At 50.5% G+C, this 114,354-nt stretch carries 114 protein-coding genes and 1 pseudogene (1 of these 115 running past the window's edge); 56 read left to right on the top strand and 59 right to left on the bottom strand.

Annotation, left to right across the window (positions count from 1 at the left end; all coding sequences use genetic code 11):
- On the bottom strand, positions 1-695 hold the beginning of the coding sequence (locus E3U44_RS15755; protein ID WP_134359060.1) for a hypothetical protein. It extends 976 nt beyond the left edge of the window; only the first 695 of its 1,671 coding nucleotides appear in the window; the start codon lies at positions 693-695; its stop codon lies beyond the left edge, outside the window.
- A complete protein-coding gene (locus tag E3U44_RS15750) occupies positions 692-973 on the bottom strand; it encodes a hypothetical protein (RefSeq protein WP_134359059.1) in 282 nt (93 codons plus the stop codon). Before E3U44_RS15750 ends, E3U44_RS15755 begins: the two co-directional genes overlap by 4 nt.
- A 925-nt stretch (positions 974-1,898) precedes the next feature.
- Here E3U44_RS15750 and E3U44_RS15745 point away from each other — a divergent pair.
- The 5 genes from E3U44_RS15745 (at position 1,899) to E3U44_RS15725 (ending at position 8,578) form a co-directional block, all read left to right on the top strand.
- On the top strand, positions 1,899-2,189 hold the full coding sequence (locus E3U44_RS15745) for a hypothetical protein (RefSeq protein ID WP_134359058.1): 291 nt from the start codon (positions 1,899-1,901) through the stop codon (positions 2,187-2,189).
- A gap of 41 nt (positions 2,190-2,230) precedes the next feature.
- Positions 2,231-3,199, top strand: coding sequence for an acetoin utilization protein AcuC (locus tag E3U44_RS15740; protein WP_134359057.1), 969 nt, complete (start codon positions 2,231-2,233; stop codon positions 3,197-3,199).
- A 43-nt stretch (positions 3,200-3,242) separates the two neighbouring features.
- Entirely contained in the window at positions 3,243-4,658 is a 1,416-nt protein-coding gene (locus E3U44_RS15735) for a YcjX family GTP-binding protein (protein ID WP_134359056.1), read from the top strand.
- The gene (locus E3U44_RS15730; protein WP_134359055.1) at positions 4,655-5,767 is read left to right on the top strand and encodes a YcjF family protein; all 1,113 of its coding nucleotides are present in this window, start codon (positions 4,655-4,657) and stop codon (positions 5,765-5,767) included. Before E3U44_RS15735 ends, E3U44_RS15730 begins: the two co-directional genes overlap by 4 nt.
- Before the next feature lie 81 nt (positions 5,768-5,848).
- The gene (locus tag E3U44_RS15725) at positions 5,849-8,578 is read left to right on the top strand and encodes a UPF0182 family protein (RefSeq protein WP_134359054.1); all 2,730 of its coding nucleotides are present in this window, start codon (positions 5,849-5,851) and stop codon (positions 8,576-8,578) included.
- 12 nt (positions 8,579-8,590) lie between these two features.
- Here E3U44_RS15725 and E3U44_RS15720 read toward each other — a convergent pair whose 3' ends face one another.
- From E3U44_RS15720 to E3U44_RS15695, 6 genes are all read right to left on the bottom strand, one after another.
- A complete protein-coding gene (locus E3U44_RS15720; protein WP_134359053.1) occupies positions 8,591-9,868 on the bottom strand; it encodes a cation:proton antiporter in 1,278 nt (425 codons plus the stop codon).
- A gap of 209 nt (positions 9,869-10,077) precedes the next feature.
- Positions 10,078-10,866, bottom strand: coding sequence for a sulfite exporter TauE/SafE family protein (locus E3U44_RS15715; RefSeq protein WP_134359052.1), 789 nt, complete (start codon positions 10,864-10,866; stop codon positions 10,078-10,080).
- A 51-nt stretch (positions 10,867-10,917) separates the two neighbouring features.
- A complete protein-coding gene (locus tag E3U44_RS15710) occupies positions 10,918-12,204 on the bottom strand; it encodes a Ni/Fe hydrogenase subunit alpha (RefSeq protein ID WP_134359051.1) in 1,287 nt (428 codons plus the stop codon).
- The gene (locus E3U44_RS15705) at positions 12,201-13,022 is read right to left on the bottom strand and encodes an NADH-quinone oxidoreductase subunit B family protein (RefSeq protein ID WP_134359050.1); all 822 of its coding nucleotides are present in this window, start codon (positions 13,020-13,022) and stop codon (positions 12,201-12,203) included. The genes E3U44_RS15710 and E3U44_RS15705 overlap by 4 nt, the downstream gene beginning before the upstream one ends.
- Positions 13,023-13,025: 3 nt before the next feature.
- Positions 13,026-13,874, bottom strand: a complete 849-nt coding sequence (locus E3U44_RS15700) for an FAD/NAD(P)-binding protein (RefSeq protein ID WP_134359049.1) — start codon at positions 13,872-13,874, stop codon at positions 13,026-13,028.
- Entirely contained in the window at positions 13,867-14,985 is a 1,119-nt protein-coding gene (locus tag E3U44_RS15695; RefSeq protein ID WP_134359048.1) for a 4Fe-4S dicluster domain-containing protein, read from the bottom strand. Before E3U44_RS15695 ends, E3U44_RS15700 begins: the two co-directional genes overlap by 8 nt.
- A 346-nt stretch (positions 14,986-15,331) precedes the next feature.
- Between E3U44_RS15695 and E3U44_RS15690 the strand changes: the two genes are divergently transcribed.
- The gene (locus tag E3U44_RS15690) at positions 15,332-15,682 is read left to right on the top strand and encodes a DUF1622 domain-containing protein (protein WP_134359047.1); all 351 of its coding nucleotides are present in this window, start codon (positions 15,332-15,334) and stop codon (positions 15,680-15,682) included.
- Between the two features lie 85 nt (positions 15,683-15,767).
- Here E3U44_RS15690 and E3U44_RS15685 read toward each other — a convergent pair whose 3' ends face one another.
- A complete protein-coding gene (locus tag E3U44_RS15685) occupies positions 15,768-18,953 on the bottom strand; it encodes a beta-phosphoglucomutase family hydrolase (RefSeq protein ID WP_134359046.1) in 3,186 nt (1,061 codons plus the stop codon).
- An 812-nt stretch (positions 18,954-19,765) separates the two neighbouring features.
- On the opposite strand from E3U44_RS15685, the gene E3U44_RS15680 reads away from it, so the two are divergent.
- The 3 genes from E3U44_RS15680 (at position 19,766) to E3U44_RS15670 (ending at position 23,497) form a co-directional block, all read left to right on the top strand.
- Positions 19,766-21,490, top strand: coding sequence for a tetratricopeptide repeat protein (locus E3U44_RS15680; protein WP_134359045.1), 1,725 nt, complete (start codon positions 19,766-19,768; stop codon positions 21,488-21,490).
- Between the two features lie 187 nt (positions 21,491-21,677).
- Complete coding sequence (locus tag E3U44_RS15675) at positions 21,678-22,130, top strand: c-type cytochrome (RefSeq protein WP_134359044.1); 453 nt, start codon at positions 21,678-21,680, stop codon at positions 22,128-22,130.
- 20 nt (positions 22,131-22,150) lie between these two features.
- The gene (locus tag E3U44_RS15670; RefSeq protein ID WP_134359043.1) at positions 22,151-23,497 is read left to right on the top strand and encodes a cbb3-type cytochrome c oxidase subunit I; all 1,347 of its coding nucleotides are present in this window, start codon (positions 22,151-22,153) and stop codon (positions 23,495-23,497) included.
- 223 nt (positions 23,498-23,720) lie between these two features.
- On the opposite strand, the gene E3U44_RS15665 is transcribed toward E3U44_RS15670, so the two are convergent.
- Positions 23,721-23,939 carry a hypothetical protein gene (locus E3U44_RS15665; RefSeq protein WP_134359042.1) on the bottom strand — a complete coding sequence of 73 codons (219 nt, stop codon included), beginning with the start codon at positions 23,937-23,939 and terminating at the stop codon, positions 23,721-23,723.
- Between the two features lie 585 nt (positions 23,940-24,524).
- Here E3U44_RS15665 and E3U44_RS15660 point away from each other — a divergent pair.
- Positions 24,525-24,953 carry a DUF4383 domain-containing protein gene (locus tag E3U44_RS15660; RefSeq protein ID WP_134359041.1) on the top strand — a complete coding sequence of 143 codons (429 nt, stop codon included), beginning with the start codon at positions 24,525-24,527 and terminating at the stop codon, positions 24,951-24,953.
- 94 nt (positions 24,954-25,047) lie between these two features.
- On the opposite strand, the gene E3U44_RS15655 is transcribed toward E3U44_RS15660, so the two are convergent.
- The 4 genes and pseudogenes from E3U44_RS15655 to E3U44_RS15640 all read right to left on the bottom strand — a co-directional run bounded on the left by E3U44_RS15655 (position 25,048) and on the right by E3U44_RS15640 (position 27,881).
- Positions 25,048-25,551, bottom strand: coding sequence for a thermonuclease family protein (locus E3U44_RS15655; protein ID WP_240761574.1), 504 nt, complete (start codon positions 25,549-25,551; stop codon positions 25,048-25,050).
- 522 nt (positions 25,552-26,073) lie between these two features.
- Positions 26,074-26,616: pseudogene (locus E3U44_RS15650) on the bottom strand (IS630 family transposase); the annotation flags it as partial.
- A gap of 1 nt (position 26,617) precedes the next feature.
- Positions 26,618-27,025, bottom strand: a complete 408-nt coding sequence (locus tag E3U44_RS15645) for a helix-turn-helix domain-containing protein (RefSeq protein WP_134356860.1) — start codon at positions 27,023-27,025, stop codon at positions 26,618-26,620.
- A gap of 55 nt (positions 27,026-27,080) precedes the next feature.
- Positions 27,081-27,881 carry a helix-turn-helix domain-containing protein gene (locus E3U44_RS15640; protein ID WP_134359040.1) on the bottom strand — a complete coding sequence of 267 codons (801 nt, stop codon included), beginning with the start codon at positions 27,879-27,881 and terminating at the stop codon, positions 27,081-27,083.
- A gap of 71 nt (positions 27,882-27,952) precedes the next feature.
- On the opposite strand from E3U44_RS15640, the gene E3U44_RS15635 reads away from it, so the two are divergent.
- The 13 genes from E3U44_RS15635 to E3U44_RS15580 all read left to right on the top strand — a co-directional run bounded on the left by E3U44_RS15635 (position 27,953) and on the right by E3U44_RS15580 (position 35,230).
- Entirely contained in the window at positions 27,953-28,177 is a 225-nt protein-coding gene (locus E3U44_RS15635) for a transcriptional regulator (RefSeq protein WP_240761572.1), read from the top strand.
- Positions 28,174-28,365: a hypothetical protein gene (locus E3U44_RS15630; RefSeq protein ID WP_134359039.1), complete on the top strand. Its 192-nt coding sequence runs from the start codon at positions 28,174-28,176 to the stop codon at positions 28,363-28,365. The genes E3U44_RS15635 and E3U44_RS15630 overlap by 4 nt, the downstream gene beginning before the upstream one ends.
- Positions 28,366-28,474: 109 nt before the next feature.
- Entirely contained in the window at positions 28,475-28,978 is a 504-nt protein-coding gene (locus E3U44_RS20150; protein WP_134359038.1) for a helix-turn-helix domain-containing protein, read from the top strand.
- Positions 28,979-28,983: 5 nt separating this feature from the next.
- Complete coding sequence (locus E3U44_RS20145) at positions 28,984-29,544, top strand: IS630 family transposase (RefSeq protein ID WP_134359037.1); 561 nt, start codon at positions 28,984-28,986, stop codon at positions 29,542-29,544.
- Between the two features lie 191 nt (positions 29,545-29,735).
- Positions 29,736-30,173 carry a pyrimidine dimer DNA glycosylase/endonuclease V gene (locus E3U44_RS15615; RefSeq protein ID WP_134359036.1) on the top strand — a complete coding sequence of 146 codons (438 nt, stop codon included), beginning with the start codon at positions 29,736-29,738 and terminating at the stop codon, positions 30,171-30,173.
- 11 nt (positions 30,174-30,184) lie between these two features.
- Positions 30,185-30,631, top strand: coding sequence for a hypothetical protein (locus tag E3U44_RS15610; RefSeq protein WP_134359035.1), 447 nt, complete (start codon positions 30,185-30,187; stop codon positions 30,629-30,631).
- Positions 30,632-30,734: 103 nt separating this feature from the next.
- On the top strand, positions 30,735-31,040 hold the full coding sequence (locus tag E3U44_RS19705) for a hypothetical protein (RefSeq protein WP_206054810.1): 306 nt from the start codon (positions 30,735-30,737) through the stop codon (positions 31,038-31,040).
- Positions 31,041-31,676: 636 nt separating this feature from the next.
- The gene (locus tag E3U44_RS19410; RefSeq protein ID WP_166805101.1) at positions 31,677-31,817 is read left to right on the top strand and encodes a hypothetical protein; all 141 of its coding nucleotides are present in this window, start codon (positions 31,677-31,679) and stop codon (positions 31,815-31,817) included.
- A gap of 192 nt (positions 31,818-32,009) precedes the next feature.
- Entirely contained in the window at positions 32,010-32,699 is a 690-nt protein-coding gene (locus E3U44_RS15600; RefSeq protein ID WP_134359034.1) for a hypothetical protein, read from the top strand.
- Between the two features lie 98 nt (positions 32,700-32,797).
- A complete protein-coding gene (locus tag E3U44_RS15595) occupies positions 32,798-33,451 on the top strand; it encodes a DUF6998 domain-containing protein (protein WP_420812624.1) in 654 nt (217 codons plus the stop codon).
- 280 nt (positions 33,452-33,731) lie between these two features.
- Positions 33,732-34,109, top strand: a complete 378-nt coding sequence (locus E3U44_RS15590) for a hypothetical protein (RefSeq protein ID WP_134359033.1) — start codon at positions 33,732-33,734, stop codon at positions 34,107-34,109.
- 14 nt (positions 34,110-34,123) lie between these two features.
- Positions 34,124-34,546 carry a hypothetical protein gene (locus tag E3U44_RS15585; protein WP_134359032.1) on the top strand — a complete coding sequence of 141 codons (423 nt, stop codon included), beginning with the start codon at positions 34,124-34,126 and terminating at the stop codon, positions 34,544-34,546.
- 192 nt (positions 34,547-34,738) lie between these two features.
- Positions 34,739-35,230: a DUF3592 domain-containing protein gene (locus E3U44_RS15580; RefSeq protein WP_134359031.1), complete on the top strand. Its 492-nt coding sequence runs from the start codon at positions 34,739-34,741 to the stop codon at positions 35,228-35,230.
- A gap of 347 nt (positions 35,231-35,577) precedes the next feature.
- On the opposite strand, the gene E3U44_RS19405 is transcribed toward E3U44_RS15580, so the two are convergent.
- Positions 35,578-35,742, bottom strand: a complete 165-nt coding sequence (locus E3U44_RS19405; protein WP_166805100.1) for a hypothetical protein — start codon at positions 35,740-35,742, stop codon at positions 35,578-35,580.
- 19 nt (positions 35,743-35,761) lie between these two features.
- A complete protein-coding gene (locus E3U44_RS15575; RefSeq protein WP_240761571.1) occupies positions 35,762-36,667 on the bottom strand; it encodes an HDOD domain-containing protein in 906 nt (301 codons plus the stop codon).
- Between the two features lie 560 nt (positions 36,668-37,227).
- On the opposite strand from E3U44_RS15575, the gene E3U44_RS15565 reads away from it, so the two are divergent.
- The 3 genes from E3U44_RS15565 to E3U44_RS15555 all read left to right on the top strand — a co-directional run bounded on the left by E3U44_RS15565 (position 37,228) and on the right by E3U44_RS15555 (position 38,683).
- A complete protein-coding gene (locus tag E3U44_RS15565) occupies positions 37,228-37,542 on the top strand; it encodes a hypothetical protein (protein ID WP_134359030.1) in 315 nt (104 codons plus the stop codon).
- A gap of 250 nt (positions 37,543-37,792) precedes the next feature.
- The gene (locus E3U44_RS15560; RefSeq protein WP_134359029.1) at positions 37,793-38,077 is read left to right on the top strand and encodes a HigA family addiction module antitoxin; all 285 of its coding nucleotides are present in this window, start codon (positions 37,793-37,795) and stop codon (positions 38,075-38,077) included.
- A gap of 153 nt (positions 38,078-38,230) precedes the next feature.
- Positions 38,231-38,683, top strand: coding sequence for an avidin/streptavidin family protein (locus E3U44_RS15555; RefSeq protein WP_134359028.1), 453 nt, complete (start codon positions 38,231-38,233; stop codon positions 38,681-38,683).
- Positions 38,684-38,847: 164 nt separating this feature from the next.
- Here E3U44_RS15555 and E3U44_RS15550 read toward each other — a convergent pair whose 3' ends face one another.
- On the bottom strand, positions 38,848-39,579 hold the full coding sequence (locus E3U44_RS15550; RefSeq protein ID WP_134359027.1) for a response regulator transcription factor: 732 nt from the start codon (positions 39,577-39,579) through the stop codon (positions 38,848-38,850).
- Positions 39,580-40,312: 733 nt separating this feature from the next.
- Between E3U44_RS15550 and E3U44_RS15545 the strand changes: the two genes are divergently transcribed.
- The 4 genes from E3U44_RS15545 (at position 40,313) to E3U44_RS15535 (ending at position 43,643) form a co-directional block, all read left to right on the top strand.
- A complete protein-coding gene (locus tag E3U44_RS15545; protein WP_134359026.1) occupies positions 40,313-40,510 on the top strand; it encodes a DUF2283 domain-containing protein in 198 nt (65 codons plus the stop codon).
- Between the two features lie 114 nt (positions 40,511-40,624).
- Complete coding sequence (locus E3U44_RS19400; RefSeq protein ID WP_166805099.1) at positions 40,625-40,771, top strand: hypothetical protein; 147 nt, start codon at positions 40,625-40,627, stop codon at positions 40,769-40,771.
- Positions 40,772-40,899: 128 nt separating this feature from the next.
- Positions 40,900-41,697 (top strand): CbbQ/NirQ/NorQ/GpvN family protein, encoded by a 798-nt coding sequence (locus tag E3U44_RS15540; RefSeq protein WP_134359025.1) that lies wholly within the window; start codon positions 40,900-40,902, stop codon positions 41,695-41,697.
- A gap of 5 nt (positions 41,698-41,702) precedes the next feature.
- A complete protein-coding gene (locus E3U44_RS15535) occupies positions 41,703-43,643 on the top strand; it encodes a nitric oxide reductase activation protein NorD (RefSeq protein WP_134359024.1) in 1,941 nt (646 codons plus the stop codon).
- A 112-nt stretch (positions 43,644-43,755) separates the two neighbouring features.
- Here the strand turns inward: E3U44_RS15535 and ppsA are convergent, their stop codons facing one another.
- The 3 genes from ppsA to E3U44_RS15520 all read right to left on the bottom strand — a co-directional run bounded on the left by ppsA (position 43,756) and on the right by E3U44_RS15520 (position 48,367).
- Positions 43,756-46,140 carry a phosphoenolpyruvate synthase gene (ppsA, locus tag E3U44_RS15530; protein WP_134359023.1) on the bottom strand — a complete coding sequence of 795 codons (2,385 nt, stop codon included), beginning with the start codon at positions 46,138-46,140 and terminating at the stop codon, positions 43,756-43,758.
- Positions 46,141-46,410: 270 nt separating this feature from the next.
- The gene (locus E3U44_RS15525; RefSeq protein ID WP_134359022.1) at positions 46,411-46,917 is read right to left on the bottom strand and encodes a hypothetical protein; all 507 of its coding nucleotides are present in this window, start codon (positions 46,915-46,917) and stop codon (positions 46,411-46,413) included.
- 316 nt (positions 46,918-47,233) lie between these two features.
- Positions 47,234-48,367, bottom strand: coding sequence for a hypothetical protein (locus E3U44_RS15520; RefSeq protein ID WP_134359021.1), 1,134 nt, complete (start codon positions 48,365-48,367; stop codon positions 47,234-47,236).
- A 138-nt stretch (positions 48,368-48,505) separates the two neighbouring features.
- On the opposite strand from E3U44_RS15520, the gene E3U44_RS19395 reads away from it, so the two are divergent.
- Complete coding sequence (locus E3U44_RS19395; protein ID WP_166805098.1) at positions 48,506-48,643, top strand: hypothetical protein; 138 nt, start codon at positions 48,506-48,508, stop codon at positions 48,641-48,643.
- 40 nt (positions 48,644-48,683) lie between these two features.
- On the opposite strand, the gene E3U44_RS20795 is transcribed toward E3U44_RS19395, so the two are convergent.
- Both E3U44_RS20795 and E3U44_RS15505 read right to left on the bottom strand, forming a co-directional pair.
- Positions 48,684-48,959, bottom strand: coding sequence for a phage holin family protein (locus E3U44_RS20795; protein WP_134359019.1), 276 nt, complete (start codon positions 48,957-48,959; stop codon positions 48,684-48,686).
- Between the two features lie 3 nt (positions 48,960-48,962).
- Positions 48,963-49,292 (bottom strand): ElaB/YgaM/YqjD family protein, encoded by a 330-nt coding sequence (locus E3U44_RS15505; RefSeq protein WP_134359018.1) that lies wholly within the window; start codon positions 49,290-49,292, stop codon positions 48,963-48,965.
- 293 nt (positions 49,293-49,585) lie between these two features.
- Between E3U44_RS15505 and E3U44_RS15500 the strand changes: the two genes are divergently transcribed.
- Positions 49,586-50,566 carry a diacylglycerol/lipid kinase family protein gene (locus E3U44_RS15500; protein ID WP_134359017.1) on the top strand — a complete coding sequence of 327 codons (981 nt, stop codon included), beginning with the start codon at positions 49,586-49,588 and terminating at the stop codon, positions 50,564-50,566.
- Positions 50,567-50,596: 30 nt separating this feature from the next.
- Complete coding sequence (locus E3U44_RS15495) at positions 50,597-51,301, top strand: TVP38/TMEM64 family protein (RefSeq protein ID WP_134359016.1); 705 nt, start codon at positions 50,597-50,599, stop codon at positions 51,299-51,301.
- A gap of 31 nt (positions 51,302-51,332) precedes the next feature.
- Here the strand turns inward: E3U44_RS15495 and E3U44_RS15490 are convergent, their stop codons facing one another.
- Positions 51,333-52,175 carry a cytochrome c oxidase assembly protein gene (locus tag E3U44_RS15490; protein ID WP_134359015.1) on the bottom strand — a complete coding sequence of 281 codons (843 nt, stop codon included), beginning with the start codon at positions 52,173-52,175 and terminating at the stop codon, positions 51,333-51,335.
- A gap of 250 nt (positions 52,176-52,425) precedes the next feature.
- On the opposite strand from E3U44_RS15490, the gene E3U44_RS15485 reads away from it, so the two are divergent.
- The 5 genes from E3U44_RS15485 (at position 52,426) to E3U44_RS15465 (ending at position 56,895) form a co-directional block, all read left to right on the top strand.
- Positions 52,426-52,983, top strand: coding sequence for a DUF421 domain-containing protein (locus E3U44_RS15485; RefSeq protein ID WP_134359014.1), 558 nt, complete (start codon positions 52,426-52,428; stop codon positions 52,981-52,983).
- A gap of 396 nt (positions 52,984-53,379) precedes the next feature.
- On the top strand, positions 53,380-54,024 hold the full coding sequence (locus E3U44_RS15480) for a hypothetical protein (RefSeq protein ID WP_134359013.1): 645 nt from the start codon (positions 53,380-53,382) through the stop codon (positions 54,022-54,024).
- Entirely contained in the window at positions 54,024-54,482 is a 459-nt protein-coding gene (locus tag E3U44_RS15475) for a phage holin family protein (protein ID WP_134359012.1), read from the top strand. The genes E3U44_RS15480 and E3U44_RS15475 overlap by 1 nt, the downstream gene beginning before the upstream one ends.
- A complete protein-coding gene (locus tag E3U44_RS15470; RefSeq protein ID WP_134359011.1) occupies positions 54,469-55,464 on the top strand; it encodes a DUF3618 domain-containing protein in 996 nt (331 codons plus the stop codon). The genes E3U44_RS15475 and E3U44_RS15470 overlap by 14 nt, the downstream gene beginning before the upstream one ends.
- A gap of 132 nt (positions 55,465-55,596) precedes the next feature.
- The gene (locus E3U44_RS15465; RefSeq protein WP_240761569.1) at positions 55,597-56,895 is read left to right on the top strand and encodes a YihY/virulence factor BrkB family protein; all 1,299 of its coding nucleotides are present in this window, start codon (positions 55,597-55,599) and stop codon (positions 56,893-56,895) included.
- Here E3U44_RS15465 and E3U44_RS15460 read toward each other — a convergent pair.
- The 4 genes from E3U44_RS15460 to E3U44_RS19390 are packed head-to-tail and all read right to left on the bottom strand — an operon-like array spanning position 56,876 to position 61,948.
- A complete protein-coding gene (locus tag E3U44_RS15460; protein ID WP_134359010.1) occupies positions 56,876-57,394 on the bottom strand; it encodes a hypothetical protein in 519 nt (172 codons plus the stop codon). The genes E3U44_RS15465 and E3U44_RS15460 overlap by 20 nt on opposite strands.
- Positions 57,395-57,405: 11 nt before the next feature.
- On the bottom strand, positions 57,406-59,919 hold the full coding sequence (ctaD, locus tag E3U44_RS15455) for a cytochrome c oxidase subunit I (RefSeq protein WP_134359009.1): 2,514 nt from the start codon (positions 59,917-59,919) through the stop codon (positions 57,406-57,408).
- A complete protein-coding gene (gene coxB, locus E3U44_RS15450; RefSeq protein WP_240761567.1) occupies positions 59,916-60,896 on the bottom strand; it encodes a cytochrome c oxidase subunit II in 981 nt (326 codons plus the stop codon). Before coxB (E3U44_RS15450) ends, ctaD (E3U44_RS15455) begins: the two co-directional genes overlap by 4 nt.
- A 29-nt stretch (positions 60,897-60,925) precedes the next feature.
- Entirely contained in the window at positions 60,926-61,948 is a 1,023-nt protein-coding gene (locus tag E3U44_RS19390) for a cytochrome c4 (RefSeq protein ID WP_166805097.1), read from the bottom strand.
- Positions 61,949-61,975: 27 nt separating this feature from the next.
- Between E3U44_RS19390 and E3U44_RS15440 the strand changes: the two genes are divergently transcribed.
- Positions 61,976-62,893 (top strand): c-type cytochrome, encoded by a 918-nt coding sequence (locus E3U44_RS15440; RefSeq protein WP_166805096.1) that lies wholly within the window; start codon positions 61,976-61,978, stop codon positions 62,891-62,893.
- Here the strand turns inward: E3U44_RS15440 and E3U44_RS15435 are convergent.
- The 5 genes from E3U44_RS15435 to E3U44_RS15415 form a co-directional block, all read right to left on the bottom strand.
- Entirely contained in the window at positions 62,890-63,627 is a 738-nt protein-coding gene (locus E3U44_RS15435) for a c-type cytochrome (RefSeq protein WP_134359006.1), read from the bottom strand. The two genes, E3U44_RS15440 and E3U44_RS15435, sit on opposite strands and share 4 nt — an antisense overlap.
- A 17-nt stretch (positions 63,628-63,644) precedes the next feature.
- On the bottom strand, positions 63,645-64,964 hold the full coding sequence (locus E3U44_RS15430; protein ID WP_134359005.1) for a YhjD/YihY/BrkB family envelope integrity protein: 1,320 nt from the start codon (positions 64,962-64,964) through the stop codon (positions 63,645-63,647).
- A gap of 19 nt (positions 64,965-64,983) precedes the next feature.
- Positions 64,984-65,451, bottom strand: a complete 468-nt coding sequence (locus E3U44_RS15425) for a DUF4112 domain-containing protein (protein ID WP_134359004.1) — start codon at positions 65,449-65,451, stop codon at positions 64,984-64,986.
- Between the two features lie 18 nt (positions 65,452-65,469).
- Positions 65,470-65,628 (bottom strand): YqaE/Pmp3 family membrane protein, encoded by a 159-nt coding sequence (locus E3U44_RS15420; protein ID WP_134359003.1) that lies wholly within the window; start codon positions 65,626-65,628, stop codon positions 65,470-65,472.
- Between the two features lie 156 nt (positions 65,629-65,784).
- The gene (locus E3U44_RS15415) at positions 65,785-65,955 is read right to left on the bottom strand and encodes a DUF1328 domain-containing protein (protein ID WP_134359002.1); all 171 of its coding nucleotides are present in this window, start codon (positions 65,953-65,955) and stop codon (positions 65,785-65,787) included.
- A gap of 388 nt (positions 65,956-66,343) precedes the next feature.
- On the opposite strand from E3U44_RS15415, the gene E3U44_RS15410 reads away from it, so the two are divergent.
- Genes E3U44_RS15410 through E3U44_RS15380 form a run of 7 tightly spaced genes read left to right on the top strand, consistent with a single transcriptional unit; the run spans position 66,344 to position 75,167 of the window.
- On the top strand, positions 66,344-67,456 hold the full coding sequence (locus tag E3U44_RS15410; protein WP_134359001.1) for an NAD-dependent epimerase/dehydratase family protein: 1,113 nt from the start codon (positions 66,344-66,346) through the stop codon (positions 67,454-67,456).
- Complete coding sequence (locus E3U44_RS15405; RefSeq protein WP_134359000.1) at positions 67,453-69,411, top strand: NAD-dependent epimerase/dehydratase family protein; 1,959 nt, start codon at positions 67,453-67,455, stop codon at positions 69,409-69,411. Before E3U44_RS15410 ends, E3U44_RS15405 begins: the two co-directional genes overlap by 4 nt.
- Positions 69,408-70,706: a TIGR04295 family B12-binding domain-containing radical SAM protein gene (locus tag E3U44_RS15400; RefSeq protein WP_134358999.1), complete on the top strand. Its 1,299-nt coding sequence runs from the start codon at positions 69,408-69,410 to the stop codon at positions 70,704-70,706. Before E3U44_RS15405 ends, E3U44_RS15400 begins: the two co-directional genes overlap by 4 nt.
- A 29-nt stretch (positions 70,707-70,735) precedes the next feature.
- The gene (locus E3U44_RS15395) at positions 70,736-71,830 is read left to right on the top strand and encodes a glycosyltransferase family 4 protein (RefSeq protein WP_134358998.1); all 1,095 of its coding nucleotides are present in this window, start codon (positions 70,736-70,738) and stop codon (positions 71,828-71,830) included.
- Positions 71,831-71,838: 8 nt separating this feature from the next.
- The gene (locus tag E3U44_RS15390; RefSeq protein ID WP_134358997.1) at positions 71,839-72,966 is read left to right on the top strand and encodes a CgeB family protein; all 1,128 of its coding nucleotides are present in this window, start codon (positions 71,839-71,841) and stop codon (positions 72,964-72,966) included.
- 3 nt (positions 72,967-72,969) lie between these two features.
- Positions 72,970-74,079 (top strand): CgeB family protein, encoded by a 1,110-nt coding sequence (locus tag E3U44_RS15385; RefSeq protein WP_134358996.1) that lies wholly within the window; start codon positions 72,970-72,972, stop codon positions 74,077-74,079.
- Positions 74,076-75,167 carry a CgeB family protein gene (locus E3U44_RS15380; RefSeq protein ID WP_134358995.1) on the top strand — a complete coding sequence of 364 codons (1,092 nt, stop codon included), beginning with the start codon at positions 74,076-74,078 and terminating at the stop codon, positions 75,165-75,167. The genes E3U44_RS15385 and E3U44_RS15380 overlap by 4 nt, the downstream gene beginning before the upstream one ends.
- Positions 75,168-75,173: 6 nt before the next feature.
- Here E3U44_RS15380 and E3U44_RS15375 read toward each other — a convergent pair whose 3' ends face one another.
- Positions 75,174-76,166 (bottom strand): UDP-glucuronic acid decarboxylase family protein, encoded by a 993-nt coding sequence (locus E3U44_RS15375; protein WP_134358994.1) that lies wholly within the window; start codon positions 76,164-76,166, stop codon positions 75,174-75,176.
- Positions 76,167-76,548: 382 nt separating this feature from the next.
- Between E3U44_RS15375 and E3U44_RS15370 the strand changes: the two genes are divergently transcribed.
- Genes E3U44_RS15370 through E3U44_RS15350 form a run of 5 tightly spaced genes read left to right on the top strand, consistent with a single transcriptional unit; the run spans position 76,549 to position 80,768 of the window.
- Entirely contained in the window at positions 76,549-77,478 is a 930-nt protein-coding gene (locus E3U44_RS15370) for a glycoside hydrolase 5 family protein (protein WP_134358993.1), read from the top strand.
- A complete protein-coding gene (locus E3U44_RS15365) occupies positions 77,478-78,098 on the top strand; it encodes a histidine phosphatase family protein (RefSeq protein ID WP_134358992.1) in 621 nt (206 codons plus the stop codon). Before E3U44_RS15370 ends, E3U44_RS15365 begins: the two co-directional genes overlap by 1 nt.
- 1 nt (position 78,099) lies before the next feature.
- Positions 78,100-78,936: a TIGR04290 family methyltransferase gene (locus E3U44_RS15360; RefSeq protein ID WP_134358991.1), complete on the top strand. Its 837-nt coding sequence runs from the start codon at positions 78,100-78,102 to the stop codon at positions 78,934-78,936.
- A gap of 12 nt (positions 78,937-78,948) precedes the next feature.
- On the top strand, positions 78,949-80,052 hold the full coding sequence (locus E3U44_RS15355; protein ID WP_166805095.1) for a glycosyltransferase family 9 protein: 1,104 nt from the start codon (positions 78,949-78,951) through the stop codon (positions 80,050-80,052).
- Complete coding sequence (locus E3U44_RS15350; RefSeq protein ID WP_134358989.1) at positions 80,052-80,768, top strand: class I SAM-dependent methyltransferase; 717 nt, start codon at positions 80,052-80,054, stop codon at positions 80,766-80,768. Before E3U44_RS15355 ends, E3U44_RS15350 begins: the two co-directional genes overlap by 1 nt.
- A gap of 39 nt (positions 80,769-80,807) precedes the next feature.
- Here the strand turns inward: E3U44_RS15350 and E3U44_RS20140 are convergent, their stop codons facing one another.
- From E3U44_RS20140 to E3U44_RS15330, 4 genes are all read right to left on the bottom strand, one after another.
- Complete coding sequence (locus tag E3U44_RS20140; protein WP_240761565.1) at positions 80,808-81,629, bottom strand: hypothetical protein; 822 nt, start codon at positions 81,627-81,629, stop codon at positions 80,808-80,810.
- Between the two features lie 584 nt (positions 81,630-82,213).
- Positions 82,214-83,023, bottom strand: coding sequence for an alpha/beta fold hydrolase (locus tag E3U44_RS15340; protein ID WP_134358988.1), 810 nt, complete (start codon positions 83,021-83,023; stop codon positions 82,214-82,216).
- 201 nt (positions 83,024-83,224) lie between these two features.
- Positions 83,225-83,647, bottom strand: coding sequence for a PRC-barrel domain-containing protein (locus E3U44_RS15335; RefSeq protein WP_134358987.1), 423 nt, complete (start codon positions 83,645-83,647; stop codon positions 83,225-83,227).
- Between the two features lie 313 nt (positions 83,648-83,960).
- Positions 83,961-84,836 (bottom strand): SDR family oxidoreductase, encoded by an 876-nt coding sequence (locus E3U44_RS15330; RefSeq protein WP_134358986.1) that lies wholly within the window; start codon positions 84,834-84,836, stop codon positions 83,961-83,963.
- A gap of 416 nt (positions 84,837-85,252) precedes the next feature.
- Between E3U44_RS15330 and E3U44_RS15325 the strand changes: the two genes are divergently transcribed.
- Positions 85,253-85,483, top strand: a complete 231-nt coding sequence (locus E3U44_RS15325; protein WP_134358985.1) for a ChaB family protein — start codon at positions 85,253-85,255, stop codon at positions 85,481-85,483.
- 183 nt (positions 85,484-85,666) lie between these two features.
- Here E3U44_RS15325 and E3U44_RS15320 read toward each other — a convergent pair whose 3' ends face one another.
- From E3U44_RS15320 to E3U44_RS15290, 7 genes are all read right to left on the bottom strand, one after another.
- Positions 85,667-86,074, bottom strand: a complete 408-nt coding sequence (locus E3U44_RS15320) for a YidH family protein (protein ID WP_134358984.1) — start codon at positions 86,072-86,074, stop codon at positions 85,667-85,669.
- A gap of 29 nt (positions 86,075-86,103) precedes the next feature.
- Positions 86,104-86,481 carry a sensory rhodopsin transducer gene (locus E3U44_RS15315; RefSeq protein WP_134358983.1) on the bottom strand — a complete coding sequence of 126 codons (378 nt, stop codon included), beginning with the start codon at positions 86,479-86,481 and terminating at the stop codon, positions 86,104-86,106.
- 52 nt (positions 86,482-86,533) lie between these two features.
- On the bottom strand, positions 86,534-89,479 hold the full coding sequence (locus tag E3U44_RS15310) for an FAD-binding and (Fe-S)-binding domain-containing protein (RefSeq protein WP_134358982.1): 2,946 nt from the start codon (positions 89,477-89,479) through the stop codon (positions 86,534-86,536).
- 28 nt (positions 89,480-89,507) lie between these two features.
- Positions 89,508-90,611, bottom strand: a complete 1,104-nt coding sequence (locus E3U44_RS15305) for an enolase C-terminal domain-like protein (protein ID WP_134358981.1) — start codon at positions 90,609-90,611, stop codon at positions 89,508-89,510.
- Positions 90,612-90,623: 12 nt separating this feature from the next.
- Positions 90,624-92,420 (bottom strand): thiamine pyrophosphate-requiring protein, encoded by a 1,797-nt coding sequence (locus E3U44_RS15300; protein ID WP_134358980.1) that lies wholly within the window; start codon positions 92,418-92,420, stop codon positions 90,624-90,626.
- A gap of 98 nt (positions 92,421-92,518) precedes the next feature.
- Positions 92,519-93,505 carry an SDR family oxidoreductase gene (locus E3U44_RS15295; RefSeq protein WP_134358979.1) on the bottom strand — a complete coding sequence of 329 codons (987 nt, stop codon included), beginning with the start codon at positions 93,503-93,505 and terminating at the stop codon, positions 92,519-92,521.
- Between the two features lie 229 nt (positions 93,506-93,734).
- Positions 93,735-94,661 carry a PRC-barrel domain-containing protein gene (locus tag E3U44_RS15290; protein ID WP_134358978.1) on the bottom strand — a complete coding sequence of 309 codons (927 nt, stop codon included), beginning with the start codon at positions 94,659-94,661 and terminating at the stop codon, positions 93,735-93,737.
- Between the two features lie 460 nt (positions 94,662-95,121).
- Between E3U44_RS15290 and E3U44_RS15285 the strand changes: the two genes are divergently transcribed.
- A complete protein-coding gene (locus E3U44_RS15285) occupies positions 95,122-96,528 on the top strand; it encodes a cytochrome B6 (RefSeq protein ID WP_240761563.1) in 1,407 nt (468 codons plus the stop codon).
- Between the two features lie 240 nt (positions 96,529-96,768).
- Here E3U44_RS15285 and E3U44_RS20425 read toward each other — a convergent pair whose 3' ends face one another.
- From E3U44_RS20425 to coxB (E3U44_RS15265), 5 genes are read right to left on the bottom strand one after another with little or no spacing between them, the layout of a single operon-like run.
- Entirely contained in the window at positions 96,769-96,897 is a 129-nt protein-coding gene (locus E3U44_RS20425) for a hypothetical protein (RefSeq protein WP_276321942.1), read from the bottom strand.
- Positions 96,898-96,930: 33 nt separating this feature from the next.
- Complete coding sequence (locus E3U44_RS15280; RefSeq protein WP_276321990.1) at positions 96,931-97,800, bottom strand: cytochrome c oxidase assembly protein; 870 nt, start codon at positions 97,798-97,800, stop codon at positions 96,931-96,933.
- 29 nt (positions 97,801-97,829) lie between these two features.
- Positions 97,830-98,201, bottom strand: a complete 372-nt coding sequence (locus E3U44_RS15275; protein ID WP_134358976.1) for a hypothetical protein — start codon at positions 98,199-98,201, stop codon at positions 97,830-97,832.
- Between the two features lie 2 nt (positions 98,202-98,203).
- Positions 98,204-100,741: a cytochrome c oxidase subunit I gene (gene ctaD / locus E3U44_RS15270; protein WP_134358975.1), complete on the bottom strand. Its 2,538-nt coding sequence runs from the start codon at positions 100,739-100,741 to the stop codon at positions 98,204-98,206.
- A complete protein-coding gene (coxB, locus tag E3U44_RS15265; protein WP_134358974.1) occupies positions 100,741-101,787 on the bottom strand; it encodes a cytochrome c oxidase subunit II in 1,047 nt (348 codons plus the stop codon). The genes ctaD (E3U44_RS15270) and coxB (E3U44_RS15265) overlap by 1 nt, the downstream gene beginning before the upstream one ends.
- 335 nt (positions 101,788-102,122) lie before the next feature.
- Between coxB (E3U44_RS15265) and E3U44_RS15260 the strand changes: the two genes are divergently transcribed.
- Positions 102,123-102,536 (top strand): CopD family protein, encoded by a 414-nt coding sequence (locus E3U44_RS15260; protein ID WP_134358973.1) that lies wholly within the window; start codon positions 102,123-102,125, stop codon positions 102,534-102,536.
- Here the strand turns inward: E3U44_RS15260 and E3U44_RS15255 are convergent.
- From E3U44_RS15255 to E3U44_RS15230, 6 genes are all read right to left on the bottom strand, one after another.
- Entirely contained in the window at positions 102,492-103,040 is a 549-nt protein-coding gene (locus E3U44_RS15255) for a DUF2231 domain-containing protein (protein ID WP_134358972.1), read from the bottom strand. The two genes, E3U44_RS15260 and E3U44_RS15255, sit on opposite strands and share 45 nt — an antisense overlap.
- Before the next feature lie 265 nt (positions 103,041-103,305).
- Positions 103,306-104,346: an AI-2E family transporter gene (locus tag E3U44_RS15250; RefSeq protein ID WP_134358971.1), complete on the bottom strand. Its 1,041-nt coding sequence runs from the start codon at positions 104,344-104,346 to the stop codon at positions 103,306-103,308.
- Positions 104,347-104,529: 183 nt separating this feature from the next.
- Complete coding sequence (locus tag E3U44_RS15245; RefSeq protein ID WP_134358970.1) at positions 104,530-105,306, bottom strand: PRC-barrel domain-containing protein; 777 nt, start codon at positions 105,304-105,306, stop codon at positions 104,530-104,532.
- An 88-nt stretch (positions 105,307-105,394) separates the two neighbouring features.
- On the bottom strand, positions 105,395-105,577 hold the full coding sequence (locus tag E3U44_RS15240; RefSeq protein WP_134358969.1) for a hypothetical protein: 183 nt from the start codon (positions 105,575-105,577) through the stop codon (positions 105,395-105,397).
- 181 nt (positions 105,578-105,758) lie between these two features.
- Positions 105,759-107,393: an alpha-amylase family protein gene (locus tag E3U44_RS15235; RefSeq protein WP_206054808.1), complete on the bottom strand. Its 1,635-nt coding sequence runs from the start codon at positions 107,391-107,393 to the stop codon at positions 105,759-105,761.
- A 376-nt stretch (positions 107,394-107,769) separates the two neighbouring features.
- Complete coding sequence (locus E3U44_RS15230; protein WP_134358968.1) at positions 107,770-108,624, bottom strand: LysM peptidoglycan-binding domain-containing protein; 855 nt, start codon at positions 108,622-108,624, stop codon at positions 107,770-107,772.
- Positions 108,625-109,166: 542 nt separating this feature from the next.
- Between E3U44_RS15230 and E3U44_RS15225 the strand changes: the two genes are divergently transcribed.
- A complete protein-coding gene (locus tag E3U44_RS15225; protein ID WP_134358967.1) occupies positions 109,167-109,640 on the top strand; it encodes a hypothetical protein in 474 nt (157 codons plus the stop codon).
- A 19-nt stretch (positions 109,641-109,659) separates the two neighbouring features.
- Here E3U44_RS15225 and E3U44_RS15220 read toward each other — a convergent pair whose 3' ends face one another.
- A complete protein-coding gene (locus E3U44_RS15220) occupies positions 109,660-110,793 on the bottom strand; it encodes a hypothetical protein (RefSeq protein WP_134358966.1) in 1,134 nt (377 codons plus the stop codon).
- 219 nt (positions 110,794-111,012) lie between these two features.
- Between E3U44_RS15220 and E3U44_RS15215 the strand changes: the two genes are divergently transcribed.
- Complete coding sequence (locus E3U44_RS15215) at positions 111,013-112,263, top strand: App1 family protein (RefSeq protein ID WP_240761557.1); 1,251 nt, start codon at positions 111,013-111,015, stop codon at positions 112,261-112,263.
- A gap of 45 nt (positions 112,264-112,308) precedes the next feature.
- Here E3U44_RS15215 and E3U44_RS15210 read toward each other — a convergent pair whose 3' ends face one another.
- The 3 genes from E3U44_RS15210 to E3U44_RS15200 all read right to left on the bottom strand — a co-directional run bounded on the left by E3U44_RS15210 (position 112,309) and on the right by E3U44_RS15200 (position 114,088).
- The gene (locus E3U44_RS15210) at positions 112,309-112,584 is read right to left on the bottom strand and encodes a phage holin family protein (RefSeq protein WP_134358964.1); all 276 of its coding nucleotides are present in this window, start codon (positions 112,582-112,584) and stop codon (positions 112,309-112,311) included.
- A 3-nt stretch (positions 112,585-112,587) separates the two neighbouring features.
- A complete protein-coding gene (locus tag E3U44_RS15205; RefSeq protein WP_134358963.1) occupies positions 112,588-112,920 on the bottom strand; it encodes an ElaB/YgaM/YqjD family protein in 333 nt (110 codons plus the stop codon).
- A gap of 91 nt (positions 112,921-113,011) precedes the next feature.
- Complete coding sequence (locus E3U44_RS15200; RefSeq protein ID WP_134358962.1) at positions 113,012-114,088, bottom strand: AI-2E family transporter; 1,077 nt, start codon at positions 114,086-114,088, stop codon at positions 113,012-113,014.
- Between the last annotated feature and the right edge of the window lie 266 nt (positions 114,089-114,354).

Here is a 114,354-nt window from a genome sequence, read left to right as displayed (position 1 = left end):
AGGTTTTCGTTCGGTGGAGGTGGGGCATAAATCACCACTTCTTCTGGGAGTTGGCTATGGCGCAGCAGGCAACTTAGGTTATGGGCCAGATAGGAAGCCAACAGATCAGGCTGGTGAGCGGAAAAAGGCAGAGGTCGGAGTCCTCGTAAATATAGGTCTTTATGGCGACGACTTAAAGCTTCTTGTTGCAACCGGGTAAGTTGACCGCGCCAAGATTGATGAAAACCTGAAACCCATTGTTTTTGGTGCACATCTAAGGCGCGCACCGAAACCTCTACAGTTTTATCTAGCGGCGAACTATGAATATCCACGCCAATATAGTAACGGGCCTGGCTAAACTCGCCACAGGAAAGATCCGCTAGGCGGCGGGGATGCTGCCAAGGACGAGTGGCAGGGCGCCAAAGGGGGTTGACGCCAGGAGTGTTGAGTAAGGCCCCCATCATCCGATCCCGGACATAGCGGGTGAGGTCATCAATCTCTGGCTGAATATCGTCCCCTTTTATGCTCACCACCAGAAAAGATTGGTTCTTGAATTTGGGGTGTTGGCTAAGGTGCCTTGCCACGTAGGGGACCAATTCTGTATCTACCCATTGAGTCAGCTCAGGAGTCGTCCCTTGCTTCCCAACATGAGGGATTAAGGTGTAGGCGGTAACCATCAGCGCACCAAAGAGTAGAGGGATTAGGGCTAGGTTCATCTGCTCAGACTGACCCCAAAGTTTTGCAGTAACTGCTTACCCTTGCTGAGCTCTGTCCGATCCCGGTAGAGCAAGACGACGCGAAAACGGTTTAGTCCAATATGGAACCAATCCAAACGTAGGGAAGGCGCTTGAGTCTTTAAATAACTGATGAACGCCTCGGCCCGATAGGGCCGGTGAAAGACTAGAACTCCAAGCTTACCTTCCCTTTCATAGGGTACCCGTTTCCCTTTAAGTGCGCTTGAACCGCCACGCACATACTGTAGATGCCGACTCAAACGTAGCCCCAAAGGGCTGAGGCTGGTTGAGCCAACCAACTCATTCGAAAAGTTCAGGACGAACTTAGAGAATTAGTTAGGCGACGACTCAACATAGATTGTCATTTATGGCGTAAGGGATACGCCCTTGAACCAGTCACCAGTTTCTTTTTTTCCCATTTCCCCAAGCTTTGATATCAGGATCTCTCTTCTTGGCATACGAAGGGGACGTTGGTATCCGCGTGATCGTCTCCAAAGCTAGCTTAATGGGGAGGTGAGCAACAATAACCCAGGATTTGGCAAGGAAGATTCCAAAAGCGAAAAAGATATCTATAATGAAGGTCATCTGCTTTCCCTCACTAGAGAGGTAAACCCATCTCATTTATAGCATTTCTTGTTTAAATGAGACCTAAGACGCTTGGGTCAGAGGTGATCAGACACGCTGTCAACCCATTCCTGGAAGCTCGATCGGCTTGCCACGCCAGGCTTTCCTGCAAGTCCAGCCTGTCCCTTCCTGGGGCGGGCGTTCACCCATCTGCGTGGGTCCAGTGGACCCATGGTCCCAGCTTACCCCTGCCGCCGACGGTCCGGTCACGCTGACCCCGAGTTCAATAGGCTCTATCTAAATGGGAACCATTATAGATGGCCCAACTTGGCTCCATTCCCCCATTTTCATTGTTTAAAAATAGCCAGATCAACCAGGGCAAATAAATCAAATCTATATAAAACAAAAAGTTATAGAAGATAATTCGAATAAACTTCCTATCACTTAGAAGATACCTTACTTTAATTCTCTAGCAGAGAAAATGATTTTTTGCACTATATTTTTTTATGCTCCTTGGTGAGGATTATAGAAACTGATGCTTTGCTTTCGTTTATTAAACATAGAATCTAAGCTATTGTTATAGATAGGCGTTTTCCGTTGGGATGAGAGGAGAAAGGGATTATGAATATGGAAGAAGAGATCCAAAACTTAGCAAGTAGGCTGATAAAGTTTAATCAGGAAATGGGTCAATTGGAGATGGAGATAGAAAAGGGTAATCAAAAGCTTAAAGAAGATCTCCGCCCTCAATTGGAAGCTATCAGACAGCGGCGCCGGTATGCCGAGGAACGACTGGAAAAAGCTCGGCTCGAGAAGGCCGAGTCGTGGCTGGATGAAGATTTCCGGGCGGGGTTTCTAGCGATCTTTGATGATATTGGACGGCGGATTGATTCTCTTTTTGGTCGGGTAAGATAAGTTTTCTTAAAGATGAATTTCTAAATTTCGAGTGGTGCCTGATGGATAAAGAGGTTTGTGTTTATATTGGGGAATTACTGCAGCGCTATAATTTTGGTGGAGGGCACCCTTTTGGTCCCCTTCGGCAAGGTGCTTTTGTCGATGAATTTCATCGTCAGGGGCTTGATGGAGAAGTGGTGATAGGGGAGCCGGTTATGGCTACCCAAGAAAGTATTGAATGGTTTCATACCCCTGCCTATGTCGAAAGAGTTAAACGCCTCTCCCTGGCGGGTGGAGGTTGCCTGGATTATGGTGATACCCCTGCTTTCCCAGGTGTTTATGAGGCTGCCGCTGCGGTTGTGGGGACCGTGCTAAAAGCTGTGGAGGCCATTATCACTGGGTCTTGCCGCCGAGCTTTTATACCTATTGCCGGGTTGCATCATGCTCGGCGTAATGCTGCCGCTGGCTTTTGTGTTTTTAATGACTGTGGCGTGGCCATTGAAGCATTACGGCGGCAGTACGGAGTGCAGCGGATAGGGTATGTGGATATTGATGCCCATCACGGGGACGGGGTGTTTTACGGTTTTGAGGAAGATCCCAATGTCATTATTGTCGATCTCCATGAGGATGGGCGTTATCTTTATCCGGGGACCGGGTCCGCCGATGAAACGGGTATAGGCTCTGCTGTGGGCACTAAGCTAAACCTTCCTATGCCGCCCAGGGCTACAGATAGGCAATTTTTAGAGTCCTGGGAACAGGCGGAAGCATTTCTGCAGCAGGGTCGGCCGGAATTTATTTTGTTTCAGTGCGGTGCAGATAGTCTGGCTGCTGACCCGATTACCCACCTGGGGTATAGCCGAGAAGCCCATGCCCATGCTGCAAAAAGTTTATGCGCCATTGCAGAGAAATATTGTGCAGGGCGCATTCTTGGTTTAGGTGGAGGGGGTTATAACCTAGATAATCTTGCGAAAGCGTGGTGTGCTGTGGTTCAAGCCTTTGTGGCCGCAGAGAGTGGCTCGTCCGTTGCTTAGATCGCTAAAAAATAGGATATTCACTGATACTGGAAGAAACCCAATGGCAGATATTGGCCTCGACCGTGCCGACATAGAGGCATTTAGACGACGGTTCAGCAGCAGTGTGAGTGATCTCGCTCATCGAGCACTTGATCGTTCTGTTCGGCTGGCAGTGACAGGACTTAATAAGAGTGGAAAAACAGTTTTTATTACTTCTTTAATTCATCATTTGTCCCATGGCTCCCAGTTACCTTTTTTTAAAATCGCCAATGAAGGCCGTCTTGCGGGGGCTAAGATTATCCCCCGGGCAGAGAGCGAACTACCGGAGTTTCGTTATAAGGCGTTTGTTGAGAAGTTAGCCAGTAAGCCTCCTTCCTGGCCGGAGCCTACGGATCAGATCAGTGAAATCCGCCTAGCTATCCGTTATCGCCCAGGGACTATGCTGCGGCGGCGAATGACCTCATTGAGTACTCTGTATTTAGATATCATTGACTATCCGGGGGAATGGCTCCTAGATCTGACACTTTTAGAAAAGTCTTTTGAGGACTGGTCTCAGCAGGTGTTTGAGCTTTGTAAACAGGAGCCCCGAGCTTCATTATCGAAAGAGTGGCTTAGTTTTCTCAACAACTTGGACCTGATTAAGACCGCTGAAGAAGAAACTATGCGGCAAGCCGCAGAATTTTACAGCGAGTTTCTTAATCGTTGTAAGGCAGCGGGACTGACCCTCCTTCAGCCGGGGCGTTTTACCATGCCAGGGGACTTGAAAGGGACGCCTATTCTTGGCTTTTGCCCCCTTCCCCCGGTAGTAGCGCCGCCGGAGAGGAGTTTCTATAGCATCATGAGTCAGCGCTATGAAGCTTATAAAGAGCGTGTTGTCAAACGGTTCTATCAAGAACATTTCTCGCGCTTTGATCGGCAGATTGTGCTGGTAGATCTATTCAATATTCTCAATCGGGGTTATGGGTGTTTTCATGACATGAGGGAAACGCTGGCGTTAACATTGGAAAGTTTTTCTTATGGTCGTTCGGGTCTAATTCGCCGTCTCTTTAAACCTCGCATTGATCGGGTTTTATTTGCTGCAACCAAGGCGGATCATGTAGCTGCCAATCAGCATCACAATCTTCGGCTTTTGCTAGAACAGCTAATCTTGGAAGGTGCAAAAGAAGTCCGCTTTAGTGGTGTGGAAATGGATACGATGACACTGTCTTCTGTTAAATCGACAGAGACTGTCGTCACAGATTATGAAGGAGGCAAGCTTTCTTGTGTCAAGGGTATGCCTGAGGGGCGAGAACGTGAGGTATTGTTGTTCCCTGGCGAAATTCCAGAAACTATCCCTACTCCTGAAGACTGGGTTGAGGACCGTTTCCGTTTTCTTTCTTTTCATCCCCCTCCTATTCCTGAATCCCCTTCTAGGATGCTGCCTCATATCCGCTTGGATCAAGCCTTAGAGTTTCTTCTGGGGGACAAATTGAGATGAGTCATAAACATTGGATTCCACCCGTGGAAATTGAATCTGAGCCAAAGCAGGTGAGGGACAAAGAAAAACGTAGGTCTCCCTCCCCGCGAGTGCTTGCAGAGGAAGGTGAGCGCGCTTTTTTAGATTATCTTAGCAAGAGCGAGTTTACAGAGAGAGAAAAAAGCCTTCCCTTGGAAAGGGATATCGAGCAGCTAAAGCAGCAAACCTTACGACAGCGACATCGTGCCTTCCGCTGGTTTTTAAGAGCCGCCGTTGCTTTGCTAGTGAGTGTTATCGTGCTTGATACGGTGACCTTCCTCGGTGCTATGTTTGAACGTAGCCTTTTGCTTGGTCTTTTCTTTACGATTCTCTTTGGCATGCTCATTGTGGCCATCGTAATGTGGGTGCGGGAGCAGGTGCGAGATATCTGGCGTATGCAAGATATCTCTGCTTTCCAAGAGGAAGCAAAACACCTGACTGAAAAGGGGGGGCATGGTGCTGCCACAAATTTAGTTGCCCGTATTGAGACCCTTTACTCGAGACGTTCAGATTTAGATCCAGGAATTGAAGTTTTTCATTCCATGGTGACCGATGCTCATAGTGATGCTGAAGTATTAGAGTTGTTCGCTAAGCAAGTTTTGCGTTCTCTTGATGAGCGCGCCTATAGAGTCATCGTAAAGTATGCTTCGCAGACTGCATTAATCACAATTATCTCGCCTTTAGTCTTATTTGATGCGGTCCTTAGCCTATGGCGGAATGTACGCATGGTGCGAGAGATCGCGATACTCTATGGAGGGCGCCCTGGATTTGCCGGATCCTTTGTTTTAATTCGAGGGGTACTAGGAAATCTTGCACTTGCTGGTGTTTCAGAAGTCGTCGCGGATACGGGTGCTGAAACTTTGGGAGGCACTTTCCTGGCATCTTTATCAGCCCAGGCAGGGCAAGGTGCTACGATGGGAATTTATACGGCACGAGTGGGAATCATTACTATGCGTTTATGCCGACCGATTCCTTTTAGTGGAGAAGATCGGCCTTATCTAGCTCGGATTCGAAAACAAGTGATCAAGGCAGTGCGTGAGGCCATGGCAAGCGGAAGCAGGGCTGAGAGACAGCCACGTCCAGGGAGTTGATAAGAAGAGCTAATGACTTAAAATAGAAATCTATTAGATGTAAAAAAGATTAAATATTTTAGCCACTAAAAAGGAAAAAATATGCCCCGTTGGAAGCGCAGATTATTTGTTCTCGGTTTCAGCATCATCGTCTTTTTTATTTTATTGATTTTTGCTGGATTTGAAGGTGTCCCTTTTTTAGTAAATCTCTGGTGGTTTGATGCCCAGGATTATGGTTTATATTTTTGGCAACGGATGCTTTATCAATTTGTTGTTTTCATACAATTAAGTATTATTTTTTTTCTTATTTTCTTTATTAATTTTTGGGTTGCCTCCCATTACTTGGGGACAGAACGCCCTTCTGAGGTTCCACCAGGTACGCCCAGAAAAAGCTTTAAGCGTTTATTTAATCAGTTTCAAGCGGGTTCACTCTGGGTCTATACGCCTTTTTCCGTTATCCTAAGCATTCTTATTGCCTGGCCTCTTTTCCAGCAGTGGGAAGCTTTTCTACTTTATCTAGTCGCTCCCGATATGGGCATTCAAGATCCAGTTTATGGTAAGGATGTCTCTTATTATCTTTTTTCTTTTCCCATTTTTACGCTTATCGTGCAACGTCTGTCAATCGCTTTTCTGCTGCTCCTAATCGGGTTGACGTTGCTCTATTGGATCGAAAATCGTTTACTCTCTCAACACGGTAAGCGTTTGCCAGTCGAGGCCAAACGGCATTTGAGCATTTTGATATTGATAGTATTTCTTATCGAAATATGGGATTTTGTTTTACAGCGCAATGCACTGGTTTATAGCGAGGCCCATCAACCCTTGTTTTTTGGTCCTGGCTTCATTGAAATGCGCATTGTCCTGCCCTTGATTTGGTTGTCTCTGTTTTTTTTATTGGGAATTGCCTTTTCAGTTATATTCTTTATCCATAAGCGCAAGGGATTAAAATTGCTTACGGTTTTTTTCTTATTCTTTGTCCTCTCTCTAGGGGCCCGCCATTCTCAATTTTTGCACGGGGTTATCCAAGAACATATCGTTGATCCCAATGAGCTTTCCTTGGAAAAACCTTTTATAGACAACAGTATTCAAGCCACTTTGGATGCCTATAAACTCAAGGATGTAGAAGTCAGAGACTATCAAAGAAGAAAAATTCCAGTAAGTGTTGCTAACACTAAAGTGCAGGATTTCATTCGCAATGTTCCACTTTGGCATAGGGAACTCGTTAACCAAGTTTATCTCCAACTTCAACGGTTGCGCACCTATTATCACTTCCCGGCGATAAATGTTGATCGGTACCTGGTCAACGGGGATAAACAACAAGTTCTTTTGGCGGCTCGGGAATTGGATTACGAAGAAATTCCAAGGGGTGCTCGGAGGTGGGTAAACGAACATTTAATATATACTCATGGCTATGGCGCTGCTATGACCTCGGCTAGTCAAGGACAGGGTGAGGCGGGTATGGATTGGTTTATTCGGGGAGTTCCACCGGAATCCGTCGATGATTTTAGTATTGAACAGCCCAGTATCTACTATGGCCTGGGGTCCTATCGTTATGCTATCGCGCCTAATGAAAATGGGGAATTCCATTACCCGAAAGGGTCCTCTAATGTAATGATTAATTATCGAGGAGAAGGAGGAGTTCCTCTAAGAGAAGGAGGATTCCCTCTCTCTTCATTATTTAAGAAGTTGATCTTTTCTTTTTATTTTAATAATAGAAATATATTTTTTACTACTCAAACCCATAGCCAGAGCAGATTACTTTTTCGACGTAATATTATCCAACGGATCAATACACTGACTCCCTATCTTCTCTTGGATTCTTTTCCCTACTTGGTGCTTACCTCCAAGGGGCTTTATTGGATTCAGGACGCCTATACGGTTTCAAGCTGGTATCCTTATGCGGAGGACAGTCGGGGGGTAATGAATTTCGATTCCTCTATGAGGGCTAGAGGGAAAGGGAAATTAAATTACATTCGCAATTCAGTAAAAATCGCGGTGGATGCTTATAACGGCACGGTTAACTATTATATCTTTGATTCTAGCGATCCCATCATCCAAGCCTATAGCAGGATCTATCCCAGTCTTTTTAAAACAAAAGAGCAGATGCCCCCTGATATTCGTGCTCATGTCCGTTATCCTAAGGATTTATTCGAGATACAAATGGGAATCTATGCCAAGTACCACCAAACTGACGTAGAAACCTTTTATCAACAGGAAGATATGTGGTCTTTTGCCAAATACCCCCAAACTGACCTAGAAGCCTCTGATAAGAAGAAAGATAAAAGGCTTTCTGTTGAAAAATATACTCGAGGATCAGAAAGTCGCCTGGAAGCTTATTATTTGACGCTGGATTTAATCGAAGAAGACAGGCTTGATTTTCTATTGTTTTTGCCCATGCTAGCCAAAGGACGGGATAATATGCGGGTCATGCTCGTGGCCGGCAGTGATGAGCCCTATTATGGCAGGCTCATTGTCTATAGCTTCCCCAAAGGAGAATTGGTATTTGGACCTTCCCAAATCCAAACGTTGATTAGTATAGATCCAGAGGTTGCTGCTTCGTTTACGCTATGGAGCCAAAATGGCTCTGATGTTGTTTTGGGCGATATGATCATTATGCCGGTGGGCCAGGTTGTTCTCTATATTCAACCCGTCTTCCTCTCTTTCAAAGGTAGGGTAAAGATTCCCCGGTTGCAGCGCATTATTATCAGTGATGGCCACTTTGTGGTGATGGAACCCACCCTGGAGGAAGCCTATACCACACTTAAAGAGCGTATAGAAACAGCCATAGAAACAGAGGCACCTCCAATAGAAGCAGAGGTACCTCCCCTCCAGTAGTAGATTCTTGGGTTACTTTGAATCGGCGTGAGTAGAGGCAGAGTTATTGGACTCCTTATCTGCCTCTTTTCCCGCTCCTAGTAATCTCTTGAGGACAATCGGTGTCACCAATGTGGTCACTAGGGCCATGATGACAATGGCTGAGAATAAGTTTTCTATGAAAGGGGGAGTGGGTTCCGGTCGTTGGAATAACCCCGCCCGCAAGGCGATGTTGGCAATGATGAGTTCAACGGCGCCACGGGCGCTCATGCCTACTCCTATAGCGGCGGCGTCACGGGAGGAAAATCCCATCCAATAAGCGGGCAGTCCGGCTCCAAGGAACTTGCAGGCGAAAGCGGCGTAGATGAAATAGATGATGAATATGGGATCTTTGACGAGAGCATTCAAATCGATGTGCAGGCCAATGGAAGCGAAGAATAGGGGGGCGAGAAAGCCCTCGCTGATTCCACTGAGCCTGCGTCTAATCTCTTCATAGGCAGTCTCGTCGATAGTGCTTGGAGTGAAGAGCACACCGGTAATAAAAGCGCCGAGGATAAAGTGCATGCCCAGCACTTCAGCGAGCACAGAATTGGCCAGCGCAATGATGAGCAGGCCGCTGAAGTTAATCTCATCAAGGCGAAACAGGGTGATGAATTTACCGATGAAGGGGAGCGTGAAATAACCCACCACGCCAGTTACCATAAAGAAGAGCAGGGCCTGACCGAGCAAATACATGAACGAGGCGACGTCGGGGAGTTCACCCGTATTGATCATGGCCATTAGCACTGCGAGGAGGAACAAACCCAGAACTTCATTGATGAAGGCTGCCAAGACGATAACCTGGCCTATCCGTGAATGAAGCCTACCCAAATCCATAAGGATGCGCACCGAGACGGGGAGCGCTGTGATGGAAAGGGTAGTGGCAAGAAATAGGGTGTGGGCCTGTTTATAATCGGAGTCGGGGACAAGCAGCCATCCTAGCCCCACTCCTACAGCCATGGGTACCGCCATTCCGCCCACGGCGATGAAAAAAGCATTACCGGAGGCTTTAGCCAGCTCATGCAGACGTAAATGCATTCCCGCCAATAACATCAGAAAGAAAATGGCAAGATCGGTGAGAGCAGTGAAGACTGGATCCTCGATGAGGTCGGCCGGTTCGGGAAAGATATCAGGAAACTCAGCCGCAAGAGCGCTCAGTACGATCCCGGCCACCACTTCGCCAATGAGAGGGGGCTGTCCTACTCGCTTGGCGAGTTCACCGAACAGGCGTGTTGCCAGCAACAGAACCAGCAGTATATAGAACAACTCCACTAGTGAAGATTAAGTCTCTTTTGGCAGCAGCAGATTAGCCTGGATAATTCATGAACTCACCACAAAGGCACGAAGAACACAAAGAAATTAAAAGCTTAAACACATTAAATTAAATATATTGGTAAAGCTGTTGGGTTCATGAGCAACGCCCAACTCCATCAATCTCTCTTAACTGACTAAGATCCCTTCACCTTCGTGCTCTTTGTGTCTTAGTGGTGAAATATCCAGGCTATTGGCCGAAGGGCTTCGAGAAACCCAAGAGATTGACACCTGCTATGACTAAGGCTAGCACAATGATAATCCAGCCGAATCCTTTGCGAAGGTGTTGCCCGCGAACTTTTTTTAATGACAATGCCAGCGAGCATTCCTATGAGGGCTAGCCCCAAAAAGCTGAGGGTTAGTTTCCAATTGATTGAAGTATGCTGAATAAGGCCCATCAATCCTGCCGCTGAGTTTAGTGTGATGACCGCCAATGACACTCCCATGGCGTTTTTAGTTGGTATGCCAGCGAATAACACCAGGGCAGGTACAATCATAAAGCCCCCGCCGATGCCAAGAAAGCCAGTGAGAGTGCCTACGCCGGCACCAATTGCCAGACAACGGACGACATGGCACTTCTGTTGGCCTTGTGATGCCCCGCGCGTTCGGAGCATAGCGATGCCCGCCGTCAGCATTAGAGTGGCGAAGATAAGCATGAGTAATGGTTGCGAGACCTTATTGGTGAGGAATGAACCGAGGAAAGCTCCCATCATTCCTGTTACTGCAAATAATAGGGTTGCTTTAGTATGAAAGTGCCCATAATAGTAGTGGAGGAGCGCTCCTAGGAAACTGGTGCTCCCTACTATCAGCATTGACATGGGTATGGCCTGTTGGGCAGGGATCCCTAGTAGATACACGAAGATAGGCAATGTTAGGACGGATCCTCCCCCACCCAATGCGCCAATTGTTAGCCCAACCAAGAGGGCGAGCGCTAGGGTGATAGTAACGGCTATTTTCATTAGGATCAGTCCTTCCAGGGCATGCTCTCTGGTGGTTTGGTTAAACTTCAGTTATGCCCGCTCTATCTCTAGCCGGAGAAAGTGGGTAGAACAAGAAATACAAGGATCATAATTGCGGATACCAGATTCCAGCCGCAGCCGTAATGCCTCGTCATCAAAATCTAGGGATTCTAGGATGCTGGCCCGCATATCCGCTTCCATTTGGGCTTGGTTCTGGCTGGTCGGTGGCACAATCCGAGCCTGGCGCACAAAGCCCTCGGCGTCCAATTCGTAGCGGTGCCAAAGCGTTCCTCGCGGGGCCTCTGTGGCGGCCATCCCGATACCGGCGCGGGGTTCGATAGCTACATAAGCCTGGCGAGGACGGTGATAGTGCTTTAGGAGATGAACGGCTTCGAGCAAGGCTAAATGGACTTCTAAGGCGCGGGCAATGATACTGTGATAGGGATTGGTGCTGGGCCAGCTGATCCCGGTTTCCTGGAGCAGGGTGGCCGTTTCTGGGGGTAGGCGATCCAGATTATTATTCAGGCGCGCCAGGGGACCGACCCAATAGGGCTGACCCTGAAGGTGAGCATGCAGGGCGGTGGAGTGGGGAACTTGATATTCGATCATGTGGTGTTCAAATTCTGCCGCCCCAATGTTTAGGCCTTGACTGGAAACGAGACGGCCTTCATTCATGGGATATTCGTTAGGGTGGCGCAGGGAGACAAAGGGGGCAGGCCGGTTGACTTCCGGCAGCTTTAAGTTGGCAGTCCAACGTACCAGGGCTTCGGCGCTGGGTAGCGCAGATTGGAGCAGTTCCAGCAGCTCCCTGGCCTCTTGTCGACTCGGGGCGCGATAGAAGCCGCCCACCCGCACGCCCACCGGATTGACCGGACGGCCGCCAAAGATTTTCAAAATTCGGTTGCCTAGTCCTTGCAAGTGCATCCCCCGTTTGACCACCTCGGGGTGATCCTTTGCCATGGCCATGGCGCTGGGATAACCTAGGAAATCCGGGGCGGCCAGTAGATGAATATGCAAACTGTGGCTTTCCATCCACTCACCGCAGTAATAGAGGCGGCGCAGAGCCCGAATCTCTGGGGTAATCGTGGCCTTAAAGGCGTTTTCAATGGCATGGGTGGCGCTCATTTGATAGGCCACTGGGCAGATGCCGCAGATGCGGGCCACAATATCCGGGACTTCTTTCCAGCTTCTGCCTTGCAGGAATTTTTCAAAAAAGCGCGGCGGTTCAAAAATCCGCAGACGCAGATCCGTAACCTGTTTTTTTTCAATACGCGCATAAAGGGCACCTTCCCCTTCCACGCGGGTGAGTACTGGAACTTCAATGCGGCGGGTGTTCATGACCATTCTCCCTCTTTTTTGGAAGGTAGAGGGGTATAGGTAATATCCTTGCTCTCCCATTCCTGGGAAGCTTCCCGGAAGGCAGGAGCCCAGTTATAAATAAAGCGGTAACGGTGCTTAATGGCCTCCGGCGAGAGGCCTAGCCCCAGAAAACGGCGGCCCAGGGCGGTGGTATTGCCGCCGGCCTGAGGACCGAAGCAGCCGTAACAATCACGCTCCTGGTAGGGGCAAAGGGCACCGCAACCGGTCCGGGTCACTGGCCCCAAACAAGGTTCTCCCTTGGCCACTAGCACGCATACGTTACCCTGGCGCTTGCATTGCAGGCAAACCGATTCCCCCGGCACAAAAGGAGTCACTCCCGCCATCAGATCGGCCAACATCCGTTTGAGCTGCCCCTGGTCGGGAGGACAACCCCAAAGCTCGGCATCAAGACGGATATGATCGGAAAAGGGGGTAGAATGTTCCAGGCTGTCGATATATTCAGGGCTGGCGTAGACCGCTTTGAGAAAGGCCTCATGTTGGCCCCAGTTTCGTAAGGCCTGGATGCCGCCGCCGGTGGCGCAGGCGCCTATGGCAATGACCTGCCGACTTTGTTGACGGATTTGCCGGATACGTTTGATTTCTTCGGGGGTAGAGACCGAGCCCTCCACAAAGGAGACATCATAGGGGCCTTCCCCCAAGTCGCTGGAAGCCTCTATAAAGTGGGCAATGTCGACCCGCTCCGCCAAAGTTAATAACTCTTGCTCCAGGTTGAGAAACTGGAGTTGGCAGCCATCACAGGAGGCGAATTTATGGACCGCGATGCGCAACTTGCTCATGGATTAATATCCTTTTACGGACAACAGCTTTTGGACCTTGGCATAGGGAAACACAGGACCGTCCTTACACAGGAATTCTTTTCCGAATTGACAATTGCCACAATGGCCAAGGGCACATTGCATGTTGCGTTCCATGGAAACGTAGATGTTTTCAATGGCAGCGCCCCGTTCCATGAGATTCTCCGCTACCGCCTGGAGCATGACCTCCGGTCCACACATCATGGCAATGCCTTGCAACGCCTCAGGAGCCACGTCATCGAGCACTTCGGTGACTAAACCTACTTTGCCTTGCCATCCTGGTTCAGCGTGGCCCGCCGCCAATAGGACCTGGGTTTGGGGGGCAGATTCCCAAGAGCGAAACCGTTCGGTGTAGATAAGCTCGCTCGGGCGCTTAACACCATGGGCGATAGCCAAGGGGCCATAATCCTCCCGCCGTTGGATGGCGTATTGGATGGCCGAGGCGGTAGGAGCACAGCCCACTCCACCGGTGACCATTAAGAGCCCTTTGCCTTTGGCCTCTGCCACGGGCCAACCACGGCCAAAAGGTCCCCGCAGCCCCAGGGTAGCGCCAGGCCCAAGGCGGACCAAGCCCTTGGTCACCCGACCCACGGCGCGAATGGTATGGTCGATGATTTCCGGATCCTTGGGGTCAGAGACAATGGAAATGGCCACTTCGCCAATCCCGAATAGATAAAGCATATTGAATTGACCTGGCTGGAATTGATAAGCCGCCCGCGCTTTGGGATCCCGTAGCCGCAAGCGAAGGGTAAAAATTCCAGGGGCTTCGTCAATACGCTCTACCACCTCGGCGGCTAGGGGGAGATAAGGATTGGAAGAGGGAGTTTTAGTCATGGGATTTAAGCCCTGGCTGGTGGCGAATGGCGGCAACTTCTTCGGTGAGATCAATCCCGGTGGGACACCAGGTGATACAGCGGCCGCAGCCGACACACCCTGAAACCCCAAATTGCTCAATCCAAGCGCCGAGTTTGTGGGTCAGCCATTGCCGGTAACGTTGTTTAATTTGAGGACGAAGATGCCCGCCGTGAACTGAACCATGTTCTAGGGTAAAGCAGGCATCCCACTGCCGTTTATGTTGGCTGTGATTGCCCTCTAAAGACATCTCGTCATATTCCCGGTGGCAAAAACAGGTGGGGCACACCATGACGCAGTTAGCGCAGGAAAGGCAGCGGGAAGCCACATCGTCCCAGCGGGGATGCTCCAAGTTATCAAAGAGGAGTTCGTAAATATGGGTCGTATCCAAGCGGCGCACCTGACTGTCGGCTGCCGATTGAATCGCCTCTGCCGCTGTTTGGGTATCCTGTTGAGTGACCGCTTTCAGGGGGAGCTTGGCGGCGACCGCCTTGCCCGCAGCGCTGCCGATTTCTACTAAAAACTCATTTTCTAACTCGGTCAGGGCCAGATCAAAGCCCTCCCGTGCCCGAGGGCCAGTGTCCATGGAAGTGCAAAAACAGGTGGCTGCGGAACGGGTACAGTTGACAGCGACTAAAAATAGATTGTCACGGCGAGTGGCATAGTAGGGATCGGTATATTGGGCATAGCTTCCCTGGAGAAAAGTGCGGTCTTGTACCTGCATGCCGGCAATATCGCAGGCTCGGGCTCCAATGACGGCTACGGGCGGAGCCTCGGACAGGGTGTCATTAAAGCGGACTTCTCCGTTGGTGGAAACGGTCCATAGGGTTTCCTCCGGGGCAAAGAGCAAACGTTTTAGGGATTCGGGACCATGGACAAAATCGAATAGGCGTTCGTCCCCCTCATCGATCAAGCGATAACTTCCCGGTTCCTGTACGCTTTTGATCCCCCGAGGCAGATCTTCCGCGCTGGCAAGTTCATCGAAAATAACCGCATCGGCACGAATTTGTGGGCCTAAGACTTGATAGCCTTGTTCTTTCAGGACCTGGATCAGCGTATCTAATGCCGTCTTGGCTAATTTTTTGGATTGCATCGCTTCTCTCTTCTAGCTTCCCCTTTTTGGGCAGGGTCGTTGATAAGCATAGACCTCTCCAAATTGTCCCGTGCAGAGGTGAGCTACATTTTTACTTAACTGGCGGTTCGCCTCCGCTTTTAGCGAGCGGGGATTAGGTCGGTCTGAAGCTCAGTGGAGTTCTTGTCTGTATGTTGAGGTTTATTGTCTAAAATTTTTTTATAGCTGCTCTACAAGGTCAGTGTAGCGCGGGTTTTCATAGAGGTGAAGCGCGCTCCAGGTCTTGAGCCGCAGAGGTCCCTTAAGAACGAATAAGGCGCTCAATTTGGGCCGGCTTTGGTAGGTGTATGCCCTAAGGGGAGGTTATGTGTCTGAGATTATAAAACCCATCGCGGAGTGGTTTGCGGCGATTGTTGAGGCGCTTGGTGTCTGTATTATCACTGCGTTTGCACTCCACACCTTAATTTTTGCGGCGATTCGGCTGCTTAAGCAGGATAAAACTGAAACAATCTTTTCCAAGGTCCGTCAACGCCTTGGGCGCGGCATTCTACTTGGCTTGGAGTTTCTCGTTGCGGCAGACATCATCCATACCGTCGCGGTGGAGTTAACATTCAAAACTGTAGGCACACTCGCCATCATCGTGCTTATCCGTACGTTTCTTAGCTTTACGTTGGAGGTAGAATTGACCGGTCGCTGGCCCTGGCAGGAGAAGAGGTAACACCATGGCCAACCATCCGCTTGCGGGCAAGGGTGTGGCCAAAGAACAACGGATTGATATCAAGATGTTGCGGGATGCCTGACCTCTATGCTGCCCTGCCGAGCTTAAAAACACGTATGCTACCGCCCACGAACTTATACACCGTATCCCTGAATGCTAGGTTAATCGGTGCAGCCCCAGGTTCGCGTCCGTGCACGGTGAGCGTGTCGCGGGTAAGCCGCAGATCGAGCGTATGCCCCCGGTAGCGGATGCGCATATCAAGGCGATCCAATTCCTTGGGTAATTGCGGATTGAGCCGCAGGACATCGCCTGTGACCTCGATTCCCGTCGAGACGCGCTGTACCAGATCAACCGTTCCTGCCATTGCACCGAGATGCACGCCCTCGGCCGTCGTCCCCTGCTGGATATCGTTCACATCGCTCTGCAGCGCCTCTGCGTAGTAGGCCATTGAGCGTGGCCGGTTCGATCGCGCTAGCACCCACGCATGCACCACACGGGACAGGGTGGACCCGTGGGACGAGCGGTCATCATAATAAGCCACATTGCGCGGAATAGCCTCAGGTGGCAAGGAATATCCAAGGTGGGCAAACAGCTCACGCAACTCATCGGCGGAGAATAGATAAAACAGCATTAACACATCGGCTTGCTTTGAGGCCTTATAGCGATTTGCGCTGTCGTTTTCTGCTTCAAGGATAAGCTCCAGCCGCTGGATATTGCCATACCGACTCCGATAACCTTCCCAATCGAGTTCGGCGAGTTGCTCATAGCCCTCGAACTGGCTGATGATCCCGGCTCCGTGAAATGGCACGAACATCTGGCGGCTGATGTTGTCCCAGCGGGCGGTCTCCTCCGGGGATAAGCCCAGCCGTGCTATGAACTCGGCGCGGCGAATATCGGGAAGCAGATCGAGCACGTCTAGCGCTCGGCGGCATACCCACACTGCCATGATATTGGTGTAGGCATTGTTGTTAACCCCAGGGCTCGGTGAATCCGGATAGCCCTCGTGAAACTCATCAGGACCGACTACGCCCCGGATCTCGTAGCGCTTGCGCGCCTCGTTAAAAGTGGCGATGCTCGACCAGAAGCGGGCGATCTCAAGAATGAGCTCAGCGCCGTAGAACTGCAGGAACTCCATATCGCCGGTGACCTGAAAGTATTGCCAGACGTTCCAGGCGATAGCGCTGCCGACGTGGCGCTGTAAGTAGGTGTTATCGGGTACCCAGCGCTCCGACCATGGATTTAGATTGAGCTCCTGCGTTTCCTCCTGCCCATTGCTGCCGCTTTGCCAGGGGAACATGGCGCCCTGGTATCCCGCACATCGAGCCGCGGCGCGCGCCTCATCCAGGCGGCGGTAGCGATACAAGAGAAGCGAGCGGGTGATCTCGGGCGCCCGGAAGTTGAGAGTGGGGAAGATGAACAACTCGTCCCAAAAGATGTGGCCCTGGTAGGCCTCCCCGGTCCAACCGCGCGCTGGCACGCCAATGTCCAATCCGATGGAGTTCAGTGAGGTTGCCTGTAGGAGCTGAAACATATTTAACCGGAGCAGCATAGGAACGTTCAATTGAAACCCGTCGCCCGCTGGCCGCAGATGCACATCGAAGCGACGCCAGAGATGCTTCCAGGCCAACATGTGCTCCGCCGCGGCTGCCCTGAAACAGCCGGCACGGGCGATGGCTTTATGCGCCGCCAGACCAGGCTCGGAGATGGCCTGATCGCGCGAAGTATAAAGAAAGGCGAGTTTCTCTAGTACGAGCGTTTCGCCCTGTCCGAGCGCCACATCAAACTCCTGCCCGATATAGCCCGGCTCGTGTAACAGCCGCCGCGGCGCTTTAAGAATCTCGCTTCCGAGAAAGGCACGCGTTCGTGCCGCCTGGGCCACATGAATATGCGACTGATTCGTGCGCACGAGCAGATGCACCCCGTCTTCGCCAATGATTTCGCCTGCTACAGGTTGCAGGTGTCTATTATTGAATCTTTTATATAGTTTTGCGCCCCCATTGACGATACGGCCATCGAGCGCCGAGCAGATGGTGATGTTCCCGGACCAGTTTTCTGCGGTCAGGCTAAGCTCAAGCGCACCAAGGTGCATGTCGGCCATCGAGACCAGGCGACGCTCTTTTAGGGTACTGCGGCGTCCCTGGCTGTCCTCGAAGCGCAACTCCCGCAGTAACATGCCCCGCCGCAGGTCGAGTTCCTGGCGGTAAGAAAGAAGGGTGACTGTGCTCTCATCGAACCAATCCTCGTTTGCGATGCGAAATGTAAGGGTGAGCCAATTGGGGAAATTGACGAGGTCCTCATTTTCAACCACCCGGCCAGCGATATCAGTGCGCAGTCGATTATATCCGCCTACCAGATACGTGCCGGGATAATGGGTGCCATCTGCCCGAGTCCAAGCAGCGGCCCCGCGGGTGGTGAAATAGCCGTTCCCGAGGGCGCACAGCGCCTCCCGGGTACCCACGCGCGCTGGATCGAAGTCCTCGTACACCAGCGACCAGGCGGAAGGGGGCTCCACGGCCACCTGGACCTGCGCCAGGTTGGTCACCACGATATCGGCGCCCGCTTCGCGCAAGGACTGCGACTGGCAGATGCGATCGACGCCAATGACGCCACCGAAAAGGCCGGCGCGCCCGGCCTCGACCCCGGCGATCGCGTCCTCTACAACGACCGCACGCGAGGGTTCCACCTTTAAGCGTCGCGCCGCCTCCAAGAAGGCGTCGGGCGCAGGCTTACCTTTAAGATGCAGGCGGGTAATATCCCTCCCGTCCACGCGCGTATCAAAGAGCTGTGCTATGCCCGTTGCCTCGAGCACCGCTGCGCAGTTGTTGCTTGAAGATACCACTGCTGTCCTGATCTCCTGTGCCCGGAGTATTCTCACGAGCGTGATCGCCGCGTCATAGACTTCGACGCCGTGCTGCTCGAGATGCTGTTTGAAGTACTGATCTTTCAGCCTGCCCAACGCCTGCACGGTTTGGGCCTCAAGACTGTCTTCGGGTGAGCCGAAAGGCAAATCGATCCCGCGCGATTCGAGAAAGGTGGCCACACCATCGTAACGGGGCTTGCCGTCCACATAACGCCGGTAGTCATGCTCAATGTCAAAGGGCTTGAATGCTTCACCGGTTTGCGCGGCGCGACGCTTGAGGAAGGCGTCAAAGAGCCTTTTCCAGGCAGCCGCGTGTACGCTTGCAGTTTGGGTCAATACGCCGTCAAGATCGAATAAAACCGCGTCATAATCCCGCGGCGAGAGCCTGATGATTGCGCCAGTGACAGTCATAGGAAGGTCCACATTCGCAGGTTTAAGTTATCATTATCACTGCTCTGCGGGTTTGCTCTTTTGGGTTTGGTATAGGCCTGAGTACTCAGGTGTGTTTTGCCGCTTCTCAAGGCCCAAGGTTTATCGGAGGACATGAGGAGAGCCGCGTCTATCCTGGATACAGTGTGGATAAACGGCGCGTACCCTCCCAGTGCTTCCCGCCTGATTTCTTCGCCTAGCTGGAACATTTTCCAGCCCCGGTAAAATTTTTGGTGGTCGTCTTCGTTCGCGAGCGCGTCTCGTTCGCTAGGGATAAAGTGTCCGTTCATTGGTCATTTTCAAATGGTAGTATTCCAGATCTGGAGATTCCAAAGTTTATATTTGTACCCCAAATTCATATAAGCTTAGCCTAGCATTAATTTGCTAAATTCTTCCAATAAAACACGACCGAGAAACAATACTGCAAATTAATGCGATCATTACTTCGCTGTTTAATAGGTAACTTAACTCAAAAATTTGATATCTGACCCCTTATATTCGGCGATCGCGGAGAACACTCGAACATGTAGACGATAACATAGGTCGGCTCTCGGCACGGGTCTTCTTTGAAGACCCTTTATCAATAGGGCAGGAAGTTATCAAGTGCTTAAGAGCCAGCCAGGCTTTTAAAGGACGTATTCCACAATGGGAAAAAGCAGGGCTTTTTCTCTACTATCTACCTGCCTATTCCCCTGAGCTTAACTTCAATTTCCCGCTCTTTAAAGAACATTTCCCCGGGGGGAGTGATGTGATATAGGATTGGTCTAAACTTATATAAATAAGGAAACCAAAAAGTGGACCGCATATCATTAAACAAAGTGGTGCCCCTGGCGGCTATCGTCCTGTTGTTGGCGGCTTGCGAGCAACCCTTGATCTCAAGGGTTAAGAATACTCCGCAGGAAAGCGCCGCTGCTACCCCGGTTATGGCGGCAGGGGAGGTAGGGGAGACGCCTCCTGCAGATGTTGCTCCCCTTCTTGATAATTTAGGTGACCACCATCATCCCATTACCACTTCCTCTTCCCTGGCCCAGGGTTATTTTGATCAGGGCTTAACCCTGACTTTTGCCTTCAACCACGCCGAGGCCATTCGTTCCTTTAAGGACGCCACTAAGCTCGATCCCGATTGCGCCATGTGTTACTGGGGCATTGCCCTTGCTCTGGGGCCGAATATCAATGCCCCCATGGAGGCGGAGGCGGTCCCAGAAGCTTATGAAGCGGTTCAAAAGGCGCTGGCGTTGGCGCCCAAGGTCAGCCAAGCGGAGCAAGCCTATATCCAGGCATTGACCCAACGTTATGGGCCCACCCCCGTTGCCGACCGGGGAGCACTGGATCAGGCCTATGCCGATGCCATGAGGAAACTTTCCCGCCGTTACCCCGATGATTTGGATGGGGCGGTGCTGTTTGCTGAGGCCCTCATGAACCTTACTCCCTGGGAGTACTGGACTCCGGAGGGACAGCCGACCACTTACACTAAGGAGATTGTGGCTACCTTGGAATCGGTATTAGAGCGCGATCCTAACCATATTGGTGCCAATCATTATTATATTCACAGTGTTGAGGCTTCACCGGAGCCGGAGCGGGCACTTCCCAGTGCGGAGCGGTTAGGGCAATTAGCGCCGGGTGCCGGCCATTTGGTCCATATGCCGGCCCATATCTACTGGCGGGTGGGGCGTTACCATAAGGCGGTGGTGGCCAATGAACATGCTATTCATACGGATGAACAATATATCCCTGACCGGGGTGCCCAGGGTTTGTACCGCCTCGGTTATTACCCCCACAACATCCACTTTCTCTTTGCCGCCGCGCAGATGGAAGGCAATGGCCAGTTGGCTTTGGATGCGGCACGCAAACTGGTGGCTAGCGTCCCAGAGGAAACCTATCAAACCTTCCCCCAATTGGAGGAGTTCAGGCCCATGCCCCTTTATGCTTTGGTGCGGTTTGGAAAATGGGCTGAGATTCTCCGTGAGCCCAAGCCGGCTGCCCCACTTCAGTACACCAGGGGAATGTGGCACTGGGCCCGGGGAATGGCTTTTACCAAGCTGGGCCAGCTTGATTCGGCGACCCAGGAATATGAACAACTCACTGAGATCGGGCAGACTCCAGCCATGGCCCAATTGGTTTTCTGGTCTTTTTCATCCGGGTCAACCCTGCTGGAGATTGCGGCCCATATTCTGGCGGGAGAATTAGCGGGCGAGCGAGGCCAGACTGAGGAGATGATCGCTCAGCTCCAGGAAGCCGTGGGAATTCAGGATAATCTAAGATATGTCGAACCGCCAGCTTGGTATTACCCGGTACGCCATCATCTTGGCGCGGTATTGCTGGAAGCGGGTCGGGCAGCAGAGGCGGAAGCCGTTTACCGGGAAGATTTGAAACAATATCCCCATAATGGTTGGTCCCTCTTTGGGCTGGCGCAAAGCCTCCGTGAACAGGGCCAAACTGAAGCGGCGGCAGAGGTGCAAAAGCGCTTTGAAGAAGCTTGGCAATATGCCGACGTGACCTTAACCGCTTCCCGTTTTTGAGTGGGGGTGGTCGTCAGTGGTGATGGCCTCGGTTCACCGTCGAAATAGAATAGGGAAGCCGCGGCGAATCGGTCGCTGCACTCAATCCACCCATCAAGGGCTTCTCCAACAATTTCTTCATTCACTCTAGAATTAAAGGAATTTTTCAACTGTTGAAGAGCAAAACTCAAGAGCAAAAGGGGGGGTTATGGCAGAACGTTTAACCAAGTCAGCCGCGCGCAATATCTTTTACGGTGGTTCCATTTTCTTTCTGGTGGCCTTTGTGGTTCTGACTATCCAAAGCCACCTGTACATTAAAAATACTTCAACGGATGAAGCGACGCTGACGGAAGCAGTTGCCCGGGGCAAGCATGTATGGGAACGCCATGCGTGCATTAATTGCCATACCCTGCTAGGTGAAGGCGCTTATTTTGCACCGGAGCTGGGCAATGTCTGGGTTCGATATGGGGGGCGCGAGGACCCGGCAGGAGCACGGGCGGCCCTTAAAGCCTGGATACGGGCACAACCCTTGGGGGTTGAAGGGCGGCGCCAGATGCCCCAGTTTAACCTGACTGAGCAGGAACTGGATGACTTGATTGATTTTCTTGAATGGACGAGCCGTATCGATACCCAGGGTTGGCCCCCCAATGTTGCCGGCTAATTAATTTAAGGAGTTTCCTAATGAAATATCAGACCCAGAAACTTGCCTATCCTTATTTTGTGGCCGCTTTGGCCCTATTTCTAGTGCAGGTCGTGGCGGGCGTACTGGCCGGTAGTGTTTATGTCTTTCCGAATTTTCTCTCGGAGTCGGCCCCTTTCCATATCATCCGCATGATACATACCAATGCCCTGTTGGTGTGGCTCTTGCTCGGCTATTTCGGGGCCAGTTATTTTCTCATACCTGAGGAAAGCGAGCATGAGATTCATAGCCCGAGGGTGGCCTGGTGGCAGCTGGGGATCTTTGTCTTTGCGGCTTTAGCGGCCGTGGTTGGCTATCTTTTTCGTGTCCATGAAGGCCGTGAATTCCTAGAGCAACCCCTCTGGATCAAGATCCTCTTGGTGGTTGCCTTTTTATTGTTTCTCTATAACGTGACCATGACCGTATTGAAGGGGCGAAAGACCGTGGTTTCCACCGTTTTGCTCCTGGGACTGTGGGGTGCCGCCTTATTTTTCCTCTTTGCCTTTTATAATCCCAGCAACCTGTCTCTCGATAAGCTGTATTGGTGGTGGGTGGTTCATGTTTGGGTCGAGGGGGTGTGGGAACTTATCATGGCCTCTATGCTGGCTTTCCTCCTTATCAAGTTGACCGGCGTAGACCGTGAGGTTATTGAAAAATGGCTCTATGTGATTGTGGGTTTGGCCCTCTTTAGCGGCCTTTTAGGGACTGGCCATCATTATTATTGGATCGGCACTCCAGGTTATTGGCAATGGGTAGGCAGCGTTTTTTCGGTACTTGAAGTCCTGCCCTTTTTCGCCATGGTACTGTGGGCTTTTTATCTGGTCTACCGAAGCGGGCGTGACCACCCCAACAAGGCTGCTATGCTCTGGAGCCTGGGCTGTCCAGTGATGGCTTTCTTCGGTGCCGGGGTATGGGGGCTCATGCACACCATAGCGCCCATCAATTTCTATAGTCATGGCACCCAGGTGACTGCTGCCCATGGGCATCTGGCTTTCTATGGGGCCTATGTCATGTTGAATTTGGCCTTCTTTACCTATGCTTTACCGGCCCTGAGAGGTCTGCAGCCCTTCAACCAGATTCTAAATATGTGGAGCTTCTGGATTATGACCTCAGCCATGGCCTTTATGACCTTTACCCTTACCTTTGCCGGAGTGGTTCAGACCCATCTCCAACGGGTGCTCGGCATGGGTTATATGGAAATTCAGGATCAGCTAAGCTTTTTCTACTGGTTACGTTTGGGGGCAGGAGTGGTTTTTCTCATTGGCGCCTTGCTTTACCTCTTGGCGGCGCTAGGCCCTGTCCGGGATCAGATGATGGCCTCCCTGAAAACCCAACCGGCTGCTAAGTAGAGGCGGGGACAGTGAAAGTTTCCTGGTCCCACAAGGGGTTCAAGCGTCTCACTTGGCCGGAGAGTCTTGTCATTTATAAATCAATAGCTTTCAATCCAGCGTGACTTAGATCGTGACTTTCCTCAGATTCAATTTTATCCAGAACTCACACGGCACGGCGCACGTTGTCTGGGGAAAGATGGGCAGATCTTTCTGTCATCGAGATACTGCTGGCGTGCTTCGCTTAGTCCCTCAGGGAGAAGCTGTTGGATTCTTTCGTTTCGAGTTTTGACTGGCATAAATCTGCCTCCATGTCTTGCAGTAACTTTTTCATGCGCTGGATGTGCAGCGTCATGGCGTTCTGGGTCATCACCAAACGGGCCACTAAGCAACCGATCATGGCCTCACTATTGGGGCTAAGCTCGCGGGCCTCATGGATGACTTGTTTGCATCGTTGCCACATCAGGTGGGCCTTCTTTTTCCATCTTTTTCTCCTTCCAGGCACGCTACTGCTGGTAGGTGTCTTAATTAGGTGGTTGCGGGCCGGTCGCTACTCCGGCTGCCGGTTTGCGTTGCCCGTCCCCCGGCTGGTGGTCCCGATTGCTACGGGCCTTTGGCTTACACCGCGCGTGTCTGCGAATTTCCACGCCGCCGCAACCTGAACTCCTGCCCTCAATGTCCCCGTGGGGATGTTTGGGGGCTGATGGGGAGAAATTACAACCGATAGTTGTAATTTTAGCAAAAGGCTACAACCATCTCCCAGTCACGCCGTAGGAGGGTTTTAGCAGGCATTAGCTGATCCACCCCCATCGCTGCGCGCCGGAAAAGGGAAAGGGATGAGGGATGAGGGATTGGGGAGGGATCTAATTGCCGTAGATTCAGAGTGCTGGCTATAGCAGCATTTACACTATCTTTGGATGGATATACTGCTATTGTTATAGAGAGGGCGTGCCAGATTTAGGAGCTAGCCTGTACTGCGTCGTCCTTGATAGAAAAGTCTACAGCATGAACGCTTTCATCTGAAAAGGAAAAAGGAGATCCTATGCTTATGGTCAAGAAATTTGCACTCATCTACGGGATAACCTATGCCATTTTGGGTGTCCTCGGATTCGTACCCGGCCTTGTGACTGCGCCGGAAACAGCGACCCATCTAGCTGCAGAGACTGCACACGGCAGACTGCTTGGTATTTTTCCAGTCAATCTCTGGCATAATTTGGTGCACCTGGGGATAGGTGTCTGGGGTATTGTGGCAGCAAAAGGCTTTGATGCATCCGTTTTATATGCTCGTGCTAATGCAGTGCTGTTCGGCTTGTTGGCTATTCTAGGGTTGATTCCCGCGACTAATACACTATTTGGATTAGTACCCCTCCATGGGAATGACATCTGGCTACACTTAGTCAATACGGCTCTTGCAGGATATTTTGGCTTCGGTCCTCCCGTCCGTGGAGAGACGACACCAAGCACAAGCCGTGGCTGATTACCTCTTTGTTGCTAAGTAGGGATAGGTCGGTGCAAAGCGCCGGCCTATCGCAATTCTATGGTCTTCAATACCCACGGCGCAGCCAGCGGAATTACCTACATAGCGCCTCACACGGCATTCCATCTCCATCACCATCCAACCGCGTGAGTTCACACTGCTCCAAGTAAAACCGGGCCTCCGCGCAATTTGCCATCAGCTTGCAATAGCACTTGGCGCCACAGGTGGAAGCCTGCGAGGCTTTCTGAATCTGGGGTGATGCTCTTTGCTTCTTACCTTGCCGTCGCCACTCCCAAGGCGGTACCTGTTGCGCCTCGGGCAGGGACCACAGGCCACGTTTAGCTTCTTTGGCCTCGGCTTCTACCTCTAGCAGCGTTCTGTCGCGCAGGTATTGCCGGTAAACCCATGCCGCGCCCTGGTGCACCATCTCTCTATTTACATCGATATCACCCCCGTACACCCGGCCCACGGTACGCCCATAGCGGTCTACATTCTGCACTACCACACGGGCTTGTTTCCCAAAGGATAAGTCGGAGAGGACCTGCCTAGCGCGGGTGCCGTAGGGCTGCCGCTTCTCTGGCGTGTCGATTTCAGCCAACGCACTTTTACTTGGCGCTTCTCTACCGTAAGGAGGGTGAGAATATCCCCGTCGCTGATACCGACGACTTTGCCAGTATGGGTAGTATTAGCAAGGGCTGGGGTAGCGTAGAGCAGTAACGCCGATAGGAAAATATAACTTTCATGGAGCTCCTTCTTTCTTCTTATTAGAGGAGTCTATGATCAGCAGATGGGGATAAAAACAAAAGCCCGCGCAGGGCCTGTTCAAGGATATCGTATGTTAATGCTGATAAGGTGCCCGTGGCTATTTCGGGCTGTTTTGTAATGGCACTGGCGTACCCGCGCGCAGTCCGCTCTCCTTTGTAAATAGCTGCAAAAGCAATACCCATGCACTCACCTTATCGAACCCTGTCCTCCAGGTAACGGAGTGCCGCGATCATATCATTGGAGGTGATCTTTTCGTATTTGCCGTTAAATTTCTTGGTGATCGTCAGATCTTTTTGGTCATTCCCAGACATCATAATTCCCCTCAAACGCGCCCTTATAGCGGTTCTCATTTAAGTTAGGGACAGAGGCCACAATGCTTAAAGTAGGCTTGACAGTTTTGAGGGGAAATCAGCGTAAGCGCTTCGCTGAGGGCTTGATAAAGCTGCTCTTTTGTCCGGGCCGCTTTTTTCTTTAGGACATGTTTTAGCTTGGACCAGGCGTATTCAATAGGATTGAGCTCAGGATGATAGGGGGGTAGAAAGACCACCTTGGCGCCGGTCTGCTCGATCTTCTCGATAGCCTCTTCATATCGATGAGCGGCGGCATTATCTAAAATGACCACTTTCCCTTCCTGGAGGTGAGGCCAGAGGAAATGTTCGACATAATAAAGGAAAACGGGGCCATTGAGTGTGCCTTCAAAACACATCGCTGGCAGTACTCCGTCTCTGGACAGAGCGCCGATGGTGCTGATGCGCTCGCCTTGGGTCGTTGGTTTTTCTCCATAGGCTCTTTGCCCTTGAGGGGCCCGGCCATACACCGGGGTCAGATTCAACACCGCTCCGGTTTCATCGAGCACAATGAAGTCTTCGGGGGAACACAGGCTCACTTTGATCCAATACTCAAGCCAGCGTTGTTGGACCCGGGGGGTGTGTTTTTGGGGATCGTAGACCGTTTTTTTTTCGCGTGATCCGGTGCTTTTTCAGCCCTCGATCCATCGCCGAGGTGCTAATCGTTTCACCAAAGCGGGCTTCAAATCGCTGGCACAATTCCTGGAGCGTTAAATCGGGTTCGCACTGCAACACCTCGGTCAAATACTGGGCCCTCGGCTCATCAATTTTTGCCGGATGCCCCACTCCTTCCCGGCGCTTGGGATGGACCGTCCCCGTCTCCCGAAAGCGCCTCAAAAAACCACTGACCGTGTTCTTCGACAGTTTAAATCGTGTCGCCAGCTGACGGATTGAACCCTCTTTGTTCGCATAGGCTTCAATGACTTTTTGGCGTAAATCCAATGAATACGGTGCAGGCATCGTCGTTAAACCCCTTCAATCGGGTTGAAGAAAACAAGCTATTTTAACATTGTGCCTAATGAAAACGGGAAGTGCTATATTGTCTCTTTCTCCTGGCATGCATTAATAGCTCTTGATCAAGCTGCCGAAGAGCGTCCAAGGCGAAATTAGGATCTTTATCAGCATAACCAGACCAGCCTTTCACTACTCTCCGACCTCTCGCAATCCCTATGAATGCAACTCCTATAATATGCCCTTGTGAGGCATCATTATTTTTGTTTTTCTGTTTTTTCTCTCCTCTAAGGAAATCATCCAAGGATTCTCCAGGGCCAAGGATTACGTATTCATCATTTCTACGATCTAGCCCGCCCCTTCGCTCGAAGTCGACTTCGTGGACATTTTGCCGGCGGTCCCTGCCGCTGCGGCGGTCTTTGGTTCCGGCTTGACTATTTTTCTGCCATGGGGAAGGAGGAGCTTTTTTATTTTCTTTGCGGATGTCTTCTTCCTCTACCCCAAGCAACATTAGGATAGCTTTAACCTTCCCAGGCGGGGCTTGGGCGATAAGACGGGCGAGCTGTAGGACGTGAGGGGGAAGATTTTGCTCATGAATTTCTTCTTTATCGCCATAACACATCGGCCCTTGACTGGTTAACAGCCATTCCCCTCTGACGCCGGTTCGTTGGGCAATACCCGCTATTCGTTTGGTGTCTGGAATACTTTCCCCAGCCAACCACTTTCTAACGGCCTCTCTCGATACTCCGAACATTTTGGATACGCTAGCCATCCGATTTCGGCCTTGGGGTATTCCGGCATACGCCAAGGCCTTATCTAGCCGAGCGGCAAAATCCTTTTTCGATTGTTCAGTATTTACAACCATAGGTTGCAGTTTATTGGTTTTTTTCTCCAATTATCAGTTATCGACTATTGGCAACCATTGGTTGTACATTCATGCGCATGAAAACACCCATCCCAAAATCAATCGAGATTGTTGGTAGCCAAACTGCCTTAGCGCGCTCATGTGGTGTGCGCTATCAGGCCGTTCAGAAATGGATCAAAAAGGGCCGCGTCCCCGCTGAGCGTGTCTCGGCCATCGAACGCGCCACCAAGGGCCGCATCACCCGTTATGAGCTGCGGCCCGACATCTTCGGGGAAAGGGAAGAGGCCGCCGTATGACTCCCACCTGCCGGCACTGCCGCCACGCCAAGCCCTGGCTTGTCCATGGCGGTGTCCACGTCGAATGCCTGGCCAAAGGCGAGCGGGGCTATGCCTGGGATATCGAGCGGCAGTGTGGGCAATTTGAACGCAAGTCATTAGAGCCTCTTGGAAATCAACCTCGACGCTATAGGAACCATGATGGATGACCGAGGAGGAAATTACCCACAATGTCGAAGTTCTGATACCAATTCGTAATGACCCCGCATGTTATAATAAGCAGGTTTGAAAGCGAGTTTATGGGGAGGAGCGAGGTTGATGAGTCGCCGCCTAGAGCTAGCAATCACGGAGAGTGCCGAGGAATTAAAAGCGCTGCTTCATCAGCAGAGCCAGGTGAAAGGCAAAGAACGGGTTCAGGCGTTATATTTGCTCAAGAGCGAGCAAGTCACCGAACTCAAAGCCTTGGGGAAAGTCCTAGGCCGCCATCCCTCGCCCTTGTATCGCTGGTTTGAGGGGTATCGGGCCCGGGGGCTCGCAGGCTTGCTGGAACTCGGGACGGCGCATAATGGGCGTGCCCGAGCTATACCGCCGGCGGTTGAGCAGGCCTTAAAGCAGCGCTTGGAAGTCCCCCCGGGCTTTAAGAGTTATGGGGCCATTCAACAGTGGCTGAAGGAAGAGTACGGGTTGCAGATCAAATATAAGACCGTGCATCAAACGGTACGTTACCGGCTCAAAGCCAAGCTCAAAGTGGCACGCCCGAGCCACCTTCATCGAGAAGAAGCGGCGGGGGTGGACTTTAAAAAAAGCTCCCACGGCGCCTAGAAGTTTTGCCGGTCCTCTACGGGGCTGAAGACTCCGCTTTACCGGTGCGCTACGGGTGTGATGATGAAACACGTTTTGGGCTCAAAACGATCCCCCGGCGGCTCATTACCCTGCCCGGCACCAAGCCCCTAGCGCCGGTGCAATGGCCATTTAAAGCCTTCTATCTCTATGGGGCGGTAGACCCGCTGAGCGGGGAAAGCTTCTTTTTGGAGTTCTCTCATCACGATAGTGATTGTTTTCAGATTTATTTGGAGCAACTCGCTCAACGCTATCCCCACGATCTCCCTATCGTGCAGCTTGATAATGCCCGCTCTCATTGGGCCAAGAAGCTGGAGTTGCCTGAGAATATCGTGTTGATGTTCCAGCTTCCCTATAGCCCCGAGCTCAACCCTATCGAGCGACTTTGGCAACACATGAAAAATCAGCTCAGTTGGGTTCTCTTCAGTACCCTGGACTCACTTCGACAGACTGTCGGGGAAATCCTCCAGGACCTCACTCCACAAACGATTCGTTCTTTAACCGGTTACCCCTTCATCCTCTCCGCTTTAAAACATGCAAATATTTAAGGAAATGGTAGAAGAAGGCACTGAAGGCACGGGCGCGTGCCTCCAGCCAAGCTCAGCATGGGGTGATCCTTTCCAAGAGCCTGCGGGAACTGGAGCGGGAGGTGCGGTTTGCGTTGCCGGGGCAATGGCACCCCTATGAAGGGTAACTTTTACGCCTTCTATTTCTAGTTAAATATCAATTGGAGAGCGCGGTGCGTCTCTGGTCAATACACCCGAAGTACCTCGACCAGAAGGGATTGGTAGCGCTTTGGCGTGAAGGGTTGTTGGCCCAAAAGGTGCTCATGGGTCAGACCCAAGGGTACAAGTTCCATCCCCAGCTGATGCGATTCCGAAAGACTAAGGACTCGATATTGGCTGTTGGGACCTATTTAGTGGAAATTATGAAAGAGGCGGAAAGGCGGGGTTATCGGTTTGATGAGAGTAAAATAGTTAAATCAGGAAATTGCTCTAAAATTGACGTACAGGCTGGCCAAATTGAATATGAATGGAATCACCTTTTGAAGAAATTGAAAGCGCGTTCTTCCAACGTATACGATATGAATAGGGGCGTAGTTGATAAAGAAGCTCATCCGCTATTTAGGATAGTCTCTGGTGGAATAGAAGACTGGGAGCGGCCGGGGGTAAAGTAGGAGAGGGTGGAATGGCTGAACACGAGCTTTCGCAGGACAAGATCCTGATTGCACTTACTGAAGCAGGCATTTCTGAAAAAGAGGCAGGGAAAATCGTAAGGTGCCTTAAGGACGAGACGTTGGCTGTGGGAGATTCCTCGTCTTTATCGCCTGAAGAGGTTAAAGGCGTTCTACTTAGCGCTGGCTTTGATGATAAAGCGGTTCAAGAGCTTAGTAACGCGATGGCAGAGAAAAAGATATCTGCAGTTGCACAGAGTGTGATTAAAATACTTGCCAAGATTCTTGGCTATAAGCTTGGCGTTTTAACAGGAAATCCAGCCGCCGGAATTTTTCGGCTGAACTCGCAGAACGCTTTTTCGAATATGTCATTAGGGATTTTCAAAGAAGTGGGGCATTATCGGAGTTTCTTTTTGCCGCTGGGCTGGGTATCGGCTACCTGTTGGCATTGCCGATACTAGGACCTGCCGCGCTTGCTCACACACTTTATACTGGCGGAGAATCGGGCGAGGGTAATACGCTGGATGCATATGAACAGTTCATGCCATAACATTTGGAAGCAGGATGAAATTGACAGTTGTTCTTGAGCCCAGCGAGGAGGGGGAGGTTACACCGTACACGTTCCCAGTTCTCCTGGCTGTATTAGTGAAGGTGACAGCAAAGAGGAAGCGCTACTCAAAAAGAGGCTATCAAACTTTATTTTTAGCCTGTGGAATGTGGGAGATGAGGTGGACTACGGTTTTCTCTTACCTCAGACATACCAATGGTGAGCTAAATGCAAGCACTTCTACGCATTTCCACGCCCCAAACAACGACAGGACGCAGAGCAGGATGATAGCGGTCCCAAAGAGCCAAGAGTCGTACTTATAATTTTTCATATATTTTTAACCCCTCAATCGCAGAGGAAATCAAAGGAAATCAAAGGCAATCAGGAACCTAACACCCAGCAAGGGTGACACTGCAAAGAAGCATAGAAGGTCGGCACACCCTTCTGCAAGTGTGCTAAATTTATTTTTAGCCATTTTATTTTTTCCCCCAAAAATATGGAATGGTGAGGCCCTGCTCGGTACTGCTATACTTGGCAGGGCCGCTTTATTTTTAGTGCTTTACTTCATTGGCTATTAGCCTTTCCAGTTCGTTAATTCCTGCAGGCAGCGCCTCAAAGTGCCGTCGGAAGAACTTGTTCTCTAATTCCATAACGGCACACTTAAAGGCCAAGAACCATCTGTCGCGACTTGTCTATATAAAAATACATGCTTACCGTTGCTTAAGTTCTGCTTCTCAATATCTATTTAGCAAAAAAATCTAGTAACAAAAAAAAGAATGGAACTCCTTCAGTTCATGATGAATGACCAGCTAGACCATGAGCACAATAGGATTGGTCTAATTGACCTTATGACTAAACTCTATTCCATAAATTGAGTTCTTCGCCCAGATGCCGAAGAACAACAGAATAAACTTGAGCTGTATTTAGAATTTCTTGTCGATTGAGGGGAATTAATGCGCGTGAATGATGACTATGTGGTCACCAATAAGGCAATAAGCAAAATAGAAAAATACGAAGAAGAAGAGCAAAGACACACGGAAGCAGTAAAGCTTCAAAGAAGAATGGTTTGTTTGACTTTTTTATTGCGTTTTTTGCTATAGCTCAATCGGGAATGATAAAACTTCCGATGATATTAGATATGACCACTCCACAGGAGTATGAAGCGCCTAACCTTTATGCTGCCTACAGTTGTCAAGAACAAAAAAAACGAATTAATAGCTCCTCGGTGCCAAATTTGACGTAATATAAGGCGTCATTCAGGATATCTACTTTGTAGTTAGATTTATCGGATAATGTTGAGTAAGGTTTCAGATTCAGGTTCCGCTTGGTATCCAGTTCCTATAAAGAAATTGGACACTTTGCTTATCAAGGCGATCTACTCTGGAAGAGGGTACAGTCACCCATACGCTCTTCGTCGCAATATTGCATACAATCTTCAGTACTTGGAGTACTTAGATCGGACTGTCCAGGACCTGAAGCTAAGTTCTGTGCTCTTGACTCAAACCTGGAAGTCTTTCGTTATTGCTGGTTGTGGAATCATTGAATCCTTACTCCATTATTTGCTTATTGCGAATGGAGCTCATGCCAAGACGAAATGGGATCTGGTTGCCGTTGCTCCGGGAAACTCGAAAACATGGGATGGCGAAGTCCGGAAAGTAGACTCTCATGTTTACAAGAAGCGAAGTAGTCCTCGGCTTGAACAAATGAGGTTTGACGCAATGATTAAGAAATCCGAGTCAAAAAAGGTGCTTGGCTGCGAACACAGCATATATCCACTGCTCAAGAAGCTTCGCCCACTCCGAAATAAGTTTCATCTTCAGGAAATTGGCAATGTGGTTGACACAGATTGGAATGCCTTTAACTGGTCAGAAGCCTGCTTCATGGCCCAGGTAATACAGAGAGTTTTTACAAGCACCATATTTAACCCCAATGCAGATGAAAGGGGATATTTCGACTATCTGTCAAGGTACCACGAAATCTAATCGGGTCGGAGGGAGAGTTGCCCCTCCCATCCGCTTCATTGTTAAATTTAAAAATATCATCCAAAATACGTGAAATTATGGCGCTAACTCAAATGTAAATTATCCAGTCTCTTGGCGAGGCAATGAGCTGGTTTGAAAGGGAACTTGGTTGGGGTGTTCCTCCCACTGAATTAAGGCATCTATGCGGTCGCATTGGGGAGTTATACGCTGCTTTAATCACAAATGGACAAATGGCTACAGAGGTAAATCAAAAAGGGTATGACGTTGTCAGCGGAGACGGAGAAAAAATATCTGTAAAAACAACGGCAATGATGGGCAGTGGAGGGCATGTCAATTTTAATTCAAATACTCTTGAAATCGTGGATCGCATAATTATTCTGCGAGTCAATACAGAGGAAATGCAGGTTGAGACATTACTGAACTCAACAACTTCTGAAACCATGGAGCTTGTGGGACCTGAGAAAAACGGCAAGCGGCCGCTGGCCTTAAGCAGATTAACAAAAACTCCAAAAGACAAAGCAAACATTAAGCCCATCAAAGAAGTTGAATTTCAGGGTTATACAATAAGAGAACTGGAAACAGGGACAATCGAGGTTGAACTAAATGGTGAGCTGGTAAGCCCTGTAAAACCAGAGCTACGGAAATTGGCAAAGATACTCAATGTTAGCCTATTGAACAGTAATGGAAATTTTTTAAATACGAGGCAGCTTGGCAGTCAGCTGATTAAAACTATTAAAGAAAATAATAAATAAAGACTTAATCGGGTAACCGGGGGTTTCTACCCCTAGTTTCCATGCCACCACGGTTCGCCTCGTTCTGGGGTTAGGGGGGATCCGATTCGATAGAATCCAACGCTGATTGCAGGTAAGAGGATATCAACCGCTTGGAGGGTTGAGTATGGTAGTGGGGTATCGATAGGGTACTTATAAGCTCGCGCTGGGGGGCGATATGGCTTTTATTTTTAACGTAAAAAGCTTCATTTAAAACGGCTATTTCGTGCTCTATATAAAGCGAAGAAGATTATTTTAGATTTTGGTCCCTATTGGCGGCTGTGCTGTAATTGGAAAAACATTTGAGCTTTTATCACCTGATTATGAGTCAGGGAAAAATAATCTTTTTTTAGCCCTTAGTGCTACATGGAAAATTCCAGTATATTTATTTGCCAACGAACTGTTTCCGAAAGAGGATAATTATATATTAGCATCTTTTTTTGGTGTCTTATTTGCCTTATTAGCTCTTCCAACTAAAGATGATGATACAGCATTTGGCCACAGCATGGTTTGTGTTGGCACCTATTGTATATTTATGGTCAACAGGTGGTCTGTAATAAATTTTACAAGTCGCATCAGTCCGATATGCTACCTCGCGTGGTTGATACTTGGCGTTGAGAATTCTAAAGAATCGATATAGGAATCTTTTTAACCTTGACAATGTTTGCAACAATTTTTGCTGGTGTCTCAGTCTTTGTCCTAGGGCAATTTGTTCTGAAGCTCGTTTTTGAACCTATCGTCGCCTTCAAGGAAGTTCAAGGAGAGCTTAGTCATCTCTTCTTGTTTCACCAAGCAAAGATCACTAACGCCTATAGGACGCAGGTGCTGCATGATGAGGTCAGAAGGATATCTGCGCAGATATTAGCCAAAAAAGAGGCATACAGGTTGCTTTCCCAGCTTTTCGGTTTGCCGCGAGAGCAGACTGTTATTGATGCGTGCAGAGCCCTTAATCGTATTGCCCGCCTACTGATGGAAGGTTCTTCGGACACTGGCCAAAAGGTGGATCGACCAAAGGAAATATGTCAGGCGATGACAGAGGTTGAGCAGAAGCTTCGCGTTCGGGTGTCATATAAGTAGAATTTTCGGCACTAAACCTTACCCGCATCAGGCTAAATATCAGGTTCCCAGAGAAGCACTGAGCAAGGTTGGCCCTTCACCTGTGCAGGGTCCAGGGCGTGCAGCTAATGGAAAAAGTGGAGGTTATCAACTCAAGAATAAAAGCAGGGGAGTGATAGGGTGCCTATAGTTTGCTCGGGATAGAGATAGCTATTGCCTCAAAATAAATTGAGTATGTATCGCTGGCGCAAGCATAAAGATGTTGTCTGGGCCGGGTTGCTCTTCCTTATAGGCGGTTTAACTACCATTGCGCTTACAGCAGTTGATGTACGGACGGGTTTGGAAAACCAATACTGGCCGTCTACCCCTGGTCAGATGCTCTCAGCTCGGTTATTGGGTGGCTATGGCAGAACCCCCTATCATATTACAGTTGAATATGTCTATGAAGTTGACGGTTACCGTTACCGTGGCCATGTCATTGGATATGGCGGGTTCCACTTGGTTTGGAACAGTGATGAAGCCCAACGCCGTGTAGCTGGCTGGCGTGCGAAGACGTGGGTTCCCGTGTTCTATGATCCCGCTGAGCCAGAGCGGGCGGTACTGATAAGCGGGGTGGATGAAGGAATCTTCATCTACTTCATTGTCGGAGGTGTGGCCGCAGTTTTAGGTATTCTCTTTTTCTTTGTTAAGGAAGCGCCAAGCTAGCGTCACCCGTAGAGCTGGTTTCCAAATCCCGTGTTTAAGGGTTGAGCAGGCGAAAGGTGAGGACCGCCGGTGCCATTCCATTGCGCGGGTAGAGAAATAATGGCGGCCCTCAAAAAGGAAAGGCTATTTAATTGTAGAAGGAAATAAACGCTGAATGTCTTATTTTTTTGAGAACTCATTCACATTTTTGCTGATTGCTCTATGGCATTAGCCCCGCCATCTCAGCAGCGAGGCCTCTTCATTATTCCTATTCCTTCCCATCCTGACTCTCCAGTGGGATGGCGCTGAAGAGTCGCTCGAAAAACCCTGTCTCTAGCTCCATCACGGCGGATTTGAACGCCAAGGCGTCAAGTAAGGCTCTGGCCTGCTCCTAGCTGTTGGCGGGAATTTTGGCCGCGGAATCGGCAAAGAGCTTTGTCCCGCAGCGTGGCCCAGGCGCTCCATTGGGCGGCATTTTGGTAGTGGAAGCAAGCGCCAATCAGATAGACCAGGCGCTTGAGCTCGTATTGCACGTGGGAAATAGCTTTTTTGTTAGAGGGTACTTTTACCCTCAAGTATGGCCTTGACCTCACGAATTTCCGTTTCGTTTTCCTCTAAATTAATGACGCTAATATCTGGGCTAAAGCCTAGTTTGGCAAGAGCGGGTATGGTATGCCAATCTTCATGAGATTCCATCTCCCCGAGATTGCTTTGTAATTTCGCTACGATAACCACATCCACTAAATCCGGTTCTGATTTGGGGTTCCGCTGGAGGTCATTATGCTCGGCGGTAACGGCTACGAGCTCTGGTGGAAAACGCCAACTATCTAGGATGGCTTTACCGAGAGGGCTAGAAAGCTGGGTAATGATTTTATCTAGCACCATCTCGTTCTCTAGTAATTCCGGAGTATCTTCAGCACGCATGAGAATAGGAAGCGAGCCAATTTGGTGAATCAGTCCCCCAAGCCATGCTTCGTCCGCTTTAAACGTGTCTATCCGGCCGGCAAGGACATAGGCAATGGCGGCCACTTGGGTGCTTTGTTCCCAAAGTTTGCGCATGCGCCGATCCACGGACTCAGAGGTCGCTTGGAATATTTGCTCCATCACTAGACTAGTCACGAGGTTGCGTACCAAGGTGATTCCTAGGCGAGCCAGAGCCATCTGGACATTATCAATGGGGTGACGGCCCCGATAGAGGGGACTATTCGCAATTTTAATCAGACGAGCCGAGAGGGCCGCATCAGTGACAATAATTTTTGCAACCTCGGCTGCCGAGGTATTCGGATCGTCGACCACCTCGCGGATCTTTAGGGCGACCTCAGGCAAGGTGGGTAGCACCAAATGATTATTGGCCAAATCTTCAAGAATTTCAGTACAGAATTGCTCTATTTGAATCACCTCGTTTTCCTCCGGGTGTTGATAGCGTATTGGTGCCTGATAAAAAACCTGGTGAGCCAATACACGCTTGCTAGTCCTGCATATTGGTAATATAAGGATTTGCCTGAATTGCCAGAGCCAAAATATCGCTATTGACAACAGCCGTGGCTATTTTGGATACGGTGGTCAACTACAATTGCAGTATATCCAGTAGGTGGCTGGTGGAAATACCGTATTGCACAGGAGCGCTGGCAGAATGCCGTGCGTTACAGCCTAATCAGCATCCATGTGCCCGATGAGCGCGCGGATATTTACTCTATTGTCGAGAATCGGGTTGAGACTAAGGTTAAAGTCAACACATCACTGTAGTCGCCAAAGACAAGGGGCTCAAGTGTTGTCTATTGCTACCTAAATATAACCCACAAGAGAAGCACTGAACAAGACTGGCCCTTTACCCGTGCAGGGTCTAGGGTATGCTTGTGCCGTTATCTGGTTGCAAATAGGATGATGCCAACCATTTTGGAGGGTTAAGGAGAGTGGTGGGTTGCCGATAGATTACTAATAACTTGCTAGGGGCGATTAAATTACCCCCGCAAAGCCGGGGGTTTACCTCAATGAATTAGCACTACAAAGGAGGTCCTATGACAATCTGGTACTCAAAGGATGTCGGTGATGGGGTGGCTGCCCTCGGGCCAAGCACTGCGATTCAAAGAGCGTTCTTGAGGGTGGTTGATCAGGGCCGTTTTACGACAGATATGGCGGTTTTCTCGCGTTACGACCTGTCTCGAAATGTCGTCACCCTTTACTTCACGCCCTCGGCATCCGCACTGGCTGTCAAGTTTGGTGCCACCCCCAGTGAAAAGCCCATACCGGATTCTCGTTTTGCCCGCCTTGTCGGGGACCAAAAGAGTTGGGATATTCACTTCCCCAATTACGAGCCGGGCAGCAGGCAATGAACGTTAAATAAAAGTCAGGCTTTGCTTAAAGTAGGTAAAGATGAGGGCCGCCGGCACAATTGCGCGGGTAGGGGGAAACGTGGCGGTCCTCAAAAAGGAAAGGCTCTTTAAATTAACTATAGAAGGCGCTAAACGCTGAAAGCCCACTTTTTTTGAGAACCAATTCACATTTTGGCTGATTGCTCGACGTTATACGAATGAGGATCCGTAAGATATCGAAGGTGTGGATTCTCATTGAGGAGGGCAAGCCATGTCGAAAAACGGTATGCGCCCAATTCACCCGGGCGAGATTTTGCAAGAGGACTATCTAAAACCGTTGGGAATGAACGCGAATGCGCTAGCCAAAGCAATGCATGTGCCGGCGCCACGCATCAACGATATTGTGCTTGAGCGGCGCGAAGTAACAGCAGATATGGCGATGCGCCTGGCACGATATTTTGATACGACCGCCGAGTTTTGGATAGTCTTGCAAACAGAGTACAACTGGGATACAGCTGCAATCGAGCAGGCAAACCTCATTGACAGCAAGGCTTAGCCCCATAAGAACAGCTATACGGTTACGCTGGTTGCAGGCGGGAGAATGTCAATAGGGGTTTTAAGGATAAGGGCGGGGTGAAGATATACCCTTAGGCTGGCTTTTTATGCCTTTACGGGGCGTTTATGTCATCACGCTGCAAACGGAGGATTTATGAAAATTATTCGGCTAATTTTTATTGTAGCTCTTCCCCTGCTTTGGGCCAATATTGCATTAGCATCAGATACCCAGCAGCAGGCGATACAGGGATTGTCCGCATGGGTGAATCAAAGCGGTTCGACCCTCCATATTGATAGTATTGATCCCGCTGGTCAGATAACTGGCCATTATATCAATCGTGCACAAGGTTATGGATGCCAAAACACTCCCTATCCAGTAACCGGGTGGGTTTATGGGACAGCAATTACTTTCACTGTTAAATGGGAAAACGCAACAGAGGCATGCAACTCCATTACATCCTGGACAGGTTTTTACTATGATGGGGTGATAACTACCCTATGGCAGCTAGTGGTTAACAAATCAAAGAATAAGAAACAGATTATTCAAGGGCAAGATGTTTTTAAGCCGGTCAAGCAGAAAAGATTGCCTTCCTTAAAATTAAAATAGCCTCCTTTAGAGCGCCATCGGAAAGAAAGGATTTGGCCGCTATACGCGAAGCTGGTTGCAGGGGGTGGCTTTGCCAACAGGCCAAAAAAAGAGGGCAAGGGAAACCTCCCCTGACCGCCAGCGAGCATCGGCAAAGGCTTGCGCCGGAAGAAGGGACTCCACCACTATTCCAGCGGGACACGACCTCTTATGGGGGTAACCTCTCGGGTCTTTTCTTGCTGGGAGAGCACGAGATTAATAAGTTCGGTGTAATTTCCGACCTGGAGTTTTTTCATCACCCGAGCCCGGTGGCTTTCCACGGTTTTAATACTCACGTTCCATTCAAGGGCCATCTGCTTGCTCAGTTTGCCCGCTATCATTCCTTCCATGATTTCCCATTCGCGCCGGGTTAACCGAGCAAGCCGAGCGGTGATTTCTGCTTCTTTGTGTTGGGTGATTTGGTTTTGCCGGACTTGGGCGAGACAGGCCTCTATGCGCGCTTTGAGTAATTCAATGCACTCTAAGGGCCGGATAATAAAGTCCACGGCTCCGCCCTGTATGGCCTGAGCGGCCTCAGGCACTGTTGCCCCCCTCGAGACGAAGAGCAGCGGAAGCCAGCTATCCTGGTGCTGCAGATATTGCTGCAGCCTTAAGCCGCCCATTTGGGGGGCGTGGATATCCAGCAGCAGGCAACCCGGGAGAGTGGGATCAAAGCCCGCTAAAAACGCTTCAGCCGTAGCGTAGGCGGTGTAGGGGATACCCATTGATTCACTCATTCGACATAGCGCCTGGCGCATCCCGCTATCGCCACTTACAATAAAGAGGGTGGCTGCTGGACTCATAGGTTCTGGAATATCGCCAAAGCTCCGCCGGTACTGGGTGAGATCGGTGATGGGGTTTGGATGGGAGTGATTCATGCCACACCTCTGGGGCAAGGATAAGGTTTACTCAAGGGATTTAAAGCCGCCTCTTGAGCCGGAGCGGAGGTGAGCGTGCGCGGGTGATAAGCGGGGCGATGACAGGCCCTGCTCCGACTGTGGAGCGTGTGGGAGAGGCTCTTTAAGGGATGCCTCTCTAATAACATCATAGTCTCCTTCTGATAAAGCACTCGGTGCCCCAGGGCCGGCTGCGCTTAAAGGGGGTTTGTAAATTTTTTTTTACAAAGTAAAGCCCAAAATCCTCAACGAGGAAAGCAAATTTTGATGTGTCTAAAAGGGATGAGATAAAGGAAGCGTGGATGACGCCGTGACTGATTTGGGAGAATGTGCGCGGCCAACTCATCCAGGCCGGGGAGGGCCACACTGCTTTTTGGCCGTGTTCCCGATCGCACCGCAGAGCGCTAATGGAAGGGAGGGGGATGTCAACTCTCTATGTATACAATAAAAATCAAACGGAAACGGCCTAGGACACCCCCAAACGTGAAGATGACCAAGTATTTCGAGGCCATGCGGAGTCGGCCTGATCGTGCCATAATCAAGTTGGCGTGAATCCAGCACGTGATGGATCATCCTATAAAAGAAATGATCCAAGAAGATGGCCGCATTCGCCGGTGGGCGCCCATCAAGGAAGCGGGGGGACGCTATTTGCGTGTGATTCTCCTTCCAGATGGTGAGACGGTGATAACGCGTTCTTCGACCGGAGATTTACCCCATGAAGATCAAGTACTTCCAGGATACAGATACACCCTATATTGAGTTTCGGGAGACAGAGGTTGCCGAGAGCAAAGATTTTGATGAGAACACCGTTATTGATGTTGATCATAAGGGAGATATCTGCGCTATCACCATCGAGCACGCTAGCAAACGAGCTGACATCCCCCATTTCTCCTTTGAACAGATAGCTGCCTAAACTACTCGCCTTCTCAGTGCTGTTGCGTTCATAAATTTCGTCATTGGGGCACAGGAAGGCAGCGAGGGACACCAGAGGGAAGGAATATAGCCGGTGAGAGGGAAGGGGGTGCCTGTGAAAAAGCTTCTCCCAAAGCGGGTAGGTACCCTCTTCTTTGCCTCCGATTGCAGGGAGCAGTTGATGAACCGTGCAGTCCAATGGCCGTCTTTAGAGCGCCAGGGGAAAGGAGGGGGACCAACTCAAGAACTGGTATTGGTATAGGTAAAGAGTTAACCTTTTAGCGTGACTAAATCGTGACTTCGTTTGTCACAACGTGACCCAAAATAGGTGTTTTTGTCACGTTTTAAAGTGGGCATGGCGCTTAAATTATTGACTAATATAATATAAATATGCAAGCAACCGCCTTGGCCGGAGAGGCTCCCTTTTATCTACCCGTTGGCAATGAATGTGCCTTATTTGAGGCCGCCTATCGCCATCAACTCCCCCTTTTGCTCAAGGGGCCCACAGGCTGTGGCAAGACCCGTTTTGTGGCCCATATGGCGGCTCAGCTGGGCCGCCCCCTCTTTACGGTTTCTTGCCACGATGATTTAACGGCGGCCGATCTTACCGGCCGCTATCTCCTTAAGGGAGGGGAGACCGTCTGGGTCGATGGTCCATTGACCCAGGCCATTCGGGAAGGGGGGATCTGCTATCTGGATGAGATTGTGGAAGCCCGTAAGGATGTCACCGTGGTGCTCCATCCCCTCACCGATGATCGCCGCATCCTGCCATTGGAGCGCACCGGGGAGACTTTGAGGGCGCCTGAGGGGTTCATGCTGGTGGTCTCTTATAATCCGGGCTATCAGAATATCCTCAAATCCTTAAAGCCCAGCACTCGCCAGCGTTTTGTGGCCCTGAGTTTTGATTTTCCTCCCCCTGAGGTGGAAGTCGAAATCGTTGCTAGTGAAAGCGGTCTTCCCCGGGAGCGCTGTGTTCCTCTTATTAACTTGGCAAACGGCTTGCGGGGATTGAAGGGGGTGGATCTGGAAGAAGTGGTCTCTACCCGGCTATTGGTTTACTGCGCCATTTTAATGGGGGAAGGACTAGATCCTTTTCAGGCGGCCCAGGTGGCCCTGGTAGAACCCCTTTGCGATGAGGCTGAGGTCAAGGAAGGGCTGTTGGAACTGATCCGAGCTACCTACGGCTAGTCCCCATGTGGCAATTTCTGGAGCTGGAAGAGCAGATTGGCCGCTATTGGCACCGGCTTGTGGGGCAGGCGGCCAGCTATCCTTATCATCCAGAGGCTGCGGTGACCCTGGATTCGGTTCGTGCCTCCCTGAGTGTTTTTTTCCGGGGACTAGGAGGGACGCCGGGGCTGGAGCTGGCGGCGGGGTTGCCCCAGTCCTCAGGGCATCGCCTGAGGCTACGGCAGCGCTTGGGGCTCGACCAAGAGCGCCTGCCACAGGCGGCGCGCAATCCTGAGCGGTTGCTGTTACCCGCTGCTATTGCCTGCTTTCCATCAGTTTCCCTCAACCGGTGCCTTTACTTCTGGCTGGCTGCTTTTTTTGCCCTGGCAGAGCATTCTTCTGGTCAGCCCCCGGCGGATCCTCTTCAGGCGGATCTGGCCTTTTTACATCGGTCCTATGGGATTAGTTTAAGGATCTGCCGTCGCTATCCCGGGTTGGCGCAGAGTTACCAGACACTCTGCGCGGCGCTGAGGGAATTGCGGCCACCACGGTCTTTACCCCCCCAAGAGCAAGCCGTGGAAGCGGCGATCCTAGCCCTACTGGAAGCTAAGTCTAAGTGCTCAAATCCCCTTGGTAACGCATTGCTGGCGGCTGTTATGGCCCCAGAGCCTGATTTCAGTGGTTGGCGTGCATCTAAGGGCTATCATCCCTTTCTTCCTGTGCCCCTATGGGGAGAAATCAGTGGGGAATTTAAATCTCCAAGTGCTTTATCGTCGCCTTCCGAACAGGCCGATGGTAGCAGCCAGCAGGAGGGGGAGGATAGCCGCCGAAGGCAGGCCCAGCGGGGGAAGTATGAGCAAAGCGAGCGCGACGATCCCCTGTTGTTAAATCGCTTTGAAAAACTCATCAGTTGGGCCGAGATGGTCAATGTCAACCGGGCAGTGGAAGACGAGGATGAAGAGGCCGCGAAGGAGGTCGCCGATGCCATGGAGGAGCTGGCCCTAAGTTCCCATCAGCGGCGGGCGGCCACTAAACTCAAATTTGATTTGGATCTGGCCCCCAATGATGTAGATCCTTCCGCTTTAATTGCTGAGTTTACCTATCCTGAGTGGGACTACCGCCGTCAGAGCTACCACAATAATCACTGTAAGGTCGTTTCCCAGGTGGCTGGGGAGGAGGGGGAGCTATGGAAACCTGATCTCCAGGCCAGACGCCGCCTTCGCCGGATCCGGCGCCAATTCGAGGCGTTGCGTCCCAAGCGTGAGATCTTGCGCCGCCAGCTTGATGGCACCGAGCCCGATATGGATGCCTTGGTGCGGTCCCGCTGTGATTTAGTGGCCAGCGGCAGTGGTTCCGATCGGGTGTATCTCTCTGCGCGCCAGCAGGCCCGGGATTTGGCTGTGGCCATGCTGGTGGATGTTTCCTTGTCTACCGACAGTTGGGTCGATAACCGCCAGGTCCTTGAGGTGGAAAAAGAGGCCCTGACCGCCATGGCCTCTGGCTTAGCCACCTGTGGGGATGCCTTTGCGATTTATACTTTTACCTCGCGCAAGCGGCATTTTGTCCGGGTTGCCACAGTCAAGGATTTTGCGGCCCCCTTTAGCAGCCAAGTGTTGCGGCGCATCGCGGCTTTGCGTCCCGGCTACTACACTCGCATGGGCGCGGCTTTGCGCCATGTCCAGCAGCAGTTGGCTCTGCGTCCCGAACGGCACCGTCTTTTACTTTTGTTAAGTGACGGCAAACCCAATGATCTGGATCACTATGAAGGCCGCTACGGTATCGAAGATACCCGGCAGGCGATTCTAGAAGCTCGCCGAGCAGGATTAGCCGTCTTTGGCATTACCATTGATCGTAAGGCCCAAGATTATTTTCCCTATTTGTTTGGCCGTGGAGGCTATGCCATTGTGGCTCGGCCTGACCGCCTTCCGCAGGCCTTGCCCATGCTTTATCAGCAGTTGGTGGGGTAGTTTAAAAGCGACTTCATTTGTTCGGAGATGGCTAAGAGAGTCTTGCGGTTGCTCAGGAGAAGATCCGATACGAGCGCCCTTCTACTGTCAAGGGCGCACCCTGCTATCGCGATTAACCCTTTTTGGCTTCAGCGGCGGCGATTTGTTGTTTGACATCGACAAAACTGTCCGGATTAACAGAAATGGAATCAATATTTGCCTCTACTAGAAAACGGGCAAATTCTGGATAGTCGCTTGGGGCCTGACCGCAGAGTCCTACCTTGCGCTGCTTCTCATGGGCATAGCGAATGACGGTGGCAATCATTTCTTTGACGGCTTCATCTTGTTCGTTAAAGAGCGGTGCGAGCCGATTCGAATCCCGATCCACGCCTAAGACTAATTGGGTTAGATCATTGCTGCCAATAGAAAATCCATCAAAACGGTCCGCAAATTGTCGGCCTAGGATCACGTTAGAGGGAATCTCGCACATGACATAAATTTGGAGCCCCTGTTCACCTCGGGTCAACCCGTTTTCAGACAGGACTTCCAAGACCTTGTCTGCTTCTGCCGGAGTACGGCAAAAAGGAATCATCATAATAATGTTATCTAGCCCGATTTCTTCCCGGGCTTTTCGAATGGCCCGGCACTCCAACGCAAACCCTTCCCGGTAGCCCTCGTTATAATAACGACTCGCTCCCCGCCATCCTAGCATGGGGTTGGGTTCTTTGGGCTCAAAGGCACGGCCGCCAATCAATTCCGCGTATTCATTGGTTTTAAAATCGCTCATGCGGACAATGACAGGCTTTGGATATTGAGAAGCGGCAATCTGGGCGATTCCATGGGCCAAAGTATCTACAAAATATTGGGTTTTATCCTCCCAGGTGGCCGTTAGCTCATCAATTTTTTGGCGAACTTCCTGATCTTTCAGTTCATTCCATTTTACCAGGGCCATAGGGTGGATCTTAATGATGTTATTAATAATAAATTCCATCCGGGCTAGTCCTACCCCATCGCTTGGTAGTGGCCACCAGCGAAGCGCCCCCGCCGGGTGAGCTAGGTTAAGCATGACCTGGGTTCGGGTTTTGGGAATCTCTTCTAAGGAAAGATCTTGGGCTTCGTAATCGGCGATGCCTTCGTAGATAAAGCCTTCGTCCCCTTCGGCGCAGGAGACGGTAATTTCTTGTCCATCTTGCAAAATCTCTGTGCCTTTCCCAGTGCCGACAATGGCGGGGAGGCCCAATTCTCGGCTGACGATAGCAGCATGGGAGGTGCGCCCCCCGTGATCGGTTACGATAGCGGCGGCCCGCTTCATAATGGGGACCCAGTCCGGATCAGTCATTTCGGTGACTAGCACCGCATTTTCTTCAAAACGATCGATTTCAGAGGCGCTACGCAATTTGCAAACTTTGCCTGCTGCGATGGCGCTGCCAATACTGAGTCCGCTGAGTAAATGTTTTCCCTTTTGTTTTAAGGTATAGGTCTTGAGCAAAGAGGTTTTTTTACGGGATTGAACGGTTTCTGGGCGGGCTTGAACGATGAAAAGTTCGTTGGTAAGACCGTCTTTGGCCCATTCAATATCCATGGGATGGCCGTAGTGGTCCTCGATAGCGGCTGCCCATCGAGCCAGGGTAAGAATTTCTTCATCCTGTAATACGGGATAAGGGCGCTCTTCCACAGGGGTATCGAGGATTTGCGTGGGTTCCTTGCTCTCGGAAGCATAGACGATCTTTTGGGCTTTTTTGCCTATTTTTTTCTTGATAATAGGGCAATAAGATTGATTTTTTAGTAAAGGTTTAAAAACCATATACTCATCAGGATCCACTATCCCCTGGACCACGCTCTCACCGAGCCCCCAAGCGGCATTAATCAGCACCGCATCGGGAAATCCGGTCTCTGTGTCGATGGAAAACATCACTCCCGCGCCGGCTTGATCGGATCGGACCATTCTCTGGACACCGATTGAAAGCGCCACTTTCAGGTGATCGAAGCCGTGATTCTCACGGTAAATGATAGCCCGGTCAGTAAACAGGGAGGCGAAACAGCGTCGGCAGGCATCAATCAGACTTTCTTCTCCACTGATATTAAGGAAAGTTTCCTGTTGACCGGCGAAACTTGCTTCCGGGAGATCTTCGGCCGTGGCGCTACTACGCACTGCCACATCAGGATTTTGGCGATCAATTTGATCAGCCAATTGACCATAGGCTTGAGTAATGGCTTCAGTGAGGGAAGGAGGAAAATCGGACTCATAGAACCACTCTCGTATGGTTTTCCCGACCTTGGCTAATTTTTGCCGGTCTTTCCTGAGCTCTTCAAGCTGTTGAGAGATTCTTTCCTTAAGATGGTTGGCCTCTAAGAAATCCCAGTAAGCCTGGGCTGTGGTTGCAAAACCCTCAGGTACTCGGATGCCTGTTTCCCGGAGATGTTGGATCATTTCTCCCAAGGAGGCGTTTTTGCCCCCCACCAAGGAGACATCATGGGAGCCCAGGTTTTCCAACCACCTGACATACTGTTCGGCCATTGCTTTCTCCCGATAGATTAATGAGGCTTTTTTTTAAATGGTAATTGGGGCTGCGGCAAGGTTTTTTCGGTTGAGAAAGAGAGTGTAGTCGGTAATACTAGGACCTCGCAAATCCTAGACTATCCTCCTCGGTAGCTCACTCATCCAGGGAAAACACTCCTGTGAGGATATTGAAGCAGTAGTTATGAGACTGATGGAAGTGAATCCTTTCGCCCGTATAGGAGATGGATTGCCTGGGCCACAAATATGTGGCCCAGGCTAGCAGAGAATTTAAAAGTTAAAACCAATTCCTAACGAATAGAAAGTAGAGCCATCATCTACATCTTCATCGACATCAAATAGATAGGAGACCCGTCCAGTAATGAAAGTCTTTTCTTTCACATAATATTTCACCCCAACTTCGGGACCTATAATGAATGCATCGTTAACCCCTGAGCCATACTGTACACCCGCGCTTGCGCCGACGAAGGGTTGCCAAGCGTTATAGTCAAAGTGGTAATCGGAGAATATGCGAGTTGCACCGCTAAGACGTGAAGTCTCTTCCGTGTCTGCGAACCCCACATTTTGCCGAAAGCCGAATTCCAGTGCCTTGCTCCAAAATTGACCAAACTGACCGTCGATTGCCACACTTGTGGTATCAAAACCACTACCACTAATCCCCGAGCCTGATAAGATCACCTCTCGATCCCCGATTTCTTGCTCAGCATAGCTGGCAGCGGGAAAATAAAAGGAAGGGAGGAGTACACTTAACGCTAATGCAGTTTGTTTAATCTTCATAAAGTTGCCTCTCTATTTTGTTGAAGGAACACATATTGTGTAGCATAATTACCACCATAACGCCAGTATTGTTTTAAAAAAGATCACCGTAGTTGCATAATTACAACGATCCTAATTTACCCACCCAATCACCACTGAATCGATTAAAGAAGGGGAGGTTAGGTCAAAGGCGTTTGGCTTGGCCTTTTTTGAAGGCTGCCGCTAAGGTTGAGAAAGGATTTTCTAAGCGTTCTATAGAGATTAAGAGCGGTGAGTGATCTGGAGAAGGAGAGAGGATTGATGTCCCCTATTGGGGAAAAGCCTGCACTCGACCCTATTAGAAAGATACTTCGTGATGGAGGATCTCATGGGGTTTTTCTATTTTTATGAGTTCTCCTGCCATTTGGCCCAGTGCGAAACCCACCTTAAGGCCAATGACAAAGCTTAGGGCGGCATATGGCCATGACCATCCTCCCGTGAACTGGAAGGGGAGAAGAAAAACAATGACTCCCAAAATAGCGCCTGTTACCGCAAACCCATACAAATGGTTGCTGAGGAAATAGCGTATTTCGTCCCAGGAAGAAGGGGATTGGGAGGGGAATTGTAAAGAAAGGACTTCTCCAAGCACCGCGAGCCGGTCTTGTTGTGCTTTTTTGGAAGGGATTAAATTCTCTGGCGCATGCGCTAGCACTGCTTCCATATAGCGGATGCGGTCTTCCACCTTCTCAGGGGCTTTGGAATGAAGCGCCTGGAGTTTTTTCTGAGCTTGTGAGCGGATAGGTCCTTCTTTTGCCCCGAGAAAGGCTTTTAAGTGAGATTCAACTTCATACATGGGCACATCTCCAGAATACTCCCTCACCAGTTCAGTCGGGTGGATGAGGAGCACTTGACGCTGTTCGACTTCTTTTTCAGCCACCAGATTGCCCAAGCTCAGCCCCGCGCCCACGCTAATGGGGGCCCAGATGAGAAAATTAATCCCTATTTCCTGGAACCGAGTTAGATCGAGCCGGTTTTCGTGAGTCGCTCTGGTGACCGCTAGGAGCAGACCCACCAGGGCCCCGATGCCAATGGCGCTCCAGGTGATGGTGCTTCGCTTGTGTTTGACTTCCTCATTCCACGAGGTCACGTGGGTATTGATTTCTTCCTCGAGCAGCAGGGTTCGTTGAAAGGTTTGCTGTTGGGTAAAATCGCAGACGAGCCGCAGATAGGATTTTAGCACCTTGACTTTTTGAATAAAGTCTTCCCTATTTTCGGTAGCCTCCACCAGCCGCTTAACAATGGGGTGAGCCTCTTGAACCAGGGTCTCGCTGGTGCTTTGCGGGCTGACGAGGAAACGGTCGACTTGCTGATAAAAATCCGGGGGAAGGGCTTTCGAGGAGGCCATCAGCAAGGGAGAAAAAAGCACGAATACTACCCACAAAATACTCTCACGGGGCAGATTGCGGAAACTCATCTTATTTTGCCAACCCATTACTCACAATGTCCAATACACCCGATGGTAATCTATTTATACCGCCGAGCAGTGCTCATGTAGTTAGCCACCCAGAACCGTAAGAACGAAGTTGTTTCACGGAAAATTTTTCTCGATACTGAGGGAGAAAAACCAGCCATGAATCCAGCTGCAAAAGCACACGCAATGGTGGATATTCCAACAGTTCTTTTGGAAGGGGGATTCTCACTCCTTATTTTTGCTGCTGATAATAGACGTAAACGTGCCTCCTTTACTCTTTCTTCTGGAGTGATATAAATTTTTTTGCTCTTGATTTCAGGTATTAGTATTCCACTCATTATCTTATCTTTACATTTCCCATAAAGATCAAAATGATGCCGAATAAAATGGCTATAATCCCAGTAATTAATAGGACCACAGGCAATGGAAGTACATTATTTAATGCCAATCCGATGGATATTAAAATTAGAACACATGCTCCCGCAAAGAAGAGTATTCCGAGTAAAAAAAGAATCAAAGCAGCAATAAAATAAAAAAGGCGTACTTTTGATTGCTGTAATTCCGCTTTGATCAATGCGGTCCTAGCGAAGAAAATTTCGATAAGCCCAGTCACGGTTTATTTTTGTGAAAAAAGTTTTCCTGTAGCTATTCCAACCAGAAAAGCAATCCCTAGAAAGGCGATACCTGCACTTGCAACCGGATGCTGTTTAATTTCATGCTGTAATGATGTGGCTGCCTGTTCGCCAGTTTTGCGGGCCGAGAGATAAGCTCGATTTAATTTTTCCAGCGTTTCATCTAACTCTTGCTCGGCCTTTGTTTTGGTGGTGTGGGCTGCACTTTGGCCGCGATTTTTAACCTCAGAAACTAGATTTCCCATTTCTTTACGGAGTTGGCCAAGTTCTTCCTTTAAGTGGTCAACTTCTTTTTGTAACGTGTTATCTGCCATTTACGAATTACCTCATTACTTATTTAAACCAAACATTTAAACCAAACAAGCTTTATCTCACCATTTCGAGAGTATCCCTGCTAGTTAGAATAGCATATAAATTAAATACCGAAATTTTATTTTTTATTTTTGTGCAGTCAAAGGCACCCTAAATAATCTATTCTACTATTTTTTTGATTTTTATAGAGATAGTTCATTGGTATAGAGATTGCATAAATCCTTGCTGCGGCAATTGGGGCTATTTTGATTGCCGGGAAAATGGCGTGTGTCGAATCACCTGAAGGTACCAAGCTATGAAATTCTTGCAAAATGGAGATGTAAATCTTACGACAAAAACGAAGACTTATGCCTTAGACTCAGCCGGTTCACGCCTATTTCTCATTCTTAATCCTGTCGCCGGCAGTTGTAAAGCTGAACAGGTTAGAAATCTCCTGAAGCAATACTGTGAAATGCATGGCATAGGTTATGATATTTATGAGACCACAGGTAAAGAGCACTTACCCAGCATTGTGCGTCAGGCGCAAGAACAGGATTATAGTGTGATTGCTGCTGCAGGCGGCGATGGGACTGTTTCTGCGGTAGCCAGTGGATTGCTTCACAGCCAAATTCCTCTGGCCATTATCCCGGTGGGTACAGCCAATTTACTGGCACGTGAGTTGGCAATTCCCTTAGAAGTAGAAGCAGCCTGCCAATTAGTAGTCAAGGGTGGGAGGATAAGAAAGATTGATGCCATGCAGGTAGGCGATCAGATTTTGATCTCTCATATTAGTATAGGTTCTTATTCGCGCATTGCGGAGAGAACCACTGTGGCTGCTAAACGGTATTTTCGGCAACTGGCCTATGTTTGGAGTGCTTTAGCTGAATTGATTGGAACCCGGGTCTGGCGCTTTAACCTCCGCATAGATGATCGCGAGCAACGTATTAGAGCAGCTTTTATTATGATCGCTAATGTGGGAGAGATGGGGGCTGCCTCATTACGGTGGGGCGCAGAGGTCGAACCTGATGATGGTCAGATTGATGTGTGTATCGTCCGGGCCCGGACATTACTCCATTACCTGTCATTTATGTGGCATATATTGTGGAGACAACATAAGCAGTCTCCCCATACCATCTATTTGCGCGCCGAAAAAAACATAAAAGTAAGCACAAAATGGAATCTGCCTGTGCGAGGCGATGGGGAAATTATTGGCCGAGCCAATGTTGATATACAGATTATACCCAAGGCCATTCCAATTATTGCGCCTGTTGTTGTGCCTGATAAAATGGCTTCCTGAAACCGAAATAGTTAGTATAGGGAAATACCAATGAGTAATTTGCTAGAAAAGATTACTACTACAAACCAAAACAAACCTCTAATCAAGGTTTCCCTTGGCCTTCTATTAGTCATTCTAGGCTTATATTTTTTTTGGCCTTCCTTTCATGATTCCATAAACCGGCTTTTTTCCCTTTTGGCCAGTGGCGATCGTGAAAAACTGCATCAATTTGTCAGGCAATTTGGAATCTGGGGACCCATCATTATTATTTTATCTATGGTGGGTCAGATGTTTTTGATTGTTATTCCTTCGGTAGCTCTTTTTGTCGTTTCGGTACTGGCTTATGGTCCTTTTTGGGGTGGAGGTGTTTCTTTATTAGCTGTCTTGGTGGCTTCCACCGTGGGCTACATGGTTGGCCGAGGGCTTTGTCCAATTACTGTCGATAAATTAATCGGTACAGAGACTCGAGAGAATATAGAAGGATATGTGGAAAGATACGGCTTCTGGACTGTTATTGTCATTAGACTTTCCCCTTTTCTTTCCAATGATGCCATCAGTTTCGTCGGCGGATTGCTGCGGATGAATTATTGGCAATTTATAGCGGCTACTTCCATTGGCATCTTGCCATTAATTGTTCTCATTGCCTATCTAGGGGAAACGAATGAACGATTACGCACAGGAATGTTTTGGATATCAGTAATCAGCTTAGCCGCCTTTATCGTCTATATTATATATGACCAGCGTAAACGAAAATAAAATGAGTGGCCTACTCTATTAAATAATGGCTTTAGTGCCAATGCCTTGTGGTAATTCCCGGCTGGGGGGTAGGTTCTCTCTGGCGTTCAGCCGTAGTCAGCCAGGCCGCCATTAAAATAAGTCCCGTAAACAGATAAGTGAATCCACAGGGTAACAGCATGATCAAACCAGCCCACTGTTGATCTTCCAAAGCACTCAGACCCCAGGGTGAAACACTGGTCGCGTAGGTAATATAAAGGGGATCTGGAGCAAGTGCGATAAGGACACCCAGCAGTTTGGTATGTAAGGCCATCAAGAACAGGGCCACCACTCCGCTGCCATAGCGGAAATAACCCTGACGGCCAGAATTAATGATACTCCACCAAAAAAGTAGGGCACTGCCAAACAGGCTAAGATGCTCTAGGTAGTGGATAAACTCATTTGTTAACGCTGCCTGGTAAGTCAGCGGCGCATGCCAGAGCCAGATTGCAATACTGTGTACAGTGATTGCAATAGGCATCCGGGTTAGTAGGTGTAAAGGACTGCGTAATAATGGGGAAAAAAACCAGTAGCCCAACGGGCGCCGCCAGGGAGAAGGAAGTGCATTCATAAGGGGGGCAAGCGGCTTGCCCAAAATCAGAAGTGGAGGCGCGATCATAAGCAAAAGAACATGCTGTGCCATGTGGGCCGCAAAGGAGATCTCAGTGAGGGGGGCGAGAGGTGAAAGCAAAGCTGCCGCCAAGGCAAGCCAACCGAGCGCGAAGGCCAGCGCTTGCCATATCCACCTGCTGGGCCTATCTCTAGCCTTGGTCTTTCTCCGCAGCAGACCTAGTCCATAAGCAATTCCTAGAGCAATGACGGCACCATCTAAGAGTAAGCCGCTGGCTATCCACATGATAGTTATCCTGATCCAGGAGACGGTTTAAAACCCCATAATGGGCCCTATGTAAAAATTATAGATTCCCAGGCGGTATGAAAGAGGTTAGGGGTGAATGAGTCTTATGCGAACACGGGTCCCTATCCACTGCTATAGTTATTTTCAATGCGCTTACCCCATATTTCCTATGTTGCCACTAGGATACTGCTATTTACAGATAGGATAGCTCGCTAGAGGTTACTCAAAAACCTGAAGAGGAGATTTTATTATGTTTTTCGATAACTGGGCAGGAATAGGGCGTGTTTTAATAGTCACTTTAGTTGCCTACCTGGCTTTAATTCTCTTGCTTAAATTCTTTGGGAAACGAACACTTGCTAAAATGACAGCATTTGATTTCGTTGTCACTGTTGCCCTTGGCTCCATTCTTGCCAATATTGCTTTATCCAAAAATACGGTTTTCTTAGAAGGGATAACTGCCCTCGTGGTGCTGATTGGCGCCCAATATCTCATTTCATCTTTTTGTGTGCGATCAAAAAAATTTGAAGGTTGGATTAAGCCGGAACCTACTTTATTGCTGTATCGAGGTCAGTTTTTACAGGAAGCCATGCGCAGCGAACGGATAACGGAAGCGGATATTCTTTTGGGTATTCGCCAGCGGGGCCATTCATCAATTGAAAATGTAGAAGCAGTAGTTCTGGAGTCTGATGGGAGTTTCAATACCATTCTTAATGGAGCAGCTTCAGCTTCTGACGCTACACTCAAGAATGTACGAAATTATGTTTTGGAAAATCAAAAAGCTGCACCTGAATCTTCCTCGCAATCTTAGTCACCCACAGGAGACAAGGGAAATTTGACTGCCCACGGAAGGCTCTTTCCTATAGAGCGCACTACCCTCAGAAATCTCTTTCGGGGGACGGTGATGGATGGTTCAATCCTCGCCAACGGGTTTTGACCCCTTATAAGCGGCAACTTTGAATAACCCATGTAAAAATTACATATTCCCCCTTGTCCCTTTAATTCCTATATAAGTCGTACATTCTGTAGCCCTCTCAATTAAAAATAGTTTTTACAGAAAGAGGATTTAGGCACGACATTTGCATAATCTGCTTGCACAATCTGATTTTCGAGAACTAATGTTTCGAGAACTAATGTAATGAGTAATCTAAACTAATGTAGAGAATAACCTATCTTAGCTACGGAGAGATGAAGGAGGTTTTTAAAGATGAATAATTCTTACTCGAGCACAGGCCGCTATCCACCTGAATCGGGAGCGACTCAAGCAGGGACTAAGGAACAGGCGCAGCACGAAGCGCAGCGTCTTGCAGAAAAGGCTAAGGCGCAGGGGCAATCGCTGCTCGCGGAGCGGAAAAGTGCTACCGCCGATGAAATTGGGGGAGTAGCGGAAGCCTTGCGCAAGGCTTCCCATGAGATGGACCAACAAGAGCACCCTCCCCTAATCACACCCTACGCGGAGCGGGCTGCCCATAGCCTTGAGCAATTTTCCCACACCTTGCGCGAGCGCGATGTAGGTACGTTGATGCGGCAGGCGGAAGATTTTGCTCGCCGTCAACCAGGCGTTTTCATTGGTGGCGCTGTGGCTGCTGGTTTTTTACTGGCCCGTTTTTTTAGAAGTTCAGCGCTCCATAGTGAATATGACTACGTGCACCCCTCTCAGGCAAGTGAGGTAGGAGGTGCTCGCCCGGCGGCGGGGTATGGGGCTGCCACTCCAGGTCAAGGTGCCCCATCAGCCTATACGCCCCCTGCCAGTGGAGTAGGGGCAGGAGCAACCACGCCGCCTACCGGAACAGAGTCTAGGACCACCACCGCAGGGACCACCACTAGCACTCAACGTAAAGGAGAGCCGTAATGTCAACACATGAAACGCATACCCCTCCGGAAAACCGTTCGGTCACCTCACTTCTCTCCGACCTGGCGCGGGAAGTGACTACTTTAATGCGGCAAGAGTTGCAACTGGCCAAGGCCGAGGCATCTGAAAAGGTGTCCCAGGTGGAAGCCGGGATAGGCTCCCTTATTGCAGGTGGCGCGGTTGCCTTTGGTGGTTTTCTAATCCTCTTGCAATTTATGGTGTACGGACTGGCCGATCTTTTAGATGAAGGATACGACATACCGCAGCTTTGGGTTTCATCGTTGATCGTGGGTTTGGTGGTGCTTCTTATCGGCTATTTCCTATTAAGAAAAGGTCAACGGGATCTTAAAGCGAAGCGCTTAGTACCCCGTAGGACCGCCGGATCCCTACGCCGGGACGCGGAGTTGGCCAAGAAAGAGGTACACGAGAGCAGGAGCAGATATCATGAAACATACTGAATACCCCTACCAGAGCACAACTTACGAGGATAAGTCACCGGAGGAAATTGAGAGGGAAATTAACGAGACCCGGGCGGAGTTGACTCATACTTTGCATGCCCTGGAGCGTAAGTTCTCGCCTGGGCAATGGGTGGACCAGACCCTGGGTTATTTCCGCGGAGCCGGCGAGGAGTCCGGTGAGTTTGCTACCAACCTGGGCCGGAGTATCAAGCATAATCCCCTGCCGGTTACCTTATTGGGTGTTGGGCTGGGTTGGCTGATGTTAGCGGGTTCGGAAAGACCTGAGCGCCGCTATAGCCGAACTTATGGGGAATCGGGGGTCATTCCCTCGACGAGTGGTGGCACTACCGCGAGGACTCACGGGGAGGCGATTGTGACCCCGTCGGGTGCTCCAGCCACTTCCACGACAGAGTCGGGAGGTGGGCGTAAGGAACAGGTGCGACAAACGGCTCATGAGGCCCGGGAGCGGGCAGAGCATCTCGTTCATGAAGCGCGGGAGAGAATGGGAGAGACCGCTCATAGGGCCCGGGAACGGGCAGGGCACATGGCCCATGGCGCGCGGGAGCAAATGGGAGAAGTCACTGAAGCAGCCCACTACCAAGCCGAGCGCGCAAGACAGGGTTTTAACCATATGCTTTACGAGCAGCCCCTAGTCCTCGGCGCCGTTGGGATTATCTTAGGCGCGGCGTTAGGTGCCGCTTTGCCGCCCACACGCAAGGAAGACGCGTGGATGGGTAGAAAGCGGGATGAAGCTTTAGAACGCGCTGAGGCAATGGGTAAGGAGGGACTTCATAAGGCCGAGCAGGTGGCTGAGGCCGCTCAAAAAGCAGCCAGGGAAGAAGCCGAACGGCAAAATCTGACGCCTAGCCAAGTTAAACAGAAATCCGGGCAAGTGGCTGAGGCGGCCCGGGAAGCCGCTAAAGAGGAGGCCAAGCATCAGGATCTTGGTGGCGCCTCATCCTCACCCAGCGGCAGGCCATAACCGTTTTCTGTCAGCCTGTAAGCCCCGCCGCTCGTGATTAAAGATTAAAGACGAGCGGCGGGCCCCGTTCTTATCCAGTCCAGCAATTTTCTGCGAAAACCTATTATCTCAATTTATTAGGGGGAAGATTCAGTGGCGGAAGCAACTACCGAAGACACCATGTCCTATGCCCGGCGGGGCCGGTCGGCCACTCGCCCCCGGGAAATCCCTGGGAAGGGATGGCGCGATGTCCTGGTGCGCGTTAAAAATGAGTTGAGCGAGGATAAACTCACGATGGTGGCGGCAGGAGTGGCATTTTACGCCTTACTGGCCTTGTTCCCGGCCTTAACGGCCCTGGTCTTCATTTATGGCTTGGTAGCGAATCCTGCTGATGTTCAGCAGCAACTTAATACCCTGTCGGGAATCATTCCCCAAGAAGCCCAGTCTTTACTGAATGCTCAGCTAAGCAGTATCACCGCCCAGTCTCCGTCAGCCCTGGGGTTCGGCGTCCTGGGAAGTATATTATTTGCGCTTTGGGGTGCCACTAAGGGAATGAAAACGCTCATGGAAGCTCTGAATGTGGTCTATAATGAGGAAGAAGAGCGGGGTTTTCTGAGGCTGAATGGTACCGCCTTGGTGCTGACCTTGGGCGCCGTGCTGCTAGGGGTGCTGGCTATCGGTCTGGTGGTGGTCCTGCCTGCTTTATTGGGTAACTTAGGCTTAGGAGAAAGCGTCAGGAGTTGGATTTCCTTGCTTCGCTGGCCTTTACTCGCCCTCTTTGCCATGGCAGGTCTGGCTGGAGTCTATCGCTATGGACCGAGCCGCAGTCAACCCCAATGGCATTGGGTGAATTGGGGTGCGGTTTTGGCGACTGTGCTGTGGGTTATCGCCTCCTTTGGCTTTTCTTTCTATGTGTCTCATTTCGGCAGCTATAATGAAACCTATGGCTCTCTAGGCGCTGTTGTGATCTTTTTGATGTGGTTATTTATTACTGCCTTTATCGTGTTATTGGGTGCTGAGCTGAACGCTGAAATGGAGCACCAAACGCAGGTGGATACCACGGAGGGGGAACCCCAACCCATGGGGCAGCGCAGGGCGTATGTCGCCGATACCGTAGGCGGTTCACCGGGCCATGAGGCTTCCGAGCGCTCCGCCACTCGTGCTCAATATGACCGCGCTGAGCAGCGAGCGGAAGCAAAATCATCTAGGCAGTCTCAGCCGACGAGACGCGAAACACCGCAGAAACCGTCTGCCGAAGCTTATTTTTCTACCCATACGTCCCGTCAGCCTTCTGCTTCTGCACAATTTAATCTGGAGCAGGAGAGGGCGGATGAGTATTTGTCACGGTTGGGTAGTGTCGCCAAACGTCACCCGGTGCCAACTGTCCTCATCGGTATCGGCCTTACCTGGTTTTGGTTGTCTCATCATCGCCCTACCGACATGAAGTCATAAAGAGGACCGGAAGGGCTTCCCAAAGGGTGGCGATCAGGGCTAGACCCGACAACAGCAGTCCCGCATAGGTCAAAAACCGGCGACGGCTCTGAGGGTTGGCTTGATCATAGGGGGGCATGGGTATTGCCGCTGTTTCCACCTGAGGGAGAGGCTGGCTGCGGTGAAATCGTTGCCTCACAAATGCCAAAGCCCGCTGGCGTCCTCGGGCAATTATCTGCTCCTGGGCCGGCGGAGGCGGTTTCTCTCCGGGTTCCTGGGGGGGGTTGCGCCAGCGACGAAAGGCCACTATGGCGCTATCCAAGATCAGGCCACTGGCCACCCCTGTGGCGACTATAGCGACCCAGGGCACGATCCCTAGGCCAAGTACCTGGAGGTGGAAAAACCCTTTGGCGCAGGCAAGGGCCGTGGTGAGATAAAGGGTAAGAAAGTGTACCATCCATATCAGGGGTCCGATAATAAGGCTAAATAAACTATCGCCCTTGATTTTCTCGGTGACCATCTATGCTATGCTCAACTCGCCCAGGGAAAGAGATTAACCACGGCCAGAGTGATTAGCCCCTGCAAGACAGTAAAGTACCAAAATAGGGCTGTATTCTGTAGGTCCATGGGGTGGCTCGGGCCCAACCGTCCAGCCCAATAACGGACTACCCCATAGAGCCCCATGATAAATGCGACTGCTACGTGCAAAAGATGATACAACAGTAGAGTCCAGATGATGGCGGGGTAGGCGTGTTCGGTAGGCTGGAGTCCGGTTCCTTGGAGCCAATTAAGCTGGAGCCCGGTAAAGGTGATGAGAGCTGCGCAACCTAAGCCTACTGCGAGTTGGAAGCGTCGAGTCATGCCCTGGCTTAGGCTAATAACAGCCCATGCGATCAATCCCCCTGCCGTCAGCAGCACAGCCAGGGCGATGAGGGGGAGCTCCAGAGCGAAGGGGGGATAGCGGGGTGGAGGCCAAGCTGGGTTGACTGTCCAAAAGAAAAAATAGACGAAAACGAGTGAGATAAATGCGGCTCCATCACCTAAAAGGGTGATAAACATTGCCCACCAGCCTACCGATTCTGAACCCGAGACATATAGGGGCAATACTTGGCCACAACCGGCATTAATGGTGTCTTTATCGGGGATTTCTGCCGTCTCCCATACCCAACAGAGGATAAAGATAAAGGCGATTAGGGCGGATACGCCAGCGAGTATCCAGGCGTGAAAAGTCGCCGCAATAAAAAATCCGCCAGTGGCTACGGCCGTTAATAGCGGCCACCAACTCGGCCCAGGCACGCGTAGCACTTGGATAGGCTTGGCATCGATTACGCTGGTAATGATCGTTTCTCGGCGCAGGTCTGGCGCATCGGGAATCAAGAAGCGGCCATTATCCATATCATCCAGGAAATTTTCTTGTTCCCACAGGGGATAGCGGGTTTTTACGATAGGAACGCTGCGTGCCCCCCATTCCTTGGGCGGGATCTCCATCATCCAGTCTAGGGTCCCGGCATTCCAGGGATTGCGGCTCGCCTTTTCACCCCAGCGGAAGTGTAGAATCACATCGCTAAGCACGACCAGCACCCCCGCGGCGAAAGTAAATGCTCCTACGGTGGATAGCAGGTTAAGCCAATCCCAGCCTACACCTTCTGGATAAGTATAGACCCGCCTGGGCATTCCTAGCAGGCCGGTGAAGTGCATGGGAAAGAAGGCGGTATTAAAACCCAGAAATAACAGCCCAAAAGCCCAGCGCCCCAGCCGCGGCAGCATCTTACGACCCGAGATCACCGGCATCCAGTAATAAAGTGCAGCAAACATGGGAAACAACATGCCGCCAATGATGGTGTAGTGGAGGTGGGCGACCACAAAGTAGCTGTCGTGGACTTGCCAGTCGAAAGGCACGATAGCGACCATGACGCCAGATAGCCCCCCTATCACGAAGATAAGCAGAAAACCCGTGACAAACAGCATCGGCGTTTCGAATTTGACCCGCCCCAGTAGGAGTGTGGCGATAAAGGCGAAGATCTGGACTCCCGTAGGGATCACGACGGCCTCACTCGCTGCGGAAAAGAAGCTTAAGGAAATAAGGGGCAGGCCGGTAGCATACATGTGATGCACCCAAAGACCAAAGCTGATAAAACCGGTCCCTACCGCTGCCAAAACGATCCAGCTGTAACCGACAATGGGGCGTTGGGCGAAGGTGGGAACGATCATGGCTACCACTCCTACCGCAGGGAGGAAAATAATATAGACTTCCGGGTGGCCAAAAATCCAAAATAAATGTTGCCAGAGGATGGGATCACCGCCCCGGCTAGGATCGAAGAAGGGCCAATCGAAGGCGCGCTGAAGCTCGAGGAGGATATCACCGGCAATCAAGGGGGGAAAGGCAAACAGGATCATCCCCGCAGTAGCTAAGATATACCAAGCGTAGAGCGGCATGAGATTAATCGCCATGCCCGGCGGGCGTGTTTTGAGCACGCCGACAATAAGCTCTACGGCAGCAGCAAGGGAAGCGATTTCTACAAAGGAGAGGCCAAGCAGCCAGATATCAGCACCAATCCCCGGCGAGTGTTCTTGGTCAGTGAGCGGCGGATACATGAACCAGCCGCCGGATGGGGCCTTTAGCCAGAAGAGACTGGCGCAGACACAAATCCCGCCAATGATATAGCACCAAAAACCGTAAGCGGAGAGCCGTGGAAAGGGCAGGTCACGCGCGCCTAAAAATTGGGGGAGCAGGTAGACCGCTACAGCTTCTAAAAAGGGCACGGCAACTAGGAACATCATTACCGAGCCATGCATGGTGAAGATCTGGTTGTAGGTCTCTGGGCCGAGGAAATCGTTGTTGGGGACAGCCAGCTGGTAGCGCATCAGCAGGGCCAATACCCCGCCGAATAGGAGAAAAAGAAAAGCAGCGATGGTATACCAAAGGCCAATCTCAGTATTATTGACGGCGGTCACAGCAGACCAGCCCTTGGGTGCTGCCCATACCTTGAGCAGTCTTTCCTCCTGGGCCTTTTTTAAGGCCTTGTCCTCTTGTCGGGCCTTCACTGCAAGCTCTCCAGATAGGCGGCCAATGTTCGCAACGCCTCACCCTCAAAGGTGTTGAACGATGGCATCTTATTGCCTGGCTTAAGGATCTGATTGCCTGCAACCCAACCCGCCAGTGTCCCAATATTATTGGGCAGAATACCTGCCGCTAAGGAATAGCGCCTGCCCACATGGGTAAGATCTGGCCCAAATCGACCACCAGCGGGTGTGCCCCGCACAGTGTGGCAGGTACCACAGCCGCTATTAATAAATAGCCGCTGACCCCGCATTAAAAGGGGACTCCCTCGATCCTTGACCGGTTGCGCTTCTTGCTCAAGCCAGAGGGCGAAATTTTTTGGGGTTTCCGCAATGACGTAAAAAGCCATCAGTGCATGGGGGCCACCACAATATTCGGCGCATTGGCCCCGATAGGTGCCGGGTTGATCGGCTTGAAGGACCAAACGATTGGTGCGGCCAGGAACCATATCGATCTTGCCGGCCAAGGGTGGGACCCAAAAGCTGTGGATGACATCAGCCGATTTAAGTAATATTTCTACCGGTTCGCCAATGGGGATATGCACCTCATTGGCACTCACGATAGGTTGCTTCTGGCCGGGAGGCAGGTAGCGAATTTCCCACCACCACTGTTTGCCGATAACTTCAATCTGCAGTGCTCCCGAAGCGACGGGCTGTCGCAAGGTGGGTCCTAGAGAAAAGCTGTAAGTGAGCAGAGTGCTCAGGACCACTAGCGGCAGGGCGACACCGCCACCCAGAATAAGACCATACCCGGCGGGGGAACCGTGTCGCTCGGGTCGAATTCTAACGGCATAGAAAGCAATCCCGAGGACGATGACATAGATAATGAAGGCGCCTACGGCCATAGACCACCAGAGTGCCGCGATCTCCCGGGCGGCGGTACCGCTTGGCGCCAAGGCAGATTGAATCCCCCTACAGCCGGCAAGCTGACCCCATAGGGGTAGCAGGAGCCATCTTCCCAAGTGGAATCTACGGCCGCCAGCAGTCATGGCTAACGCAGCGTATATAAATAGGCGGCCATATGGCGGGCCTCTACCTCATTAATGCCCAGGGCGGGCATGACTGTCTTGGGATCGATGAAAGGGGGATTTTGCAACCATAAGGTTAGCCAGGCAGGTCGGTTCGGTATTCTTCCGGCGATATAACTGCGACGACCAAAACCCTCGAGCGAAGGTCCCACCGATCCGGTTAAGGTGTTGACTCCAGGAATCGGGTGGCAAGCGGTACAGCCATAGTGGGCGATTAGGTTGCGCCCGGTTTTGGGGTTTCCTCCGAGCACGCAAAGATGTAAGGGAATATCGTCAGCTTTGCAAGCTGTCCTTGCTTCTGCATTGATCTTTGTGGTGGGTTGGGGAGGCGGAGGGCGAACTGTTTCGAAATAAAGGGCCACGGCCCGGATATCCCTCTCACTTAGGCGCTTGGCGATGTTTTCCATGATAGCCAGAGGATCATTTTGGCGAATATTTCGCTTCCAGAGCAGCAGCTGCAGTTCAATATAGGGGGCATACTGTCCCGCTAGATAGGGAATATTCGGTGGATTGCCCGCTCCTTTAGAACCATGACAGAAGACGCAGGCTTGCACGTCTTCCCCTCGCGGCTCTTCCTCCAAGCCTTTCTCGGCAATGAGGCGACCCCGCTCTAGCACCTCCGGGGCTACCTTGGGCGGCGGAAAATAAGAGGCCGTGCTTGCGGCATAATAGGAGGCAACATCCTGCATCTGCTGCTCCGTGAGTTCCCGGGCAATAGAGGCCATAATGTCATTGGAGCGAGCGCCGGAAGCATAGTCGATAAGCTGTTTATAAAGATAATAGGCTGCTTGTCCTGCAAGGCGGGGAAAGGCTCCCGTGCTGTCGCCGGCCCCTTTGAGGCCGTGACAGAGAAAGCAGGGGGTAATCGTGGCGTCCTTACCGCCGACCACAATGGCGCGGCCAGCAACCGGATCCGCTTGATCGGGAAAAGTGATATCGGCGGCAAGTGGCTTTAACATGACTGTGGCAAGGGTGAGCGTGAGCATCCATAATTTTGGCTTAAAATGGGGAATATGATGACGACGAGAATGGTGCTTTTCCTGTGGGTGCTGGCCAATGCTACGGGTCTGGTTAGCGCGGCTGAACAGGAGACTCTTGTGGCCCAGGGAAAATATGTGTTTCGGGCGAGTGCATGCGAAAGCTGTCATACCGATGTAGAAAATAATGGCGCATTTCTTGCCGGCGGCCGGGCAATGGAGACGGACTTTGGTACCTTTTATACACCGAATATCACTCCGGATCTGGACACGGGTATCGGCCGCTGGACCTTGGAAGACTTCCGTCAGGCGATGATGACAGGGACGCGACCTGATGGCAGCCCCTATTATCCGATTTTCCCTTATCGCTGGTATACTGGGATGCTGCCGGAAGACATTGCTGCCCTGTGGGCCTATCTCCAATCTATTGAGCCGATTAAAAACAACGTGCCGCCCCACGATCTCAAATTTCCATTCACCTTTCGCTGGCTTAATTGGATTTGGAGACTGATTAATTTTAAGCCAGGCAAGAGGATCTTCGATGAACAGCGCCCGGCACAGTGGAATCGGGGGGCTTATTTGGTTAATCATCTCGGGCACTGTGGCGCTTGCCACACGCCAAAAACCTTTGGCAATTTCATCGGTATTGAATTTCTCGGCGGCTCGAGAAAGATTCCGGGGGTTCTCCCTGCTCCCAACATCACCCCTTCTCAAAAAGCAGGAATCGGCATTTGGTCGCAGCAGGATATTGTTAGAGCATTGAAGCGGGCGATAGGGCCGGATGGAACTCCCATTCGGGGCCCTATGGCCGAGTATGTGTTGTTCGGTTCTAGCTATCTGACTGACGAGGATCTTAACGCCATGGCTATTTATCTGCGGTCCTTGCCCATAAAGGAACAAACTGTAGAGACGGTTGAGGAGGAAATTCAAGAGATGCTTGGCCATGGCGATTAGGGTTCATACTCAGTGAGGGAGTTGATTCGCTTTGCCGGCAACCGAACCCGGGCAAAGTAGAGGGCGAGCCCGCGGATTTCCTCATCACTCAACTTTTTAGCAATCTCTGCCATCAGTTCAAGCGAATCATTCTGGCGCAGGCCCCGCTTCCATAGTTGAAGCTGACGCTCAGTATAGCTAGCAAATTGTCCGGCAAGGTAAGGATAACTAGGTGGGATACCAGCGCCTGCGGTCGCGTGACACAGGGCGCAGGCCCTAATAGAGCGTTTATCTGACCCAATGGCTGACAGGATTCCCCCTTGCTGCAAAAGTCGGGGTTCTCCCTCTGGACGCGGCGGATAAGGTGTATTCTTGATGGAGGCATAATAAGCAGCAACGGCCGCCCTTTGTTTTTCCGTCAAAACCCTGGCAACGGGAACCATCTCTTCGCTAGGACGAGTCCCAGAGGCAAAATCCTCAAGCTGCTTTTGGAGATAAAATCTGCTTTGTCCCCCTATTCGAGGATGCCCTTCAGAACCATCTCCTTGTCCTAGCTTGCCATGGCATCTAGCACATCTCACCTCTTTGGTGCCCTGCAAGGCAATGCGGCGACCGTTCTCAATTTCTTCTTGGATTGCAAACGTATTGTGGGGTCCGGCCAAGCAGAGCATCAGCCCCAGGGTGCCCGCCGTTAGGAATCGTGCCAACACTGGAATGCAGGGTAACTGCCCAGCTTGGATGGCTTGTAGAAGCACCGGCTCTTTTCCTTTGGCTACGGTCGCCGCCCTAAAGTATCCGCCATATAGGCATTGCGTTTCCCCATAGGTTTAGGTTTGCCGGTGGTGGTATCCATCTTGGTTTGGTGCTCCATTTCGGCGTTAAATTCTGCCCCTATCAGCACCGTTAGGGCCGTTAGCCAAAACCATAGCATCAAACTGACAACTGCGCCCAATGAGCCATAGGTTTCGTTATAGGACCCAAAATGAGACACATAAAAGGAAAATAACGCCGACACCAGTATCCACAGTAAGGTGGCGACTACAGCCCCAATGCTGACCCATTCCCAGCGGGGAGCTCTACGGCTAGAGCCAAAACGATAAAGTATAGCTAAAGCTATTATAACGATCACCGCTAGTAGGGGCCATCGTAACCAGATAAGGAGTACTTTGGTTTCTTCGCCGAGGCCAATATAGCCAAGCAGCGTAGGTAGGGCTACAATCAAACTCAGGGCAGCGACACTAAACAGGATTTCCCCCAGCGTAAGTAACAACGCCATTAAATTAAACCGGATCCAAGAGCGCTTTTCCTCCTCCTTATAGACGATGTTCAATGCCGTCATCAGTGCCCCCGTCCCCAGCCGCGCGCTCCATAAAGTCAGCAGGACCCCGAGCAGGGCACTCAGACTAAGAATAGTCGTCGATTGGCTTGTCAGGGTGTGGAGTTGGCTCCGAAGAATCTCCCAAGCCTCCGCGGGAATCACGTCATCCAATAAAGTAAGCTGGGCTTCCACATCTGCTGGGTTTGCCAGTACTCCGTAGATGGAGACCAGAGCTGCTAGGGTGGGGAAAATCGCTAGCAGGGCGTAAAAGGCTACCCCGGCAGAAACGATAAGCACATTGTTTTGGGAAAGTTGATCCAAAACTCGCCAGCCAATATCCCGCCAACCCAATAGGGGCAGGTGCCAGGGCTTAATGGCGCTACGGCCTCGGCGGTGTAGCCGCGGATCCTGCTTGATCTGTGTCTCTTTTTGATGTGCTGCACGCAGGGCCGCCAGTAAGGTGGGAATCTGCTCGTCTACCACCGCCCATAGGCCCATAGAACTGGGGTTGAATCTTGCGTTAGCGGTAATCTCTTTGAAACTGGCTAAGGTACGCCACTCCTCCTCTTTCAACCAAGGGTGAACATCATCGGGCAAACTTTGGGCTGCCTGGTAAATCCCTTCTAGGTTGTACAGCACAGCATCAACGGCCATTTTATTTTGATAAAAAGTGGCCTCATTCATATTTTGGGTATAGCGGAGTATTTGGCGGCAACCGAACTCCATTTCAGCCCAATATTGCCGCCATTCAAGGGTAGGAGTATTGATAGTCATATTCTAGAATATATATATATTATTCAACGGGGTACTCTTCTTTATCGCCCTGTGCCTTGATGCCTTTTGGTGACCGTTCTACTTGATATATCGTCGGTCGATGCACTGCTGGAAATTGGGCTAGGTGCTCATTAAGCAGATGCATATTTTTGCGATTGGCCTTCCAGCGGATATCGAACAGATCACCGACTAAGGGTACAGTCCCCACTATGCCATCAACTACAACATTCCAAATCATGCGCAGCAGCATTGTGGTGGGTATTCCCAAGCGTTGTGCCTCAAGGACGATGTAAGCGGACAGCGCGGTTGTAATCCCATCGCCCACACCGGGAATCAGACCCACTAGGCCATCCCATCCGATTCGCCAGTTAGTGCCTGGAATGCGAAACCGTTCGTCCAGCCAATAGGCGAGTTTAGCTAAGCGATCTCGATCTTGACTAGTCCACTGAGTCTTGCCGGTGGGTCTTGAGCGCCGTTGTATAGCCATAAGGAAAATTTCTGACCTCTAGCGTTTTGCAATAATCCACACGGCGTGAATAATGCCAGGAATATAGCCGAGCAGTGTCAACAGAATATTCAACCAGAATTGACCACCCAATCCGACCTGTAAAAATACGCCTAGGGGGGGCAACAGAATTGCAAACAGAATGCGTAGAAGATCCATGTGTATTACCTCACTTTTTGCTTACCGATTTGAAGATAAAGGGTACTTCCTTGTGCCCTAATTTTTACGTCGCTGTTTCACTTTCACTCTAAGCTATCGACTATTTCCTGCCTTGCTATAACTTGCTGAGGAAAGGCGCCGGGTTTCCTTAATTTACTATAGAGGGGGAGATCGGCGTCGGCCCATAATCAGAAACACTACAAACAAAACAATTCCTACAACAAACAAAATCCAAGCAATTTCTACTGCAATTCCAGCCACTCCCGTAAAGCCTAGGAGGGCGGCCACAAGGGCCACGATCAAGAAAGTTATTGCCCAACCAAACATTTTATTTATTCCTCCATATTGACTACATTTTTTTAATCAAATTTGATAACAGGAAAGCCTGTTGTGAATTTATGAGCAGGTTTAATGCCAACTTTATTAATATCAGCGGATTTTGATTCTTACAGCTTGGATAACTTTTAAAAATTTTTAAATTCTTGGATTTTAAAAAGGAAGAAAATCGTCAATTGTACCTTCTAACTCTTTGTAGTTTTTACACCCAACTTGCAAGCATTACATGGATTGAGACAACGCGTGGGTCCGCAGCTTCTTACTAAAGAGACTTCTAACTGTGGAAGAAACCGCACTCGTCCCCATGGTATGTTTTCTGCATCCTTATAAACGTGATGGCGACTACGTAATGGTGATATCAGGGGTAAAAAAATAAGATATGGAAAAAACAATTTTGATTACTGGCGGGGCGGGTTTCATTGGTTCCCATGTGGCCGATGAACTACTCGCTGCAGGCTACCGAGTGCGGATACTCGATAGCCTGGAAGCACAAGTCCACGGTCTCGATCGGCAACGCCCAGGCTATTTAAATCCTGAAGTAGAACTGCAAAGAGGGGATGTGCGGGATCCTGAAGCCGTTGCGCAGGCGTTGGAAAGCGTAAGTGGAGTATTCCACTTCGCAGCCCGGGTAGGCGTGGGACAAAGTATGTATGAAATTGAATCCTATCTGGATACCAATGTACGAGGTACTGCCGTGCTGCTCGAACAGCTTGTGAAGCGGCCGGTTGAATGCCTTGTCGTGGCTTCGAGCATGAGCATTTATGGTGAAGGGCTTTATCGCTCTGCGACGGGCAACCTCATCGAAGTGGAACGTTCTATTGCTCGGCTCCGCAGTGGCGAGTGGGAAGTCAGCGGGCCAGAAGGGGAAAAGCTTGAGCCCGTTCCAACCCCCGAGTCTAAGCATCCGGCGTTGGCCTCCATTTATGCCCTATCGAAGATGGATCAAGAGCGGATGTGTTTGCTCTTTGGACAGGCTTACGATATTCCTGTGGTGGCGCTGCGGTTTTTTAACACCTATGGCGAACGCCAAGCGCTATCAAATCCTTATACGGGTGTGCTCGCTATTTTTGGCAGTCGGCTGCTCAATGGTCGTCCTCCTTTAGTCTTTGAGGATGGACACCAGCGGCGTGATTTTGTCCATGTGCGAGATGTGGCCCGCGCCTGCCGACAAGCCCTTGAGATTCCCGATGCTGCCGGGCAGGCCTTCAATATAGGTAGCGGCCGTAGCATTTCCATTCTCGAACTCGCTCAAAAGACTGCCCAGGTAATCGGTAGCGATCTCATGCCAAACATCACTGGAGAGTATCGCAAAGGCGACATCCGCCACTGCTTTGCCGACATTAGCCGGGCACGGCGCATTCTTGGCTTTGAGCCCGAAGTCTCGCTGGAGGAAGGTCTCAGCACATTCGCCGAATGGTTAGCGGAACAACAGCCGGTCGATCGGGTCGATGAGGCTCGGGATGAGCTTCTCGCGCGAGGGCTGGCAGTATGATGGCCGGAGCACCCGGAAGAAAACAGGCCCGCTGTGGTATAAACGAGTGGTTTGCCCTAGGTGAGTACCGGCAAGCTGAACAACTACTGGATGATGCCTGTGCTGCTGGGTTTCGAGATATCCGCTTGGCGGTGACGTTAGCCCAATGGAATAGCCCTAAGGCACGGGCATGGTATGGTTGGCTAATCGCTAGAGCGGCCGAGCGCTTTGAGGTGGTCATTGCACTCCATCGTCTCCTGCCTCACCATTCCCATCAACTTCCTCCGGCATGGGTCCATGAAGCTTTAGCTTATCAAAGGTTTTTTGGGGAAGCGTGCAATGAGTTGGGGGACAGCATCCAATGGTTGGAATGTGCTGATTTGTTGGGAGTCCCCTCATGGCCAGATGCCTCTCCCCAATCAGCAGGGTTGCTATCCAAGCTTTTGTGCGAATCATCCGCGCCAAGCCTTTGTTTGGGTGGGCTCGTATTGGATGCGCGTTGGTTGGCCATCGCCTATCGCCAGGGGCTATTCGATTCGGTGCAAGCGCTTGCTTTTCGACGGTTTTCCCAGGCCGATAAGGACGGTGAGCTTGCTAAAGTGGATGAGGTTCTACCCGCTCCCCAGAGGCTGGAGCGTTGGTTAACCCCGGATCCGATCCCCCCTCGGCGTGACAGCGGCATTGGACTCCTTGTGGGAGAATGGGGTGGCTTGCTTAATGGGGCGGTGGAACGGGTTTATCTAAATTTGACTGCGGTGCCCGCCGAGGGCGAACGGCAGCCGGGACGTGGCCTGCGTACTGCCGATGGTAAACCCGCTCTGCTGGGACGCTTGCTGCAGCTGCAGGGCGGCGGATACGCCAGAGTGCAGGAGGTTGCCACCTGGGGCCAGGGTAGTGGAAAAAAGGGGGGGCGCGATCGGGAACTGGTCATTGGCGGTGCTGGGTTCATCGGTTGCAATGTGGCGGCACGGCTTGCCGCCCAGGGTCATCAGATTTTGGTGCTCGATGATCTTTCCCGCCCTGGTACCGAGTGCAATTTGGAGTGGTTACACCAGCGCTTTCCTAATCAGATCGAAGTGCTGCTGGCAGATGTGCGGGATCGAGACGCGGTCCAGTATGCTGTACAGCGGGCCTGCAGGATATTTCATTTTGCAGCTCAGGTAGCAGTGACTACCAGTCTCAAACAACCGTTTTTTGATCACGATGTGAATACGGTAGGGACTTTGAATGTACTGGAAGCAGCGCGTCGTCGGCGATATCCGCCGGGCCTGGTGTTTACTTCCACTAACAAAGTTTATGGTGATCTCGACGATTTAGAACTGCAACTGACCGCCTCTGGCTATGCCCCAGTGGATGATGTGATTCGTAGCCGCGGGATTGATGAATCCCGCCCGCTGAAATTCTGCAGCCCTTATGGCTGTTCCAAGGGCGCTGCCGATCAGTATGTGCTTGATTACGCCCGTACCCTGGGCTTGCCTGCGACGGTTTTGCGTATGAGCTGCATCTATGGTCCACGGCAATTTGGTAATGAGGATCAGGGATGGGTTGCCCATTTTATCCGCCAGGTGGTGAGTGAAACACCCATCACCTTCTATGGCGATGGACTTCAGGTGCGTGATGTGCTCTATGTGGATGATTTAGTAAAGGCGTTGCTAACTGCGGCTAATCACCTTCCAGCCATTGCGGGTGAGGCCTTCAATATGGGAGGTGGACCCCAGAATGTACTCAGCCTGCAAGGATTGGTAGATCAACTGGCGGTTTTGCATCATCGGGTTCCGGTGGTGTACAGGAAAGACTGGCGTCCAAGTGATCAGCGTTACTATGTTTCAGATACGAGCAAATTCCAGCGGGTCACGGGCTGGCGTCCAGCCATTGGAAGCAAGGAAGGGGTGCGGCAGCTTTATGAATGGATGCAGCAGGAGCTGACTGCCTCTCGCCCTGCTGCACACTCAGAAAAAGAGCAGGTCGTCTTATGAGATATGCATTGATTAACCCGATCTGGACCTTTGAAGGAAGCATCTACTTCGGCTGCCGGGATCCTCATTTGCCACTTGAATTGGGATACGCTAAGCAGATGCTTGAGGGCGCTGGGCACGAGGTGCTTCTCCTTGATGCCACTTTAGATCATCTCTCGCAAAGCGAACTCTGCGCCCGCGTAGCTACTTTCGGACCTGATATGACCGTCATCCCCACGGCCCCCAGTTATCTCTTTTGGCGCTGTCCGCCGCCAGAACTGCGCGTGCCTCAACAGTTGGTCCAAGCGCTTGGCGCAGCTGCGGGTATCCGGATTCTCGTGGGCCCCCATGCCTCGACCACGCCCCGTGCGGCGCTCCGTAAAGTGGGCGGCGATATTGCCGTGCTCGGGGAATGCGAAGAGGTACTCGTTCAGCTGGGCAGCCACTTATCGCGACTGCAAGAGGTGAGTGGCATTGCCTATCTACACGATGAGCAATGGCGGGTGCAGGGCGGACCGCAAATGGTGAATCTAGCTTCATTACCCGCGCTGCATTGGCCTCAGCACTTTTTGAGCGCACATCGGCATCATCATCATCGCTTCGATGAGCCGCAGCAGGGATTCGGCGCAGAAATTGAAGCTTCGCGGGGGTGTCCCTATGCCTGTTCGTTCTGCGCCAAGACGGATCATCGCGACCAATTCCGCCGCCGACCGCTGGATACACTCCTAGAAGAGCTAGACGGACTTATCAGCCAAGGAGTGAGATATGTTTATTTTATTGATGAGATTTTTCTCCCTCAGCGGCCGCTGCTGCAGGCGTTGAAACAGCGCCCCGTCCAATTTGGCATTCAGACCCGCATCGATCTTTGGAAGCCGGAAATGCTGGATCTGCTCGGTGAGAGCGGCTGTGTCTCCGTGGAGGCAGGGGTAGAGAGTCTCAGTGAGAGAGGCCGGGACTTGCTCAATAAGCATTGCCGGTTGAAAACCGTCCAGCTGCAAGAGCGGCTTATCTATGCGCGCCGCAATATTCCTTTCGTCCAGGCCAGCTTGCTCGATTCCCAGGTCGACGATCATGCCCAGGTAGAGGAATGGCGGCAGACCTTGCTCGCCCATGGCGTCTGGGCGAACAAACCCGTGCCCATGTTCCCTTATCCGGGATCGCCAGATTATATAAAACTTTGGGGCGTGCCGGATGACCTGGCGTGGGAACGGGCCGTGGACTACTATTTGCAGATGTTTTCTGAGTTTAGCGACATTCAAGAGGAGCTTCCTCGACCCCTTGAACACCTGGAACTTGGCGCCGCTGCAGCTTCATGAGAAAGAAACCGAGAACTCTACGCGTTCTCATGAGTGCTGATACAGTAGGGGGGGTATGGGTCTATGCGCTGCAACTTGCTACCGCCCTGCGTCGCTATGGCGTCCAGGTGGTACTTGCCACTATGGGGGCGCCCTTGTCCTTCCAGCAACGCCGCCAAGTGGAGCAGGTGCCTGATATGGTGGTGTGTGAAAGCCATTTTCGCCTCGAATGGATGGACGCACCCTGGAAGGATGTTGAACAGGCTGGACAATGGTTGCTGCAGTTGGAACGGCGATATTGTCCCGATCTAGTCCATCTCAATCACTACTCCCATGGCGATCTCGATTGGCGGGCACCGCGGTTAGTGGTGGGCCATTCTTGCGTGCTCTCCTGGTGGCGCGCCGTTTTTTCCAAGGAGCCACCTATCGATTATGACCCTTATCGGTGGCGGGTTCGACAAGGGCTCCAGGGGGCAGATTTAGTCGTGGCACCTTCCCGTGCCATGCTTTCGGCCTTGAAGTCTCATTACGGCCCCCTTTCCCGTACCACAGTTGTCTACAACGGTCGTAGGCATTTGGAATATGCTTGCTTGAAGAAAAAGCCTTATGTTTTGGCCGTGGGCCGGGCCTGGGACGCGGCAAAGAACTTGGCGACCTTGGCCCATATCGCTCCATCCCTGCAGTGGCCAGTCTATCTGGCGGGCGAAATAAAACATCCCGACGGGGGCCATGTCGAACTGGACCATGTCCGGATCTTAGGGCAGCTTGCACCAGAATTCATCGCCCATTGGTACGGGCAGGCTAGCATTTATGCGCTGCCTGCCCGCTACGAGCCATTCGGTCTGTCAGTGCTTGAGGCTGCGTTGGCAAAGTGTGCTCCTGTGATTGGGGACATCGATAGTTTACGAGAATTGTGGGATGGAGCAGCTTGTTTTGTTCCAGCAGATGATCCCCAGGCACTGCAGGACACCATCAATCGCCTTATCGATGATCCCGCTCGGCGAGAAGCAATTGCCCATCTTGCTGCGGCGCGCGCGGGAAAGTATACCTTGGAGCGAATGGCGGCCACTTATTTTGCCCTCTACCAGGATTTGCTTGAGGGCCTTAATTTTTCCGAGGCCCAGGCACCTGCTACCTTAGCATGAGGGCGAGCATGCGAATAGCGCTGTTCTACCATTCATTAGTATCGGATTGGAATAATGGTAACGCCCATTTCCTGCGGGGTATCGCAAGCGAAATAATGGCGCGGGGCCACGAGCTGGTTGTCTATGTTCCCCGTGGAGGCTGGAGTGTAACTAATTTGATTCAGCACTACGGAGAAGGCGCTGTGACTGCGTTTCAGCAACGGTATCCTGAACTTGCAAACCAGGAGCAGGAGTATACGTTAGCAGACTTAGACCTGGAGCGTGCTCTTGACGCTGTCGATTTGGTTATCGTCCATGAGTGGAACGCCCATGAATTGGTCCAGAGAATTGGCGAGCACCGGTCGCGCCATCGGGGATACCGGCTTTTATTTCACGATACGCACCATCGGTCGTTTACTGATAGCCAAAGCATGGCCGCGTACGATCTGCAACATTATGATGGTGTATTGGCCTTTGGCGAGGTGATCCGGGATCGGTATCTTACTGAAGGGTGGGCCCAACAGGCATGGGTTTGGCATGAAGCTGCCGATACGCGGATATTTCACCCCCTGGATGATAGGCCCAGGGAAGCGGAAGTGGTATGGGTGGGTAATTGGGGAGATGAGGAACGTACAAGTGAGCTCTATGAGTTTCTGTTCGACCCGGTGATGGAAGAGCAGTTGCGCACGAATGTTTATGGAGTGCGTTATCCCCAACAGGCGCAGGCACAGCTCCGAGAGCGCGGTATTACTTACCGGGGGTGGTTGGAAAACTCCCGAGTACCGGAGGTCTTTGCCCGCCACTGTGTGACTGTGCATATCCCACGGCGCCCTTATGTAGAAGCTTTACCTGGTATTCCTACCATTCGACCTTTCGAAGCGCTCGCTTGCAAAATCCCTCTGGTCTGTACGCCATGGGAGGATGCCGAAGGTCTGTTTACTCCAGGTGAAGATTTTCTTATTGCCCGCAACGGCGAGGAAATGAGGCGCTGCCTACGGGAAATCATCAATGACCGCGATAGGGCAGCTGAATTAGCATCCCATGGCTACCGCACTCTTCTGGGCGCCCATACCTGCGCCCATCGGGTCGATGAGTTATTGAGTATTTATCATGAGCTCAATGTATCCCATGAATCTCAACCTCACCTCAGGAAATAGGCTATGAAAAGGGGATTACAGATCGCTTTTTTTGGTTCGAGTCTGGTCTCGGCCTACTGGAATGGCGCGGCAACCTACTACCGCGGTCTCATTCGTGCATTGCACGACCGTGGGCATCGGGTGCAATTCTTCGAGCCAGATGCCTATGAGCGGCAACGACATCGGGATATGGAAGACCCCCCTTGGGCAGAGGTCGTGGTCTATGGAGCAGAGGGGACTGCAGAACTCGAGCGTGCGCTTGAGTCTGCTCGGAGTGCGGATGTCATTGTCAAGGCAAGCGGCATTGGTGTATTTGATGAGTATCTGGAGGCAGTCGTGCCGGAATTGGCAGGCCCTAATACTCTCTGTGTGTACTGGGATGTGGACGCGCCAGCAACCCTAGATCGGATGCGCCTTAATCCTTCCGATCCCTTCCACGGGCAGGTGGCGCGGTATGATTTGGTACTGACTTATGGTGGCGGCAATCCCGTGGTGGAGGGCTATCGCGCTGTTGGCGCGCGTCAGTGTATCCCTATCTACAATGCCCTTGATCCTGGAACTCATTATCCTGCCGCACCGGATTCTCGGTTCGAGGCTGCCCTAGGCTTTCTTGGCAATCGACTGCCCGATCGCGAAGCGCGGGTGGAATATTTCTTTCTGGATGCTGCCGCTCGATTACCTGGAAAGCAGTTCCTTCTGGGCGGAAGCGGTTGGGGTGACAAGCCTATGCCTGGCAACGTGCGCTATTGCGGTCACGTTTATACCCGGGATCATAATGCCTTCAACTCTACCCCTACAGCCGTACTTAATATCTCTCGGGAAAGCATGGCCCGCTACGGATTCTCCCCGGCTACCCGGGTGTTTGAAGCTGCCGGTGCCGGCGCTTGTCTTATTACCGATTTGTGGGAGGGTATTGAGGATTTTCTTGAGCCGGATCAAGAAGTACTCATTGCAGCGGATGGGGCGCAAGTGGCTGAACATCTGGCGGAATTGACTCCCGAACGGGCGCGCGTGATGGGTGCCTCGGCCCGGAAGCGGATATTACAGGAGCATACTTACGCCCATCGTGCAGCCCAGCTTGAGTCGGTGCTCGTAGGTTATTCATTCCCATCCTATCGAGGAGCGGTCTTATGAGCCCACGGAAGTTGGTGATATTAGGTTTGTCAATCACCTCCTCATGGGGTAATGGGCACGCCACTACCTATCGAGCTCTAGTGCGCGAATTGGTCCAGCGTGGGCACCAGGTGATATTCCTGGAGCGTGATATGCCATGGTATCGAGATACGCGGGATTTACCGAGCCCCCCCTATGGGCGGACCCATTTGTATGAAAACCTTGAGGAATTATTTGATACTTATCAAGGCATCATTGAGGATGCCGATCTAGTCATTATTGGTTCCTACGTGCCGGATGGAATCAAGGTGGGACATTGGGTGTTGGCGCATGCTCGGGGAATCGTCGCCTTTTACGATATTGATACCCCCGTGACGCTGACTGCATTGGCCCAGGGTAGAGCAGAGTACATTTCCCCGGATCTGATCCGGCGTTATGACCTTTATTTATCGTTTACGGGTGGTCCAACGCTGCAGCGGCTCGAGCACGAGTTCGAAGCCCAGCGCGCACGGGCACTATACTGCTCGGTGGATCCAGAAGCTTATTACCCGCAAGTGGTTGAGGCCTCTTGGGATCTGGGATATTTGGGCACCTACGCCCCAGATCGGCAACCGATGTTGGAATGCTTGCTGAATGCACCGGCACGGGCGTGGTTTGAGGGTCGTTTTGTAGTGGCAGGGCCTTCCTATCCTACCACCGTTCAGTGGCCCTCCAATGTGGAACGCATTGAGCACTTGCCGCCCAGTGAGCATGGAAGCTTTTATAATCGCCAACGCTTCACCCTTAATATTACCCGTGCAGATATGGCCCAGAGCGGCTATGCGCCCAGTGTGCGCTTATTTGAAGCCGCTGCTTGCGGCATTCCCATTATCAGTGATGGGTGGTCAGGAATCGATGAATTCTTCCATCCAGGGACGGAAATTTTGCTTGCGAGCAGTGCCAAGGAAGTGGTGAGCTTTCTCCAAACAATGCCTGAGGAGCACCGCTGTGCCTTAGGCGAGCAGGCGCGCCGCCGTGTCCTTGCGGATCACACCGCTGCCCAGCGGGTGAAAGAGCTAGAAAGCTATATCGAGGAGTGCTTTGCGGGATTGGGTGCAGAGACTCATTGAAACCAGTTAGGGCGACTCCAATCCCATCGCCAGTTGAGCGCTATAGGATGCAGGTTGGGGAGTATGGCTCAGCAATTTATCGAAATAGGTGATAGTGTGCATAAGACCCGCTTCGAGTTCAATCCGAGGCTGCCAGCTAAGCAATTCCTGAGCACGGAGAATATCGGGCCGCCGCCGTTGGGGGTCATCCCCAGGAAGAGGCCGGAAAACGATCTTTGAGCGGGAATTGGTAAGGCGGCGCACCATCTGGGCTAGCTCAAGCACGGTGAGCTCTTGCGGATTACCCAGATTGATAGGGCCGGTGATCTTCGCAGGCGAGTGCATGAGGCGGAACAGGGCTTCGATTAGGTCAGTTACATAGCAGAATGATCGTGACTGTGAGCCGTTGCCATAGAGTGTAATGGGCTTGTGGTGTAGCGCTTGGACGATAAAATTCGATATGACGCGCCCATCTTCGCATTGCATATAGGGTCCGTAGGTGTTGAAGATACGGGCGACCTTTACGGGCAATTGATGTTGTTGATGATAAGCGAAAAAAAGGCTTTCAGCGCAGCGTTTGCCTTCATCATAACAGGAGCGGGCGCCAATAGGGTTAACATGTCCCCAGTATTCTTCGTCCTGGGGATGTTGCTGAGGATTGCCGTAGACTTCGCTTGTGGACGCCTGCAGGATTTTCACCTGGAGCCGTTTGGCAAGCTCCAGCATATTAATAGCACCATAGGCATTCGTTTTGAGGGTTTGTACCGGATCCCGTTGATAATGGATGGGGCTTGCAGGGCAGGCCAAATTGTAGATTTCATCTACCTCTAGGTAAAAAGGAAGGCACACATCATGGTGAATCATTTTGAAGCAGGAGTAGTCGAGAAACTCGCGAATATTATCTTTTGAACCCGTATAGAAGTTGTCCATACAAAACACCTGGCAGCCTTCTTGGAGCAGGCGAGCACACAAGTGACGTCCTAGAAAGCCAGCACCGCCTGTTACTAACACTCGCTTCATTCTTTCTTCTCCTGTGAGGTTGTCTGGGCGCACGCTTAAGTTATTGTGACGCAAGAAATATTCCAGGTGCAGGGAAGTGTCCCCGTACAGCTGAATTGCTTCAATCAATTCAGCTACTTGGATAATTATCAGGAATTGATAAGAGGCTATTCTCTGCCGCTATATTCATCTAAGGTTCTGAATCATATGTAAAGATTACACTGGCTATGCAATTTTTTCGTGGGCCGTGGAATGGCTAGGGGAATTTTACGAGGACTATTGGGTTCAAGTATTTGTTTCCTGGTAGAGGGAAAGCGAGATCACCTACTGGTGTGAAATATGCATGATATCTGTTGAGTACCCTCAACACATTCAGGTATTGAATAACCCAAGATGAAAAGCAATGATTGAAGCAATTAAACTGTGGAACGAGCCGAATAATCTTTCTCATTGGGACTTTGAAATAGATCCTAAGTGGCGGCAGTTTGCAGCCATGGTTCAACAGTCTTCTGAGGCTATCCGTAGATTAGTGCCGGATTTGCCTATCGTGCTTGGTGGGATTTCCCCCATTGATCCTAATTTTATTCGGCTGTTGCGCAGCTATGGCACCCTGGAGGCCGTCGATGCTGTGGCAGTGCATGGTTTTCCCCTGGACTGGAACCATTGGAAGATTGATGAATGGCCAGCCAAGATCGGGGAGATTGAAGAGGTGGCGCAGTTGCCTGTGTGGGTGGCCGAAGTCGGCGTATCCACCTTCGGAGCGGATGAAGTTCAGGTGTTTGGTCTGCAGCGAACTTTGGAGCTGTTGCGCAATTGGTCAGAGCGAGTCTACTGGTACAGCTTACTGGATCTTCCACCATCTTGGGGCGCAACGACCCGCCATAAGGAAAGCGAAGGCAGCTCCTATTACCGTCACTTTCACATGGGATTGATCCGGGCCGATGGAACACCTAAGCCGGCGCTGCAGCATTTTGATCCTGCCTTTGGCATCTGTCAGTGGTTCCATTTCGGTGATAATCGGTTAGCGTTCGCTGTCGATTGGTTGCGGCGTTTGGGGATTCGTCGTCTACGGACGGGTATCAGTTGGGCGGATTGGCACCGGCCGGGGGCGGTTGCTTGGTTCGATCAGCAAATGGAAATGTTGCAAGATTTCGATGTGACGATCACTTTGTGTTTTACTCCTCCTAGTCGCGGCCAGCGCGCTTGCCATACCAGCCCACCCCTTGATCTTGGCGAGTTTGCGGAGTTCGCCACCCAGGTGGTAACTCGCTACGTTTTGCCAGAGCGGGATCACCTGGCGGCTGGAGCTATCCGTCACAGCAGTAGCAAGTAATGACACTGTTTCTTTGTGTGCGTCATGGGGAAACCAATGTTCTGGGCCGCGTTCTGACTGGCCGCGAACCGGGTGTGCATCTCAATGCCCAGGGATGGAGGCAAGCGAGGCAATTAGCTGAGCGCTTGCGGAATGTTCCCCTGCAGGCTCTTTGTACAAGTCCCTTGGAGCGGGCTCAAGAAACTGCCCAGCCTCTGGCTGATGAGTGCGGGCTAAACACTCGTATCGTCCCTGAGATTAACGAAATCGATTATGGCGATTGGCAGGGCTATTCTATTGAGGAATTGGCTGCTAATCCTTACTGGACGGAATATAACCGTTATCGAGGGTTATATCGGGTACCCGGAGGCGAATCTTTGGCTGAGGTACAGTTGCGTATGGCGCAAGGGTTGGAAAGGTTACGTGGGGAATACCCAGAGGGCTCGGTGGTTTTAATCAGTCACAGCGATCCTCTCAAGACCTTGTTTGCTTATCTTTTAGGAATCCCCCTGGACTTTATTACCCGCTTTGAAATTGATCCTGCCTCCATCAGTGCTGTGGAAATCGGCACCTCTACGCCGCGGGTGCTTTGTCTCAATCATAGGGACAACTTATCCTTTCTTAGGCATGGAGAGAAGTGAAATGGAGAAGCGCGCTGCAGAACCGGAGTCGATCCAAAAGAAGATCGATTCCCTAGCCCCCTGGTTCCATAATCTACATCTACCGAATGGTATTCAGACGGCACCCGAACACTTTCTCGGCGATTTCCCCGCCTATAAATGGCAGGAACTGGCTATTGGACTGCCAGATAATTTAGCTGGCTGGACCGCGCTGGATGTAGGTTGTAATGCCGGCTTTTACAGTTTTGAATTGGCGCGCCGTGGAGCTTATGTGACAGCCATCGATAGCAATGCTCATTACCTGCGCCAGGCTAGGTGGGCGGCGGAGCAGTTTGGGCTTGCTGAACAGATCCAGTTTTGCCAAAGACAAGTCTACGATTTGGCCGGTGACACAGACTCTTATGATCTAGTTCTCTTTCTTGGGGTAATGTATCACTTGCGCTATCCTCTGCTTGGTTTAGATATCGTGACTCAAAAGGCCCGCCGGCTCTTCTGTTTCCAAAGTATGACCCTGCCGGGAACGGAAGTATTCTCTGGTACAGATGGCCGTCGTTTCGATGAGCGCGAACTTCTGTGCGATGCGGGTTGGCCCAAGATGGCTTTCATCGAGGGCCGTTTCGCAGATGATCCTACTAATTGGTGGGTTCCTAACCATGCCTGTATCGAAGCCATGCTTCGTACCTGCGGCATGCAGGTCGTTTCCCACCCAGGACATGAACTTTATATCTGCAAGCCTGATCCAAGCACGCCCGGTTGTGCCCAAGGTTGGAACCGACACGAGTATGAAACCGCTATAGGTCACGAGCGGCGTGCTTCCAAGCAATGTTTTTTCTCCGGCGAAGAGTCCGATGATTGGTAGCGGATGCAAGCAATGGCGGTAGAGAGTCCAAACCGCTTACTTATTTGTCTTCGCTATGGTATCGGCGATTTAGTGATGGAGCTGCCTGCGCTGCGGGGGTTGCGATCGCGTTTGCCGAAGGCTCATCTCACGGCTTTGGGCGCTGCTCCTGCAGTGGCATTATTGGAAGGTGATCCTGATTTTGATGCGGTAATTCCGGCTCAACGCTTTGGCTTCCAACACTGGGGCCATCGCGGTACAGCGGCGGCACGAGAGCGTTTAGGGGAATGGCTCATTGCGGGCGCTTTCGATCAGGTCCTAGATGCTTCACATGCTGTGGTGGGGGTCAGGGAAGTCATCTCAGCGGCCGCCATTCCGGTATTGAACACCGAAAGTAGCTTCGAGACTAACGAGGAACCCCTGGAAGGACGTGGGGTTCGTTCGATTTGGCGCAGCGCCGTCCAGGCGTGGGGTTTGGCAGAGACTGGAAGTCATCCGGAGCCTAACCTCCACATCTCAGAGGCAGTATGCCAATCTGCTCGGCATTTTTGTTATCAGCGGGGCCTTGGTGACCGAGTGGCGGTGGGTATTGCCCCCATTGCCTCTACTGAACTTAAACGCTGGCCCCTGGAGCAGTTGGGTAAGGTGGTGCGTTGGCTCACAGGCGAACAGGGAAGACCGATTTTAGTATTTAGTGCTCCTGGCGAGGAGAAAGTCGCACGGGAGTTGCTGGCGCAGGCTGTGCTTCCCGGGCGCGCTGAGTTTGTGCCGCCGTTTCACCTACAACAAACAGCAGCCCTGATTGCCTGCTGTGGAGCTTTTCTCAGCAACGATACCGGCTTGATGCACATAGCGGCAGCCATGGATGTACCTACTGTGGCGGTCTTTGGGCCGACTTCCCAGCGGGTTTATCTACCCGCGGGCACGGTTGCCGTAAGTAGCGGGTCCGAGTGCTCGCACCGGGTTACGGATCGGTTTGGCCCTTCACCCTGCCTCCTTCAAAACCGTTGTTTAATAGGAAGAGAAAGCTGTATTTCAGCGGTATCGGTGGAACAAGTCACGGCAGCACTCGAACGAGTACTCTGCCACTCCTTTGAGCCCCAGCAGTCAAGTCAGTTTAGCAGAGGAGGCGCATAATGACGGAAGCAAAAAGAAGTGTACCCAATCGACCCTTGGATCTGCGGGAACTTGATGAGCCTTTCTTCGCCCATATCCTGAAGCGGCTTGATGAACTTATCGGGCGTGAAGCCATTTCTTATTTGCATCCTAGCAAGCGATGGGAATATCCTTGGGCATTGGAGCGCGCCCGGCTGTCGCCTGGCAGCAGCATCTTGGACGCAGGTTGTGGCGCTTCTATTTTTCCCGTCTATCTTGCCGAGCTTGGGCATCAGGTAACGGGAGTCGATTTGTCTGTCCCCGCAAGACTAGGTAATCTTCATGGTGTACACATTGATTATGTCAACGCCGGACTCACGAATCTTCCTTTCGCCGACGAAAGTTTCGATGCGGTATTCTGCATTTCAGTCATCGAGCATTTGGGTTATGGGGGGATTCCGCAGGCGCTAGCGGAGCTACGTCGGGTGACCCAGCCCGGTGGGCGGCTGATGATTACTACTGACTATTTCAAGGATGCCAATGCTGAGATCTGGTATGAGGGAGAGGGTGAACCGTTCCGTGTGGATTGGAATTTTTTTGACGAAGAGCACCTGCGTCATTATTTGCTTCAGGCCCCAGGACTTACCCTCGAGGGTGAACTTGATCTGCAAGTGGATTGGAATACTGTACAGCCCCAAATGCGGCGCTTTCATGGATATCCCTACACCTCTGTGGGAATTACCCTTATCCGGACCTAAAGTCAGCCTCCCTCTGGTGGTTAACTAAAGCAGGGATGATTATTGCCAACTGACGGCATAGCGATCGCCCGCCTGCTTTAGAAAGCCGTAGAGCTGGCTGAGGGAAAGCGGGGGAGGAAGCGGATAACGCCCTGGCACTTTGCGTAACTCTTTATAATAACGTGCAAAAGCGGAGAAGTCGCTTGGATAGGCCTTTTTGTCGACGCCGATAAAGCTGCCTTCCGTACGCGCCTGCTCAAGCAGGGTTTGCCAGCGCTCAATAGACGCAAGCCCAATGCTCTCTACTCCATGGGCAAATAACATCAAATGAATATGGTCATAAGGTGCTCTGCTGTGTAGATAATATTCCAGCTGTTTAGCCGAGGGCTCCATATTAAATACCATCCAAAAGGGGGCTGCACCGATGCGTAAGTTCCACCAAGGCTCCATGAGAATGAAGGATTCTACCAGGAGCCGATTTGACATGAATCCCCGTTTGCCATACCACCACCGATAGAGGTCGGCAACCAAGGGGCTTAGGTGTTCCGGTTCGCGAAACACCATTCGCTTAACGCGATATCCTTGGTGCTTTGCAAAGTGTTCCACATCTTCACCAAGGAGCGGCTCGAATCCCCATTCTGCTTCAGGGCTTTCGCCATCCGGTGCGGGCGGTTCCCACCGCCGCTGAGAGGAACCCATCTGCTCAAGGAAGCGCTCTACGCGAGGGCCGCCATGCAGATACTCTTCTTCAGTAACTCCGCCCACAGCCCCATGTTGAAAAAAGTGGCGTTCGCCCACACGGGTGGTTGGCCAGGTGCATTGACAATCCACTAAAAAGAGAGTGCCGCCCGGCTCTAGGTTCTCCTTATAAAAAGCGTTCATAGTCAGCTCCTAGACATCGGCGCTTGACTCGAAAATAAGTAATGTATTGCACCATGAGGTGATCTTGGCTGGGATCGTGCATATGGTGAAGTTGAAGATCGGGATTGGCTGCTAAAAAGTTGCTGCCCTGCTTCCCGTCCTAATGCTAGCGCTTGTTTTGGATCATCGGGATCAGCATTCTGGCGTACGGGAATAAGATAGGTTTGGGGTAACCAAGGTATCTGCAAGGCAGCGCATAGGTGAATTAGTGCCCCGTTAGAAGAACCTACCATTACGGCTGGATATCGCTGCCGCGGATACTGGCTGGCCATCCACTGGGGCGATGGCGTCGGCGCTGACCTGATGCATTTTTTTGGGTGAGACCGCCTCGAAAGATCCGCTGAGTGCAAAAATTTTCTTACGCATAGAAGAAGGCAGCCAGTTCACCATTTGAGTAAAGGGTTCAAGCGCTCGCGATTGGCCGAGTGCCGGGAAGTCTTGGCCCTTGAGAAAATGGCTCAGTGCTCGCAGCATTGCAGAGGCAGAGTCAAAATTGGCTAAATAGGGAGGAGGTTGGTGGCCTATGGTGCTTTAGTTTTTTTGTTTTAGGAATCAGCGCTCAATGGCCTGATGGACAAGCATTGTACCAAGAAATAGGCGCAGCACGCGGGCGAATTTCCGCGGCGCAAAAAATTAAGTGTATGGGCTTCTCCAGGAATTTCAACCCATCGTCCGTGAGGGAGTCGATGTGCCGCTTCCCTTGCCCATTCCTGGGAGGCGATCGGATCACGGCTACCGCGAACAATGAGCGTTGGTGCGTGCACTAAGGGGAGTTTGTCTTCAATTGGATGATGCAGCAGAAGTAGATGACGGAAGGTTAAGGACATGCAGCGTAAGCCCGCGTCTGCATAGTCCTTAAATAGAATGCTGCCCATCGACGGCTCACGGCGGCCATTGATAAGCCAGCGTGCCACCTGCTGGTGTGTTGTACGAATGGCCGGATCTATGGTCAGCCCTTGCAGAACCAGGCAGTTAACCCGCTCCCTGTGGCGTAAAGCTAATTCGACTAAGACATTGCAGCCGAGCGAGTTGCCAACCCCATTGGCGTGTTTGAGACCAAGGCTTGCCATCCAGGCGGCAAGCGCATCGGCTAGTTCAGCCAAGTTGAGAACACGACGGGGTTTATCGCTCTTACCGAACCCAGGAAGATCCAAGGCATACACTTGAAAATCAGAAGCAAGATGCTCAGCAATGGGTATCATATAGTGGCTTGAGGCCAGTCCATGGATCAAAATAATGGGCAGGTGTTCTTTCCGCCCTGGGTTGGTGGAGGCTCGAAAATGTAGGGAGAGGCCATTGACGGTGGTCCGGCGGCACTCTAATCGGTGGGCTGCTTGTGCCTCACGGATAGGCAAATTCCATACTCATTTATTTGCTTTGGCTGAACTTGCCTTCCCTGGCAAGTTCGTCCGTTAGCTTGTGATCTTAGATTATGCGCTTCCAAGCGCTTCTAAAATCCTTTCTGGACACACCCACTGCCCGCGTGGGAAAAGGTAGAGTTATCATGAAGGCTATCTTCAAAGAATAAACTTTGCTGAACACAACAAGAGCCTTCACTAGGGAGTGTAGTCTTCCCAATAAGGTCGGGTTCCATAATGGGTGTGTACTTGGGTCGCCCAGCGCTGATCGGCCATAGTTGGCCAATTACCTTTGTCAAAACCCGGTGCATTTTTAAGGGTTTCTTTATCAACTTTTAATACGAAGCACTTGTCCTCCGCATCCAAAATTAACGCATTCCACGGCACGGCGAATAGTTTATCTCCCATGCCCAGAAACCCCCCAAAGGATAGCACCGCATAGGCAATGCGGCCTTTGGGCACATCTACCATGATGTCGGTAATGGTACCGAGTTCTTCTCCTTCCAGGTTGACGACTGTATCCCCTTCTAGAGTGCTTGCGGCCATGATATAAGGGCCTGGACCGTTGGTATTGTCTTCACCACCTATGACTCGAGCACCGCTTTCTGGATATGTACTCATCGCTTTCCTCCGAAATTGATCATACTTACCTTATTAATCTCTAATCTCGCATTTAGAATATGCTCCACACCTGTTTGTGCAAAAAACACGCCGAGAAAGCTCATCCTTATTTGCCAAGCCCGTGATCTCCGATGAAGGTAGCGTCTAGGGTGGAAATTCTGGCTTTTTTTTCCTATCTGGGCCCTCAGCCACTGAGGATTTTCTGTAAAATTTGCTACCCGATGTAATCGTTTCAAAGGTGAGTGAGCTTTCATTGCATAATGCCCCAGGGTAGGAGAAGTTTTAATCTGTCGCTTTGCGGCAGTAAGCCCATTTATCCTGCTCTGGTGCTACCCCCTAGCAGGGTGAGCACTTCGCCGGTGACGTAACTGGAATCGGCCGCTGAAGCAAAATAAACATAGGCTGGAGCAATTTCTTCGGGTTGAGCGGGTCGTTGGAAGGGAGTTTGTGCGCCAAACTGGGCGACTTCCTCGGGAGGCCGATCGGCTGGATTGAGCGGCGTCCACACAGGGCCCGGAGCCACGCAATTGACCCGAATTCCAGCTTCCACGAGCTTTTGGGCGAGGGATTTCGTGAAGGCGTGGATGGCGCCTTTAGTGGCGGAGTAATCCAGCAGTGCGCTGCTGCCCTCAAGCCCGGTGATGGAGCCGGTGTTGAGAATCACACTTCCGGGTTTTAAATGAGGCATTGCTGCCTTTACCATATGGAAATAACCGTAGATGTTGGTTTTGAAAGTCCGATCCCACTGTTCTTCTGTGAGCTCGTCTAGCTCCTGCCGGTGCTGCTGATAGGCGGCATTGTTGACTAAAATATTCAGCTGATCGAAGGCTTGAATGGTGCGCTCGACGGCGCTTCGGCAGAATGCAACCTCCCTGACATCACCGCAGATTAATAAAGCTTTTTGGCCTTCAGATTCAACAGCGCGCCGGGTCTCTTCGGCATCGGTATCCTCTTCCGGAAGATGAGTAATCGCGACATTGGCGCCTTCGCGGGCAAACAGGACCGCGACTGCCCGTCCGATTCCCGAGTCGCCCCCAGTGATTAACGCCACCTGGCCCCGCAATTTCTCTGCCCCTTTGTAAAGGGGCGCTGAATAGCGGGGTCGGGGTTGTAGCTCTGATTCCTGCCCGGGCTTTTCTTGGTGCTGTTCTGGAAAAGGAGGTTTTGGCTCCCGTGGTTTGTCAGTCATCTTAATTACTCCCGTGTTTGGCATTGCTGATATTTCTCATCCGTATCGGAGATAGGCCTCCGGGGATGGGATAGAGATATTGCTTTTCCGAATTGTTAGGCAATCACTATGCCAAACAAAAAGGATTCCTTGGCTAAGTACCTATGAATAAAATATGAGGTGTTTTAGGAGGGAGCCGGTGGTGTTCCGCAAACCCCTTTTTCCTCCCTGAAAAAAGGGTTTGATGCGCATCCTCCCTGGTGCGCCCCCTAAGGGGCCTCCTCCGGATGTCCCGATTCGCTCCCGGCGAATCGGTGCGGGGACTTCCCTTTATTTACATTAATTAGCCTAATATTTGCATAAAAATGCTGATGCGAGATGGAATAAATAGCCATCTTATAGTGTGCAATATGCTGATTTTTAGATGAGGTGACATAATGCCCTACAATAAGCTAGCTGAACTGCCCGATTCGGTTAAAGACCACTTACCTAAGCATGCTCAGGAAATTTACAAAGAAGCTTATAACCATGCTTGGGAGCAATATGCTGACCCAGACAAGCGCCGTGGCGACGCATCGCGGGAAGAAGTCGCCCATAAAGTTGCCTGGTCTGCCGTAAAGAATAAATACGAGCATAAAGACGAGCGCTGGGTACGCAAAAGCGCATGACGCTTATGGCGAAGGGGAGCTTCCCTCTGGGGGTTTATCCTAATGGCATGCTGGAGCAAGGGGAGATACCCTGATATTGAGGAGAAATGGCCAAGGAAGGCCCCCCTCAGGGGGCTCGCCAAATGGAAGAAGCTAATGGCTTTGAAGATGAAAGAAAACCTGCCATGGAGAGATCTATAGCAGTTAAGATTTCAATCCAAATCCCTCCAGTGACAGCATATTTGCCTCCGCTAAGATCAAAGCTAATATTAATGTTCCACTGAGAAGAAGAGAGAGGGTAATGAGAACGACGGACCAGATTGGCAATCCAGGGAGCCCCTCCTGCTTTAACCTACGGAAAGTGCCGTAATAGTTCCAGAAACTAAGTAAATGAATGCCAATACCAGCGGCGATAAGAATGCTGCCGGCGACATAAACTGCCCACTTCGGCTCGGCTCTATCAAGAAGTTTAACAGCTGCGAATCCAAGGGCTATCGCTGTGAGCCCCGTGCGTACCCAGGCGCTAAAGGTTCGTTGCTCGGCTAGCAAGTTGCGGTGAAAGGCTAAGTCGGTACGATCTTGTGCTAGCTGTTGTTTGCCTTTTTCTGCCATACCAATTCTAAATAATAAATCTAATTTTTTTATTCACTTGCATAAGCAAGTGTCGATAACAATGCCAATTCTGCCTGGCGTGAATCCAATCGGGTGTGTTGCACGACAATGGGTACGCTCGATTTAATCACACTGGCGAAATCCGTATCCTTGGGGATCGGTTCGGGATCCTTGAGCTCATTAAAACGAACATGGCGGGTGCGCTGGGCAGGGACGGTCAGTTGGTAAGGGCCGGCAGGTTCTCGATCGCTGAAGTAGATGGTGATGGCGATTTGGGCTTCCTGATTGGTGGTATTCAGGATGCAGGCTGTTTCGTGGCTGGTCATTTGGGGCGCCGGTCCTGTACTGGTGGGCGGAATATAACCTTCGGCGATGGCCCAAAGGGTTTTTCCGATGGGGGTACTCATAATCTATCTCCTACAGTAACGGGGTTAAAGCGTTGGGTAGGGGTATTTCCAGTTACCATTGCCGTTCAGGATAATCGCCTCCTGTTCCATTATAGCCCTCGCGCAGGGCCATAAGTAAGATCTGGGATAAATGCAGGGCATAGCGGTCGGTGGTTTGGGCGATTTGTTCACGACAGGCATAGCCATCGGTGAGGATCAAAGTATCCTTTTCGGCTGCGCGCACGGTGGGCAGGAGAATCCGCTCCCCGATTTTAAGAGACACCGGGTAATGGTCAGCCTCAAATCCGAACGGGCCGGCCATGCCGCAGCAGCCAGAATCTAGCAAATTGTAATTAAGCCCCATCTGCTCAAAAATCTGCTTTTCCCCTTCCAAACCGATAACTGCATGATGGTTGCAATGGGCATGGACCACCGCCTTACGGTGGAGCAGTGGAGGTTCATAGTTTTCTTGCTGGGCCAGAAACTCGCCCAACATAAAGGTCTGCTGGCTGAGGCGCTGGGCCCGGTCATCTTTGGGAAATAGCTTGATGAGTTCATCTCTAAAAGCGGCGACACAGGACGGTTCCAGGCCAACGACAGGAGTCCCTTGGAGCACTTCTGGGGTCAGCGTTTCCATTATTTGAGTGAGCAGCTTCTTGGCCCTATTCAACATGCCCCAAGCGTAGAGAGGGCGGGCACAACACAGGGAAGAGGTGGGTACGATAACTTGGAATCCGGCGGCTTCCAGCACTTCCACGGCGGCCACCAGGATCTCCGGGTGCAGGTGGTTGTTAAACGTATCCGGCCACAGTAAGACCTTATGACCCTTGGGAGGGCGGGGGTTGCGCTGTTGATACCACTGCTTGAAGGTTTGGGGGGCAAAGCGGGGTAACCGTCTTTCTTGGGCAATACCGGCAGTAAATTTAGCCAGGTTTGAGAAAACGGGAGTTTGGGTGAAGAAATTAACCGCCCGGGGCGCCCGCGAGGCTAACCGACTCCACCAATAAATCCCGCCCATGGAATAAGCCACCCGCGGCCGCAATCGACCCTTAAAATAATGGTAATTAAACTCGGCTTTGTAGGTTGCCATATCCACATCTACCGGGCAGTCACTGAGGCACCCCTTGCAAGCTAAGCACAGATCCAGGGCCTCGTAGACCGCTTCACTCTTCCAGCCTTCTTTAAGCGGCGCATTCTCATGGGTCATGCCGTAGATCATTTCATAGAGCAGGCGGGCCCGGCCGCGCGTGGAATGCATTTCTTCTTTTGTGGCCATATAGCTTGGACACATTACGCCCTTATTAATATGGCGGCATTTGCCTACGCCCACACAGCGTAAAGAGGCGCCGGTAAAGCTGCCGTTATCCTTGGGATAAGCAAAAACGGTCTCTAGCTGGGGCGCGCGAAAATCGGTGCCTAGGCGCAGATTGGAATCCCGGGGATAAGGATCAACGACTTTGCCGGGGTTCATACGGTTGAGCGGATCCCAAAGTGTTTTGAACTCCCGGAAGGCTTGAAGTAATTCCTCGCCATACATTTTCCCGAGCAGGTCGGCACGGGATTGGCCGTCTCCATGTTCTCCCGACAGGGAACCGCCATAGCCTATGACCAAATCTGCGGCATCATTGGTAAAGGCTTGGTATTTTTCGATCCCTCCCTCAGAGGTAAGATCGAAATCAATTCGGACATGAATACAGCCATCTCCAAAATGACCATAGAGGGAGCAACCGTAATCATAGCGCTCTAGCAGCTGCCGAAAGTCCCGAAGATAAGTCCCCACCTTCTTAGGAGGGACAGCAGCATCCTCCCAGCCCGGCCAGGCATCACTTTGGCCGGGTAAATGGGCTGTGGCTCCAAGGCCTGACTCCCGAATTTCCCAAATGCGCTCCGCTTCTTCAGGGTCATCAAAGAGTTTTATATGGGGCGGATTAGCAGATTGTTTAAGGGCCTGCAGCAGGCTTTGGGCGTTCTGCTCTGATTCTGCCCTCGTTTCACCACCGAACTCTACCAGTAACCAGCCGCGCCCCTCCGGCAGCAGCGATCGGCCTTTGGGGCGCATATGCTTTTCCTTCATGTACTTGAGCAGCACATCATCAATGCCCTCCAGTCCTACGGGAGCGTACTCAAGTATCTGGGGGACATGCTCCCCGGCAGTGTAAACGTCAGGATAGCCGAGCACCACCAAAGTCCGATGGGGAGGACTGGGGACAAGGCGTAGATCGGCCTGAAGCACGGTCACGCAGGTGCCTTCGGTGCCCACTACGGCTCTGGCCACATTAAAGCCCTTCTCAGGAAGCAGTTCGTCCAAATTGTAGCCGGAGACCCGCCGTGGGATCTGGGGATAGCGTTCCCGGATCAGGTCCGCGTACTTATCTCGAATGGCTTTTAAGCCGGCATAAATTTCGCCCCGGCGGCCTCCTTGGCGAATAATCTGCTCCAGTTCCTCTTCCGAAGTGGGGCCGACCCACAGGCGCAGGCCGTCATAGGTGAGAATTTCCAGCGCATTGATATTATCGGCAGTGCGCCCCGCCATTACCGAGTGAATGCCGCAGGAATTGTTACCGATCATGCCCCCTAAAGTGTTATGGTCGTGGGTGGCCGGATCCGGGCCGAAGGTAAGGTGATGTTTTTCGGCATGATCGCGCAAGTCGTCCAATACGCAGCCGGGCTCTACCACTGCCCGTCGGTGCTCAGGATCGATTTCCAGAATCCGCCGCAGATATTTGGACATATCCATGATCACCGCCGTGTTGCAGCACTGTCCGGCCAGGCTCGTCCCGCCTCCTCGAGCGAGCACGGGGGCTTGGTGTTGGCGACAGACAGCCACCGTTTCCAGGATATCTTGCTTATGTTGAGGGAGGACGACGCCGATGGGGACCTGGCGATAGTTGGAACCGTCGGTGGCGTATAAAGCGCGGCTGCCATTATCAAACCGCACTTCGCCTTGGATTCGCTGGCGTAAATCGTTGGCTAGGGCTTCCGCGGCTGCCTGCGGGAAGGGATGCGTTCGGGGAGCCATCTTACTCTCTCTTTCCTCTTTAACATGATTAAACGGCGTAGCGAGCAGCATCCGCCTCTCGTAGCTCCAAGCCTAACCCAGGGCGGGAAAGGTCGGGTTTGAGGATGCCGTTTACAGGACTCAGAAAACCATCAAAGAACATGGCTTCAATACGGGCGTGGTCGTGGAAATACTCCAAGGGCCGGATATGGGGGAGTGCACAGACAGGATGGGCGTGGAGGGAAGGGGCAGTATGGGCTGAAAGGGGAATCCCATAGGCCTCACAAAGGGCCCCGGCCCGCATAAATCCGGTGATGCCGGCGCAGCGGGTGGCGTCCGCTTGTAGCACGTCCACAGCACCGGCCTCCAGCAGATGGCGGAAATAATATTGGTCATAGCCGTATTCCCCGGCGGCGATATCCATTCCGGCGGGGCCCCGATCGCGGAGCAACCGAAGGCCGTCCAGATCATCCGATGAGACCGGTTCTTCAAACCAAGTCACGCCACATTTGGCAAAGGACTCCGCCAAGGCTAACGCCTGCTTACGGTCATAGGCGCCGTTGCCGTCCACAAACAGGGCCACTTCTTCGCCAATGGCCTCGCGGGCAAGCTGTACCCGCTCCGGATCTTTCTCTGGGCAGCTTCCCACCTTCATTTTGACGGCTTGAATCCCTTCGTTCGCCCAGCCGCTCAGTTGTTTCTGAAGCTGCTGGGGAGAATAGCTGGTAAATCCTCCGCTACCATAAATAGGCGCCCCTTCTCGCACCGCACCTAGCAGAGTGACTAGGGGCAGATCGAGAAGGCGAGCTTTGAGATCCCACAGGGCATTATCCACGGCGGCCATGGCCATGGAGCTAAGGCCTGGGCGGCCTTGATTGCGAATTGCTTTCACCATGGCTTGCCACCTACCGGCAATGGCCATGGCATCCTGGCCGGTGATGGTTGCGGCAAATTTGCTATCAATCAAAACTGCTGCGGCCTTATTTCCGTAGGAATAACCAAGGCCTTGCTTGCCGCCGCCATGGATCTTGACCAAGATGAGCGTGGTTGAGTCCCAGCTTAAAGTGCCATCCGCTTCAGGGAAGTCGGTAGGAACAGTGTATACTGAGACTTCCAGCTTTTCGACAGGAGCCTCTATATACCGGGCCACCATTACTCACCGTCCTTATTTTTCCTGGCTAGGAGGAAGCCAGTTGGCTTTAATTTCCTTAATGGATTGCTTAATGATGTTGATGGCTTCTGGGTCTCTATGCAGCAGGGCGGAGGCATAAGCCTTGGCCTGTTGCAGCTTGATATGGGGCGGCAGAGGCGGCACGTTCCCATCAGTGTAGGCTTCTAGTATGACGGGTCGATCAGCGGCTAAGGCTTCTTCCCAAGCGGGGCCAATGTTTTCCGGCTGGTCTACGCGAATACCTTTAAAGCCTAACAACTCGGCATAGCGGGCATAGGGAAAGTCGGGAATGTTTTGAGTGCCTTCGAATTTAGGATCGCCGGAGATCACCCGCTGCTCCCAAGTCACCTGGTTGAGATCCCGGTTATTGAGCACGAGGACAATCAGGCGGGGATTGCTCCACTGTTTCCAGTATTTCGCCGCGGTGACCAGTTCGCTGTTGCCGTTCATCTGCATGGCCCCGTCGCCGACGGTGGCGATCACCGTTCGATCTGGAAAAGCGAATTTTGCGGAGATGGCATAGGGAACGCCAGGCCCCATAGTGGCTAGCCCACCAGAAAGAGAACACATCATACCTCGACGGATTTTAAGGTCCCGGGCGTACCAATTGGCGGCTGAACCTGAATCGCTGGTGATGATACAGTTTTCGGGTAACCGTGGTGAGAGTTCCCAAAAGACCCGCTGGGGGTTAATAGGGTTAGCATCGTGCATGGCCCGGCCTTCTAATACTTGCCACCACTCCGCCACGTCTTTTTCGATCTTCTCGCGCCAAGCGCGGTTCGTCTTGGAATGAAGGAGCGGGATCAGGGCCCGTAAAGTTTCGGCGCTATCTCCTACTAAGTTTACCTCCATAGGATAGCGGAGACTTAACATGCGCCCGTCGATGTCGATTTGCACTCCGCGGGCCTGGCCTTCCTCTGGGAGAAATTCGGAGTAGGGGAAGCCAGAACCAATCATCAAAAAAGTGTCGCAGTCATCCATCAACTCCCAACTGGGTTTGGTGCCTAGAAGACCGATTGCGCCGGTCACGAAGGGGAGATCATCGGGCAGGGCTGCTTTGCCTAATAAGGCCTTTGCCACCCCTGCGCCTAGTAGATCAGCGACTTTAATGACTTCATCTGTAGCCCCTAGGGCGCCGGCACCCACTAGGATGGCCACCTTGTTGCCTGTATTAAGCACCTCGGCGGCCCGCTGTAAATCTTGTTGATGGGGAATCACCTGGGGGAGCGTATAACCGATACCGGAATGGATGGTGCCATGGGCCCGAGGGGGTTTTTCGACTGCATCCAGCTCTTGCACGTCGTTGGGAAAGATGACGCAGGTGACGGTGCGCTCGGTCTTGGCAATGCGGACAGCCCGATCAATCAAATGCCGGACCTGCGCGGGAGAGGAACACATATGCACGTATTCATGGGCGACATCCTTAAACAAAGAGATCAAATCCACTTCCTGCTGGTAATCTCCTCCTAAGGCGGCACGGGACTGTTGGCCCACGATGGCCACCACCGGCTGGTGGTCTAATTTGGCGTCATAAAGCCCGTTCAACAGGTGAATAGCCCCGGGCCCTGAAGTGGCCAAACAAATCCCCACTTCACCGGTGAATTTGGCGTGGGCGCAGGCCATGAAAGCCGCCATCTCCTCGTGACGAGTCTGAATAAACTCGATTCGGTCTTGAGCGCGATCCAAGGCACCGACGATCCCGTTAATGCCATCGCCAGGATAACCATAGATTCGCTTAATGCCCCAATCGCTTAATCGCTGTAGTAGAAAATCGCTGACGGTTTGACTCATGCCACTCAACCTCCCTTTTTGAGGATTGCTCGTGCTTAACTTTGTCTGGCTCTCTATAGCATAGATGATTGCAAATTCAGCGGGACGCTTAAAAATCCTTATAAAAGATTTAAAAGGAAATATGCTAAAAACAATCCAGCCGCGAGTGTAAGCCAGCTTCGGTGGGTAGTTGCCCAGAGGTGAATGCTGAAGCGATGGGCTTTCGCATCAAAACTACCGTGAGTACCATAATCGCCAGGTACCGGATCCCATAGATTATAGGGGCGGTTAGGATCTTCAGGCTCTTCTCTCTGTTGTGATTGATATCCAGTACGTGCCAGATAATGATCAAGCAGGGTGGGTGCAATTTTATTAATAGCAATAATTAAAAAAGTGGGCAGTCCCACTTTGAGTTCACGCCGGTGATGCTTGGCTGCCCATAAAATGGCCTGGGCCGCAACTTCTGGCTGATAGACGGGCGGCATAGGCTGCGCTTTACGTGATAAATGGGATTTAACCCAATCAAATTGGGGTGTATTGAACGCGGGCATTTGCACCATGGTGACTCGGACCTGGGATTTTTCATGAAGCAATTCACACCGTAATGAGTCGGTAAAGCCCCGGATGGCATACTTGGCAGCACAATAAGAAGCCTGCAAAGGAACGGCCCGATAGGCTAATGCCGAACCCACTTGAATAATGACTCCTCGATTGCGGGGTAACATACGTTTGAGCGCGGCCAGGGTCCCATTGACATAGCCTAAGTAAGTGACTTCGGTGACCCGTCGAAACTCCTCGGGTGTCATGTCTTTGACGGGAGAGAACACCGCGGTCATGGCATTATTAACCCAAATATCAATGGGTCCGAACGCCTCTTCAACTGCTGCTGCTGCTGCTTCCACTTGCCCAGGATCAGCAACATCGGTTTCGAGGATTAACGCTTTTCCCCCTAAGGCCTCTACCTCCTGAGAGGTGTCTTCTAATCCTTTGCGTCCCCGTGCAAGCAACCCAATAGATGCCCCGACTTTGGCGAATGCCAGTGTTGTTGCCCGCCCTACGCCTGCGGAAGCCCCAGTGATTACAACGACTTTGGATGAAAAGGTCATTTTTACCGTGATATCTTCTTTAGGTTGCTTCTTTTTTAATTTATAACGTTTCCTTTACCTAAGAGAAAATTAAAGTCTTGGTCTCTTGGTGGGGAGCTAAATTTTATTAAAGAAGGCTATAGTTTCTAATTGAATAAGCTCATGGACCTTCTTTCCTTGCAAATTCTCATTTTAAAAAAGTATGGACGGATGAATATGATCCGTCCATACCGATTTTCACAGTAAGGGCTTATTCATTCGGGGGTGGAATAGTCAATTCTGTGCCTACTAACAAGCGTTCAGGATCCTCGATTTTGTCCCGATTGGCCTCATAGATGAGGCGCCATTTGTCAGCATTGCCGTAAACACGCTGGGCAATGCTGGCAAGGGTATCACCTTGCTGAACAGTTACGGTCTGGGGTGATTGTTCTCCCATCAATTGTTGCCCTGTGGATGTTGCACCAGGGGATTGGCCCTCTTGGCGAAATTCTTGCCTCTGCCTCTCAGATCCTTCCTGGGTTTCAAAGGCACTGAAATCCGTCACTTGTGCCTCGGCGGGCCAGTTATCTTGATTAAAGGAAGGCGCATTAGCCAGCTCTTCTTTAGTAGCATCTAGCGTTAAAACATAGTGATCGCCTTTAGGAGAGATCTGAAGCAGTTCCCAGGAAACAGCAGTCTTTTGCGCATTCGCATCGAGCATTCCTTTCTGAGATAAGACCACATGCTGCACTTGGCCTGATTTATCGATGGCTAATTCGCTAATTTTCTCTAAATCCTCTTTAGTTAAGAGATAGTGATCGCCTTCAGGAGAGGTTTGAAAGAGTTCCCAGGGAACAGCACTCTTCTCTGCTTCCCCTTCGCCCATTCCACCGTGGGATAAGACCGCATACCTCACTTGGCCCGATTTATCGATGACTAACTCGCTGATTTCACCTAACTCCTCGTTGTGGCGGTTCTTAACGGTTTTACCCACTACCTGAGTGGCCTGATAGGCACCGCGTGGCCCTTGTGCATAGGTTTGTCTCTGGGTTCCACTTTGTTGCTCTTCCATGCGCTGTTGTTGCATATCCTGATCCGCAAACAAAGGGGTGCCTGCCAGCGTCATTGACAGGGTAGTCATAGAGACAAAAACTTTGTTTTTACCAGATAACTGAACAGGAAAAGCTAACTTGTTCATGGCTGCTATCCTCTTTAATTTCTCTGCTGCTAATAAATAGAGAAGGTATATGTTGAGTGTATTTCTCCAAGGGAAGTTTTTTCTATACAGGGAAACCCTTAGTACCCACCGGAGTAGGCGTGCTCTTTTAGAAATCTAGAAATAAATTACTGAAGATTTTTTCCCCGATTCATGTTTATGCCCTTCCTTTGCAGGCAGGGCATATTGCCATGCATGCCGGTTGTCTTTTGGGTACGTTTATCTTAGGGATTTGGCCTGGGATGCCGCTGGCATTGCTCGAGTGGATTGGATAAATACTCCCTTAATCTTGATTTGAGCTTATAGAGTGATTCGTGAGTAAAGAGAATTCTTACGGCTAATTTCCATCATTTTAAAATTCTTCTGGGTTATATTCTATTCTTATATTAAAAGGCCTTGTCGCCTATCAAGAGTAAGTCAGAGAATAATGATTAGAGGAACAATGATGGAAAGAAGAAAATCTATCCCGCGTCCCCAGGGAATAGCGGTAGCGTTGGGTCTGGTACTGCTTGGATGCGGTGGGATCTTGGCGTCCGCTAAGCAACCGACGATTTATATGCCGGTGGCTATAGAAAAAGATTTTGATGAAGTGAGAAAGCAGGATTTAGCAGATAAGCCTAAAATCATGGAGCGTCAACAAGCGTTATTGGAGAGACGCTATGATCTTCAGGATCGGCCCTCAACGACAATCACCATGTCGGGGGGTAAGCCCGTACAAGAAGGCGTTCGCGTGAAATTGCCTGAAGGGGTCACTTGGGAGCAACTCTCTGAAATGACGCCAGCGGAGATTAAGCAACAGGATCTATTTCCCAAAGGCTTTCGAACGCTTCCCCATGCCAAGCATAATCCGGGTGGTCAGGTATTTCCTCCCAACCAAATTGAGGCCATTCAAAAAGCGGAAAGCCGGGATCTCTTCCGCTTCGATGTGGAATTTGATCTGCCTGAACATTTCTTACCTGAGTTTCCTCCGCCCATCTATTTAAGCACCCATCCTGAGTTGGGAGACGTTTCTCAGGGGGAAGTGCTGACAATCAAAAATTACTACCGCATTATGAATGGATTGATAACCCCGGTTCAAATGGAAGGTTTGCGGTTATTGCTCACTCCTTTCCCGCAACAACAATTTAACCAGACGGAAGACCGGAAGGTCAAAGAGCCTAGTTTGGGTGTTACCTGTTTGGATTGTCATGTCAACGGACATACCAATGCGGCCTTCCATCTCAATCCGGATACCCGGCCCCAAGAGAAGCGGTTTCGGATTGATACGGTGAGTTTACGGGGTATGTTTAATCAGCAGATCCACGGCTCCAAACGATCCTTGCGCTCGGTGGAAGATTTTACCGAGTTTGAACAACGCACTGCCTATTTTGATGGTGATCATGTGACTGCGGCTAAAAAAGGCGTTCATTTGCCTGACCGCACGGACCAGGTCTCGATGATGGCCCAAATGCAGAATATGTTTGATTTTCCGCCTGCACCTAAATTAGATGCAACGGGTCGCCTAATATCTGAACAAGCCTCTGAAGAGGAATTGCGGGGTGAAAGAGTCTTTTTTGGTAAAGGTAAATGCAGTACTTGTCATGTGCCGCCCAATTTCTTAGATAATCAGATGCACGACCTTCATCTAGGGCGGTTCTATAAAGCGGAAAGGATCAATGATCAATATAATGTGCCTAATGGTCCCATTAAGACGTTCACCTTACGTGGTATTAAGGACTCACCCCCCTATTTAGCCGATGGCCGGCTTTTGACTTTAGCGGATACTGTGGAGTTCTTTAATCTGGTCTTGCAGTTGGATTTGACACTTCAGGAGAAAGAGGATCTATTAGCTTATCTCTATACCCTGTAGTGTACAGGAGCAAGCCGGGTATAACACCAAAGAACACGAAGCCATGGCATAAAAAAAATAGCCCGGTAGGGGACCGGGCTAAAGGGAGATGGCAAATTGCCATAATATTTCCGCCTCAGGGGCGGGCGGTTTAGGAGGCTATCTTTAAACCTTTCATATAAAATATATTTCCTTCCCATGGGTTATTCTATAGGGATATACCCCACCTGGGTAAACCCTACCAGTAGGATTTCACAAACTTTATTTCCGTTTTTCCTCGCTCTCGGGGGTTTGGAATTCTTCGGGGGAAAGGGGCTGGGAAGGCTTATTGTCTTCCCGGAGTTGGGCAATAGCATGAGCCGTTAATAAGAGACACTGCCTGGGCTTCACTCTGCTTACCCCCTGCCCATCGCCATTTACCATTTAATAGAATAGCTGCTTATCTTCATCTTCGGCGCTTTTTAGCCAAGCCAAAGCAAATAGGATTCCAGCAAGGAGGTAGCAAATGCCGACTGGAATCCACATTAATAGTCCGGCCAGCTGTTGATCTTCGAGCGGGGTTAATGAGAATAAAAGAGAATCGCTGGTGGCATAGTGAACGTAAAGTGGCTGTCGTGCAAATGTAATTAATGCGCCAAGTAACCCCGTGTGAATTAGCATCGCTAAGATCCACAGTGCTCCTACACCATAGCCGTCATCGCTTCGGCGACCAGCGCGTTTCAGTGATGTCCAAAACCACAGCGCGCTCCCAAAGAGGGTAAAGTGCTCGATTGCATGCATCCATTGCCAGTGTAAAGCTAATTCAAATAACAGCGGTGCATGCCATATCCAGATAATTGCAGCATGAACGGTAAAGGTGGTTTGTGGCAGAAGAAAAATCCGTCGGATTCTACGTAGCCTCGCATGGAGGGCCGAAAAAGACCGCCGCCAGGCTTGGGGTAGGGCCATAATCAATGCTACTGACGGCTCAGCTAAGATGAGCAGTGGGGCGGCTATAACGATCAGTAGCATGTGTTGTATCATATGCGCTGCAAAACTCACTGTACTAAGCTTATCCAGTGGCCAGATTAGCGCGAAGAATAAAATGATAAGAGCAACGCCAAAGGTGGTGAGTAAGCGGAGATGGTTGGCCCGGATGGAAGAGCGTTTTTTGCGTAGCATCCAGCTGCCTTTGAAATACCACAAGCTTCCTATTGAGATGGGCAACCATACCCAAGGATCGAATGTCCATTCCTGTGTTGATAGGAGATTAGTGTCAGTGTGAGCTATCGCATTAGGTAAAGCCACACTCATATAAGTGATTACGATTGCAGAAAGGCGGACTAGGTAGCGCATGGCGGTAGCATCAGCGAAGGAAGGGCGACCCAAAGTACAGCAATAATAGAGAGACCGCAAAGGAGCATGGAATTTAGCGCAATAAAGGGACTTGGGCTTATATCAGAAGCAGACAAATTGAGTTCATGGCGCCATTTGCGGTAATTGATAGCCGCTGTATAGATAAGGAGTATAAGCGCAACAACTGTCGTAAAACCGATACCGAGCATCACCGAATTGAGACCCAGTAGACGTGACCGCGCATAGCCATAAGCGCAGGCTAAAGAAACGATTCCATAGGACAAGAGAAAGTGTATTATCCAAATAATAGCCGCACTGACCATGCTGAGTAAGTGATCGCTTTTCAGCGGGTTGCGCATTTTCAGCCCTCACCAACCAGGAACGGAAACAGGTGAATAGTGGCAAAGCCGGCAAGCCACTGCAAGATCATGTAGTACCAAAAGGTTGCGGTGACACTAGACTCGACCGGGCGGTGTTGATCGATATAGCCAAAATAGGATCGCAACACCACAAATCCTGCCATCAGGATGGCAATGAAGACGTAGATTATTTGAAAACCGGATATCGTATAAAGCAATGCCCCATAAGCATGGCTTTTAGCGGAAATATCACTGAGCAGTAATGCTATCGTTTGTAGTCCAATAAACCCCATTGCCAGCACTATCCCAGCAATATAACTGAAGCGCATTCGTTTATTATGTCTAGGGTGCCTGATGCGGTTTTCGGCTCCGCCCCAGTAAATTGCTCCTCCACTAGCTAATAGCATTGCCATACCGATTGACGGGAGCAGCAGATCAATATCACGATATCCTGCTGGCGGCCAAGCAGGCGAGACAGTCCATAAATAAAAGTAGGCGAATATCAAAGATCCGAACAGCGCTATATTGACCACCAATGTGATTAGCATGCCCCACCAACCGGGTGACTGCTGACAGGAAAAATGGATCGGCAAATGATAACCACAGCCTGCTTCAAGGGTGGCCTCATGGGATTTGTCGCCGCCTTGCCAAGCCCAAAAAAGCAATGCTGTCAAAGCTAGGGCTAAACCTATTGCTGCGAACCAATAGATCTGAGCCAGAAACCCGATAAAAAATAAAAGGGTAAAAATTGCCGTAATCAGCGGCGTCCAAGTGTTTCCCGCCAGCACGGCTATTTGCTCTGGTTTCGCCCGCAAAGTTCCGGTCATTAGGGTTTCCCGCCGCTGCACGTTCGCATCCCCTAGAAAATACGCTCCCCTTTCTACTTGCTCCTCCAAGGCAGGTTTGTGCCACAATGGATAGCGGTCTTCGATGAGCGGCTGTGAAGCAAAGTTATAAGGGGGAACCGGTGTTTTTAAGGCCCATTCTAAGCTACCCGCATTCCATGAATTTTTCGATGCGGGTTTCCCATAGCGGAAATGCATTAAGAAATCTATTACGAATATACCCACACCTACAGCAGTCAAAAAGCCGCCGACAGTAGAGGTAAAATTCAGCCCATTCCAGCCAAGGTCCGGTGCATAGGTGTAAACCCGCCGTGGCATTCCCAACAAGCCTGTTATGTGCATCGGCAAAAAAGTCAGATTAAAGCCAATAAAAATCAACCAAAAAGTCAGGCGGGACAGTACCTTAGAAGGTATTTTCCCCGACCATAGCGGTAACCAATAATAAAGTGCGGCAAACAGTGGAAACACCATGCCGCCAAACAACACGTAATGAAAATGAGCAACAACAAAGTGCGTATCGTGGGCTTGCCAATCGAACGGCACTAGGGCGACCATTACACCAGTCAAGCCACCGGCGACAAAAATAAACAGGAAACCCAGAATAAATAGTAGCGGCGTTTCCATGACCGGACGTCCATTCCACAGCGTCGCAATCCAGGCAAATACTTGGATCCCGGCTGGGATCACGACCGTCATACTTGCTGCCGAGAAAAACGCTAATGATAGCAATGGGATACCGACCGCGAACATATGGTGAACCCAGAGGCCGAAGCTGATGAAGCCGGTGCCGATTACCGCAAGGACTAACCAGGTATATCCCACTACGGGGCGTTGTGCAAACGTGGGTAGCATTGTCGTTACCAGGCCGGCTGCCGGCAGAAAGATGATATAGACGTCCGGATGACCGAAAAACCAGAACAAGTGCTGCCAAAGCAACGGGTCACCACCGTCGGCAACTTCATAAAAAGGAATCCCAAAAGTGCGTTCAATTTCAAGCAGAATGCTAGCGAGAATCAGTGGTGGAAAGCCAAATACGATCATAAACGCCGTAATGAGGATATACCATGCATATAGCGGCATGCGATGGATGGCCATGCCAGGCGAACGTGTTTTCAGAATGGAGACAATCAATTCAATAGCAGTCCCTACCGCGGAAATTTCGACAAGAGTCACGCCAAGCAACCAAAAATCGGCATTTAGTCCTGGTGCAAAGGGTTGGCTGTTTAACGGTACGTACATGAACCAGCCGCCGTTGGGGGCTGCCCCAACAAGAAAACTCGAATACAATAGAATGCCGCCGAATAAGAAACACCAATAGACGAAGGCGCTGAGACGTGGAAAAATTAAGTCGCGCGCGCCAATCATCTTGGGAATTAAATAAATAGCAAAGCCTTCCATGATGGGCACAGAAAATAAAAACATCATGGTCGTGCCATGCATCGTGAAAATTTCGTTATATGCATCGTGATTTAATAGAGTGTTGCCCGGAATGGCCAGTTGGCTGCGAATTAGCATAGCCTCGATGCCGCCAATGAGAAAAAATATAAAGGCTGTAACAATAAAACGCAGCCCGATCGTAGTGTGATTAACGGCACACAGGTTCCCCATGCCTGGTGGGCTTTGCCAGATGGATTGTAATCGTTCGTGCAGATGGACTGCTTTATTATCAGGCTGGAGCACTGGAGGCGGGGTCATTATTTAAGGCTCCAGAGATAAGCTGCTATGGACTGTAGGGTATCGCTATCGAGTTCCGTGAACGAAGGCATTGCACTCCCCGGCTTAACGAATTGGCTATGTGCAATTATTTTGGCCAAATTTGCGGGATTATTTTTAATCGAGCCGGCTGCCAGAAACAACCGATCTCCTACATGGGTCAAATCCGGGCCACGGAGCTTTGCCTTGCCAAGGCCCCGTATCGTATGGCATTCGAGACAGCCGTTTGCAACAAATGCATCCTGTCCGCGTTGCAAGATAGGATGTACTGGGGTAGAGTCTGGCAGACGTTGTTTGGCCAACCAGGTGGCAAATGTATGGGGGGATTCGGCGACGACGAAAAGCGCCATCCGAGCGTGTTGCGCACCGCAGAACTCTGCACATTGTCCGCGGAAGACGCCAGGGCGGTCGGCTTGCAATAGGATGCGATTGCTTTTCCCCGGGACCAGGTCGATTTTGCCGGCCAAGCTAGGTACCCAAAAACTGTGGATGACATCATTGCTACGCACTGAAATTGCCACCGGGAAGCCGGCCGGAATATGAATTTCATTGGCCGTTATAACGTTAGTACCCTGATCGCCAATCCAATAATATACATCCCACCACCATTGATTTCCGACCACTTCAATGCGCATAGTCCGGAGGGCCCCCTCATACGGCTCATGGCGCAAATTGCTCATCCCATGCGTGCCATAGATTAGAAGGGCGGAAAGCGCCACTAGGGGCAAAATCACGCCTCCGGTGACGATCATCCCATTGCCCGAAATTGGGCGGCGCTTGCGGGGATGGCGGTAAACTGCGTATAGGGCCAGCGTCATGACAAGAAGCAAGATAGCTGTCGCGCCCCAAAACATTATCCAGTTAATGCGTGCGATAGATTCCGCAGCGGGGCCGCGTGGCGTTAGCGTCGACTGAATTCCTTCACATCCTGAGAGGGCAGCGGTGGCAATAATTAGCCCCTCCCTTAATTGTCGCGATGGGCCAACTTTTCTCCGTCCAGATGCTTTTATTGGTTTTTTGCTACTCATGAAGCAATGATGTTGGCTATAGTAAAGATTCAGTATGTTCTTAATTAGATATTCTTTTAAAGATGATCAATTACAAATCGCGCATATCGGCGTGGAAGATTATTGATTTCCTTTCTTTTAAGGATGTTAGAAAAATAATCTTAATATTATTATAGGAAGTGTATTTTAAGAATGCTAAATTATCTAAAAATATTTTTTCTATAGAATGGATATTGCATAAGGTATTTTTAAGCAGCAACCTTGTTCTGGTTGCGTAGGAAAATTGACTTGTCTCCAGAAGTTCTACAGATATCGACATATAAACTGCTTTTGACCTACATGTAGAATTAAACCCCATGTCTTTGATGCTTGTTTTGCATATCATATTTTTAATTATTTGGTCGGCATCCTTGCTGTATTTTCCACAACTATTTGCCAATCAGGCATTTGCCAAGGATATCAAGAATCAGACTGATATTGTTTTGATGCAATATAGACTTTATGCGCATGTGATGACACCAAGTGCTCTGCTGACCATAGCGGCAGGTATCTGGCTCATATTTGAACGCGGCTTCCATGGTGGCTGGCTTCCAGTCAAGCTCGTATTAGTGCTATTCATGGTGATTTTCCATGCCTATTGTGGCAAATTAATGGACGGTTTAATCCGCCACCACGTACAGCAGCGGGTGGTCTATTACCAAATATTATTGTTAATACCACTGCTGCTAATTACGAATGTTATCATGCTCGTTGTCAGTAAGCCGTTCTGATGGCTCTTCGTCTTCTTCGATACCGATTCCTACTCTATATTCGAATACCAAATCGCCCCCTAACCAAGCGGCGAAGCCAACTGCTAAGGCGGTGATAACGGATAAAAACATCCCCCACGGCAGCAATGCAACGACGGGATCGTCAATTCTCAACTGCCAATTTGCTGCTGCAATTGCCAGCAGCATAACAGCCGCCAGGAAGTGACTCCAGCTGCTCACATGGGTGCGTATCTCCTTAACCCATAGAAATTCCAACATACCGATTAGTGAAGCCAATATTCCCATCAATGCACCGGCACCAATGAGCCACAATGAGGCCCTTGCCCAGAAGGGATCACGGGTCCACCAGAAAGCAATATCAGTGGCGAAACCGCCAAGTAGATAAGCAACAGGAAAGGTCACCATCATCGGATGTATTGGATGACCCGCTAGCGCCATCCTTGTAGGCGTGGCTGGTGGGGGAGGAGTTGCTAGTGTGGGAGGGATTTCTAGTGGATTTCTCATACGGATAGACCTTTAATTCCGAAGCAAGTCAGCTTTTCTACTATCATTATTAAAGAATAATAAAAGGATTTTATCCAGCAGCCTGTACGGAGGCTCAATACAAAGGAAAAAGAACATGGAGAAATCAATATGAATATTATCGCTCATGAGCAGCAATGAAGAAAGGTGGAACGGCGATTCCTCCTTTGTTATTGACTTTGTAATATTTACAAAAGAGTGGAAAAATTACATCTCACTAGTCGGTACGTTCTTTATATAATCCCTATTATCTGGCTAGAAACTCACTTATGGGGGTCAGTGAGGAAGAATGATCACAAATAGTTTTTGCAATTACAAGTAGCGGTACGGCAGTAAATGCGCCGGGAATCCCCCAAAACCATACCCCAAACGTAATCCCTAAAAAGATGACTAAGGGATTTAAGGAAAGGCTACGGCCGAGAATCAAAGGTGTAATTAATTGCCCTTCAAGAGTAGTGATAAATAAAAATACGCCTGGTACTAGAAGAACTTGGCTAAGCTCTTCAAAGGACAAAATAGCTGCCCCTGTAAGGATGATAAAGATCCCTAAAGGTCCTAAATAAGGAATAAAATTAAATAATCCTGCTAGGGCTCCCCAAAGTAATGCATTGGGCAAATCGATAAAATATAGAGTGGTTCCCACCACAAGGCCTAACCCCAAATTAATCAAAGTGATAGTGAGCAAATATCGGGACACTTTAGCTTGCACTTCATATACCATTTCTAGAGCTTGACGCTTCTGTGTCCAGGTGGGCATTACCTTAACTAATTTGTGTAAGAATAAATCTCCAAAAGCTAAAAAAAAATATAGCAAAAAGAAGATAAATATCAGATTAGTAACCGTCCCCCAAGTACTCGTGAAAAGTATATCTTTGAGTTGGGAGCCTTGTTCGATTTCTATTGAATATCCCTCTGGCTTCGCTTTGGTGAGGTCCTCCACTTCTTCAGCTGTTTTTTCCACTTCTTTGACAGCTTCTTTTAGGGGGAATAATTTTCGTTCAGCCTGTTGGAGTAAGACGGGACTCCTTTGCATCCATTGAGAGGCAGGTTCTGCTAATGCCAAGACAGCAAAAGCCGCACCTTCTAGTAGGGCAATGACTATGAGCGCTGCTGCAAGACCGTCGTTTACCCCTAATTGTTTAAGAGAGCGGACTAGAGGTGCCAAAATAAGGTTTAACAGAAAAGCAATGATAATGGGAAGGAGAAAACTTCGGGCTACATATAATGAAAAAAATAGAGCTAGTATAAAAATCCCTGTTAAAGCCCTTGAAGAAAAGAGGACAGTCATGGATAGAAACTTGTAGGGAGAACCTGTGTCTATTGAGTAAGTGGGAGGATTTTAATTTTATTTGTAAGTTGTTGAAGGAAATGAATTTAATTTAGCCGTGTGACCTCCCTCCTTATGCCACTTTATCAAGCACAAGGCACTAAAAGCTAAGACTCTTTGAGCTCCCCACTACAAAGGCTGATGTTATTGCAGCTCATTGGCTTGACCTTCTCCATGATATTGGCGAGTCACTTCGAAGGCGCTGAATTCAGAACGATCAATTTTTCCATCTTCGTTTTGGTCGACTTCATCGAAATTAGCACTTAATTCACGTGCCTGTTCAGCCTCATCTTTGCTAATGTCACCACTCTGATCCTGGTCAAGTTTTGCAAATGTGGCTTGCGGCGATGTGCCGCCTGCGGAACTGGGAGTCCATTGGGCATTGGTTGGCCAATTTTCTTCACTAAATGTGGGGGCATCAGCTAGCTGTTCTTTGGTTACATTTAAAGTGTAGTATTCTCCTTGTTTGGATATCTGAAGCGCATCCCAAGGAACAGCCGTCATTTTTTCGCCTATTCCAAGAGTCCCTCCATGGGACAAGACGGCATACTTCACCTGACCTGACTTATCAACGACCAACTCACTAATTCTACCTAATTGTTCACCTTCGGGGCTTTGAACTTCTCTGTCCCGTAATACGCTCATTTTATACAGTAATTGCCTTCCTTGTTCTGCATTTTGTCTCTGTGCTTCAGTTTCCTGAGCACTTTCCATAGACTGCTGCTGTGGATCCTGATTAACAGACTGTGCCGTCCCTGATAGCACAAGCAAGAAAGTACTCGCAGAAATAAATATTACCTTATATAACCGACCCTTATGCAAAGTAGGCCTGCTCATGACTATTGCTCTCCTTAAAAGATTGGCTGCTGGAAGGAATGTGAATTTTACGTGATGAATGCCCTTTATAATATTTTTATCCAATATACAGCCCGACGCGGTGGTGTCGGGCTGTATACCAGATTGAAATTTCTCCACTTAGAAGGAGAAATTTGCCCCATCTTCAGGATGCTTAATCCACACGTTCCTGCATGCGCTCACCGGATTCTTCCATGCGCTCACCGGCCTCCTCCGTTGCTTCGTCTATGTTCTCACCCGCTTGTTCGGCCGGGCCCTCTTGTTCACAGCCACTCAACCAGGCACTCCCCGCTAGCAGTAGAGTCATGATAGCAAGCTTAGTTTTCATCATTTTCATCGTTTTCTCCTTACATTAACAAGGGATTAAAAAAATTAATTAATTACAACCGGTTTACACAAAACAATAGCTCATTTTTTTCAGGCTGCAAGTTAATTAAAGTTGATTATTGATTATATACCCTGTCATTTACAAATATAGTACTTAGAATTCCTTTTGTCTTATGAGTGATCATAAGTATTTATTTGTTTTTAAGCTGGAACCAGCGAAAGCCATAACCTTGGAGTTCGATCCGCGGAGCACCATTGGTAATCGAACTATATTTATGATCGCCTAAAATATCGAGCAACTGATTAGCCTTATAATCGCTTAGATCAAGGGTGACCGTTCGGGGTTGATCGGAGAGGTTGTGGACAGCCAATACAATGCCTTCTTCCCATTCGCAGGTATGGGCAAAGACAGCGGGATCACCCGTCTTGGCAATACGACAGTGGCCAAAACCGAATTCAGGATTTTCCTTACGAGTATGCATTAATCGCTCTATCCAATTGAGCAGCGAATCGGGATCATATTCTTGCCTTATCATGTTGAGCTGCTCATAGCCATACTGGCTATTTTTGATCACGGGGCGAATCAGATTTTCCTCTGGTGCAGATGAGAACCCACCGTTTTTCTCATTAGACCATTGCATGGGCGTGCGCACACTGTTGCGGTCGCTGAGGGAGAGATCATCGCCCATTCCAATTTCCTCTCCATAGCGTAGCACCGGTGTTCCTGGAAGTGAAAACATTAAACTATAGGCAAGCCTGATCCGCTTTTGATCCCCATCAAACATGGGTGGCAACCGGCGGCGAATTCCCCGTCCATAAATCTGCATTCGCTTTTCCGGGGCTAACGCCTGAAAAATCTCTTCCCGTTGGGCTTTGCTAAGCCTACCTAGATTTAATTCGTCGTGATTACGCAGGAAGTTCGCCCATTGACCGGTGTGAGGGAGCGGGGGTAGTTTATGCAATCCTTCTATAAGGGGCGCCGCCTGCTTGCGTGTAAGTGCAAGAAATAGATACTGGTTAAGGAGAAAATTAAATAGCATATGCAATTTAGTGCCATCGCCAAAATAGCTGGGAACTTTGTCCATGGCCACATTTGCCTCTGCTAAGAGAATGGCATCCCCTCGACGCCATTGGAGGAATTCCCGAAACTCCCGCAAATAATTGTATGGATCCTTAACCGTCGCATTCTGGATTCCCTTCAATTCAATCAAAAAGGGTGCTGCGTCAACTCGGAAACCGGAGATCCCTAGCTGCAGCCAAAAACCCATTATCTTGCGTATTTCTTCCCGCACAGCAGGGTTAGCAATATTTAGATCGGGCTGATGTTTATAGAAGCGGTGGAAGTAATAGGCCTCAGCTTCTTCATCGTAGGTCCAGATTGCCTCTTGCCTACCCGGAAATACTACTCCTTCCTCTGCATCCGCTGGCTTCGTCTCTGACCAGACATAATAATCGCGATAGGGGGAATCCTTATCCTTGCGGGCTGCCTGAAACCAGGGGTGTTGGTCGGAAGTATGATTGACCACAAGGTCAATAATCACCCTTAAGCCCCGCTCATGGGCGTAGTGAATGAACTCCACAAAATCTCCGAGCGTCCCTAGACGGGGATCTACGGCGTAGTAGTCCTTCACATCATACCCATCATCCCGGTTAGGCGAAGGGTAGAAAGGCAGCAGCCACAAACAGGTAGCGCCAAGGCCAGCAATATGGTCTACCCGTTGTGCTAACCCTTTGAAATCGCCGATACCATCGCCATTAGCATCCATGTACGTGTCCACATCGAGACAGTACACGATGGCGTCCTTATACCACAGATCACGCATCATTTTTCCTTTGGAATCGGGAATTGGAGCGGCCTAAATATTTAAGCCTAAAGTTTGTTGATGTCTGCCACAGTGATAATTATAGCCCGCTTCCCTCGTCCCAACTGCTTATTAGCTTCTTCTACTTTAGTTGCGAGCATGCTGAAGCTGGAGCAATTTCCGGCCTTTCTGATAAACGAAGTTTGTCCTGTGATTCCGAGTGCATTTATGAATCGGGGTGGTGGTCTTTTCCCTGGATGTATTTAGTATGCGTGCTAAATCATCCACGCCCCTTCATAGACAGATTTAGGGATAGCTTGCGCTCCTTATTTAGGAGCGCGGATCTATCCTTCATTCCTCTTCTCTGTAGAGTCGGAATTAGTTTCATTCATAGCAGCGTTTACTCATTCGGAGCAGGAATAGTCAGCTGGGTTCCAACAAGTAATTGATTAGGATCTTCGATTTTGTCCTGATTAGCTTCGTAGATCTGACGCCATTTACCAGCATCACCGTAGACACGCTCGGCAATGAGCGACAGAGAATCGCCACGCTGAACAGTCACTGTCTCTGGGGTAACCTCTTCCTCTTCCATCGGCTCTTCTATAAATTGAGGTTCTTTTTGTGGCGGTTCAGGTTCACCTAATTTTTCTTCCTCTTCTAATGGCTCAAATTCGCCTAATTCTTCCACTTCCTCTTCTAGTGGCTCAGGCTCCTCTTCCAATGGCTCAGGTTCGCCTAATTCTTCCGGTGCCGGTTCAAATTCCTCCTCCCTTGCAGGGGGTTCAGTTGGTTCAGGAGGAGGGGGGGCAGTCACTTCGTCCTCCAACGCCAATTCCTCAGCAGGTTCTGCTTCTTCCTCAGGTTGGGCGGTCTCCTCTTCTATGCCTAGTTCTTCCAAAATTGCGGCAAACTCGTCCTCTTCCTCGCTGGGAGCAGCTTCCTCTTCTTTAGCAATGGGTTCAGGCGCTTCTGGTTCAGGCGCTTCCGCTTGGGTAAGTGGTTCGGTGGGTTCCGGCTCTGTAGGCTCAGGGGCAGTCGCTTGGGGAACGAGGGCTTCACTTTCCTCCCTAGCGACCTCTACTTCTTCACCCTGACGGCTGAGATACACCCACACTGCACCTCCTGCTAGTACCACGATCAATAAAAGTACAATAACCGTAGACCAAACCTGTCCATAATTTCTAGATCGCCCATAGACAGAGTGCCTATGTATCGCTCGGGCGTAGCTAGGAATGCTGTGTTTAGAATGGGCCATGGTTGCTCCTAATGTCTCTTAGCTCAGTTCAAAGTCTAAATTTGGGACAAGGGGCGAGAATATTTTCGCCTCGATCCTCCTTACTTTCTCTGGAGCACCTCAAAATGAGCATGCCCTATAACCAATTTATAGTATATATAGACGGCATTTTATACAGCATAATTATACGGCTACATGCTCCAACCTTCTCCAGGCCAACTTCATGGGTTATCTCTGGGGGTTTACCCTGATTTATTAGGCCAAAAAAATAATGCTATATTTTTTTGGTTCGGCCTATGAAACTTGATAAAAGTAATTTTTGGTAGAGGATGTGGGATATGGGGGCTTATAAGTATCTCAGTGAAAGTTTTGAAGTATTCCTGGAGCGAGCCGATGGCGTGGAGCCAGGGGACAGGGAAGTCCCGCAAACCCTTTTTCAGGGAGGAAAAACGGGTTTGCGGAACACCTCCGGCTCGCTCCTAATAAAACCTCATTCATAGGTACTTAGACAGCTCTCGTTGCGGAAGTAGCAAAATAGACTTGGATTACCTGTGGAGTAAGCAATGACACGCTTTGCCTGTTCTGCGGCCCTTCAGGAAGAGACGGGGGCACTATACGATTGTTTTTTTATCACGGAAGTGGAAGCTCAGCTCGTGGCGTATCTGCAGCACCTAGGATTCCAAGATGGACGGTGCCTTCGGATATTTGCCCGTGAGTGTGTGCAGCGGGCTATGAGACGAACCAGGAGGACCTTAACTAGCCCTACCCTTTACCAACAGGCGCTGAAAGAAGTTTGGAAGTGTTTAGATGGGGCACTTTCTCGTCATTTAGGTTCAGGTTTATATCTCAACCATCATGAAATAGCCCGCGCCCGTGCTGCCCTATTGCTTGGGCAAGCTCCTCTTTCCCTTGAGGAACTCTTTGGACAAGAAAATGTTTCTCCGCAGATGGGAATGGGGAATTCCCTGAAAGATAGATTGCCCCAAGCGACGCCACCGGAAGCACCGTTGGCGATGCCAGAGCAAAGCTTTGAATAGAAAAGCCCTAAATACATTTCTAGAAAAATACTTCGTGATGGAGGATCTCATCGGGTCTTTCTATTTTGATGAGTTCTCCTGCCATTTGGCCCAGTGCGAAACCCACCCTAAGGCCAATGACAAAGCTAAGGGCGGCATATGGCCATGACCACCCTCCACTGAGATGGAGGGGGAGAAGAAAAATAATGACTCCCAAAATAGCGCCTGTTACCGCAAACCCATACAGATGGTGGCTGAGGAAAGAGCGTATTTCGTCCCAGGAAGAAGGGGATTGGGAGGGGAATTGTAAAGAAAGGACTTCTTCAAGCACTGCGAGCCGGTCTTGTTGTGCTTTTTGGGAAGGGATTAACTCCCCTGGCGCATGCGCTAGCACTGCTTGCATATAGCGGATGCGGCCTTCCACCTTCTCAGGGGCTTTGGAATGAAGCGCCTGGAGTTTTTTCTGAGCTTGTGAGCGGAAAGGCCCTTCTTTTGCCCCGAGAAAGGCTTTTAAGTGAGATTCAATTTTATACATGGGCACATCTCCAGAATACTTCTTCACCAGTTCAGTCGGGTGGATGAGGAGCACTTGACGCTGTTCGACTTCTTGTTCAGCCACCAGACTGCCCAAGCTCAACCCTCCGCCCACGCTAATGGGGGCCCAGATGAGAAAATTAATCCCTATTTCCTGGAACCGAGTTAGATCGAGCCGGTTTTCTTGAGTCGCTCGGGTGACGGCGACGAGCAGACCGACCAGGGCCCCGAGTCCAATGGCGCTCCAGGTGATGGTGCTTCGCTTGTGTTTGACTTCCTCATTCCAGGAGGTCACGTGGGTATTGATTTCTTCCTCGAGCAGCAGGGTTCGTTGAAAGGTTTGCTGTTGGGTAAAATCGCAGACGAGCCGCAGATAGGATTTTAACACCTTGACTTTTTGAATAAAGTCTTCCCTATTTTCGGTAGCCTCCACCAGCCGCTTAACAATGTGGTGAGCCTCTTGAACCAGGGTCTCGCTGGTGATTTGCGGGCTGACCAGGAAACGGTCGACTTGCTGATAAAAATCCGGGGGAAGGGCTTTCGAGGAGGCCATCAGCAAGGGAGAAAAAAGCACGAATACTACCCACAAAATACTCTCACGGGGCAGATTGCGGAAACTCATCTTATTTTGCCAACCCATTACTCACAATGTCCAATACACCCGATGGCTTTGAAAGTTTGACAATCGCTCAACGGCGTCTATATCTCTAGATAGAGGCTAAATTACCTATCTATAAAACTTAGACTACAAAGAGTTAGTCTGCTTGCTTAGTTGTAGGCTTTTAATCTCTGGCGAAGTAAACTGTTCTTTAAGAGGGAGGTAGGTTTTTCTTAACCAACATTTATGGATATTCGCAGTGTGTTAAAGACCATCGCCCAAGCATTACGCAGGGCCGTGCACGTATTAGCTCGTCCCGTCAAAAGTGATCGCGGCCGTGGTGGCATCGTTATCCAGCCCTATCGCGGCTATGGTTCGCGCAAGGAGGTCTTCCTGATGGGCCGCGTTTTTAAACAGCGTGGGAATATTTCAGGAGCACAGGAGGGAGCGCTAGGCCGCGACCTTATGGATATTGCACGGCGGCTTCTGAGGCGGGGAATTGCTGAAGCGGTCCTCACAGCCCGTTTCCAGGGGAGGGAACAGCAAGTGATTGCCGATCGGGATGGCTACTTTCACGTCCATCTGCAATCCCTACAGCCCCCAGCCGAAGATCGTCTCTGGCATCACCTGGATCTCAAAGTCATTGAGCCGCTTGGTGCGATGGCGAGGGGTGACCTATTTATACCGCCGAGCACGGCCCGCTATGTAATGATCAGCGATATTGACGATACCGTCATGTATACGGGTGTCGCTAACAAGATTAAGATGCTGTGGCGGTTGTTTGTTCAAGGGCCTCATAGTCGAGTGGCCTTTCCCGGCGTGGCAGCATTTTACAGAGCATTGCATAACGGTGTTGCCGGTACCGAGCAGAATCCAGTGTTGTACGTCTCTCGAGGACCATGGAGCCTTTATGAAGTCCTTGACGAGTTCTTTCACCTTCATGGTATTCCCATAGGGCCTATTCTATTCCTACGGGATTGGGGTTTTACTCCTAGGCACCCTTTTCCCCGTCGGAGGGAGGGCCACAAACTTGCCCTGATCCGGGATATGCTGGCGCTTTACCAGGAGCAACCTTTTATCCTCATTGGAGATAGCGGCCAGCGCGATCCAGAGATCTATAGCCAGATAGTCCAGGAACACCCTGGGCGTGTCTTGGCCATCTATATCCGCCATATTAGCCATCAACCAGAACGGCATCAAGAGATTGAGGCATTGGCCAAAGAAGTAGTTAATGCCGGTAGTACTTTATTGCTTGCCGCAGACAGCTTTGCCATGGCGGAGCATGCCGTTGAACATGGCCTTATCGCGCCGGAGGCCGTATCAGAGGTGATCAAGGAGCGTGAGCAACAGCAGGGCGAGCCGGATTTAAAGCCAACCCGAAAGATAAAGCGGAATTCCCAAAAGGCTTTAGAACGTGGCGAATTGGAAGAAACATTAGAGCAAGGGGACAGCCAAGACACACCACCGAATGTAGTGGTGGAATCTGAAGAAAGAGAGAGACGCTCGCACTAGAAGGGCTTCCTTGCGAATTATCGCTTAGTTGTTTGTACTCCTCTATTATCTTATCTTTACTCTTCCCACAAAGATTAAAATGACGCCAAATAAAATCGATATAATCCCTGTAATGAGTACAGCTACAGGCGTTGGAAGGACATTGTTTAACGCGAGCCCAATGGATATTAAAATTAAAACAAGTGCCCCAGTAAAGAAAAATATTCCGACTAAAAAAAAAGTTAAAGCAACAATAAAATGAAAAAGGCTCATTTTTGATTGTTGCAATTCCGCTTTGATCAATTCGATCATAGCGAGGAAAATTTCAACAAGCGCAGTCACGATTTATTTTTGTGAAAAAAGTTTTCCTGTGATTAATCCCGCTAAAAAAGCAACAGCGAGACTGGTGATAGGATGTTTCTCAATTTCATCTTGCGTTGATTCAGTGGCCTGTTCTCCAGTTCTGCGAGCCGCGATGTAAGCCTGGTTTAATTTGCCCATCATTTCGTCTAGCTCTCGCTCCGCTTTTGTTTTTGTCGCCCGAGCTGTGCTCTGGCCGAGATTCTTAACGGCTACAACTAGATTTCCCATATCTTCTCGAAGCTGGCTAAGTTCTTCCTTTAATTCCTCAACCTCTTTTTTAGGTGTGTTATCTGCTTTAGGGGTGTTATCTGCCATTTGTAAATTACCTCTTTATGGAGTAATCAAAAAATCTAACCGGGAAAAGTTATCATTGTGAAAAGCGCCAAGGAAAACAGAATTATAAGCTTTATTCTGATGTAGAATACAAATCATAGAATATTTTTCTGTAGATCTCAAGAATGGTGACCAACAATGCGGCGATAACCGGGCCAATAATAATGCCGATAGCACCAAACATAAGAATACCGCCCAAGGTAGCTAATAGGACTAGTAAATCCGGCATCTTAGCTTCGCTGCCAACAATATGGGGACGCAGAATGTTGTCCACCAAGCCTACGACAGCTATACCCCATACAGTCATACCGATTGCCCAACCCGTTTGCCCCGTGGCTGCAAGATAGATCACCCCCGGAATCCAAATGATTGGCGCACCAAGACCCGGAACTGCAGAAAATACTACGACGATAGTACCCCAAAAGATGGCACCTTTGATTCCAGCGGCCCAGAAAGCGAGGCCCACAAGTATACCTTGCAGCACGCCAATGACCAGAATGCTCTTTAAGATTGCCTTTGTTGTTGCGAGCCCTATTTCAAGAATATGCAAGCGGTCTTTTTCGGTAAGGGGGATGTAGCGCATCAAAGCAGTGAGCGTATCCGGTCCCCATATAAAAAAGAAAAACATTGCATATACCATAATAAAAAGTTTTACAACGATACTGATCGTGCCCTGGGTAATTTTAGAAATGCTCTTTGCAAGGAATTCTCCTGTATTACCGGCAAGCTCACCCACCTTAGCAATAATACGTGATTCATAAGGCTCGAGTTGCTCAGAAAAGGGCAGCTGCTCTGGAAGATCACGGGAAAGGTCATACTGATCAGGAATTTTTTTTTCTATCCAGGGTTTGACATCCTCACTGATCTGTATCGCTTCAGCGGCTACGACGCCGAGTAATCCTAGCAGTGGCAGGCCAACCACGAGAATGGCTAGTACTAATACAATGACTGACGATAACGCCCGGCGTCCATGCAATATCTTCACAACTTGAGTATAAACTGGATAGAGAAGGGCAGTAAAAATAACTGCTAAAAGTGTGACGATGATATACTCATGAATTATCGCCAGAAAGGTTGCTAAGATGGATACCAGCAATAGTAGTATAAAGGCTTTGCGGTAGCGGGTTTGGGATTTATCTAATTGGGTCATGAATGATTCCTGCCTTTCAGCCTGGCGCAAGATGCCATCGCACCATTTCAGAAATTATTTAAAGAAAATCCCTTGATGGATAGGGTGGGTTGAGTGCAGAGAAACCTACGGCAGTTCGTGAGTCTCTCCTTATTTTAATAATGCATATCGCTGCGTTCTGCATACCCTAAGTTGTTACCAAAATTTTTTAATAGCCTCTAAACTACTTTATATAGCACTTCTCGTTTAAATGAGACCTCAGGCGTTTGGGGCCAGCGTGACCAGAC

It is taken from the genome of Nitrosococcus wardiae (assembly GCF_004421105.1).
GTDB lineage: Bacteria > Pseudomonadota > Gammaproteobacteria > Nitrosococcales > Nitrosococcaceae > Nitrosococcus > Nitrosococcus wardiae.
Note: the sequence above shows the minus strand (reverse complement) of the source record. Positions and strands in the feature narration are given on the sequence as shown.

Bases quoted from the DNA above. Each gene is read 5' to 3' on its own strand.
- E3U44_RS15745 (WP_134359058.1), top strand. From the start codon at position 1,899: ATGAATATGGAAGAAGAGATCCAAAACTTAGCAAGTAGGCTGATAAAG.
- E3U44_RS15740 (WP_134359057.1), top strand. From the start codon at position 2,231: ATGGATAAAGAGGTTTGTGTTTATATTGGGGAATTACTGCAGCGCTAT.
- E3U44_RS15735 (WP_134359056.1), top strand. From the start codon at position 3,243: ATGGCAGATATTGGCCTCGACCGTGCCGACATAGAGGCATTTAGACGA.
- E3U44_RS15730 (WP_134359055.1), top strand. From the start codon at position 4,655: ATGAGTCATAAACATTGGATTCCACCCGTGGAAATTGAATCTGAGCCA.
- E3U44_RS15725 (WP_134359054.1), top strand. From the start codon at position 5,849: ATGCCCCGTTGGAAGCGCAGATTATTTGTTCTCGGTTTCAGCATCATC.
- E3U44_RS15715 (WP_134359052.1), bottom strand. From the start codon at position 10,866: ATGAAAATAGCCGTTACTATCACCCTAGCGCTCGCCCTCTTGGTTGGG.
- E3U44_RS15710 (WP_134359051.1), bottom strand. From the start codon at position 12,204: ATGAACACCCGCCGCATTGAAGTTCCAGTACTCACCCGCGTGGAAGGG.
- E3U44_RS15705 (WP_134359050.1), bottom strand. From the start codon at position 13,022: ATGAGCAAGTTGCGCATCGCGGTCCATAAATTCGCCTCCTGTGATGGC.
- E3U44_RS15700 (WP_134359049.1), bottom strand. From the start codon at position 13,874: ATGACTAAAACTCCCTCTTCCAATCCTTATCTCCCCCTAGCCGCCGAG.
- E3U44_RS15695 (WP_134359048.1), bottom strand. From the start codon at position 14,985: ATGCAATCCAAAAAATTAGCCAAGACGGCATTAGATACGCTGATCCAG.
- E3U44_RS15685 (WP_134359046.1), bottom strand. From the start codon at position 18,953: ATGACTGTCACTGGCGCAATCATCAGGCTCTCGCCGCGGGATTATGAC.
- E3U44_RS15675 (WP_134359044.1), top strand. From the start codon at position 21,678: ATGGCAGAACGTTTAACCAAGTCAGCCGCGCGCAATATCTTTTACGGT.
- E3U44_RS15670 (WP_134359043.1), top strand. From the start codon at position 22,151: ATGAAATATCAGACCCAGAAACTTGCCTATCCTTATTTTGTGGCCGCT.
- E3U44_RS15665 (WP_134359042.1), bottom strand. From the start codon at position 23,939: ATGTGGCAACGATGCAAACAAGTCATCCATGAGGCCCGCGAGCTTAGC.
- E3U44_RS15660 (WP_134359041.1), top strand. From the start codon at position 24,525: ATGGTCAAGAAATTTGCACTCATCTACGGGATAACCTATGCCATTTTG.
- E3U44_RS15645 (WP_134356860.1), bottom strand. From the start codon at position 27,025: ATGCCTGCACCGTATTCATTGGATTTACGCCAAAAAGTCATTGAAGCC.
- E3U44_RS15640 (WP_134359040.1), bottom strand. From the start codon at position 27,881: ATGGTTGTAAATACTGAACAATCGAAAAAGGATTTTGCCGCTCGGCTA.
- E3U44_RS15635 (WP_240761572.1), top strand. From the start codon at position 27,953: ATGCGCATGAAAACACCCATCCCAAAATCAATCGAGATTGTTGGTAGC.
- E3U44_RS15630 (WP_134359039.1), top strand. From the start codon at position 28,174: ATGACTCCCACCTGCCGGCACTGCCGCCACGCCAAGCCCTGGCTTGTC.
- E3U44_RS20150 (WP_134359038.1), top strand. From the start codon at position 28,475: ATGAGTCGCCGCCTAGAGCTAGCAATCACGGAGAGTGCCGAGGAATTA.
- E3U44_RS15610 (WP_134359035.1), top strand. From the start codon at position 30,185: ATGGCTGAACACGAGCTTTCGCAGGACAAGATCCTGATTGCACTTACT.
- E3U44_RS19705 (WP_206054810.1), top strand. From the start codon at position 30,735: ATGAAATTGACAGTTGTTCTTGAGCCCAGCGAGGAGGGGGAGGTTACA.
- E3U44_RS15600 (WP_134359034.1), top strand. From the start codon at position 32,010: ATGTTGAGTAAGGTTTCAGATTCAGGTTCCGCTTGGTATCCAGTTCCT.
- E3U44_RS15565 (WP_134359030.1), top strand. From the start codon at position 37,228: ATGACAATCTGGTACTCAAAGGATGTCGGTGATGGGGTGGCTGCCCTC.
- E3U44_RS15560 (WP_134359029.1), top strand. From the start codon at position 37,793: ATGTCGAAAAACGGTATGCGCCCAATTCACCCGGGCGAGATTTTGCAA.
- E3U44_RS15555 (WP_134359028.1), top strand. From the start codon at position 38,231: ATGAAAATTATTCGGCTAATTTTTATTGTAGCTCTTCCCCTGCTTTGG.
- E3U44_RS15550 (WP_134359027.1), bottom strand. From the start codon at position 39,579: ATGAATCACTCCCATCCAAACCCCATCACCGATCTCACCCAGTACCGG.
- E3U44_RS15545 (WP_134359026.1), top strand. From the start codon at position 40,313: ATGAAGATCAAGTACTTCCAGGATACAGATACACCCTATATTGAGTTT.
- E3U44_RS15540 (WP_134359025.1), top strand. From the start codon at position 40,900: ATGCAAGCAACCGCCTTGGCCGGAGAGGCTCCCTTTTATCTACCCGTT.
- E3U44_RS15535 (WP_134359024.1), top strand. From the start codon at position 41,703: ATGTGGCAATTTCTGGAGCTGGAAGAGCAGATTGGCCGCTATTGGCAC.
- ppsA (WP_134359023.1), bottom strand. From the start codon at position 46,140: ATGGCCGAACAGTATGTCAGGTGGTTGGAAAACCTGGGCTCCCATGAT.
- E3U44_RS15525 (WP_134359022.1), bottom strand. From the start codon at position 46,917: ATGAAGATTAAACAAACTGCATTAGCGTTAAGTGTACTCCTCCCTTCC.
- E3U44_RS15520 (WP_134359021.1), bottom strand. From the start codon at position 48,367: ATGGGTTGGCAAAATAAGATGAGTTTCCGCAATCTGCCCCGTGAGAGT.
- E3U44_RS19395 (WP_166805098.1), top strand. From the start codon at position 48,506: ATGAATCCAGCTGCAAAAGCACACGCAATGGTGGATATTCCAACAGTT.
- E3U44_RS15505 (WP_134359018.1), bottom strand. From the start codon at position 49,292: ATGGCAGATAACACGTTACAAAAAGAAGTTGACCACTTAAAGGAAGAA.
- E3U44_RS15500 (WP_134359017.1), top strand. From the start codon at position 49,586: ATGAAATTCTTGCAAAATGGAGATGTAAATCTTACGACAAAAACGAAG.
- E3U44_RS15495 (WP_134359016.1), top strand. From the start codon at position 50,597: ATGAGTAATTTGCTAGAAAAGATTACTACTACAAACCAAAACAAACCT.
- E3U44_RS15490 (WP_134359015.1), bottom strand. From the start codon at position 52,175: ATGTGGATAGCCAGCGGCTTACTCTTAGATGGTGCCGTCATTGCTCTA.
- E3U44_RS15485 (WP_134359014.1), top strand. From the start codon at position 52,426: ATGTTTTTCGATAACTGGGCAGGAATAGGGCGTGTTTTAATAGTCACT.
- E3U44_RS15480 (WP_134359013.1), top strand. From the start codon at position 53,380: ATGAATAATTCTTACTCGAGCACAGGCCGCTATCCACCTGAATCGGGA.
- E3U44_RS15475 (WP_134359012.1), top strand. From the start codon at position 54,024: ATGTCAACACATGAAACGCATACCCCTCCGGAAAACCGTTCGGTCACC.
- E3U44_RS15470 (WP_134359011.1), top strand. From the start codon at position 54,469: ATGAAACATACTGAATACCCCTACCAGAGCACAACTTACGAGGATAAG.
- E3U44_RS15460 (WP_134359010.1), bottom strand. From the start codon at position 57,394: ATGGTCACCGAGAAAATCAAGGGCGATAGTTTATTTAGCCTTATTATC.
- E3U44_RS19390 (WP_166805097.1), bottom strand. From the start codon at position 61,948: ATGCTCACGCTCACCCTTGCCACAGTCATGTTAAAGCCACTTGCCGCC.
- E3U44_RS15440 (WP_166805096.1), top strand. From the start codon at position 61,976: ATGATGACGACGAGAATGGTGCTTTTCCTGTGGGTGCTGGCCAATGCT.
- E3U44_RS15430 (WP_134359005.1), bottom strand. From the start codon at position 64,964: ATGACTATCAATACTCCTACCCTTGAATGGCGGCAATATTGGGCTGAA.
- E3U44_RS15425 (WP_134359004.1), bottom strand. From the start codon at position 65,451: ATGGCTATACAACGGCGCTCAAGACCCACCGGCAAGACTCAGTGGACT.
- E3U44_RS15420 (WP_134359003.1), bottom strand. From the start codon at position 65,628: ATGGATCTTCTACGCATTCTGTTTGCAATTCTGTTGCCCCCCCTAGGC.
- E3U44_RS15415 (WP_134359002.1), bottom strand. From the start codon at position 65,955: ATGTTTGGTTGGGCAATAACTTTCTTGATCGTGGCCCTTGTGGCCGCC.
- E3U44_RS15410 (WP_134359001.1), top strand. From the start codon at position 66,344: ATGGAAAAAACAATTTTGATTACTGGCGGGGCGGGTTTCATTGGTTCC.
- E3U44_RS15405 (WP_134359000.1), top strand. From the start codon at position 67,453: ATGATGGCCGGAGCACCCGGAAGAAAACAGGCCCGCTGTGGTATAAAC.
- E3U44_RS15400 (WP_134358999.1), top strand. From the start codon at position 69,408: ATGAGATATGCATTGATTAACCCGATCTGGACCTTTGAAGGAAGCATC.
- E3U44_RS15395 (WP_134358998.1), top strand. From the start codon at position 70,736: ATGAGTGCTGATACAGTAGGGGGGGTATGGGTCTATGCGCTGCAACTT.
- E3U44_RS15390 (WP_134358997.1), top strand. From the start codon at position 71,839: ATGCGAATAGCGCTGTTCTACCATTCATTAGTATCGGATTGGAATAAT.
- E3U44_RS15385 (WP_134358996.1), top strand. From the start codon at position 72,970: ATGAAAAGGGGATTACAGATCGCTTTTTTTGGTTCGAGTCTGGTCTCG.
- E3U44_RS15380 (WP_134358995.1), top strand. From the start codon at position 74,076: ATGAGCCCACGGAAGTTGGTGATATTAGGTTTGTCAATCACCTCCTCA.
- E3U44_RS15375 (WP_134358994.1), bottom strand. From the start codon at position 76,166: ATGAAGCGAGTGTTAGTAACAGGCGGTGCTGGCTTTCTAGGACGTCAC.
- E3U44_RS15370 (WP_134358993.1), top strand. From the start codon at position 76,549: ATGATTGAAGCAATTAAACTGTGGAACGAGCCGAATAATCTTTCTCAT.
- E3U44_RS15365 (WP_134358992.1), top strand. From the start codon at position 77,478: ATGACACTGTTTCTTTGTGTGCGTCATGGGGAAACCAATGTTCTGGGC.
- E3U44_RS15360 (WP_134358991.1), top strand. From the start codon at position 78,100: ATGGAGAAGCGCGCTGCAGAACCGGAGTCGATCCAAAAGAAGATCGAT.
- E3U44_RS15355 (WP_166805095.1), top strand. From the start codon at position 78,949: ATGGCGGTAGAGAGTCCAAACCGCTTACTTATTTGTCTTCGCTATGGT.
- E3U44_RS15350 (WP_134358989.1), top strand. From the start codon at position 80,052: ATGACGGAAGCAAAAAGAAGTGTACCCAATCGACCCTTGGATCTGCGG.
- E3U44_RS20140 (WP_240761565.1), bottom strand. From the start codon at position 81,629: ATGAACGCTTTTTATAAGGAGAACCTAGAGCCGGGCGGCACTCTCTTT.
- E3U44_RS15335 (WP_134358987.1), bottom strand. From the start codon at position 83,647: ATGAGTACATATCCAGAAAGCGGTGCTCGAGTCATAGGTGGTGAAGAC.
- E3U44_RS15330 (WP_134358986.1), bottom strand. From the start codon at position 84,836: ATGACTGACAAACCACGGGAGCCAAAACCTCCTTTTCCAGAACAGCAC.
- E3U44_RS15325 (WP_134358985.1), top strand. From the start codon at position 85,253: ATGCCCTACAATAAGCTAGCTGAACTGCCCGATTCGGTTAAAGACCAC.
- E3U44_RS15320 (WP_134358984.1), bottom strand. From the start codon at position 86,074: ATGGCAGAAAAAGGCAAACAACAGCTAGCACAAGATCGTACCGACTTA.
- E3U44_RS15315 (WP_134358983.1), bottom strand. From the start codon at position 86,481: ATGAGTACCCCCATCGGAAAAACCCTTTGGGCCATCGCCGAAGGTTAT.
- E3U44_RS15310 (WP_134358982.1), bottom strand. From the start codon at position 89,479: ATGGCTCCCCGAACGCATCCCTTCCCGCAGGCAGCCGCGGAAGCCCTA.
- E3U44_RS15305 (WP_134358981.1), bottom strand. From the start codon at position 90,611: ATGGTGGCCCGGTATATAGAGGCTCCTGTCGAAAAGCTGGAAGTCTCA.
- E3U44_RS15300 (WP_134358980.1), bottom strand. From the start codon at position 92,420: ATGAGTCAAACCGTCAGCGATTTTCTACTACAGCGATTAAGCGATTGG.
- E3U44_RS15295 (WP_134358979.1), bottom strand. From the start codon at position 93,505: ATGACCTTTTCATCCAAAGTCGTTGTAATCACTGGGGCTTCCGCAGGC.
- E3U44_RS15290 (WP_134358978.1), bottom strand. From the start codon at position 94,661: ATGAACAAGTTAGCTTTTCCTGTTCAGTTATCTGGTAAAAACAAAGTT.
- E3U44_RS15285 (WP_240761563.1), top strand. From the start codon at position 95,122: ATGATGGAAAGAAGAAAATCTATCCCGCGTCCCCAGGGAATAGCGGTA.
- E3U44_RS15280 (WP_276321990.1), bottom strand. From the start codon at position 97,800: ATGAGTGTGGCTTTACCTAATGCGATAGCTCACACTGACACTAATCTC.
- E3U44_RS15275 (WP_134358976.1), bottom strand. From the start codon at position 98,201: ATGCGCAACCCGCTGAAAAGCGATCACTTACTCAGCATGGTCAGTGCG.
- ctaD (WP_134358975.1), bottom strand. From the start codon at position 100,741: ATGACCCCGCCTCCAGTGCTCCAGCCTGATAATAAAGCAGTCCATCTG.
- coxB (WP_134358974.1), bottom strand. From the start codon at position 101,787: ATGAGTAGCAAAAAACCAATAAAAGCATCTGGACGGAGAAAAGTTGGC.
- E3U44_RS15260 (WP_134358973.1), top strand. From the start codon at position 102,123: ATGTCTTTGATGCTTGTTTTGCATATCATATTTTTAATTATTTGGTCG.
- E3U44_RS15255 (WP_134358972.1), bottom strand. From the start codon at position 103,040: ATGAGAAATCCACTAGAAATCCCTCCCACACTAGCAACTCCTCCCCCA.
- E3U44_RS15250 (WP_134358971.1), bottom strand. From the start codon at position 104,346: ATGACTGTCCTCTTTTCTTCAAGGGCTTTAACAGGGATTTTTATACTA.
- E3U44_RS15240 (WP_134358969.1), bottom strand. From the start codon at position 105,577: ATGAAAATGATGAAAACTAAGCTTGCTATCATGACTCTACTGCTAGCG.
- E3U44_RS15235 (WP_206054808.1), bottom strand. From the start codon at position 107,393: ATGATGCGTGATCTGTGGTATAAGGACGCCATCGTGTACTGTCTCGAT.
- E3U44_RS15230 (WP_134358968.1), bottom strand. From the start codon at position 108,624: ATGGCCCATTCTAAACACAGCATTCCTAGCTACGCCCGAGCGATACAT.
- E3U44_RS15225 (WP_134358967.1), top strand. From the start codon at position 109,167: ATGACACGCTTTGCCTGTTCTGCGGCCCTTCAGGAAGAGACGGGGGCA.
- E3U44_RS15220 (WP_134358966.1), bottom strand. From the start codon at position 110,793: ATGGGTTGGCAAAATAAGATGAGTTTCCGCAATCTGCCCCGTGAGAGT.
- E3U44_RS15205 (WP_134358963.1), bottom strand. From the start codon at position 112,920: ATGGCAGATAACACCCCTAAAGCAGATAACACACCTAAAAAAGAGGTT.
- E3U44_RS15200 (WP_134358962.1), bottom strand. From the start codon at position 114,088: ATGACCCAATTAGATAAATCCCAAACCCGCTACCGCAAAGCCTTTATA.